Here is a 115343-nt window from a genome sequence, read left to right as displayed (position 1 = left end):
TTGCATTCATAATTCCACTATGGCTCAACCCGCTGCGTTTAGTATGGGATAAAATAGGGCATGTGCTGGGCATTATCAACACCTATGTTTTGCTAACAATTTTTTACTTCGTGATACTAACCCCGTTAAGCCTTATCATGCGTTTATTTGGTAAGGATATATTAAAACTGAAACGCAATAAGCACGATACCTATTGGGAAACTACGGTTGAAAAAGCTGGCGGAATGGAAAACCAATTTTAAAATGATATGGAAGTACTGGTAGAATTTTTCAAGTTTTTGAAGCAGCGCAAGCGGTACTGGCTTTGGCCCTTGTGTATTGTACTGCTGCTGCTGGCTACCTTTTTGGCTATAGCCCAGAGCTCGGCGTTGGCACCGTTTATTTACTCATTATTTTAACCCTTGCCGATGTATATTTTGGGGATATCGGCTTACTACCACGACAGTGCCGCCTGCCTTATTAAAGACGGCGTTATACTGGCGGCGGTGCAGGAAGAGCGGTTCACTCGTGTGAAGAATGACGCGGCTTTCCCTCAAAATAGTATAAAATATTGTTTGGAATATGCCAATATGACCCTAAAAGATGTTCAGTATATTGTTTATTACGAAAAGCCTTTTTTGAAATTCGAGCGCTTGCTTGAAACGCATTTGGCATTTGCGCCAATGGGCATCAGGTCGTTTTTAAAGGCGATGCCTTTGTGGCTGAAGGAGAAGCTATACTTTAAACGCATGCTGATAAAGGGCCTACAGCTTATCGACCCAAGTTGGAAATACCAGGATAACAACCTGCTTTTTACCGAGCACCACCAGTCGCACGCGGCATCGGCGTTTTATGCCTCACCGTTTGATAAGGCCGTTATTTTAACGGTTGATGGGGTGGGCGAATGGGCCACGACGTCGGTTAGCAAGGGTGATGGGAATCGCATTGAGGCCATCAGTCATATCAATTTTCCACATTCAATTGGCTTGTTATATTCTGCATTTACGTATTATTTGGGGTTTAAGGTGAATTGCGACGAGTACAAGGTGATGGGCCTGGCGCCCTATGGTAAGCCTATTTATACCGACCTGGTATTACAGGAACTGATAGATGTAAAACCCGATGGCTCCTTCCGCCTGAATATGAGATACTTTAGCTATTCCACGGGATTGACCATGACGGGCAGCAAGTTCAACCGCCTGTTCAAAAATCCGGTTCGTGCGGCGGGGAGCGAGCTTACCCCCTTCCACATGGATATTGCGGCATCGATACAAAAGGCTACGGAATATGTAATGCTGAAACTGGCTACCGGTCTGCATCAAAAATATGGAGAAGATAACCTGTGCCTTGCCGGTGGCGTTGCGCTTAATTGCGTGGTTAATGGCAAGATACTGAAGCAATCGGGCTTTAAAAATATATGGATACAGCCCGCTGCTGGCGATGCAGGCGGCGCTTTGGGTGCGGCATTGGCGGTGTATTATGAGCATTTAAAGCAAAAGCGGATAATTATTCCCAACCATGATGCTATGCAAAATGCCCTGCTTGGCCCGGCATTTGGTGAAGCGGAGATAAAGCAAGCCTTAACCGCCCATAACCTGCAATACAAGCAACTGGCAGATGATGCACTTTACCCAACCATTGCTGCCGATATCGCCGCCGGGAAAGTAATAGGCTACTTTAAAGTTAGGATGGAGTTTGGGCCGCGGGCGTTGGGTGCCCGCAGCATTATTGCCGACCCGCGCAATAGTGATATGCAGTCGGTGTTGAATAGGAAGATAAAGTTTAGGGAATCGTTCAGACCATTTGCACCTGCGGTGATGGAGGAACATGCCGATGAGTATTTCGATTTGGGAACCGCCAGTCCGTACATGCTGTTGGTGGGGCAGGTTCGGGACGAGAAGCGCATCAATACTGAACTAAATACCGAAGAAACCAACGCCTTTGCCCGTATAAACCACGAGCGTTCGGTGATACCTGCTGTAACCCACCTCGACTACTCGGCCCGGTTGCAAACCGTTAACCGCGGGCAGCATCCCGACTTCTACAATCTTATCAACGCGTTTTACCAACTCACAACCTGCCCCATGGTTATCAATACCTCCTTTAATCGTATGGATGAGCCGATAGTTTGCTCACCTATGGATGCGGTATTGTGTTTTTTGAATACGGGAATTGACCTGTTAGTTGTGGAGGGATTTGTGGTTAGAAAGAGCGTTTAGTACCAACATCCGCAGAGGAGATTAAAAAATCAGCCAACAGCAAGTTTGGCAGATTTAAGACCTTCCATCCTTGAGAAAGATGGGAAACAAAAGATCAATAAAACGTAGGTTGATCTGGATTTAGTTGATGGCGTTCCGGGGTGAGATACGGAACGCCTTTTTTGTACCGTGCTCGAACCACTTATTTATGAAGGGAACGCCTGAATCTTTTTCTGGCAGATAAACTAAAGCTATGATAAGTCGTTTATCAAGAAATTTCATTGTTATGCCTTCAGACACTTATTTCAAATTTCGCGGCCGCTTTGAGTTAAATCCTCACAGGTATGATATCGGCTGGCCGATATTTACAGACAGAGTTTTCGGTTTAAATTTCTTTGTCAATAAGATTTATAAAATCAAAAAAGATGAGTACGCTACGTTTTACAATCACCAGTTAAATCATTACCTTGAGGGAAATGCAGGACAGGAAGAAGCTTTTTTCGATCATGTATATGATATTGTAAATACCAGGATTAAATTCTACAAAGGGCTTAAGCCGACCGCCCAGGGATTGAAATTTACCGCCAAACTGGAAGCGTTTCTGGCATACTTGGAAAGCATTGATCAGTGGCATAAAACACAACCCTTGGAATCAGTAATCGCTGATAAAAATAAACAGATTGACCAGTTGGAAGCAAAAATCAAAGAACTGGAGAACCAGATAAAAGATTACGTTAAATATGAAGCCGGTGAAAAGATCGTCATCAGCAAGGATGGTCTACCGGTGTTCATTGACCTGATTGATCAAATAAGGGATTTGAAGTTGCCGAACGATAATAAATTAGTAAACAGCCAAACGGCAAGCCCTTGGTATAAACTCATCGCCAAGAATTTTTTAAACGGAGATAAACCTATTGCTATAGGCACCGCCCAGAATTATTTCCCGGCCGATAAGGATAACCCACCGCCGAAATACACGATCATCTCTGAAAAAGACAAACTCTTCAAAATCATTCAAAAGCCTAAGAAATAGGCTTTTATCTTTTTATTCATGACCAAACGCCTCCAATGGTCATTCATTTTGCTGTTTTAGCCCTCACTTTTGAATCATTGTATTCGGTGGCTGGCATTTTATTGTTCCGCTGAACAGGTTTAATAAGAAAGGAGGGCATCACCGTGCGAAACTAAAGGAGATTTAATAAACAAACATTTGGGGTCACCCTATTAAAGTCCCCAATTAATAAAATAGGGCTCACCCAAATTTGGGTGAGAATTATTTACGAAAAAAATATCAACTATGACAGCAATTGAATTGATCACTAAGGAGGATTTAAGGGAGTTTAAAGGGGAGTTATTGAAAGAGATCAAACAACTGATGCAGCCGGGACAGGGGCAATCTAAGAAATGGCTGAAGAGCGTCGAAGTGCGGAAGCTATTGGGCATCTCGCCCGGCACACTTCAAAACCTACGAATTAATGGAACGCTGCGTTTTACCAAAGTAGGCAGCATCATGTACTATAAACTGGAAGACATCAACAAGATCCTGGAGGGTGAAGGCAAATGAAGTTGCAAAAGGAAATTGTTAAAGAACTGGCAGGCTATGCAAGCCTGGTCAGGCGCATGGAAAAAGACGACCGCTTACTGCCAACCCACCTCAGTTTATTTACGGGTTTATTTGTTTGCTGGCAGCGGAATGGTTTTTCCAGTCCGTTCAGTGTGACCCGGAAAACGCTCATGGCGTTTTCCAAGGTCGCATCTATTGCAACGTATCACAAGTGTATCAAAGAACTCGACGAATATGGTTATATCCATTATGAACCCTCTTATCACCCCAAACTCGGCAGCCAGATTCACTGGCCCACCGATTTGGAAGTGTAGCCCGATACTTTGTATCGGTATATCTGTATACCGGGCTATACAAATAACTGCATATCGGAATAACTGGTTATTCCGATATATGGATAGACCGATATCCGGATATATAAATCCGGTGCAGCCAAAGGCTGCACCGGTAATGATTTGCTTCATAAATCAGGAAGAAAAGCAGCGGTCGCTTCGCGAAAGCGAAGTGAGCAAGCGGAAGTTGGGCAGAGCCCTACTTTGCTTGCCCTCCGCTTCGCTACGGGGGTTTTATGTATCCTCCGGGGATACTTTAGAGCGTTTCCGCCTATGGAATAAAAGAAAACAGGATACTCGGCGGTATCCTGTATATAGGAATAAAGGCATAACCGTATAAACAGCTATGCCATCAGTATGAAAAGATGAGTATGGAAGATATCAATGTAAGATCTGTGAGATTTCCGGTAACAGTAGATCAGAAGTTTGAAAAGATCGCCCTTAAACTGGGCAGGACAAAGCGGCAGGTGTTTATCCAGATGGTCGATTACTTTTATAAAAGCAAGAAAGATCCCCTGGATCTGAATGATGAATTATTAAAAAATGCGCTGATGAAGAACCATCAGCAGTATATCGGTTTTATCAAAAGCCAGGAGAATATGTTGCTCATTCCGATCAAAACAGAAATGGACAGGGTATCTGTATCACAGGCCAAGATCATCGAACGCTTTAATACACAAATCCTCAAAGCGAATACGGATTTGCTGAATAATCAGCATGTGTTGGCGCAAAAGTTAACAGGAATAGATGCGCTGATGGATAACATCTCGAAAAACCAAAAAAGTAAAGATCAGCTGAAAAAACAGTTCCTGTTCATCCTTGACGGCTATATCAAATCAAGGGAGGCTTTCGGGATGATGACATCGGGCCGGGAAAAAGATGAGCTGATCGCCGTTACCAGATCACAAGTCAGTTTACTTTAATCATGTATTTTAATTCCCCCTTTAGGGGGTTGGGGGGCATTATGTTTATCAATATAACGGACAGCAAAGAAGCGGCAAACAAAGGCAGCAGCGCAGGGCTGGTAAATTATCTGGAAAAAGAAAACAGGATTGATCATAAGCAGGAACCTGAATACTGGTTCAATGGTCAGCAGATCAGGATAGAGCCTTACCAGGTCATGCGCAGTATCGATAATAATGTTGCCAAGCTGGGCAAAGACGATGCTAAGTTTTTCCTGGTCAATATTAGCCCAAGCCAGAAAGAGATCAGGTTTCTGAAAGAACAGTATGGCGAAGAGGGTGCTAAAGAACAGATGAAGGGCTTTGCGGTCAGGATGATGGATGCCTATGCAAAAAACTTTAACCGGGATGGTGTGAACAGTAACGAAGACTTGTTATGGTTCGCTAAGCTGGAAAACTACCGTTATTATAGCTATAATGACCCGGAAGTAAAACAAGGCCTAACACAACGGGGCGAACGTAAAGAGGGCGAGCAAATGCATGTGCAGGTTATTGTCAGCCGCAAGGATATAACCAATAAGATCAAGCTTAGCCCGATGAACACCTCAAGAGGTAAAAATGCGGAGCATTCTAAAATGATGGGACAGTTTGACCGGGTAGCATTCAAACAGAGCGGGGAATCTCTTTTTGACAGCCTGTTTGAATTTGATAGGCAGCTTAAAGATACGATGGCATACGCCAATGTTCAGAAGAACGGGGAGCTATCACAGCGGGAGCAGCTGGGTATGTTAGTCGAAGGTGCTTCGCGTAATTATGAAAACAGGTCGGTGGCCAATGAACTCGCGCAGGGAGTTGCGGATGGCTTGTTTACGACAACCGCCGTAATGTTGTCCGCAGTAGGTAAGACAGCAGCAAGCTTTTTGGAAGTGATGCTGGAACCGATGTATACGGGAGGTGCTAACATTGTCCCGGAAAGCGAGATGGAGAAAAAGAAAAAACGAAAGAAAAAGTACCAGGGCCAGCAGATCTCGCGTTGAAGCAGTGCGCTATTATAAATAGATATTCTTGTTTTTGATAGAAGAGAGTGGCCATTCAGCTGCGGCAGGCGGCTTTATTACACCACGTGCTTCGCTCCGGGTTCCATTACGCCGCCAGCCTCGCCGCTGCACGTGCAGGAGTGTATTCGTTCCTCATACACAACTGCCTTTCCCGCCCGCGGGTTATCGGTTAGTCACAGCACCGCGGTCACAAAATTAGCTCACGCAGGAAAACGGTAAAGGGTATATAAACGGGGCAGGGTTGTTTGTTTTTTGGCTTGCCCCGCCCTTGACCATTTTCCTGCTTAAAGCTCCGGTTGTTTAAGCGGTTCAATGACTGGGTGTGGCTGTAAAGTGTAAAACTTTGCTTGTCGTTTTATTATGATCATCGAAGGAAAATCGACGGTTAATCAAATTGCGGCGAGGGGGACTTCAAAACCAAGGCTTAAGTGTGTTAACTACCAAGACCTAATACCGTCGACATTTGTCAATTTCTGTAATTAAGACTATCCCTTTAAAACACCCTTTGATGGTATTTTAAAAAATAATCCTTAAATTTGAAATAACATTTACAGCCAGGGCTTATGAAACACTGGTGAGTTTTTGAAGAAGATATACGCAAAAACAGCGTTTGAAGCATATAGACCGATGGAGTTCGATTCTCGTCGGGACCACATTTTAACGACAAAAGCCTTTAGACGAGAGTCTGAAGGCTTTTTCTATTTTTTTACTTTTTCAAAATCATATTCTGTTAGTATTTCATCTAAATAAAGCCCTTTAAATTTTTCAGCTTTCAGTTTCTTCCCGGTTTCTATATCGACAATTTCTATTGCAGATTTAGCGTAGCCTCTGCCAAACTCAATGTCGGTCCTGTAAAACCCTTTGTCTAACGGTGACTTATTAACTAAACATACGGGATGAGCGCCGATTACCTCGTTATATTCATTGCACACAGAATTATATTCGTAATAATCTATTTCCCTTCTTTTTATATCCACAGAAACAACATTGAATATTTCCATATAAAATCGGTCATTATAATTGGCAAGGTCATAAAAGGAAATACCTTGGTAGTTATTATCAATACAAAACTCTTTAAACCTAGCGGAAACGATTACATAAGAGTCATAGGTTACCGAAATATCAGCCCTTCTGTTTTTTAGCTTGAAGTTGGGGTTCAAATGGAGATATCTATTTTTGACGTGGTCAAGACAGCCACAAATGTCAACGCCCCACATATTAGAATTCATGTAAGATTTGCTGTCATAAATACCAAGGGAATATCCAATTAAAGCCATATCTAAATATCAACAAAATTTATCGGTGTATAAGGTTTAGGTAACCAAATTATCTTCCAAATTCGCCTCACAATGCAAATCAGCCATAAAAGAGTTCGGGTTTTGTAGTCTAAAGACCCACATTTTAAGTCAAAAGCCTTTAGACTTCCGTCTAAAGGCTTTTGTCGTTATTGGAACTTTACAGTAGTTCGGTGATAACATCGAATACAAGCAAAAATAATTATGAGAAGCTTTGGATGAAAATTCAAAAGCTTTCATAATTCTTGTTGAATAAATTAACTTTAGTTTCATGAAACCGATTCCTATAATTGGCTTATTGACATTTGCTTTGTTGTTTTTTAACGTGGCCAATAATACTCCTTTTAAAACAAGCTTCACCGAAAAAGAGATACTTACTCAATTGGATCTTGCCTTTAAAGGCATTCCGAGCGAATATTACCCGGTTGGGAAGAAAGATGATATTAAATACAATTTCTTTTTTGACCTTGAACATGGCTATTTTTCAACAGCGGGTAATCGTATCCACCTTTATGCGGATGCAAGCCGTTGGGCAATTGTTTTTGAAAAAAGTGGTTACGCAAACCGCGGCGGTGATGCCGAGATCGAGTTGAATTATATAGGAAACTGCATTAATTATCCTATAGATAAATACCCTGAGCGGAATTATATCACTAATGTAAGCAGTATAATATTAATTACAGGAGAGGAATACGAGCGAATACAAAACAAGAGTGGGTCAGAAATGGAACAGTTCGAGTTAGTTGACCCAAACGCTAACTATGTTATTGTGAGAGGTCATAAGATTAAGATTGAACACAGCGATAAAAATTACACTCATTTTGGAATTAAGCCAAGAGGCTTCGATAACCCCAAGCGCCTAATAAGTTTTGAGGGATTAGTACGATACCTCAGCGAAACTCAACCCTCAATTGTGAATGCAACCAATGACGATATCAAAGCACATTTACCAGCCGACCTGCCTGAAATATCGGTTATAGATAAGTTCCATTTTGAGAGTGTTTATCAAAAACACATTTTGCCAAGTAACCAGGAAACGTATCAGTTGATTGCAAAAGTGCTTGTAACCGGAAATCCCGCTTTTTGGAAACCGAAAAACAAACCAAACAACCATTGGTCAAACTGGGAGTCGGGGAATTTATAACGGCTCACTAACATTGCTTTTAAAACTTCCGCTAAAGTGCTCAAATTTACTATTGATTGACTCAAAACAATATCATAAAAGAAAAGCCTGCAAATAATTGCAGGCTTTTCTTTCAGAGCAAATCACACTAATTTCTACCCCTGCTCAATCTGCTTCAAGCTATCCATTTTCTTGTAAGCCAAAAATCCTTTAATATCCTCAAAATGTTCGCGGACGCGTTTATTGCCAAACTCGAATACTTTTTGCACCAATCCGTCAAGGAAATCACGATCGTGGGATACCAGGATCAGCGTTCCGTCAAAATCTCTTAGGGCATCTTTGATAATATCTTTGGTCCTCATGTCCAAATGGTTGGTTGGCTCATCCAGGATCAATACGTTTACAGGTTCCAGCAGCAGTTTAATCATGGCTAAACGCGTTTTCTCACCGCCCGAAAGTACCTTTACCTTTTTGGTGGTATCATCGCCGCTGAACATAAACGCACCCAAAAGATCTTTGATCTTTACAGTGCCATCACTTAATGGGATTTGGTCGATGGTATCAAACACCGTTAAATTCTCGTCTAATAAGGCCGCCTGGTTTTGGGCAAAGTACCCGATCTTGGCATTATGACCAACTTTTAAAGATCCTTCAAAATCAATCTCGCCCATGATAGCTTTGATCATGGTTGATTTACCTTCACCGTTTTTACCAACAAAAGCCACTTTTTCGCCTCGTTCAATCACCATGGCAGCATTCTTGAATACAACATGATCACCGTAGGTTTTGGTCAGGTCTTCAACCATTACCGGGTACTGGCCCGAACGTGGCGATGGTGGAAACTTCAATCGTAAGGCAGATGTATCCACTTCGTCGATCTCGATAACCTCGAGCTTTTCGAGCATTTTTACACGAGACTGTACCTGTAAAGTTTTAGAGTATGTACCTCTGAACCTATCAATAAATTCCTGGTTATCGGCAATAAAACGCTGCTGTTCTTCGTAGGCTTTGAGTTGATGTACCCTGCGCTCGGCACGTAACTGGAGATAGTGGGTGTATTTGGCCCTGTAATCATAGATCCGGCCCATGGTAACCTCAATGGTACGGTTGGTGATGTTATCAACAAAAGTACGGTCGTGAGAGATAACCATAACTGCCTTTGCCGAATTCACCAGGAAATCTTCCAGCCATTGTATACTCTCAATATCCATGTGGTTGGTAGGCTCATCCAGCAAGATCAAATCCGGTTTTTTCAACAAAATTTTAGCCAGCTCGATACGCATGCGCCAGCCGCCCGAAAATTCGGAAGTTTGACGGGTAAAGTCTTTGCGTTCGAAACCTAAGCCCTTCAGCACCTTTTCAACCTCTGCATCATAATTCACCTCTTCCTGCGAATAAACTTTTTCGCTCAGCTCCGATACCCGTTCAATCAGTTTCATGTAGTCGTCACTATCGTAATCGGTGCGGATGTTGAGTTGCTCATTCACTTCATCCAGCTCCTTCTGCATTTGATTGGCTTCGTCAAAAGCTTTCATCGTTTCTTCAAAAACGGTAACATTGTCCTGGGTGAGCAAATGTTGCGGCAAATACGCTATCACCGCGTCCTTAGGGCCGGTTACATTGCCGGTAGTGGGCTTAGCAGCGCCGGCGATGATTTTGAGGATGGTTGACTTGCCTGCGCCATTCTTGCCCATCAGGGCTATTTTATCATTCTCGTTTATAGAGAAGGTTACATCGCTAAATAAGGTGGTTCCGCCAAAAGAAACGGAAATGTTATTGACATTAATCACTGTATGGATATATTGAATTTTGCGCAAAGATAAGTGAAAGACACAGAATTACGGCAGAAGGATATAAACACTTGAATGCTCTCAAACGAAACCTTTTTGCGGCATGGAATCGCTTAGTTTTGGCGCTATCCGGTTATTTTTTTAGTTTTACTCCGTAAAGTTTTAATATGACAGAGCTATCTCCTTGCCCAATATGCAAATCTACCTTCACGTATGAAATGAACGGCCTACTGGCCTGCCCGGAATGCGGCCATGAGTGGACGCCTGAAGAAGAAGACAATAGCTCGGGCGATCAATTTGTTGTGAAAGATAGCAACGGCAATATTTTGCAAAACGGCGATGCGGTGGTGATCATAAAAAACCTTCCGGTAAAAGGTTCGCCCCAGGGCATTAAGGCCGGAACTAAAGTCAAAAACATTCGCCTGGTAGACAGCGACCATAACATCGACTGCAAAATAGATGGATTTGGTGCAATGGCGCTTAAATCTGAATTCGTAAAAAAAGCATAAGTACTGATAACTTTTACACGTGGCGAAACTTCAACTTTAATCAATATTATTTAACTCAAGCTTTATTTGCCGGAACCCCAGTGTCATAAACTGACATTCAGCGAACGCTACCCAAAGCATTAATTGCTAATTTTGCAGCACATAAAAAATTAGCAAATGTCTATATCCACCGAAAATGAGAGAATTGGTATGCAGGAAGCCAGTGATGCTGTAGCCATTACGCTTAAGAAGATGCGGGAGTATGCCAAACCAGGAATCTCCACCAAAGAACTTGACGACTACGGCGGCGAATTACTGGCACAATTAGGCGCACGTTCCGCTCCTTTGCTAACCTACAACTTTCCGGGGTTTACTTGTATCAGCGTTAATGAAGAAGCTGCCCACGGCATCCCATCAGCTGATAAAATCCTTAAAGAGGGCGACCTGGTAAACATCGATGTATCGGCAGAGCTAAATGGCTTTTGGGCCGATAACGGTGGTTCTTTTGTATTAGGGCAGGATATTCATGGTCATGGCAAACTGGTGGAGGCATCAAAAGATATCTTAAAAAAAGCGATCAGCAATATCAAAGGCGGTGTCAGGATTTCGGAGATTGGCAGGTTAATCGAAACCGAAGCTAAAAAAGCCGGCTATACCGTTATAAAAAACCTCACCGGCCATGGTGTTGGCCGCAGCCTGCATGAAGAGCCGCATGAAATTGCCAATTTCTGCGACAGGTATAACACTGCCCGTTTTAAAAAGAACTCGGTGGTAGCTATAGAGACATTCATCTCAACACGATCAACAATTGCCGAAACACAAGCCGACGGCTGGACGCTGCTCGGTAATAAAGGTGGCTTTGTGGCACAACACGAGCATACCATTATGGTAACAGGTGGCCAACCGGTGATATTCACTGCACAGAATGGTATTTGGGATTAACCCTGCCTACGATCTCTGATTCTGCATTTCAAATCTTCTTTAAAAGCGTTCATATTAAGAGCCATACCGTCTACCCATTACATAATAAATAAAGAATGTTCCCGTCAGCAGGTAAGCTTCGGGTGAAAGCGGGCAGAACAATGCCGGCCATGAGCGCATGAAGGGGCATAGCAAGTTTTTGCAGAAGCATTGGGAAAGCGCGAGCGTAGCGGGGCAAAATAATTGCAGCCCGTGGTTCTGACCGCTTTGCAGGGCAAAGGCCTGTGCGCAAAGAAGCCTATCTGCTGACTTGACTTTTTGGATACTTTTGTGTCAAGACAAAAGTATCTGGCCCCGCGCGGCCAAAAGCGCGACGATGTAAATCTATAGAACAAAGCCTTTTGCCTTCCTGCAGGGGATTGCTTTGTACCCCACAATGACGAGGCGGAGATGTCACTGTACCTTCAGAATCTAACGGATTTAAACACTCAGCATGAACGCCTTTTATTTATTATCTTTTTAAGATATCAAACTGTCATGTCCCCATTTCTAAAAACCGATCGTCATTAGCGTAAACAATACTATTAAAACATGAAAAGTGCATTACACATTATTTCAAGTGCGCGTGGCGGGCAGTCATACAGCAAGGGGCTTAGCACTGCCATCATTAATAAGCTTATCGATAAAAATGAAGTTAACGAGGTAGTAGAAAGGGATTTAACCAAATTACCTCCGCCGTTTTTGGATGAAGCATTGATCTGGGAGTTTTACAAATTTCCGGAGATGATTGACGAAAAAGGAGAGCAATTGCTTAACTACGCCAAAGCCATTTTTAATGAGATGAACCAGGCTGATATCATTGTCATAAGTACACCAATGCATAACTTCGGGATCTCTTCGCTTTTAAAAGCCTGGCTCGATCAGCTGGTGCGGGTGGGCGTGAGCTATAAGTTTAACGCGGATGGCACAAAAACCGGATGCCTCAATAACAAAAAGGTATATTTGGCTATAGCTTCCGGCGGCAGACTGGCAGACTGGCCCCAGGAGTATGAGTTCATTGAATCATACATAAAAGCAGTATTTAGCGCCTATACAGGGATTACCGACATTTGTACATACAGGGTTGAAGGCACTGCTGAACAAAACTTCAAAGTCGATTACGAAGACATTATACAAAATCTTTAGTTTCAGATATGAAAGAGTTCATGTTAATTTTCAGGCTGAAAAATATTGATGACTTTAAACCTACGCCAGAGCAGGTGCAGGAACGTTTGAACTGGCTGGCCGGTATCGCTGCACAAAATAAACTGGTTGACCAGGGCAATTCGCTCTTACCGTTCTCCGGAACCGCAGCAACAGTACAGGATGGTGGCGTGGTAACCGATGGGCCATATACCGAGATTAAGGAATTTATAGTAGGCTATGTCATTATAAGGGCTGAAACAATTAATGAATCGGTGGAAATGGTTAAAGACTGTCCGGTCTTTAAACTTGGCGGCAATGTAGAAATAAGGGAGGTTTTAAAACGTTAGCGATATTGAGGGCAAAGCAATTAAATAACATAACTTTATTGGGTGATCTTTACAGGCAGGAATACCTGAAGATGATTGCCATGCTATGCCATCATTTTGGATTGGAGCACATTGAAATTGCCGAAGATATTATTGGCGAAACTTTTCTTAAAGCATCTGAAAACTGGGCTATTACCGTCGTGCCGGAAAACCCGGCCGCCTGGCTTTACACTGTTGCCAAAAACAAAGCGAAAGATCATTTAAAGCGCGTTACACTTTTTGACACGAAGATTGTTGCCAACATTAAACACAACATAACGGAAGCCGAACCTGATGTTGAATTTGAGGACGAGCATATTGGCGATAGTCAGTTAACAATGGTCTTTGCTGTTTGTGATCCGGCCAATTCTACAGAAAGTCAGATCTGTCTGGCGCTCCAGATCCTTTGCGGTTTTACGGTAGAGGAAATAGCCAATGCTTTTCTGACCGGGGTGGAGACCATAAAAAAACGCTTGCACCGGGCAAGGACCGCCCTTCGCAATAATCCTTTTCAGATCAGGGCGTTGAGCGAGCCCCATATTATGTTTCGCTTGGATACAGTTCTTAAAACCTTGTACCTATTATTCAATGAAGGGTATTTTTCAAAAACCAATGATCAACTCATCAGGAATGAGCTATGTGCAGAGGCGATAAGACTGGCACTCGTCCTTACAGAAAACCCCATAACTGATACGGCACAAACCAAAGCGCTGCTGGCACTGATGTGTTACCAAAGCTCGCGGATTGAAGCACGTACCAATAATAATGGCGAAGTTGTTATTTATGACGATCAGGATCAAAACCGATGGAATAAAGACCTCATTGAAAAAGGCAATTACTATCTTGTAAATGCCTGCCAGGGTAACCAGGTATCAAAATATCACCTTGAGGCGGGTATCGCCTACTGGCATACAAACCCTGCAGCTCTCAACAAGTGGCAGCATATTTTACAACTTTATAATCAGCTTATCTTAATAGCATATTCGCCTGTAATTGCATTAAACAGGGCATTTGCCATTGCCATGGTATACGGAAATGAAAAAGCCATACTGGAGACAGAGAAGCTAAAACTGGCAACCAACGATCATTATCACAAATTATTGGGATACCTGTATGAAACGGTAGACCTTGATAAAGCAATCGAACACTATTCTCTTGCCTTACAATACATCAAAACGAAAGCAGTAAAAAATGATTTGATTAAAAAAATAGAACAGTTAAAGCGCTAAGCATAGATACAGGAAAACAAGCTTTTTAAAACTAACAATCTAAAAATAAGGCAAATAATATTACCCCCAACTATAAAAACTCTTTATTCTTAAATAAAATCGCTGTACTTTTAAGTAACTATATTTTACCCGCCCGGGTAGAATTTGCCGAAAGGCATTACCAATTTTTTAAACCGATAATTACTAAAAAAATGGAACAGCAACCTAACCAACCATCGCCAGAAAACATCATGAAAATTGGCACAGGATTTTGGGCTTCAAAAATTCTGTTAACCGCCGTGAGTTTCCAGTTATTTACCAAACTTGCCGAAAAGGGTACGATGAGTGCAAAAGATGTTAAGGACATCCTAAAACTTAATTGCACCGACAGAAATGTCTTTGATTTTTTAGATGCTTTAACTGTATTTGGCTTTTTAAAGCGTGAAGGAATCCTTGATACAGCAATTTACTCAAATACCAATGATACCGATACATTTTTAGATAAAAATAAGCCATCATATATCGGTGGCATCCTTGAAATGATGAACAACCGCCTGTATACATTTTGGGGGAACCTGGGTGAAGGGCTGCTTACCGGGCTTCCGCAAAACGAAGCAAAGAGAAGTGAGGACTTTTTTGGCTTAATATATTCAGACCCTGAAAAATTAAAGGAGTTTACCAATGCCATGAGCGGCATCCAGATGGGTAATTTTATGGCCTTCGCTCAAAAGTTTGATTTCACAAAGTATAAAACGTTGGTTGATGTAGGGGGCTCGGCCGGGTTGCTTTCGATAATGGTAGCCAAGCATAATCCACACATGCGTTGCACCAGTTTTGACTTGCCACCGGTTGAACCTATTGCAAACGCTACCATACAACAATTCGGGTTATCCGATCGGGTAAAAACGGCAAACGGCGACTTTTTCACCATGCCAATACCCAGCGCCGATATTGTTGTAATGGGTAATATCCTGCATGACTGGAACGAAGAAAATAAAATGGCCCTAATGAAAAAAGCTTATGATGCCCTTCCTGTCGGCGGGGCATTCGTAGCTATTGAGGGCATTATTGATGATGAAAGAAAACAAAATGTTTTTGGCATGATGATGAGCTTAAATATGCTTATTGAAACAGGGACTGGCTTTGATTACACGTTTGCCGACTTTAACAGGTGGGCTGATATTGCAGGGTTTCAATCAACCGCAATTATTCCGTTAACAGGGCCATCAAGTGCGGCAATTGCTTACAAATAAACAAAGGTAGCACTAATAGGGATAAAGCTGGAGTCCCCGCTATATCTTTTTTCTTTCATCCTTCAATGATGGCGGTTCATGAAGCTCAACCTCCCAATAATCAAAAGGAGGTTCCACAATGAATGAAGGGTCGCAGTACGCCCGAAGATAGTCTGTCGCTCTTTTTTCTGCATATTTAGCATTCAGAACTTTTCCGGCATCATCCAGTTCAATTACATTGGCATTAATGGCAAACACCTGTTCTATAGCACTTGGTTCATTGCCATACAATGAGAGATAATCAATTCCCTCAAGTGTATTCTGAGTTCCGCTTGCCATGAAGTAGGCAAATGTTCTTAATGCCCCACTGAAAGAGTTACTTAATTTCATGCGATAAATCTATCACGTTTTTAATAAATGGGAGCAATAATAAAATCTTCAGGTCAATTCTTTACCTTTCTTAATCTTCTCCTAAACCGCGATGCCAGGGATTCCAGATCGTGCTTTTGAATATCTTCGGGCTTATGAAATTGGGATAGAACGAGGGCTTTTGACAGTTGAATAGTGCCGTTGGTAGTTTTTACAAGAACGTTATCTCCACGTTCCGAATGATTTTTATAATTTCCAATTTGAGGATCAACGCCCGCGAGACGCATTAATAATTCAACTATAGCATAGAGCGGTAATGTGTTTTGCGACATACATTAGCTTGTGTTGTTTAACACTAAGTTAAGTATATTTTAACAAATAATAAATATTACAATCAAACACGTTATTATTTAACATAATTTTCATAATGTCATCGTATGCTTTAAATGATATTTCATTCCCTGTAATCAGCAAAGTAGAAGATATTACCATTGTTATCAACAACTGCAAATTGACGCAATCCCCAGGGCATCATCCGCAAAGCACCGTTCGGATGGATTAAGTCTGATTGTTGATACTCATTATAAAGCTGCTCTATATCGGTTACATAAATATAGCAGCCCATGTTGCAGCAGGTTTCCGGTTCATTACAGGGAAATAAATGCACATTAATGCCATCACGGCTAAATACCAGGTAACCATTATGGCTATCACAAAAGGTAAAGCCTAATTTTTCGGTGTAGAAAGCTATTGTTTTAGCTTCATCAAGCGAGGCTAATATTGGTGTGGAACGTTTAAACATTACTGTAAGGCTTGATTAACGCAATCCTAATTTACAACTATCAGCCGATATCAACCTATCTGTGCAATAACCTAACGGACTTTTGTTATTTTAATATTTTGTAAAAAAATATCCCATCGCTAAAGCCGGAATTGAAATCCCCTGCAGGCTCCTGCACGTTCTTTATAAATCATAAATTTACCGCCATGAAAAAACTAACCTTTTTAACCTTATTTGCCCTGCTCAGCAAATTTGGTTTAGCACAAAACTTAAATACTATGCAATGGTACAGTAAACCTCAAAAATCATCAATAGAAGGAAGTGCGCTGCACATGACCGTTGACCCGGCAACCGATTACTGGCGGGTAACGCATTACGGCTTTATCCGGGACAACGGCCCTTTTTACTTCACCGAACAGGAAGGCGATTTTGAGGCAAGCGTAAAAATTACCGGAGCCTATAAAGAATTGTTTCACCAGGCCGGCTTAATGGTACGGATAGATAACAAAAACTGGATCAAAACGGGCATCGAATATGTCGACGGCGTTCAAAATGTAAGCGCAGTAGTTACCCGTGAAGTATCAGACTGGTCGGTAGTGCCAAGGCATGACAGCCCTAAATCTGTTTGGTTAAAATTGCTGCGCAAAGGCGATTTTGTGGAGATCAAATACTCGTTCGATGGCGAAAAATATGATATGCTCCGCCTGGCTTATTTCCCACCAAATGTAAAAGCCATGATAGGCATGGTTGCAGCAGCCCCCGGCAAACAAAGCTTCGATGTAAAGTTTGAAGACTTTAAAGTGCAGAAGGTGACGAAGTAGTTTTAAAAGGGTAAGATATTTCAGAAGGTTCGTATAAAGAGTAATAGCCTATAAAAGACAAGAGAGAGTTTAAGGCGTTGGTGCTGCGCGATTCCTCCCTTGGGAGGGTGTAGGGAGGAGTTTCTGCGAGATGACTTGTCGTTGCAAAGGTGCATAAACCCCTCCCTGCCAACACACAATCCTAACGCGCCCCCCCCTGGGGAGGGAATTGTTAATTCATGGGCTATTACTGTATGGAGCCTACTATCAGCTATCTAATTGATTTTCGTAATCAAGAAGGCTAAATTTGATATAAAACACTACCTTTGCCCCGGTAACCAACCATTCCCTTTATGTGATAAATAATTTCTTTCAGGACAAATAACACAGTGCCGTTGCTGCAACGCCTGCAATTATTCACCTTTTTCAAGAAAGAAATTATGCTTATTCTTCACGATATTACCTATATACACCCTAACCGTGATCTTTTATTTGCCGGTATTGATCTCGTAGTTAACAAACATGATAAAATTGCCCTAATAGGCAATAACGGCACCGGAAAATCGACCCTGCTTAAAATCCTGGCCGGAAATCTAAAGCCAGCCGGCGGTGTGGTTAAAACTGATTCGCGGCCATACTTTGTTCCACAGATCTTCGGGCAGTATAACGAATTTACCGTTGCCGAAGCCCTGCAAATAGCCGATAAGCTAAACGCCCTGCAACAGATCCTCGACGGTAATGTAACCGACGAGAACATGACCATACTCAATGATGACTGGGCCATTGAAGAGCGCTGCACCGAAGCGTTTATTCACTGGCAGCTTACCGACATCGATCTGGCACAAAAAATGGGCTCGCTTAGTGGTGGTCAAAAAACAAAGGTATTTTTGGCAGGTATAGCCATTCATCGCCCTGATATAGTTTTACTTGACGAACCAAGCAATCACCTGGATGTCGTCGGGCGCAAACTGCTTTATAACTATATCCAAACAACAAATAATACTTTGTTGGTAGTTAGTCACGACCGTACCCTGCTTAACCTGCTCAACACGGTTTGTGAACTCAGCAAACGCGGCATAACCGTTTACGGCGGCAACTATGATTTTTATGCCCAACAAAAGGATATTGAAAGCGAGGCACTGAATCAAGATGTAAAAAGTAAGGAAAAAGCACTTCGTAAGGCCAAAGAAACAGAACGGGAATCTATGGAGCGGCAGCAAAAACTGGACGCGCGCGGCAAAAAGAAGCAGGAAAAAGCCGGCGTGCCCACCATCATGATGAAAATCCTGAAAAACAGCGCCGAAAAAAGCACCTCAAAAATGCAGGGTGTACACACCGAAAAAACCGGGGCTATTGCACAGGAACTAAGCCAGCTGCGCAGCCAACTGCCTGATATCGATAAAATGAAGATGGACTTTGATAACTCCGCTCTTCATAAAGGTAAAGTGTTAATAACCGCCAGGGAGCTGAATTTTGGATATGATGGGCAATCACTTTGGAACCCGCCGCTTAGCTTTCAAATAGTTAGTGGCGAAAGATTAGTGATCAGGGGGGCAAACGGCTCTGGCAAAACTACGCTCATAAAGATGTTGCTTAGTCAACTGGAACCCCAATCCGGGGTGATTGAACGTGCAAAAGTTAAAGCCATTTATATCGATCAGGATTACTCACTAATCAATAATAAGCTCAGCGTTTACCAACAAGCAGAAGAATTTAACTCCGGTGCATTGCAAGAGCATGATATCAAAATTCGCCTTAACAGGTTCCTGTTTACCCGCGAGGATTGGGATAAACCGTGCAGCGCACTTAGTGGCGGCGAAAAAATGAGGCTGATGCTTTGCTCATTAACCATCGGCAACCAGGCACCTGATATGATCATCCTGGATGAACCTACTAATAACCTCGATATTCAAAATATTGAAATATTAACAGCTGCGATTAGTGATTATCGCGGTACGCTGATCGTAGTATCGCATGATGAGTATTTTTTAAAGCAGGTTAATGTAGAGCGGGAAATTTTGATAGGGTAAAAAATAAAAATGTCATTTCGAAACGAGGAACGAGTGAGAAATCTTATACGTCGCGCTGATCGTGTCTGATCAACATGGTATATAAGATTTCTCCTCGCCCTATCTCACAACCCTACCCACTGTTCGTTCGAAATGACATTTTTTATTAAAAATTGGAGCTATTTCTAATTAATCACCGCTCCATCCTTTACCTCATCACTTGCGTTTTTAAGAATAGTGTCATTGGCTTTCAGGTTACCGAATACCTCTGTCGAATCATGTCTTGTAAGCCCTTCCTTGATATCTGTTAAAACGGCTTTGCCATTTTTAACTGCAATCACATATTCCCGCTCGGTAGAACGGATAATGGCGTTATTGGGAACCAATAATGATTTTGCACCCGACAGCATCGGGATCTTTACTTCGGCATACATGCCCGGCTTCAATATTCCATTTTGGTTTTGCACATCTATTTCAATAGCTTCGGAACGCATGCTCCCTAAGGCATTGGCCGAGCGACTGATCTTTGCTGTTTGTTCCTGTCCCGGCATAGCGTTAAACGTAAATTTTACCTGTTGTTTCAGGTCAACTTTATCTACGAAATCTTCGGGGATATAAACCTCTAAACGCAGTTTGCGGGTATCCTGCAAAATAAGCATAGGCAGGTCTGTACCTTTACCCGGAGCCACTAAAGCTCCCGGAGATACGTTACGCTGAATGATCATACCATCAAACGGCGCGCGGATGTTCAGGTAATCCTGCATGGTGCGTACAGATGCCACGATTGAGCTTTCTGAACGGGCCATCGCATCATCAGCCTTCATTTTTGACAAGGCGTTATCCAGCTCAAGCGGAGATACTGAGCCCGGCTCTTTCGCGGCTTCTTTTAAGCGCTGATATTTTTCCTTACTGGCAACTGCATTTTCCTTGGCCTGCATATATCGCGAATCCGCAGCCTGCAGTTGCGATTCCATTTCGGGAGCCTCTAAAGTGACTAACAACTGCCCTTTTTTTACCAGCGTACCGCGGTCAACAAAAACGGTTTTCACAAACCCGTTTACTTTAGGGAACAAGTTTACTTCGTTATAAGGTTTTAACTGTCCCGGTAGGCGGGCTTCGCTCGACAGTGCTTTTTCTGACACTTTACCGGTTTCATACTCAGTTGCTTTTGGGGTGGATTTTTTGTTTTCTGTAAGGTCCACCGGTTTTTGATTGCCTGCACATGCGGCCATCAGGCTGATACTGCTTAGCAGTACGATATATTTTAGTTTCATGATATTAGCTGTTGGAAGTTTCAAGTTGTTGCGGTTGGTTAACGTTTACATCCTTTAACAGGGATGGGGAATCATAAGTAGTTTTTTGCTGAACCCAGGCAAATACCTGCGGCAGTATAAACAGCGCGGCCAAAGTTGAGGCAAACAAGCCACCTATCACCGCGCGACCCAACGGCGCGGTTTGTTCCCCGGCTTCACCCATACCCGACGCCATCGGGATCATACCGGCCATCATGGCCAAACTGGTCATAAGGATTGGCCGCAACCTGATAGAGGCACTAGTAATGGCCGCCCTTGTGGAGTCTTTATAATCCAGCCTCAATGTTTCGGCATTAGTCACGATCAGGATAGCGTTTGCTACCGATACCCCTGTCGACATGATCATACCCATATAGCTTTGCAGGTTAAGTGTTGAACCTGTAAGCAGCAATGCCGTTAACGAACCTAATATTACCGCGGGCACGGTAGATAACACCGTAAGGGATAATTTGAACGACTGGTAATTGGCAGCCAGCAGTAAAAAGATCACCAAAATGGCAAACATCAAACCGTTTTGTAAGCTATCAAGCGTTTCAGTCAATAAGCTCGACATCCCTTTAACTTCCGCAATCAACCCTTTAGGAGGCGCACCAACCGATTTAATTACTTTTTGTACCGCGGCGGTAGCTGTACCCAAATCTTTTTTATAAATATTAGCACTCACAGTTAAAAAGCGGCGCGGGCCGGTTCGGTCGTATTCGCCGGGAACGTAGTTAACCTTAAAGCTGGCAATATCGCCCAATACCGGTGTGCTTTGGCCTTTTACCAGTGGAATTTCCTTCAGCTCATCCATGGTATTCATCACATACTCCGGAATTTGCACCTGCACCTGGTAGGTATAGGCCGATTTATCATCCAACCAAAGGTTTTTCTCGGTGAAACGGCTTGATGAGGTACTGGCTGTAACCGAGCGGGCAACATCTTTAATATCCAGGCCCAACTGCGCTGCCTTCAACCTGTCGAGCGTTATAGCAACTACGGGAAATTTTAAAGGCTGAGTGATTTGCACATCCCGCAGGTAATCTATCTTTTTAAGACCGGCTAACACTTTATTGGCATAGCCCTCTATCTGTGCCATATCTTTACCTGCTACCCTTATTTCAATAGGAGTAGAAGCTCCCTGGCTCATGATCTTCTCGGTCATGTCGATAGGTTCAAAAGTGATGCGCAAATCAGGTAAGCGCGATGCTATATTTTTACGTAACGCATCTTTAAGCTCATCCATGTTGATATGGTAATCTTCATCAAGGTTAACCTGCAATACGGCCTCGTGCGTACCGGTATTAAACACATAAAGGTTACTGGTACCGTAGCTGCTGGGCACAATGCCCACATAGCCTGATGTAATTGCCACGTGATGGTTAACCGTACTGTCGATGATCTGTAATACCTGTTTCAGCCCATCTTCGGTACGTTCAAGCCTTGTACCGTCCGGCTCTTTGATCCTGATCTGGAACTGCCCGTTGTTAAGTTTCGGCATCATATCCTTACCAATGGTAACAAAGCAAATACCGGCAAGCGCCAGCACCACAACAAGGTAAACAGGTACAATTATCCGTTTATTTGGCATCCATTTTTTGAGGATGTTCATGAAGCGCATTTTTATCCGTTCAAACAGGTCGTTTTTTTCCGGGTGTTGTTCTTCCTGCTGCAGGTGATGGTTTACCTGCCCTTCCTCTGGCCTGTCCATAGCTTCGCCAGCATGGGCGTGCAGTTTGCCATGCTCGTAATGCTGATATGTTTCGGCCTTGATAAGCCAGTTCGACATGATGGGCACCAGCGTTTGCGCTATAATGTACGATACGATCATGGTTAAACCGATAGACAACGACAGCGGCAGGAACATGGCCTTAGGTACGCCGTTCATCATAAATGATGGCGCAAACACGGCCAGGATACAAAGCAAGATCAGCAACAGCGGAAAGGAAATTTCCTGGCAGGCGTCAAAAATTGCCTGTGCTTTACTTTTACCCATCTCCAGGTGTTGGTGAATGTTCTCTATGGTCACCGTGGCCTGATCCACGAGGATGCCGATGGCAAGCGCCAGTCCGCTCAGGGTCATGATATTGATAGTTTGACCGAATAAGCCAAGCAACAGTACGCCCAATAAAATAGATACCGGGATGGTGATCACTACGATCAAGCTGCTTCGCCAGTCGCGCAAAAACAGTAACACCATTAAGCCTGTGAGCAGCGCTCCTAATCCACCCTCTGTTAACAAGCTTTTTACCGCGTTTATCACAAATATAGATTGGTCAAACTCGTACGAGATCTTAACATCGTCAGGCAAAAGGCCCTGAATTTCCGGGATCTTCTTTTTCAAAGCCTGCACCACGCTCCAGGTACTGGCATCGGCAGTTTTTACCACCGGCAGATAAACGGAGCGCTTACCATTGATCAAAGCGTAATCCACAGTAACGTCGGTAGCATCGGCTACCCGTGCAACATCTTTTACTAAAATGGGTACACCGTTTTTGGTTACCACAGGGATATTACCAAACTCGTCGGTTTGATTAATCAACGTGTTAACGGTAGTTACAAACATGGTATTACCTAACCTCAGGTTGCCCGAAGGCGACATTACGTTGAACTTAGCCAGCGCGCCCACTACCTCATCGGGGGTAAGGCCATAACTTCTAAGTTTGTTAGGATCAACATTTAAGGTGATTGACCTTGCGTTTGAACCAAACGGCGGAGGAGCCGATAAACCCGGAACTGTTGCAAACATCGGCCTTACCTTGGTAGCAGCCATATCGTAAATGTCCTTCAGGCTGCGATTTGGCGCCGACAGCACCAACTGCCCTACGGGTAACGACGAGGCATCAAACCTTATCACCTGCGGCGGCAATGCTCCCGGAGGGAAAAAGCTCATTACACGGCTTACCTGTAAGGCTACCTGGGCCTGTGCTTCGGCCATATCTGTGCTTTCGTAAAAACTGAGCTTCACCATGGTTAGGCCCTGAATGTTTTTACTGGTGATGCTCTTGATCCCGTTCACATACAGAAACTGATCCTGCAAGCGGGTTGAAAAGAAGCCCTCCATTTGCTGGGGCGACATGCCCCCGTATGATTCAATTACATAAATGGTGGGCAGGTTTAATTTGGGAAAAATATCTATTGGTATATTGATAGCACTAAGCACCGCGAAAATGAGCAGGCTTAAAGTAACCACCACCGTTGTGATGGGCCTTTTAAGTGCGGATGTGACCATTGACATAGCTAAATTATTTTAAAAGGTTTAATACAGAACTTACCTGGTTTTCGGTAATGGCTTTCTGGAACAGTGCGTTCGAGTAAGCATATTTAGCCTGTACATAATCGGTTTCGGCGCGGTAAAGGATGTTTAGCGCGGCATTGAGTTCTATGATATCGGTTAAGCCGTTTTTATACAACGACAGCTTTTGGCGATAGCCATCAGTCGCGGCTTTAAGCTGATGAGGGATCTCCAGCAAGCGTTCGTGCGCAGTTTGCAGTTCCACATTTGATTGATTGGCGCTTACTGCCAGCAATTGCTTTTGCTCTTCCAGCTTTTTCCGGGTATAATCGGTATTGGCGCGTTGCGTGCGCAATTTTAGCTGACGGCGGCGGATATCAAACAGGTTATAGGAAACACCTATGCCTACCAGGTAATTGTTCCTGTCGAAACCCCAGCCACTACTTAAGCTATTAAAATGATCGTTAGCATCAACACTTGAGCCCCTGCCCCAAACTGCACCCTCGAGCATTATTTTAGGATTGTAACTTTTACTAACAAGTTTTTCCCGTTGCAGGCTATTTTGATACACTGATTTATAGTAGTTGATCAGCGGATGATTAGCGGTGTCAACTTCGGTTGGCAGCAGGTTGTTTTCGGAACTGATCAGCTCCTGCTCAAGAGTGGTATCAGGTACAATAGTTTGATAAGGCAAGCCACTAATAGCCGACAATTGCAACTGAACCTGTTTTAACTGGTTATTGAGCTCAATATAATTTAAGCGGGCTTTAGATAGCTCAGCTTCTGCTATACTGGTATCAACCCCGGCACGTACCCCGCTTTTAGCAAGCGATTGCACCGAGCGCCGGATCTCTTTGTTACGGTTGATATTACGGGCCTGGATAGACAGGAAATTTTCCAGTTTCAACAACAGCAGGTAGCTGCCAATGGTATATGCCTGTAGCTGGTACTTTGAATCAGCAAACTGGTTCTGTTGCACCTGGATATCAGAGTTGGCCACTTTATTTTGAGCGCCATAAGCTCCGAAGTTATAGATCTCCCAGTCGAGCGCGGCTACTCCTACATTAGCGGATACTTTGGTAGTGTTGCTTTCAGGGCGCACACCTCTTGAGTTTGACGGGATAATACCAAAGCCAAAATACGGACCGGTAACGTTGTTGTTGGTGCCATAGTCGGCCTGGTAATTTAATTTAAGGTTGGGCAGCCAGCTGCTGCGGGTTTCGGTAGCTATGGCTTTTTTTATGGCTATCGCCGCCGAATCGGTTAGCAGGGTTGGGGCGTTTTGGTTTACGCTATTGAGCAACGTTTTTAAGCTAACCGGGGTACTATTTTGCTGCTGCGCATATGTACAGGCTGTTATGAGCAGACTGATCAACAGGCAGCAGAACTCTTTTGAAATTCGCATGTTTTGATTTTCCGAAATATGCTTACCGGTAAATATCACCGCTGTTGATCATGAATGCAGATCAATGGCAGCAGAAAACCATACCGGTAAACGATGGATAATTATTTGAAAATGATCGATGACGTAGCTAAAGGCGGAGGGCCTTCAATCATTCAGATCAAATGCGAAAAGTGCAAAGGGAAAGAAAGGTATATTGATATCGAGGTATAAGTCCGAAGTTCCGGATCAATTGCTTTGGATTGAATTTCCAAAGCTGCAATGCAAAAAACAGCAGTATAAAACTGCTTACAACAGCACTGATCAAATCGGTAACCGATTTCTTTTCTTCAAGGGTTGATTTATCAGGCCTTTGAACATAGCTTGATTCATTGAAGCTACTGCCTACAGTTTCGATTTTTCGTTTAAAAACTGAATTAAACGCTGTTGAATGTGTGCTTCTTAACTGCGTTAAGCGGGGGAGGAAAAAAACGTGGCTGCTTGCAATGAGCAAATAGAAAATCATTACTGACATTACCAGCAATGATTTTGAAGCCTCATGTTTCCTCTTTTTCAATATAATTAACTTGTGCTGTACAAAAATGAAAAAAAATGTCAATTTGTTTTGCAAAAGTATTGTTGCAATTATCAACTTAACGATGGGCCATACTAACTCATTTTAAGCGTTCGAACGCACTGTAGCTTTATTAGTCATTGTCGTATGCCATTTCGAAAGCTTATTCATCAGCTCATCGAGCTTTACAGGTTTGCTGAGATAGTCATCCATACCGGCCTGCAAACAATCCTGCTCATCACCGGTCATAGCGTTAGCGGTTAGTGCTATAATAACCGGCTGCTTAATATCTTCCTTCCGGATTACCCGGGTGGCTTCAAGCCCATCCATAACCGGCATCTGCATATCCATCAAAATAAGTCCATAATCATTTTGATAAAGTGCTTCTATTGCCTCAAGTCCATTTTTGACAATGCCCGGCTTATAGCCCATTTTACTTAAAATGTGCTTAATAACATGCTGGTTAATCTCATTGTCTTCGGCAATTAAAATATTAAAGGGATACTTATCACTAAAGTCGACCGAAAGTTTGGTTTTAACCTGTTTGTCATCATTTTGGCCCGAACTGCTTTTAAGCGCCATGAAAACCTGCTTGCCAAGCACCTGTTGCTTTATTGGCTTACTCATGATAGAAGTGAAAAGCGCCCGCCTGTCTTTGATAAAATCTTCGCCAACTGAGCTTAATAGTATAATGGGCAGGTGACTGTACTCATCTTTTATAATTTTTGCCAGCATAGCACCGTCCATCACGGGCATATGCATATCGGTAATAACCAGGTCGATATCTTTGTTCTTTTGCAATATCACCAATGCTTCAGCACCAGATTCGGCCGTTACTGCTTTAAGGTTCCAGCTATCAAACTGCCGCTCAAGGATAGACAGGTTAGTATGGTTATCATCAACCACTAATATTTTTTTGCCGTGTAATTCTACAAGATCAAAGCTTGCCGGCTGCTGATTTGATACATCTCCGGGATAAGCATTTATCGTAAAAGTAAATTTTGCACCTACACCGGGTAAACTTTGAACGCCTATGGTACCGCCCATTAGTGTAACCAACTTTTGGCAAATTGCTAAGCCTAAGCCTGTACCGCCATACTTGCGGGTGGTAGATGAATCAACCTGTGAAAATGCGCGAAACAGGCGGTGCAGTTTATCTTTCGGAATCCCAATACCGGTATCCCAAACATCAAACTGCAATTTCAGCAAACCATCGGGCTGCTTTTCAAGGCAACCCACATGAATGCCAACTTCGCCTCTTTCGGTAAACTTAATGGCATTATTTACCAGGTTTATCAGCACCTGCTTAAGTCGTAACGGGTCACCGATAATGCAGGGTGACACCTCTTCATCTATCTCGTAAACCAAATCAAGCCCTATTTGCCCTGCTTTAACAGCAAACATATCCATTACATCTTCAATGCTTTGCCGCAGGCTAAAATCTTCCTGTTCAAGATCGAGGCTACCTGCTTCTATTTTCGAAAAATCAAGGATATTGTTGATCACATGGATCAGTGTTTCGCCGCAGTTGATAATGGTTTCCGTAAACATCCGCTGCTCATCATTAAGCTCGGTTTCATTTAGCAGCGCCGACATACCGATAACCCCGTTCATAGGTGTACGGATTTCGTGGCTCATGGTGGCCAGGAATATACTTTTTTCCTGGTTAGCCTGATCAGCCGCCAGGCGGGCTTTTTGAAGTTCCTGGTTTGAGTAATGAAGCTCCTGATTTGCTGCCGCTAAAACTTCCTCGTTATATTTGCGCTCAAGCGATAACTGGGCTTCGCGCTGCAAATCGGCCATTTGCAGGGTTTGCACAATTCTTAATTCATTGTATTTGCGCAGCTGGTATGCCCAAAGGCCGCATATGAACATAATAACCCCGGTAAGCAATATGTGGATTACAAACGTTTGAAGGTCAAAATAATTAAGCTGAGTAAAAAATATGTTCCCAAACCCTATGTCCTGCAGGTAACTAAAAGTAGCATGATGTATAATAACTACTATAAGCAGGGGTATTTGCAGCCTCCAGTTTTGGTAGGTGATAAGCAGGGCACTTGAAATAAATGCGAAAAAGTGCATTTCAAACATCCCGTGCATTTGGTAAATATACTGGGCCATGAAAATGCCTAACACGGCAGCCAGCACATACTGATATAAAGAAGATTTGGGCAAGGCTATTTTTGCAGTATAATAAGCCAACAGACAAAGGCCGCCAACACCAAAAGCTATGAGCCAGGTATCATAAAAAAAAGCCAGTGCCAGGCCAACGGCAAAATGCAGGGGCAGGAAATAATCCATCAACCGGTCTGACCGGTCCTTGATCTCAGTTTGAAAATTGATGTTATGAGCTATAGCTGCTGTCACTACTTAAAACTTAGGAGTATGTTAATTATGACAATCGGGCAAGCGACAGCCATATGAAATTAGGGCCAATTTATTAAACGTAAGGTGGGTATTACTATTAAGTAAACCGTTAATTGCAATTTTGGCAAAACTTGTCTTCTCATCGGTACAGTAGCGGCTTATATTATAATTGCCACGATAGTACAGCCTGCTCGCTGTATCAATAAGGGCAACTTGTGGTGTTGAGTAAACCCCACAGGCCTCGGCAACCGACGGGTCAAATATTACCGGAATCTTCATCCCGAATTTATCCTGGATCTCGCTTTCGGTAAAATGTTTATTGCTCATGATCACAATGGCAAAATTTACCCGGCTGCGATATTGCTCAACAATAGCTTTAAATTGTTTCACATTAAAACGTGAACAGGGGCAATTCGGGTTAAAAAAATGAAGAAACAGCGGCTTGCTATGGTCTTTATAATGTTTTGGATTGATGGATACTACAACACCTTGTTTTACCGGCTTATAGTTTTCCGGCACAGGCGTGGGTAGTTGGTATTGCAGCTCATTATACCAAAACAGGGCGCCTACAATAGCGAAAAGTATAACAAGCCAACCAATAACTAACGTTTTCCTCATTGTGCCAAAAGGGCGTGCATCTCATAAAAGGAGATTAGAAAAATGCACAGAACCACTTGTAAAAATACTATTTTTTTCGTGTATAAAAAACACTTTTTCAGCACTTTAAACATACAGATTTTAAATTTACCTGTATTAGTAAGCCGCGTGCTTAACCTTTAATTAAGCTCAAGTATAATGCTATTTCCTTTTACTTAACAGCTTGCTTTCTTCTTTCTGTAAGATATCGGCGTAATGGGATATCATACACTTTCATAACAAGGTAGGCCAATGCAATAAGCACAATTAAACCAGGAATAATGATATATGCCAGGTGTGCTGCATCGGGTTTATTTGCTGCATAATAACTGCCAAACATCCACATCACAAAGTAATGTGTCATGTATAAGGGATAGGAGATATTGCCCGAAAAAACGCATAGTTTACGAAAGCTATTATTAAGAACAGTACCCGCCCCTAATGCAACCAGCAAGGGGAAATAAATAATAACTACAAAAGGCTCACTAAGCCAGTTCCAGGATGAGAATGGCATCAGGAAAGCCAGCATTAATAAAATTGAAAGACCAATAAAACCAAGCTTATTTTTTATGATAAGATTATAACGGTAAATCAGCAAACCGGCGGTAAAAGAATGGGCTATCCGCACACCTCCATCCCAAAAAGTATCGCCGCTCCAGCCGCCCATCAAATTACCTGAACGGCCGGCTACATAGCAAATACCTATTGCCGCAATCACAGCTAACCCTATCAGATAGCGCCGGTGAAGCCGGCAGAGCACAAACGCATAAACAATATTGGCTGCATATTCCCAAAACAATGACCATGCGGGTGCATTAAAACCAAACAGGTTAAAATATCGCTCGGTCATGGTTGCGTTGGGGATCATGAATATCGAGCTAAGAAACAACAGTAATATACTACCTGCACTACGGGCGATAGGCTGAGCGTTAAACGGATCAAATATAAACCCCAGCAAGCCCAATACCGAGCCAAAAACAACAAGCGGATGCAGCCTGATCAGCCTCGATTTAAAAAACTCTTTGATGCCCATTTTACCTATCCTGTCATCATAAGCGTAGCCGATTACAAAGCCAGAAAGGCAAAAGAAAAAATCAACAGCCAGGAAACCGTGACCTATAAAATCCTTACTGTAATCGGAGTAAGCTATCTCCATAAAATGGAAGGTAACAACAGCTATAGCTGCTACGCCCCGCAGGCCGTCAAGAATTTCAAAATGTTGCTTGGTTTTAAGGATTCCGGGATTTAGTTTTTCCATATATAAGTTATCCAGGTTGGGTGCAGGAACCTGGCTTGCTAAGTAAACAAAAATCTGCCGGATGAAGGGCCTGCATTTTCAATTAGGTTTTTAACAACCAAACTGGGTAAGGTGATGGTCAAGGTGTTTATAAAACATATTGTTCCACTCGGTAAGGGTTAAAGGGCCAAATGAATGTGATTGGCGTCCGTTAAAAGCGCTTTCACCTAATTGCTGCGTTTTGCGAATGTAATTGATCAACCGGTCTTTTTCGGTTGCGAAATCTCGCTCATCCGTTATAATGAAAGCAGGTGCAGTTGGATTGTTATGCTTATAAGGAACTTCGCTCACTACCTTATTTTTAACCAGCATTTTAAGGATCAGCTTCATGAATGCTCCCGGCTTAGGATGCTTGTCTTCGTACACCATTTCGTATGAAACGCAACAATGCGCCAGCATTTGTGCAACGGTCATTTTGCCCCATTGAGGCGCAGTTTGCGGAGTAAGCTTGTTAATGCGGCTGATCACATCATCAGCTACCTGTGCAGTGAAAATATTGGGTAAGGCCATGAGGGAAAGATAAGCACAAATTGATGATCAATTTCTTAACACCGTGTTAAATTTGTTTTTTAGTAACTTGCTGCGATAAAATGGGTTATACCTTCTGATGTTAGAAACCATCCTTATCAAACAAAAATTTCAAAATGCCATACGCCGGGGCACGGGTGAAACGCATTTGCTGATCCAGAGCCATCCAGGTATAGATTTTTCGGCGGAGATCATTAAAGCTTGTGTTAAGAATTTCGCGCACGATGGGCAATGTGAACACAGCAGGGAAGAGTATCTTGTTGAATTAATCAACCTTTCAGGTAAAAGGGACAAAATAAAGAAAGCTGTACTGAAAGCCCTTTTAAAACCTCAAAAAGATACCTGGACATTGACACAGCTTTTTGACCTAACTAAAATATTTGCCCAGGAGGGTGATCCCGAAGCAAAACAGGCTATTTATGATGGCTTCGTTCATAATCCTATTTGGAGATCGGACTGGGCTGGTACATACCAGATCATGGAACTTGATGGCCTGGAAGGCCTCAAATTTATTGCAGAAGAATTTGGCAAACGCCTTGAAAAAAATCCGGAAGATTGGCAGGACGATGACCTCATTAAAAGCTTTCAAAAAGAAAATCCAGAAATTGATGTCTGGACACAATTGGATATTGCTGCTGAGCAAAACCGCTTTATCAGGATATATACTGATGATGTACGGCGGAATATAGGCCAGCGCAATGAACAGGTTAAACCCACTCTCATTTATAAAAATATAGTTAAAGAAGCCCTGTTGCGGCAAAGCAGGACTTGGTTTCTTAATAGAAAACTAAAACGCGCCGAACTCGAATTAATAGCACAGCAACTTTTAATTGAACGAAATAAAAGTAACATCGAAAAATTACTGCGGGTTTTCACAAAGCATAAGTTTCCACTTGATAAAGAGCTCCTTTTTAATCTGGCTCTTAAAGATCCGGCAATGAACATGAGAATTGTGATATTGGCTATTCAAGCGCTCGGTCTTTTCAAGGGTAAAAGTATCAGGCAGTTTGCTTTGGAACAAATCGCTGTTAGCAAGCGCCCTGCATTTTTTGCTAAAATTCTAATAGAAAATTATAAAAAAGGTGATCAAAAACTGCTGACCACTCTCATGAAAAAAGCCAGTACGGGCGATGAGTTAGAAGGTTTGGTAATTGACATTACCAATATTTATTACGCCAATAAAACACCGGAATGCCGGGAACCATTGGAGGCCCTTTATGATAAACACACCTGCGGCTTGTGCCGGAAACGTGTTGTTGAAATATTAAAAGAAAATGATGTGCTGGGTGAGCGAATAAAAAATGAGATCAGATTTGATTGCAATGCTGATACAAGGAAGCTGTATGAGCAGTTTATTTGAGCCAGCAATGGGAGCGATTAGTTGGCCCTTGTGAACTTATTTTTACCCGGAGTATTGAAGGACGCAGATTATTGTTAAAAGCAAGGATAAAATCATTATCAGCACAGTTTCAGAAAAAGCCCGAAAGGATAAATAAGTGGCAATAAGAACTTTGAGTTATGGCTTTATTAATCTCCGATAAAAATAAATCGTCATAAACACAATAAAAAATCCCTCTTTAAAAATTTGGATAATAAAACTTAAATCACTTATCTTCGTTAATTACCAAATAGCAAGACTATGTAAGCAAAGGGCTTATATAGTCTTGTTTGCTTTTATAAGCGTTGCGTCCTTTCTTAAAACAGGGAAGGGCGGTTTTTTTTGGTTTACAGACAGGAATAAATATTAATTAATTTTTGCGTTATGGCAGAGGTATCATACTATACCAAAGATGGTTTAGAGAAATTAAAAGAAGAACTACAAAGATTAAAAACAACCGGCCGCGCCGATATATCAAGAGCAATCGCTGAAGCACGTGACAAAGGCGATCTTTCGGAAAATGCCGAATACGATGCTGCTAAAGAAGCACAGGGCTTACATGAGGCTAAAATAGCTCAGTTACAGGAAACATTGGCAAATGCCCGCCTGCTTGATGAATCAAAAATAGACACATCAAAAGTGCTGGCGCTATCTGTTGTTAAGATCAAGAACCTTAAAAACGGTGCTACCATGAGCTATCAGCTGGTATCAGAAAGTGAAGCCGATCTGAAAACCGGCAAAATCTCTGTAGCATCGCCGATAGCTAAAGGCCTGCTTGGTAAAAAAGTTGGCGAAAAAACCGAGATCACCGTACCTGCAGGAAAAATTGAATTTGAGATCCTGGAAATAAGCAGATAGGTTAGTAGTTGATTAGGTGAATGGTTAAGAGGTTATAACCAATCGTTCACCTAATCAATTATCTAAACAAATCCGACTACTCACCAAATCAACATAATCAACCGCACTCCCCATGACCATCTTTTCAAAAATAGTTGCAGGCGAAATCCCGGCTTATAAAGTGGCCGAGAACGATGATTTTTTGGCCTTTTTAGATATTTTTCCGCTTACAGAAGGCCATGTGCTGGTGATCCCTAAAAAGGAGGTTGATTATCTTTTTGATCTGGATGATGATACTTATACCGGTTTGCAGTTATTCGCCAAAAAAGTAGCTGTTGCCTTAAAAGAAGCTGTTCCGTGCCCCAGGGTTGGTGTAGCTGTGATGGGACTTGATGTTCCTCATGCACATATCCACCTTATCCCGATGAATGAAATGAGCAGCATTAACTTTTCGGCCCCAAAACAAAAGTTCACACCCGAGCAATTTAATGCAACTGCCGAAAAGATAAGGCAGGCTATTGGCTAATCAGAAAAAGAGCTTTTTACATTATAACATTACAAAAGCCGCATCAAAATATAACGATGCGGCTTTTTTTTACCTGATTGATACTCAGGTAAATTAACCCGCCATAAAATTTAACTACTTTTAATGATTACATGGTTGGCGATTGCTGGTAAATATCCCAGTACTGATCCTTTGTATTTGTTTTCTTGGCGAGGATGATCTTTGAATTGACACTACCCTTTTTGTCGGATGGGGTAAGGTACAGGTCGGTACCTTTTAGTTTAATCAGGAAAGTATCTTTATCTATCGGCTCAAACTCGTATTGCTGATTAGCATTATCTGCATTAAGCGGTTGCTCTTCCAGTGCTACTCCGGCATTGGCTTCGGTTACCGGTTGAAAGGTTTTACTGGTGAAAAGATTCTTCAGTTTATAAGTGCTGCCTTCCACATGTTGAAAATCCCAGGTCATGCATTTCCAGTTTTCGGGGTAATAGGCTACCAGCGGGGTACCATTGGCCGATTGTGCGTCTTTAACCCGTAACAGCATACCGGTTTGCTCATTTCTAATAGCATAAGTCCCTTTAATTTGCTGGGCCGAAACGACAAGACCAGGCAACAGGAAACATAACAAAAAGACAAATCTTTTCATAGGTATATCGGTTTAAACAAATTTAGATACAAAGCATAAACAGCTGTTATACAAATCAGTTCAGTTTTTCGTCAATACGTATCAAAGGAGCCAAATTATGTGTAAGGTTTTAGCGATAAAACCGACTAACCCGGCAGATCCCAATTTCGTCACCATCGTTATGTTTTTTAAAACATAACGTTATTTTTACACTTCACTTTAATGGTCGCAACCTAAAAAACCACATGAACAAAAAACTACTTTTAACTTTATCAGTATTAAGCACGTGTTTAGCAGCGAACGCGCAAGACACACTCAGGAAAGTCCCTGCCGATACAACTACCATTAAAAAGAAGCAACTGCAGGAAGTAGTTGTCTCCGCATCCCGCATCAGCGAGAGTATTTTACGCTCGCCGGTAAGTATCGAGAAGATCAGGGCATCGGCATTCAAACTTTCGGCAGCGCCGTCGTTTTTTGATGCCCTTGAAAATGTAAAAGGCGTGCAGCTTATTACCCCCAGCCTTGGCTTCAGGATCATTAACACCCGCGGTTTTGCCAATACCACCAATGTGCGCTTTACCCAATTGGTTGATGGGATTGATAACCAGGCACCGCATTTAGGTGCCCCTATAGGCAATGCGCTCGGGCCGAGCGATCTTGATATTGAAAGCGTGGAGATCTTACCCGGCACTGCGTCTGCGCTTTACGGCCTGAACGCGATAAACGGACTTGCGAATTTTATCACCAAAGATCCTTTTACTTCGCCCGGTATTACCATTCAACAAAAAACGGGTATCAACCACGTAGGCGATAAAGAAACGGGGGTAAAAAGCTTTTCAGAAACCAGTTTCAGGATAGCGCAGGTGCTTTCGCCGAAATTCGCATTTAAATTGAATGGTACTTATACCACTGGTTACGATTGGATAGCCGACAACACCACCGATCAAAATGCTGCGGCCAACACCAAACTCGGTATTCCCGGCGGGCCGCAGAACCCTGCCTATGATCCTATTAATGGCTATGGCAATGAATCATCCGACAGGAAAACCATCACCCTCGGCGGCAAACAGTATTCGGTTGCCCGCACTGGATATGCCGAAAAAGACCTTACCAGCTACGGGCTGCACAATGTGAAGCTGGATGCAGCATTGGCTTATAAATTCAATGCTAACACACAGCTTACCTATACCTTCCGTTTTGGCGACCTGGATAATATTTATCAGCGGGCCAACCGTTTCAGGCTTAAGGGCTATACCCTGCAGCAGCACGCGCTGGAGTTAAAGAATGATATTTTCCAGGTGCGTACCTACCTTACTATCGAAAATACCGGCAAATCATACAACCTGCGCTCCGCCGGCGAAAACATAGACCGCAACTTTAAAAGTGACAACGACTGGTATGCCGATTTTACCAAAGGTTTTAATAATGCCACCTCCGCAGGGGCCAATGTGCAGCAAGCCCTGAACCAGGCCCGCCAGTTTGCCGATGCAGGCAGATATCAGCCCGGAACACCAGCGTTTAATGCCGCCCTTAACAAACTTGCCGATATTAATAATTGGGACGTAGGTTCGGCCCTACGCGTTAAAGACGATCTGTTTCATATAGAAGGACAGGCAGATATTTCAAAAGCCATTTCAAAAGATTTTATCAAACAAACCGGGCTGGATCTGCTTGCCGGGTTTGACCATCGTACTTATATCATTCATCCCGATGGCAATTACTTCATTAACTATGTGCCCGGCAAGGAGTTCAGTAATTTAGATTACAGCAAAACGGGCGGTTTTATACAAGCCTCAAAAGAGCTTTGGGACAATAAACTTAAACTATCGGCCACCCTGCGCGGCGACAGGAACGATTACTTTGACCTGAAGCTTAACCCTCGTTTTACATTGGTATTTTCGCCGGTTGTTGAGCATAACATCCGGGTATCATTTCAAAGCGGCTACCGGTTTCCGAGTATTTTCGAAGCTTTTTCTAACGTAAACAGCGGCGGGGTTAAACGCATTGGAGGTTTACGTGTGGTATCAAACGGCATTTTTGAAAATTCGTATCTGCGTACTTCAATTGATGCTTTCCAAACTGCCGTTAAAAATGATTTTAACCAGGGGATTTCAACAAACGCAGCTATCGAAAAAGAAAAAGGATTATTAAAAAAGAACCCTTATACCTATTTGCAGCCTGAGCATATTAACTCATTTGAAGCCGGTTATAAGGCATTATTTTTTGATGGGAAGCTGAGTGCCGATGCTGACTTTTACTACAACAAATATGATCACTTTATTGCCCAGGTAGAGATCAATGTACCCAATACCCAAAAAGCCGATTCGATCCCTTACTATCTGAATGATAAAACTAAACAGGCCCGCTACCGCGTATGGACCAATTCGCAAAGCAAGGTTACCAATATTGGCGGCAGCATTGGGCTTACCTATCACTTGCCAGCCAACCTGCAATTATCGGGCAATGCCTCGTATGCTAAGTTACAGCGCACAACCAATGAGGACGCGCTTGAAGATGGCTTCAACACACCGCAATGGATCACTAATTGCTCTTTCGGCGGTAATAGGGTGGCAGGCAATTTAGGGTTTAATGTAACCTATAAGTGGCAAAGTGGCTATTACTGGCAATCGTTTTTAGTAAATGGCAATGTAGACCACTATGGAACCATTGATGCGCAGGTTAACTATGATTTCCTGAAAACCAAATTGAATGTAAAACTGGGCGCCAGCAACCTCACCAATAAATATTATAATTCGTTTTTAGGAGGCCCGTCGATTGGTGGCTTTTATTATACTACGCTTACTTATACTATTAAGTAATTGTTTTTTTTTCATTTCAGACTTACGAAGTTTTGAAAGCTTCGTAAGTCTTTAAGAGTATAATTCTGGCCTGTTTTCAAGTACTTGAACTGCAAGTCTGTCTCATTTTGGCGCTGAAGTTGGAAACTTCAGCTATGTTTAACCACGGGTTACGCTATCGCTAAACCCGCGGCAGAATTATTTTATCCCCTCATCACATTCACCCTGTCCCCTTTCCAATCCGGGAAAAGTATGTGATCATTATTTATCGCGAGGTGCTTATCGGCAACAGCGCTAAACACGCTTCTGAAATCGGTAGTTACGGCAAGGTCGCGGCCATCTTCAAGGTTTTCGATAGCTAATGGCTTTACATCGCCATAAACTAAACCACCGTTTACATCATTGCCTAAAATAAAGTTGCAGGAGGCGCGGCCATGATCCGTACCGCCGGTTCCGTTTTGATGAACGGTACGGCCAAATTCGGTCATAGTCATTACGGTAACATCATCCTGATAAGTTCCGAGGTCTGTCCACAGCGCCATCATGCTATTGCTTAAGTCGGCAACGTTACGGGCAAAGATGCCATTCTCAGTGCCCTGGTTAAAGTGGGTGTCCCAGCCGTTTGATTCGGCAAAGGCTACCTCAAGGCCAACATCCATTTTAATAAGCTGGGCTATTTGTTTTAACGAATTGCCCAATGCCGAATTAGGGTAAACAGCACCGTTTGCAGGCGTATAATTTTTAATGTCGGTTTTCTGAAGCATCTTCATGGCTTCAAAGCTTTCCTTCCCGGTTTGTTTCAGCAGGCCGGATGCGGTTTGATCATAGAGGTCTTCAAAGCTTTTGGCCGCCATGTTGGCTCCTGTAGGATTACCACGCATCTGGATAGCAAAATCCTGCAGGTTACTGATGGCTACCGAAGGGTTATCGCCATAAAAAGAACGTGGCATGGCCGAGGTCATGCTCACAGCAGTAAAAGGCGTAAGCGCATCATGGCCAAGTAATCCTACAGCACGGTTAAGCCAGCCGCTTGATGTACCTTTATTAAATGGTGTACCCGATTCCATGTAATCCTGGGCATCAAAATGCGATCGGGTATTATTGGGTGAACCAATACCATGCACTATCCCTAATCTTTTTTCACGAAACATAGGTTCAAAGGCTTTCATGGCAGGATGCAGACCAAAACGGCCATCCAGATCAATCAGCGAATTACCTGCACCACTTTTTGCTGCCGACATGAACAGGTTTGGCCGGGCGGCTTTCAAATAGTCATCTGTAAAAGGGGTAACCGCCATGAGGCCATCCATAGCACCGCGCTGGAAAATGCATACAAGCGTTTTTTTCTTTTTATAGGGCGATAAGATCTTTTCGCTTGCAGCAGCCTCGGCCAAAAAGCCGGGAATGCCTCCCAGCAAACCTACGCCTAAAAGGGCCAGTCCGCCCGATTTTAAAAATCCTCTTCTTGATACCATTTTTAAATCCTCCTGCTGTTACCGCCTCTGATATTCGGGCGAACCAATAATTACTCCAACCACCTGTGCCAGCATTGAATTATTGCCAGTTGTGGCTTGCATCGCTATAAAATTATTTTTTCGCTTGCCTTTCAAGCCTGGTTGTTGAGCCATCATTTCGTCATTAGCGGGCGCCATAGTTGCAGCAGGAGTTTTGGCGCTGGCTTCGTCAACCTTTTCCATCAATTTGGGATCATTAAGCATTGGGGTAAGCCGTTTGATGGTTTCATCAAGCGGACGCCCGGGCAATATCAATTTACTATAGGTGGTAAGCGCCGCCTGGGCGCTTTCGGGTTCGTGATGATTATTGAGCGCCGCCAGATCAACCTTTACTCCGGGAATCCTGCCCGATGCCAGCGCCAAACCAAAATTCATCCGGTTAAGCAGCGCGCCGGTATTGATCCAGTACTGGCCCTTATCAGGAAAGCCTGTGGGAGCCTGGTAGTAATAGATCTTTTCGCCCATTTTATTGATCCAGTTAAACAGTTGGTAAGGCTGGTTAACATCGGCATGCAAGGCGCGCACCGAACCTATAGCAAGCTCAAACGGCGATTTTGTTTTTTCCCTCACGGCCGCTGCACTCCAAAATTCCGGCGCATCAACCATGGTGATCAATACTTGTTTAATATCGCCGTCTTTATTTATAAAAGTGCGGGCCATTTTATCTATAAGCGATTGTGGCGGGTTATCGCTCACAAAACGGATAGCTAATTTCTTTGAGATAAACTTTGCCGTAGCTTGCTGATGGGCCAGCATGGTAAGCAGCTGCACCCCTTCATCATAACCGCCGCCGGCAGCAAAATGATGACCTAAAACCGTTTTTTCACCATTATCATGCCTGTTGGGATTAAACAAAAAATCGCCTTCACGAACAAAACCACGGCTTTGCAATTTATCATCACCGAGGCGGTTCATTAACTTTTGACCGGCATTACCGTAAGCCCCCATAGGGTAAACAGACCAACCAGTAAGTACTCTTGCTGCCTGGGTAACATCCTGCTGGGTATAACCACCATCTACCCCAAGGGTATGTAGTTCCATTACCTCACGGGCGTAATTTTCATTAAGCCCCTGGGCTTTTTTTGCCTTTAGTTTGGGCATATTAGCTACACGGCTTGTATCCGCATTTTGCATTTGCAGTGCTAAGCGCCGGCGAGGGGGCTGATTGCCTTGTTGCATATCATTGTTATTGCCCGAACTGCTGAAATTGTCCAGGTAATATAGCATGGCCGGCGATTTGGCTGTTGCCAGTAACAGGTCGTTAAATTTCCCCAAAGCATTAGGACGGATCACATCACGCTCATAAGCCGGAATAAACTGAGAGCAATCATTTTTAACAACGGACACGTTGAAATGGTTAAACCAAAAGCTGGTCATCAGCTCTTGTAACTGGTTATTGCTATAAGCAGCTCTTAATATTTTTTGATTGATAAACTGGCGAAGCAATTCCTGCTCAGGTTTTAAACCGTTTTGCTGCATATAATTTTGCAACTGATCGCGATAAGCCTTTTTATCAGTTTTTACTGAATCTTTATTAACTACACCATCTTTTACGGCCATACGTAAAACCTGGCCTCCTTTGGGGTATTGCGCTACAACTTCGGTATTACTCAGCTTCAAAGCATCGTATTTATCCAGGAGCTGATTTAGGGAATCATCCGGCATTTGGGCATCCAGCTGAGCGGTGAACCATTTTTCCGGGCCAATTTTAACTACTTCTTCTACTTCACCGGGTGTAGCGCCGTATGTAAAACGGCTTAGTAAATGAGCCGCAGCCTGTTCGGGGGTTAAGCCGGCTTTTTTATAAGGAAATTTTAAATCGGGATTTACAGGGTAGCCCGGCAAAAAGGCAGTAAGTACGGTAAAAACACTCAACAACAAAACAAAGCCACACCAGTACTTAACAGCCTTTTTCATAGTGTCCGGGTTATTAATTAAAAGATTTAACTTATATGCTACTATACGACCATAAAAAGGCCGTTTGGTTTAATTTAATTGTAAAACAAACTTAAATATTTAGCTATTTAAACTAAAACCCATCTATATTGTCAATAGCTTTAATTATCCAAAAAAATAACGAACCATGAAAAAAATACTGATGATGCTGGCCCTGGCCGGCGGCCTGAGCTTTACCGCAAGTGCACAACAAAAAGTTGAAAAAACACCCGCTCAAAAAGCCGGTAATAAAACCGAACATCTGCAAAAACATCTGAAACTCACTGCCGACCAAACCAAAAAAGTAAATGCGGTTTTACTGGCCCAGGCTACAAGCATTGATAGCCTGAAAAAATTAAAACAAGATAAAAAAACAAGTCACCTGGCCGATCAGAAGATCAAAAAACAGGCAACTGAAAAACTCGACAAGATATTTACACCGGAGCAGAAAAAGGCTTACGCTGAAATGAAAGCCGAAAAGAAGGCTAAAAAAGATGCAGTGAAAAAAGGAACAGAATAATCTGAATTTACTTGAAATACAAGGGTGCATCATATAAATGAGCAACCCGGAGCGTAAATGAAAAGGTTCTCCGCCTACTCAATTAAATAAAAGAGGCTGTCACACTGGTGGTGTGAGACAGCCTCTTCTTTTGGTTACTAAACTTTGTAGGGAATAACTATTGTTGTTGTTGAATGTATCCTATTATACCCTCGTAAACATATCCGCTGTTACCGCCGGCATTGCCCAATTCATTAAAGTTGGTGGTATAAAAATGCGCACCGCCTTTAACTGGAGCGTAACGGTAAATAGGTATTGTTCCTGTTATTTGGGTACTGCTAAGGTATCCCGGGATACCTTCAAGAACAGTTGAACCCGAACCATTTCCCAACTCATTAAAATTGGTAGTGAAGAAATGTTGAACACCTGCTAATAAGTACCTGTATAACGGTTTTGTCCCGGGCATTGATGAATCTGTATATATTAAACCCATCTGCGATTCTATGCGCCAGTCTGAATTTCCGGCCAATTCTTGCGGTTTTTCGGTTAATATACGGTCGCCATTCCTGGTATTAAAACACCTGTACAAAGGAGTTGTTCCATAAATCAATGTAATGACATTATGACTTGCCAAATACTGTGTAATATAATCTGCTACCGCTTGCTTTTTCGCAGCGTCATCAATCAAATCTGAAAGCTGGATGAGGGTACCAGGTGCATTGCTTATTTGTATAAAAGCAGCATTGTCACGAGTGCAAGTGCTTTGCCATGGAGCAATATCTACTTTAGGAGCGCTATTATCCAGGCTTAGCTGACCAAATACTCCTTTAGTTCCATCGCCGCCCACGGTGCTGTAATACATTGTCTGGTCATAATTTGAATTTACAGACGAATCCGCATAAGTTACGTCTGATTTAAATCCAAATGTGCGGAACATACCGTGCACGTCTAAACCCGCTTTTACAGATAGTCCCCTATTGGAGCTTGAGGTTTGTGAGCGATAAAAAACATTTAGCTTGGCACCTAAAATAATATCCGTTAAAACATGGGTACCATATTTGGTCACCAGTTGCTGGGCCGACATGGAGGCAACGTCTGACTTAAATACAGAAGTTAAGTAGGTGCTTTTAATCAGATCAATCGGCGCATTAAATTTTAACCTTTTTTGCTTTATGATAAGCGAAGCGCTTGCATACGAATATTTTGATGAAATTTTACTTGTTTCATGAAAGTTTACCGTAAGTGTTGCGCTCCAAAACTTACTTGCTCCTGCCGGGGTTAGTGTTGAAGTAGTATTTACTGTTAGGCTATGCAAATAATCCGAAGCGTTCCCACCAGCGGCGTATTCGGCATACTGGCTAACATTATTATCCGGTACATATCGGCCGGGTTCATTTTGTACCAGTTTGTCCATGTCGATCACAGGGTAGGTTGCAGAATTTGAGCTGGCATACTCTCCGGTTATATCATAACCAAAACCAAGCAGGTCATACTTATTATCTACGCCAGAATGCGTAGTTAATTTTGATGATTGTACATTATCTGCTCCAGGCGCACGGACAAGATCTTTTGTACAACTTGAAAAAATGGATGTAAATAAAATAACTGCTCCCGCAGCTAAAAACTTGGGGTTTAGGCTTTTTACCATGATTTATTAATAAGATTTAGTTCACAAAAATACTATTAATAAATTAATAAATACATCTTTTAGGTTAAATATATGTTAAAAAAATGCTTATTGGATAAATTATTTAGTTATATAAACTTTAAATAACTGATTATAAATAACATAAAATAGCAGATTTATGGGCAACTTTTTTTTGTTTACAGGCTTTTCTTGCTTTGTTTAAAATATCCTAAATTTAATGTAAATCGGTTACCATAACATGGCTTCAAACCTGCTGGCAAAAAATAAGCACACCATACTATACGGGCTGTGCCTTGCCGTATTGCTTTTTTTGCTAAAATGGCTGGAATTAAAGTTTGTAATAGTTAATAACGCTTATGAGGTGTACATGGGTGCTATAGCCGTGCTTTTTACCGCACTCGGTATCTGGCTTGCACTTAAACTTACCAAACCTAAAACTGTAGTGATAGAAAAACAGGTGTATGTAAATAGCGGACCTGAATTTACCATTAACCAACGCGAAGTAGAAAAACTGGGCCTCAGTAAACGCGAGCTGGATGTTTTGCAATTGATGGCCGAAGGACTAAGCAACCAGGAAATCTCGGAGCGGTTGTTTGTATCGTTAAATACCATCAAAACGCATTCCGCAAAGGTATTTGAAAAAATGGAGGTAAAGCGCCGTACTCAAGCTGTTGAAATGGGGAAACGATTGTCCATCATCCCCTAAAAGGGATCATACTTTAGTACTGAAATTAGCCGGTATTTTCAAAATCACCCTAAAGTATGAGCCCGAAAAGTTTCTGACAAGCCAAATTTGTTCTATCAAAACATAAAACGATATGAAAAAGAATGTACTTGTTTTTGGATCAATCTCCGGTTTAATCATTGCCGCAACCGGAGGCATTTCGGGTGCCCTGTGTTATAATAATCCCAACTTTCAGGGCAACATGTGGGTGGGCTATGGCTCCATGTTACTGGCCTTCTCACTAATATTTGTAGCCATCAAAAATTACCGCGATAAATACAATGGAGGCGTAATCAGTTTCGGCAAAGCCTTTATGATTGGTCTTTATATTGTGCTGATCACCTCAACTGTTTATGTAATTATATGGCTTATCGAACTCTACAATTTCTTTCCCGACTTCATGACCAAATACGTTGCCCATGTTTTAAAGGAAGCCAAAGCCCATGGCGCAACAGATGCCGAACTTAAACAGCAGGAAGCAAGCATGGCCAGGTATGTTAATATGTATAAAAGCCCGTTTGGTGTTATAGTGCTTACTTATATGGAGATCTTGCCTGTTGGTTTGGTAATTGCGCTGATAGCGGCATTAATCCTGAAACGCAAAAATGCCAGCCCGCAATTGGCTACTAATTAAAAGCAGCTATGCCAAGAAGCGTAAAAGCCGCATTTTGCACTTCGTTATAGGAGGCACGAAGCAATCGCGAACTTTACAGAGTAGCATGATGGGCTGCTTTGCTAATGGGGGATTATTAATAATTATAATTTGATTTTTATAGGTATTAATGAGCTCCCTACGGTCGGTTGTCTTCGTACCTTATAATGACGTTGCCGTAAGTTGTTGATTATTAAGTGCTTTTTTGATTTGTTTTATAATATGGGCGTTGCCTGCGGCCGGGCTATCCGCTGCAAGTCCTCGCCTTTCCTGCCCGCAAACCCAACCCGCGCTGTGGGCTTTACGCTTCTATCCCTAACGCGGCCCTCGCGCAAAATCCCTAAAACATAGTTTAAACGTCATCAATTTTTTTTCTGGTTCTTTAATGGTTACTCGCAATGACGCTTTATTATTAGCTAAGATATTAAGCATTATTCCTAAATTGGCTCAATGATATTTGATTTCAGGCTGAAGGTTTTTTATACGGTTGCACAGCGTTTGAGCTTTACCAAAGCGGCATCCGAATTATTTATTACCCAACCCGCCGTTACCAAACATATCAAAGAACTGGAGCAGCAGCTTAGCATACAGTTGTTTAAACGTAATGGCAATAACATAGCCCTCACCCCAGCCGGTAAAATTCTAGAGAAATATGCCGAAAAGATCTTCCAAACTTATACCGAGCTTGAAACCGAACTGGCTCAGCTTAACAACTTAGAAGCCGGCACACTACATATAGGGGCCAGTACTACGGTGGCACAGACCATTTTGCCCAAGCTGCTGGCTATGTTCAAAAAAACATACCCTAAGGTTACCTTCAATTTTATCCAGGCCAATACAGATCAGATCTCGCAGCTGGTTCTTGCCGAAAAAATAGACATCGCTATTGTTGAAGGTGCAGCCCATTCGCCGCAATTATCTTATACTGATTTCATTAAGGATGAAATTGTATTGGTAACCAGCGCTAACAATAAGTTATCCAAAAAGGCCGAGATCACCCCCAAACAATTACCCTCCATTCCACTGGTTTTAAGGGAAGCCGGGTCGGGTACGCTGGATGTTATTTTCAATGCTTTGGCAGCGGTGCAGATCAACCCTAAAGATCTTAATATTGAGATTCAACTGGAGAGCAGCATCGCCATCAAACAATACCTTTTATACTCAGAAACTGCCACTTTCCTCTCCATACAATCGGTAGTGAGTGAATTAAAATATAACGAGCTCAGCATTATTGATGTTAAAGGTTTGGAGATTTTCCGCACTTTTCAATTTATCCAGCTGCACGGAAAACATAGCAAGCTGATTGAACTTTTTAAACGTTTTTGCCTCGCCAATTATAACTTAAAGTAATCTTATATTACTTTATATCATTTGATTACCAACGAGTTTAACGCCAAATTTGATTGCTGAACATAAGGCAATCACACATGGAACATATTACTACCGATATCTGTATTATAGGCGCCGGGCCTGTTGGTTTATTTGCTGTTTTTGAAGCCGGGCTGCTTAAAATGCGCTGTCATCTTATTGACGTACTGCCGCAGGTTGGTGGTCAGCTTTCTGAGATCTACCCGCATAAACCGATATATGATATCCCCGGCTATCCCGATGTTACTGCACAGCAATTGGTAGATAACCTGATGTTGCAAATAGCGCCGTTTCACCCAACTTTCAGTTTAGGCGAACGGGTTGAAAACCTGCAGCGCAATGAAGATGGTTCCTATAATATCATCACCAACGATGGTACCGTTGTGCATTGCCAGGTGGTAGTAATTGCCGGCGGACTTGGCTGCTTTGAGCCCCGCAAGCCTGAAATTGACCGCCTTACAGATTTTGAAGGTAAAGGCGTAGCCTATATGGTGAAAAACCCCGAGCATTTCCGCGATAAAAAAGTGGTATTGGCGGGCGGGGGTGACTCCGCGTTAGACTGGGCAGTTTTCCTGAGCAATGTAGCCGAACGCGTTACACTTGTTCACCGTGGCGATACTTTCCGCGGAGCGCCTGACAGTGCCGAAAAAGTATTTGAACTGGCCAGGGAAGGTAAAATTGATCTGATCTTGAAATCAAACGTTGTTGCCTTAACCGGTGATGACCGCCTGCGCGAGATCACCTTGCTCGACCGCGACCAGCAGGTTAGCCATATTGAAGCAGATCACCTCATTCCGTTATTTGGCCTTAGTCCTAAACTTGGCCCTATTGCGGATTGGGGCTTAAACATAGACAGATCAGCCATCGCCGTAAATACAACTGATTACAGCACCAATATCGAGCGAATCTATGCCATTGGGGATATCAACATCTACCCGGGCAAGCTTAAGCTGATATTGTGCGGCTTTCACGAGGGGGCGTTGATGGCGCAGAGTGCCTTCAAATATGTTTACCCTGAGCAAAAACTAAGTTTTAAATATACCACCGTTTACGGTGTAAGCGCTTTTTAGCCATGATAAATTTAACCATAATTGACCGCGACGGCGGCAGCAGGCCAGTCGAGATTCCGGAAGGCATAAACCTGAGCCTGATGGAAGTATTAAAGGCATCTGAATATGACATCCTGGCCACCTGCGGCGGCATGGCGCTTTGTGCCACTTGCCATGTACAAGTAATAGAAGGCCCTGCAGCATATTTTACCGCTACAGATACCGAACTGGATGTATTAGATACCCTACCCTATGCCCCACCTGCAAGTCGTCTGGCCTGCCAAATCAGGATTACTGAGGATATGGATGGAATGGTGTTTAAGCTGGTGGGCGAGGAATAAAGTCGGAAGTTTTAAGCCCTAAGTCTTAAGTCGGATTAAAAATTCTTGTGTTTTGTGTGCGAGCCCTGTTGCCGGCTTACTATTTTTCTTTCCGGCAGCGGGGTTTTGTTGCCTTGGTACTCGTCATTACGAGTAACCATCAGGGTACCTGAAAAAAATCATAATGACGTATAAAATATATTTCAGCGATGGTGTGCGGGGGCGGCGTTAGCGATAGTAGCGGATACCGGCCTTGTGGCTAATGCCTTGTGTAGTATGAGCGGATAGCACGGGCCGCAGGCAACGCCCATATCCATAAAGCCGATCAAAAAACATGCTTAATAATCAATAACTTACAAACACGTCATTATAAGATACGAAGACAACCGACCGTAGGGAGCTCATTAATACCTATAAAAATCAAATTATAATTATTAATAATCCCCCATTAGCAAAGCAGCCCATCATGCTACTCTGTAAAGTTCGCGATTGCTTCGTGCCTTATAATGACGTGATGGAGAGATATCTCCTACTTCTCCGTCAGCACCGTAAACTTAAAATCAAGCGGCTCAAACAGACGAATCAGTTCATCAATAAAAGTTTGTCCCCATTTCACATACATCAGGCCAAAGTTTTCAGAACGCTCCTGCAGGCTATCTTTCGGGAACAGCTCGGCTTTAACAGCGGTCAGCTGTTCTAAACGCACACTATAGTTTCTTTTTTCGGCACGGATGAGTTTCTTTTCCAGGTTATCCATAGCCTTTTTGAGGCGGGCTTGTACAGCCGCAGCCGATGGAGAAAGCGTAGGATCTATCTTGTAGGCACGCAGCTTTATTTTTTCGAACAGGCTTTCCATCTCGCGCCATTCTTCAGCAATGCTCAGGTTATGATCGCTGTGCTTTTTGATCCAGTAGGTTTGCAGCGCATCGCTTTGTTTAAATAAAGCCAAGGCATCTAAATCCATGCGGGATATTTTGGCAGCCTGCTCCTTTTTGATCACCAATGCCGAGTTGCGGAGAATCAGGATCGGGAAATCAATTTTATAATGATCAAAGTTAGATTTCAATTCCAGCCAGTAAACCACTTCTGCGCCGCCACCGATGTAGGCGATATTGGGTAAAATACATTCCTGGTATAATGGGCGCATCACCACGTTAGGGCTAAAGCGCTCGGGGTATTCGGCTATCTCCTTTTTAAGTTCAGCTTCGGTAAACTTAATTTCAGTATTAAGGACGTTGTAGCTGTCATTCTCAAAAACTATCCTTTCGCGCAGTTGATCTTTCAGGTAAAAGAAATTGATTTCCCTCGGATTAACCTGGATATGCACACCAAGTTCATGCAGCTTTTGATTGGTTTCACTAATGTTTTTAAAACTATGCTGACCGATGATATCCTGCTCAATAATTGGCGCGAACTCCTTTTTAAACTCATGGTCATCGGCATCAATAATAACGAGGCCGTATTGGCCGAAAAGTGAATTAACAAGGTACCGCGTAGCATCGGCAAGCTTATCAAATTTGGTGTAGGCCGTTTCAACAATTTCGGCAAGATCGGTCGCGTGGCCTTCCATGCCTAAAACGCCTTTGTACTGGTTAAGTGCCTGACGCATACTCACCGGGTCTATACGACCGGTGGCTCCCGAAGCCTCGTACCACCAATGCACTTTTTTACCGCCAATGTTGGTGTAATTGATCTCGGCAAAATCATGGTCTTCGCTGGCCATCCAGTAAACAGGCACAAAGTTTTTATCGGGATGAGCGGCTTTTAATTGCTGCGCGAGCTTTATGGCGGTGGCAATTTTATAAAGGAAATATAAAGGCCCGGCAAAGATATTGAGCTGATGCCCGGTTGTAATGGTATAAGTATTATCCTGCTTTAACAGCTCCAGGTTTTGGGCTGTGAGCGCGGTTGAATAAGTGCATAATTTACCGGGCTCTTTACCTAAACATTCGTACTGCTTAGTTAAAACACGTACCAAAACTTCACGATCTGCAACAACCTTTTTATTTTTCAAAAATTCGGCAAAACCGGCCATATCAGGGCGGTAACCATAAAAAGGTTGTAGTTCGGGTTTATTGTCGATGTATTCGGCAACTGTGTTTGAAAAAAAACCGGTGTCTTTATAACTTATACAGGATGCGTCCATTTCGTTGATTCATGTTTTGGATGCTCGGTTTCAGATTTGCCCTAAAACAAAACATCAGCAAATAAAATTAAATGCTGATGTCGAAATTAGATTATAAATCGCAAATCGCTTTACAGCCGACTGCAAATTAACATTATTTTACAATTTGTCCATAAAGGTCAAAGTCCTCGGCGCTGTCTATCTTCACGTTAACAAAGCTGCCAACGGTAGCATAGTCAATACTTGCGTCAATCAAAACTTCGTTATCAACCTCAGGCGAATCAAATTCGGTACGGCCAACAAAGTAACCGCCATCCTTTTTATCAATCAGCACTTTATAGGTATTGCCGATCTTTTCCTGGTTTTTATCGAAAGAGATGCCCTGCTGAATTTCCATAATGGCATCAGCACGTTCTTGTTTAACTTCTTCAGGTACGTCATCAACCAAACTATGGGCGTGGGTTTTTTCCTCGTGCGAGTAAGTGAAACAGCCCAAACGGTCGAACTTGGTATCTTCAACCCACTGAGCCATCTCTTCAAAATCCTGCTGGGTTTCGCTCGGGTAACCGGTGATCAGCGTAGTACGCATTGCAATGCCCGGAACGCGGTCGCGGATCTCGTTTACAATATCAATGGTTTTTTGCTTGGTGATACCACGGCGCATCGATTTCAGCATATTATCGGTAATGTGCTGCAATGGCATATCCAGGTATTTGCAGATGTTTTCGCGCTCATTCATTACATCCAGGATTTCCATCGGAAAACCTGAAGGATAAGCGTATTGCAACCTGATCCATTCAATACCGTTCACATCAGATAAACGGCGAAGCAGTTCATCCAAATTACGTTTGCCATAAAGATCAAGACCATAATAAGTAAGATCCTGTGCAATCAGGATCAATTCTTTAGTGCCGTTTTTAGCCAATCTTTTGGCATCTTCAACCAATTGCTCAATAGGCGAGCTCAGGTGTTTACCACGCATCAGCGGGATAGCGCAAAACGAGCAAGGGCGGTTACAGCCTTCAGCAATTTTAAAATAAGCAAAGTGCGATGGTGTGGTTAACAAACGTTCACCTATCAACTCATGTTTATAATTCGCGCCTACAGATGCCAATAAGTTCTGCAGATCGTTAGTGCCAAAGTAGGCATCAACATTGGTAATTTCGGCTTCAAGCTCTGGTTTATAGCGCTCACTCAAACAGCCTGTTACAATCACCTTGCCCACCTTGCCCTGCTCCTTAAGCTCGCTGTATTGCAGAATAGTATCTATTGACTCCTGTTTGGCATTATCAATAAAGCCACAGGTATTAATTACAATAATATCATTTTTGCCTACCTTCTCGGCCTCATGCACCACATCAAACTGGTTGCCCTTCAACTGGCCCATCAATATTTCCGAATCGTAAATATTTTTTGAACAGCCTAATGTTACCACGTTTACACGCGGTTTGGCTTGTTTAACCGATGGACGGGAAATTTCTTTTGTCTTCATTATATATTTTTTGATTTCAGTGATTTTTTTGATTTCACTGATCTCGTTTACACAGACATCCTTTTAATTGAACAACTTACGTTACCGAAATTAATCAATAAGCCTGTTTTAATTTTACTTGCCTTTAAATATGATAGGAGCTGTTTTTGGAAAATTACTGGTAAAAAAAGGACCTATTACCGCTTTTATTTCAACAATAACTTTGCCTTCGATAAAAAAATCACATCTAAATTCCCCAACACACTTTTCCTTAAAATATAATTCGAATTTCTTTTCTGTTTCGAAGGCTAAACCTTCCAATTGTAACTGATGTTGTAAAGCTTTTGAATACACTTTCTCAACAACCCCCGGTCCCAAATGTTTATGAACTTCAAAGCAACAGCCTATTATCTTTTCTGTTAACGAATCGTTTTCATAATTTGCCATAAGTAATCGGTGAAATCAAAAAAATCACTGAAATCAAACTTTAAATAAACTATCCACAAATGCCTGCCTGTCAAATAACTGCAGATGATCCATGCCTTCGCCTACACCTATATATTTCACCGGGATCTTGAACTGATCTGATATACCAATCACCACGCCCCCTTTTGCCGTACCGTCAAGCTTGGTAAGCGCCAGGGCGTTTACGTTAGTGGCCTCGGTAAATTGCTTGCATTGCTCAATGGCGTTTTGCCCGGTTGAGGCATCCAGCACCAGCAAAATCTCGTGCGGAGCTCCGGGAATCACCTTTTGCATCACGTTCTTGATTTTGGTTAACTCGTTCATCAAACCAACTTTATTATGCAAACGGCCGGCAGTATCTATAATAGCTACATCATCGCCGTTGGCCACTGCCGAGCGCAGCGTATCGTAAGCAACCGAAGCCGGATCTGATCCCATGGCCTGGGCAACAACTTTTACGCCAACACGCTCACCCCAAAGCTTGATCTGATCGACTGCGGCAGCACGGAAGGTATCGGCAGCACCTAAAACTACCTGGTTGCCGGCCTGTTTTAATTTGTGAGCCAGCTTGCCTATGGTAGTGGTTTTACCCACGCCATTAACACCAACAACCATGATTACATATGGCTTATGATCGCCATATTCAAAATTACGAAAATCGTTGCTGTTGTTTTCGGCAAGCAACTGCTGAATCTCATCTTTCAACAGGGAGTTCAGCTCATTGGTGCTTACGTATTTGTCGCGGGCAACGCGGGCCTGGATCCTGTCGATGATCTTGAGGGTGGTACTTACACCAACATCGGAGGTAACCAATACTTCTTCCAAATCATCAAGCACATCATCATCAACGGTTGATTTACCGGCGATGGCTTTAGTGATCTTTGAAAAAAAGTTATCCTTGGTTTTTTCCAAACCGGTGTCAAGCGCCTGCTGGTCCTGCTGCGTATTTTCCTTTTTCTTAAAAAAATCAAATAATCCCATATTACGATGTGCGGATTTTAGATTACAGATGTGCAGATTATCAATATGCAAATATGCGGATTTCAGATGTGCAGATTGATTTTTTTCATCTGCATATCTGCACATTTAAAATCTGCACATCAAACAAAAAAAGCCCTCTCGTAAAAACAAGACGGCTTCAATATTTTAATCAAAGAGTGATTATATAGTTTTACCAGCAATTGCATCCTTAACTAAATCGTTAGGGACAATTTGGGTTTTGAATGAATAAGCACCAGTTTTAGGTGATTTATTCATGGTGATCACTTTTGAATATTCTTTGCCTTTACCTGCTACTTTCAGGGTTGCAACTACTTTCTTTGCCATTTCTTGTTAATTTTTTGAATTAGTGAATGATTTAATTAGCAAGTTAATTGTTGTTAGCATGTTAACCTAATCAACCAATCAACTTCATCAACCAATTATTTTATCTCTTTGTGAACAGTTACCTTACGTAAAACCGGGTTGAATTTTTTCAACTCTAATCTTTCGGTAGTATTTTTCTTGTTCTTAGTGGTGATATAGCGAGACATGCCTGGCATACCGCTTGTTTTGTGTTCGGTGCACTCTAAAATCACCTGAACCCTGTTGCCTTTTTTTGCCATTTTATTTTTATGTTGTACGTGTCACCTCACGGCTTACGTAATTTTTCAATTTTATTATACTGCTAAACTTGCAGGCCAACTACTAAATGTAGCCTTTTTTAACAAATTTATTAATGCAGGCGGTAATACCGTTTTTGCTGATAGTTTTCACAGCAGAAGTAGATACCTTTAAGGTAATCCATTTATCTTCTTCAGGAATATAAAACTTTTTAAGTTTCAAGTTAGGATGAAACCTGCGTTTTGTTTTAACGTTTGAGTTTGAAACGTTGTTACCTACGATAGATCCTTTTCCTGTTAGATCACAAATTCTTGACATGACAAATATTTTTAATTATCAACCCTTTATCCAAAAAGAGTTTGCAAATATCAGACTTTTAAATCAAATATTCAACAGTGATTTAAAAAATTTTCAAAAAAGATTTTCGACGATGCCAGACACCTATCTAATTAGTTAATAACAGGTTATTTTTTCTTGTATTTGCTATTGTCTGAACTCGAATTTATGGAATTTCGTGAATTGACAGAATGCTAAACAAATTCCATAAATTCTTTAATTCGTTTAATTCGAGTTCAGACACTAGCCATCGCACGCTATGGGTTTTCCACTTCTATCCCTAACGCTGCCACCGCATCAACCCAATAACAATACCAAAATATAGAGCCGTTATTCGTCCAATCGCTACTTCTTAAAAAAATTTAAAAAGTAGCGATTTTAGTTTACACATCGCACATAAATTATTAAATTACGCCCACCATTTAAACCCGTATGAAAGCGTTATAAGCTATACATAAACAAACAATTTAAGCACATAACAGCTCCATCAACCAAACACCAAACAACCAATGAAAATTACATCGTTTGAAGAGTACAAAAAAGTTTACCAGCAAAGCGTTGAGCAGCCCGAACAATTCTGGGCCGGCATTGCCGATAATTTTTTATGGAAAAAAAAGTGGGACACCATACTCGACTGGAACTTTAAAGAACCAAAGATTAAATGGTTTCAGGGCGCACAACTCAATATTACCGAGAATTGCCTCGACCGCCATCTGGAAACTCTTGGCGATAAACCAGCTATCATTTGGGAACCAAACGACCCGGAAGAAGACCACCGTATATTAACGTACCGTCAGCTTCACGATAAAGTTTGCCAGTTTGCCAATGTGCTAAAAAACAATGGTGCTAAAAAAGGAGATCGCGTTTGTATCTATATGCCGATGATTCCTGAGCTGGCCATTGCTGTTTTGGCCTGCGCCCGTATCGGTGCTATTCACTCGGTAGTGTTTGGTGGTTTTTCGGCGCAATCAATTGCCGACAGGATCAACGACGCTGAATGTAATATCGTGATCACCTGCGACGGCGGTAAACGTGGTAATAAAGAAGTACCGCTTAAAACTGTAATTGATGATGCTTTGGTTCAATGCCGTTCGGTTAAAAAAGTAATTGTACTTACCCGCAGCCGTACGCCGGTATCCATGATCAAAGGCCGCGATGTTTGGTGGGAAGACGAGATCAAAAAAGTGGAAACGCAAGGTAACCCAAGCTGTCCTGCCGAGGTTATGGATGCCGAGGATATGCTGTTTATCCTGTACACATCGGGCTCAACCGGTAAACCTAAAGGCGTGGTACATACCTGTGGTGGCTACATGGTTTATGCAGGCTATACGTTTGCCAATGTATTTCAATACAACCAGGGCGAGGTTTATTTTTGTACTGCAGATATCGGCTGGATCACCGGGCATTCCTATATAGTATATGGCCCGCTTTCTCAAGGAGCTACTACACTGATGTTCGAGGGTATCCCAACTTATCCTGATTGCGGTCGTTTTTGGGAGATTGTTGATAAGTTTAAAGTAAACATATTATATACTGCGCCAACCGCCATCCGCTCGTTAATGAGCTTCGGGTTGGATAATGTGAATAACAAGGATCTGAGCTCGCTTAAAAAATTAGGCTCGGTAGGCGAACCTATCAATGAAGAGGCATGGCATTGGTTTGACGACAATATCGGTAAAAACCGCTGCCCAATTGTTGATACCTGGTGGCAAACCGAAAACGGCGGTATCATGATCTCGCCAATTGCAGGCATTACCCCTACAAAGCCAGGTTATGCTACCTTACCCCTGCCAGGCGTACAGCCTGTTTTGGTTGATGAAAACGGCAAAGTAATTGAAGGCAACGGCGTAAGCGGCAACCTTTGTATCAAATTCCCGTGGCCGGGTATGCTGCGCACCACTTATGGCGATCATGAGCGCTGCCGCACCACTTATTTTGCCACTTACGAAAATATGTATTTTACCGGCGACGGTTGCCTGCGCGATGAGGATGGTTATTACCGCATTACCGGCAGGGTAGATGATGTATTAAACGTATCCGGCCACCGTATCGGCACTGCCGAAGTGGAGAACGCCATTAACATGCACAGCAGCGTGGTTGAATCGGCAGTGGTTGGCTATCCGCATGATATTAAAGGCCAGGGTGTTTACGCCTATGTGGTTAGTCCGGATAAACATGGCGATGAAGAAATCACCCGCAAGGATATCATCATGACAGTATCACGTATTATAGGCCCGATTGCCAAACCGGATAAAATCCAGTTTGTAACAGGTTTGCCAAAAACACGTTCGGGCAAGATCATGCGCCGTATTTTGCGCAAGATAGCTGAAGGCGATACTTCAAACCTGGGAGACACCAGCACTTTGCTCGATCCATCAGTTGTGGACGAGATTAAAGCAGGAGCATTATAATAAAACTAATTCGCGTTCTTTCTGAATGCGGCCCAAACATAAAACGGGATGCCGGCCATAAGCAGTAAGAAGCCATAATACACTGCCTCCTGTCCGGCTCCCGCAATGGCCCAAAGCGCGTAGCCAAAAGCCATTACAGCCAACGCCACAGCTCCGGCCCAGCCGCCTGCCTGTGGCGTTTTCCGCACCCGGATAACGAGATAAGCCGCCGCGGATAACAAATAAGGGATCAAGACACTCAACAACGAAAGCAGCAACAGGAATTTAAACTGAGCCACCAAACCTTTGGTATAATTCATGGTCATGAATAGTGATACCATTACACTGCTGATGATGATACCCATATAAGGAACACCTTTTTTGTTCGTCCGGCTGAATATGGGCGGGAAAAGTTTGTCTTTTGAAATAGCATAAGGTACCTGCCCCTGTAGCAACGTCCATCCATTAAGCGAACCGAAAGCTGCGATAGCAATACCCGCACTTACCCAGTAACGGGCACTGTCGCCGTAGATGATCACCGCCGTATCAGCATAAGGCGTAAGTGATTTTTGCAATTGCGCCGCCGGGATAATACCGATAACACTTACACTGCCCAGTATATAAACAAAACTAGTAATAAGCAGCCCCAGCATAGTTGCCCTGGCTACCGTTTTTTCGGGGTTAGCCACACTGCCCGCTGGCACGGTAGCGCTTTCAATGCCAATAAAGGCAAACATAGTCATGGTGGCTGTCGCCTGTAAAGCGCTTACTATGCTACTACCACTTGCGTTAAAAGGTGTAAAATTGGCCATCTTAATAAAAAACAGGCCACCTACAGCCACAAGTAACAATGGTAACACTTTTAAAATAGTAGTAACCAGCTGCAGTTTACCGCCTGCAACAATGCCCAGCGTATTGATATAAGCCAATAACCATATCGAACATAAACCGGTGGTTACAGCAATGATACTACTGCTGCCCAGTACCGGAAAAAAGGTGCTCAACGCACTAACAAATGATATAGTGATAGCGGCATTTGCGCAGGCCACCGCAAGGTAATATCCCCAGGCCACTAAAAAGCCAATAAAATCTCCCAGTCCATCGCGCGTATAGGCGTATGGTCCGCCGGTAGCATGAGGCAACAATTTGCTCAGGTTACTGAAAACCCGGGCTAAAAAGAATGACCCTATTGCCGAAAACACCCATCCCAATAAACCAATGCTCCCGAATGAAGCCATAGCCGCCGGCATCAGGAAAATACCAGCACCAATCATATTGCCAATCACAAGCGAGGTGCTGGTCCACAGGCCTAATTTGTTTTTCTCGGGAATGATTTCGGGCATAGATTTTTGTTTTGCTGAAAAGATAGGATTTTTCCGGAGAAATATAACGAAGCCTCCTCCACTTCAATTTTATGTACTATAGCTAACTTTTCGATAAAAAATAAGATATTATCTAAACATTTACCTGCAAAATTGCTTTTATAGCAGGTTATTGCTTTTTAAAAAGCGGTTCTGCATTTGCATACCTTGTTCGCCTCAAAAATGAAAAACAAAAAAACTGTGACCGGCGTGATGCTGGTACTATGCGCGCTGTTTATTATCAGTTTTAAAAACGCAGGTAAAAGAATCATGCCGCCGGTTAAGGACACTACTAATGGCGGCTTGTTCCTGCCCGGCAAATTTAAAGCTGTAGTAGTGGTTGATAGCCTGCAAGGCAGGGCAAGACATATTGCAGTGAACACCAATGGGGATGTGTATGTAAAACTCCGCTTCCCTGATTCGATAGGCGGCAATGTTGCCCTACGCGACACCAATGGCGATGGCCGGGCTGATATCATCAAAAAATTTGCCAATTATGAGGATAAAGGCCCTTATGGCACGGGGATGAGAGTGCATAAAGGCTACCTGTATTTTAGCTCCGAGGCAAACGTTTATCGTACCAAACTAAATCCTAAATCGCTTGTGCCCGATGGTCCGCTCGAATTGATTTTGCATGATGCTACCGCTCCTCATGAACATGATGCCAAGCCTTTGGCTTTTGACAATGCAGGGCATATGTATGTGGCTTTCGGCGCCCCCTCAAACGCCTGCCAGGAACAAAACAGGGTCCCCGGTTCAAAGGGAATCAAGGGTTGTCCATTGTTAAAGGAATACGGCGGCATCTGGCAGTTTGACGAGGCTAAACCCAACCAGGTACAGGCCGATGGCATCCGTTATGCTACCGGCATGCGCAGTGTTGTTGCTATGGAGTGGAACACGGCCGATAATTGCCTGTATGTGGTGGCCCACGGCCGCGACGACCTGCGCCTGCAGTTCCCTAAAATATTCAGCGCCTGGCAAAGTGCAGTACTGCCTGCCGAAGAGTTCATTAAAGTAAAAAAAGGCACAGATGCAGGCTGGCCTTACTACTATTATGACCCTATTAAGAAGAAAAAACTATTGAACCCCGAATACGGCGGTAATGGCATAAAAGCAGGAAACGGCGCTAAATATGCTCAACCAATTATGGCTTTCCCGGCTCACTGGGCTCCTAATGATCTGTTCTTTTACACTGGCGATCAGTTTCCGGCAAGATACAAAAACGGAGCTTTTATTGCCTTTCATGGTTCAACCAATAGGTCACCCTATCCACAGGCTGGTTTTTTTGTGTGCTTTGTGCCGTTTAAGAACGGAAAGCCAGCTGGCCAGTGGGAAATCTTTGCCGACGGCTTTACTGGTAAAAGCACGGTAGTAAGTGTAAGCGATGCTGTTTACCGGCCTATGGGGCTGGCTATGGGGCCCGATGGTTCATTGTACATCAGCGAAACAGAAGAAGGAAAGATCTGGAAAATCTCCTACACCGGGAATAAAGCAGGGTTCGGCAAGGCCGATCTTGCCAAAATGGAATTGCGCAAAAAACTCCCTGCCTTCCGGCTACCCGATGTTCTAAAGAGCGACCTCCAAACCGGCATGCTAAAAGGCGGCGCTAAAATTTATAATACTTACTGCACCAATTGCCATCAAAAAAATGGCCGTGGCGATGGTAATATGATCCCTCCGCTCAGCGGCTCGGAATGGGTTACCGGTGGCAAGTATATGGAAAAAGAACTGGCCATAAGGGTACTGCTTAACGGTCTTGATGGGCCAATCAAGGTAAAAAACAGGCCTTACAACAGCGCCATGCCCAAACATAATTTTTTAAGTGATGCCGATATTGCGGCAGTGCTGACTTACATCCGCAATAATTTCGGCAATAACAGCAGCCTGGTTACGGCGGCTGAAGTTAAAAAGATAAGGGCGGAGAAATAACATCTCCAGAAAAATCACCAACCCCGCACATTTTTGCAACAATTAAAAACTTACTTTAGAGTTTTTGTACCATATATAACTATTACTGAAAGTATTGATGATTAACAATTTTCCGCTTAAAAAGCTTGTGCTGGTAGCCGGGCTTTGCTTACCTGTGTTCGCTTATGCGCAGGAAGCGCCAAAAACTAAACCTAACTGGCAAAATCTCGATCTTAAAACTGATTCTGTTTTTGGGATCAGTACCGAAAAAGCTTACAACGAACTGCTAAAAGGCAAAAAACACGTTACTGTGCTGGTAGCTGTAATTGATGGCGGCGTTGATGTTAATCATGAGGACCTTAAAAAAGTAATCTGGAACAACCCGAAAGAAATCGCCGGAAATAAAAAGGACGATGACAAAAACGGTTATGCCGATGATGTTCATGGATGGAATTTTATAGGCTCGGCTAAAGGTGATGTTCATTATGATAACCTTGAACTTACACGTCTCGTACGTATTAACAATGCTCGTTTCGCCAAAACAGACAGCACCAAACTTACTGGTAAGGACCTTACAGATTTTAAAGCATATGGCGCTATGAAAGCCGATATGGACAAGCAAGTTGCCAAAGCCCAGCAAACATATACCGTCATCAATAAATTCAACACCCTGCTTGATGGCGTGCTTGCAAAATTGGGGAGCCAAAATCCAAGCCTTGAGGACATCAAAAAATTTGAGCCCAAAGACAACGGCGAAGCTTATGTTAAGCGAGTACTGGAAAGTGCCCTGCCCGAGTTTAAGAATATGGCTGATTTCAGGGAGAAAGAAGTAAATGGCGGCTTAACCCATTTCAAAGAGCAGTTGGATTATCATCTTAACCTTAATTTTAATTCAAGGGATACCGTTGGCGATAACTACAACAATGTCAACGAACATTTTTACGGCAATAATGACGTAACCGGCCCGGATGCGGATCATGGTACGCACGTTGCCGGGATCATAGGTGCGGTAAGGGATAACAATTTGGGTATTATGGGCGTGGCCAATGACGTAGCTATTATGTCGGTGCGCACAGTACCCACCGGCGACGAACGTGATAAAGATGTAGCCAATGCCATTCGCTATGCTGCTGCAAACGGAGCTAAGGTAATCAACATGAGCTTTGGCAAAAGCTATTCATACAACAAAAAAGCGGTTGATGAAGCTGTAAAATTTGCATTAAGTAAGGATGTGTTGCTGGTGCATGCTGCCGGTAATGACAACAACAATACCGAAGTTGAGCTGAACGTGCCTAACAGGACTTACGAAGATAAAAGCGGTGTGGCAGGTGCATGGATTGAGGTAGGCGCATCTGGCCCTAAAGACGATGAAACACTGAAAGCATCTTTCTCCAACTATGGTAAAACCAGTGTTGATGTATTTGCACCGGGCGTGGCTATCAATTCAACCACACCAAAATCAACCTATGGCGAGCACGATGGCACCAGTATGGCAGCACCGGTGGTAACCGGCCTGGCCGCGCTGATCCGCTCGTACTATCCTAAACTGACTGCTGTTCAGGTTAAAGAGATCATCATGAAGTCGGTAGTGAAAATATCACATAATGTAGAAATCAAAGATGGCGAGAATAAAAAAGAAGTTCCATTTAGCGATCTTTGTGTAACCGGCGGTGTGGTTAATGCTTATAACGCGCTTCAGCTGGCTGCCACTTATTAAGATCAACCATTTATGAAGAATATCATCCTCCGGATACCGGTATGCACATTTTTACTGGGTATGTTTTTAGGCTTTAACGCCTGCGCCCAAACAGTTGTAACCAAAGTATCAGGCGGATGGATAAAAGGTATTGAGGAAGGGCCGACATTGGTGTTTAAAGGTATTCCGTATGCCAAACCACCGGTTGGCCCTTTACGCTTTATGCCACCACAGCCAACGACATCGTGGAAAGACACTCTCTCCTGCATGAAGTTTGGCAGTCCCGCATCACAGGGCGGCGGCGCTGGCGGACTTAAAGGCAGTGAAGATTGCCTTTCGTTAAATGTTTATACCCCTACAACCGCCAGGGATGCCAAACTTCCGGTACTGGTATGGGTGCACGGGGGTTCGCTTACAGGAGGCTCGGGTATGGGGATGAACGGGCACGCCTTCGCCGACGATGACAGTGTTGTTACCGTTACCATTAATTACCGACTTGGTGTTTTTGGCTTTATGTATTTGGGGGATGTAAGTAAAGCCTACCAATCTTCGGGTAATAATGGTTTGCTTGATCTGATCATGGCGCTGAAATGGATCAGGCAAAACATTGCTGCCATGGGCGGCGATGCATCAAATGTTACCGTAATGGGCGAGTCGGCAGGGGCCAAACTAACCAGTGCCCTGTTGGCAACGCCACAATCTAAAGGCTATTTTAAACAGCAAATTTTAGAAAGCGGTGCAGTACAGTGCATCAGGGATTCTGTTACGGCCAAAGGCATCAGGCGACGCCTAATGACCGAACTGGGCGTTACCAAACCAGCCGAACTGCTCAACATCTCTGCCGAGAAACTTATAGCAGCACAGGCAAAGATCAGCAACGGCGCACAGGGCACCAACTATTTCGGCCCCGTAATAGATGGTTCTGTTATTTCAGAGGATCCTTATCAATACATTCGTAAAAACAGGAATGATAAAGTACGTTTCCTGATCGGCACCAATAAATTTGAAAGCAAAATGTTTATGGGTTTTGATAAGCGCCTTAATCATCCCGATAGTACAGTACTGTACGGATGGTTTGGTGATAACTACCGTTATGTTCTATCAAACTTTGAAAGTGAAGCTAAAAATGGCAATGCCGATAGTGCGGCCATAAAAGTACTTACACAATACATGTACCAAATGCACAGTTACCGGCTGGCCAACACTTTGGTGCAGGCAGGCAACCACGTTTGGATGTACCGGTTCGACTACAAACGCGACGGTACCGGCGCTACCCACGCCGATGAATTAGGCTATGTTTGGCTTCTGCCTCATCAAAATAATTTTAATGATACCGAGCTGAAGCTCGCCAGCCAAATACACCAAACCTGGGTTAATTTTATAAAGGGTAAGGCCCCCGGCCTGATAAATGACAAACCATGGCCGCATTTTGTAGCCGGCGAAAACAATATCATGATTTTTGATAGCATATCAGGTCCGGTGCAGCTTAGTAAAATTTACAACGACAAGGCCAGCCCTTCTTCTTGTTTTATTTTGAAGTAGATTTTCTATCCGACTAAACATTATTCAAGCCCTCCCGATAATTGACAGTAGTTTAATTGGTAAAACTTTATTTGTTTTCAAAACCCGGTTGCAAATATTACCGTATACATCATAAAATTATTGAGAAAAATATAGCCTAATTAAAATCCGGTTAATATATTAATAATGCTTATACGAGATACTTAAAGCGTTTCGTAAATATTTTTGAGATAATTTAAGTATTATTACTGTTACTTAATGACACCCCTACGTTAAATGGCCGATCCAAAATTCGCGGCTTATTGCCGTCACATTGCACAATTTCTGGCGTGTTTACTGCTTTTTATTTCAGGGGCTCCGTTTAGCTTATCTGCCCAGATCTCCGACTCCCGGTTCAGGCATATCAGCAACGAACAAGGGCTTTCAAATAGCACAGTAAATTGCATCTTTCAGGATAGCCGCGGTTTTATGTGGTTCGGCACACGCGATGGCTTAAACCGGTATGACGGCTCAAAAGTGCTCATCTATCAAAACAATCCTGCAGATAAGGCTACCATAAGCGATAATTTTATCAATTGTATTTACGAAGATGCAGCTCATAAACTTTGGATCGGCACCAATTATAACCTGAATAGCTTTGATCCGGTTACTAATAAATTTTCGGCCTGGGGTTTTAAAAACACAACCATTACCGCAGTGACAGCGCAGGATGATACCCATTTATGGGTAGGTACACAAGGTAACGGATTAAGTCTGCTCGATATCAAAACGGGTAAGACTGTACATTACGGGCATAATAAGCAAAACGGGACAGGTGTCAGCTGCGACACCATAAACACACTTTACAAAGACAACAAGGGTACTTTATGGGTAGGCACACGCCATGGTCTTTGTGTATTTGATGCCGCTAAACACGCGTTTAAACCATTTACAATTAACGGGCCTGTTGCCGGCTGCGATATTACATCCATTACGGCCGATAAAGCCAACAACATCTGGATTGGTACTAACGGACAGGGCGTAGCGACATTTGACACACAGGGTAAACATTTCAGATTGTTTGCGCATGATGATATGGATAACGGCAGCTTGTCGGGTAACCTGGTATTACAGGTGCTTTGTGACAGTAATGGAAATATCTGGATTGGCACTATTAACCAGGGCATGAACTTGTTTAATGCCCAAAGCAATAAATTTGTCAGGTATTTTCCGCGGCCCGAAAACGCAGGCAGCCTTTCAAACACCACCGTCTCGGCAATTTATGAGGATATACAACATGACCTTTGGATAGGCACACACCGCGGCGGGGTTAATTTGTATGTAGCCGAAACCGATAAATTTAAGCTCTACAGGCAAGGCATCAATGAAACCACCTTAAGCTATAATGATGTCAAGGCTTTTTTTGAGGATAGCAGGGGCAACATCTGGATAGGTACCGATGGCGGCGGCCTTAACCTGTTTAACCGTAAAACCGATCAGTTTCGTCAGTATAAATTTAATCCTTATGATGGTTCAAGTATCTCCACTAACGCCATACAGGATATTGCCGAAGATGCGCAAGGCAACATTTGGGTAGGCACCTGGGGGGGTGGCATCAACCTCATGAACCCGGTAACCGGAAAGTTTACCCGTTTTAAAGCTAATGCCGCCGACCATAATGCGGTAAGCTCGGATTTTATGCAGCGAATGTTGCTGGATAGCCGCGGCAACTTTTGGGTGGCTTCGTACTTCGGCGGCCTTAATTTGCTGGATACCAAAACGCACAAATTTACCCGCATACTGAAAGACCCGGATGGCAAAACCTCGTTTGAAGGGAACAACGTTGTTTCGGTGGGCGAAGATAAAGATGGCAATATTTGGTTTGGTACTGATGATGGCGGCCTTAACTGTTATAACTTAAACACCCGTCGTTTTTCGCATTATTTTGATCATGAAAAAAAGAAAACCGATTCGAGGGTAATTTTTACCGATAGCAAAGGCCGGGTTTGGATTGGGATGGCCGGTTTATATCTGTTTGATAAGGCCAATAACAAATTCAACCTGTTTACGGCTAAAGGCAATTTAAGCACCGACTACATCAAGGGAATTACCGAAGATGAAAAACACAATCTTTGGATTTCCACATCCACAGGGATCAATCGCCTAAACCCAGAAACAGGCGATAATAAGCAATTTAATACTTACGATGGCTTGCAGGGTACCGAATTTGAAGCCAATGCCTACCTTAAAACCCGCGATGGCGAGATGTATTTCGGCGGCGTTAAAGGCTTCAACAGATTTTATCCCGAAAAAATTAAAGCCAACACATTTATCCCACCGGTTTACTTAACCGATTTTCAATTGTATAATAAATCGATACTACCGGGAAAACAGGACTCTTTACTGAACAACGATATAAGCTTTACAAGAAAAATAACGCTTAATTACAATCAATCATCCATCGCCTTTAATTTCATCGCGCTTAATTATATCGTAAGCCGTAACAATCTTTACAGGTATAAGCTTGATGGACAGGATAAAGACTGGATCAATGCCGGTATGGAGCGGCGGGCAGCTTATACCAATCTCGATCCGGGAACTTATACCTTTCATGTAAAGGCATCCAATAACGATGGGGTTTGGAATAACATTGGCGCATCGGTCATTATTGTAGTCACCCCGCCGTTTTGGGTACGATGGTGGTTCAGGCTGCTGGTATTACTGTTTATTATAACAGCTACCTACAGCTTTTACGCCTACCGTATCAATGCAATCCAAAAACAGAAAGCGCATCTTGAAAAGCTTGTGCAGGAACGTACCCGCGAGGTTGTGCAAAAAGCCGGTGAGCTGCAGGTAAAATCAACTGAGTTGCAGGAAGCTTACGAAGAGTTGCAGGCCCAGTCAGAAGAGTTAAAAGCACAATCGGAAGAGCTGCAGGTTCAGTCCGAACATCTGCATGTGCTTAATAATAAATTGGTGCTGCAAACAGAGCAGGAACAACAGGCAAGGGAAGAAGCGGAAAAAGCCAACCAGGCCAAGAGTATTTTCCTGGCAACAATGAGCCACGAAATCCGCACGCCAATGAACGGCGTTATAGGTATGGCCTCGCTGCTTGCCGAAACAAAGCTTGATTATGAACAACGGGAATATACCGATACCATTATCAGTTGTGGTGAAGGTTTACTGAGCGTAATAAACGATATTCTTGATTTTTCGAAGATTGAATCGGGTAAAATGGAGGTGGAGCATGAAGACTTCGATCTGCGCCATACCGTTGAAGAAGTAATGGATATTTTTGCACAAAGGGCTGCCCAGCAAAAAATAGATCTCATTTATCAAATCGACGAAGATGTTCCGCTGTACATTGTAGGTGATAGCCTCCGTATAAAACAGGTATTGATCAACCTTATCAATAACGCCATCAAGTTCACCTCCAAAGGAGAGATCTTTGTTAAAGTATTTTTAAAGGAGCAGATTGGTGAAGAGGCAGAAATTGGGCTTAGTGTAAAAGATACCGGCATCGGAATCCCGGAAGAAAAGATCTCGCGCCTGTTCAAAGCATTTTCGCAGGTTGATTCATCAACCACCCGTAAATATGGCGGTACGGGGCTTGGACTTGCCATTTGTCAACGACTGGTGAATTTAATGGGCGGCGATATTTCAGCAACAAGCAAATACGGCGAAGGCTCGGTGTTCAGTTTTTCTATCAAAACCATTAAAAGTAAAAACCCGGTACGTACACCGCTGGTTTGCGACCTGGCCGCATTAGCCGGATTACGGGTGCTTATAGTTGATGATAACGACACTAACTTATTTATACTCCGAACCCAGCTTGAAAATTGGAAGCTGGAGCCGGTAACAGCCTCATCAGGAGCCGGGGCCTTAGCTATACTTCAACAGGACGATAGCTTTAAATTACTGATAACCGATATGGAAATGCCTGAAATGGACGGTGTTGGCCTGGCAAACCAGGTTAAGATTAAATACCCAAAACTGCCAATTGTGATGCTAAGCTCCATTGGTGATGAAACCAAAAGTAAATTTCCGGGATTATTTTCATCTATATTGGTTAAACCTGTTAAGCAGCATCATTTGTGCATGAGCATCCAAAAAGCATTTAACCAGGACCACACAGCTACGACCGAAATTGCAGCCAAAAGCGTACTATCTGCCGATTTTGCCAAAGATCATCCGCTTCGGATCCTGGTGGCCGAGGATAACCCGATAAACCAAAAGCTGATTGAGCGCGTATTAAACAAGCTGGGCTACCAACCTGATATGGCGACCAACGGTGTTTTTGTACTGGAAAAACTCGGCGAAAAAGACTACGATATTATTTTGATGGATATCCAGATGCCTGAAATGGATGGACTGGAAGCCACTGCCCAGATTCGCAATCAAGGTGGTTATCAACCCTACATAGTAGCCATGACAGCCAATGCTATGCAGGAAGATCGTGACATTTGTATGCAGGCTGGCATGGACGATTATCTGTCAAAACCCATGCGCCTGGAAGATTTAGTAACAATACTGGAAAAGGTACAGGTTTTAGGATAAGTTAAGCAGTCTCCCTTAACCTGCTTAGAATTAACTCACCCGATCTGCGCTTCGCTGGGCAGAGGCCATATCGTAAAGCAAATTAACCACCCTTCGAGTTGTGTTACCTATGAATTGAAATTTGGCGATAATATTTATACAAAAAAGGGGGGTAACACTTTTTTGGCCTAAAAAACACTTAACTATCTTATTATAAGTAGTTTAAGTAAAAATTAGCCCTGAATTGTGTTAACCCTGTTAACCCCCTTTTGGCAATAAAATTAATTCAACCGAAACTATATATCGCTTAAGTATCTAAAAAAAAGAGGCTGATCATGATACACCCTCGAACAACGAGCGCAGCGACGTAAGGATGATTCAATGACATTTCATTTCTACTCAAGCAGCTCGCATAGATAGCCATGTTTTTTAAGAATAGCTACAACCCGCCGATGGGAAATATCTGTGCCTTCAACCCTGAGAATTTTATCACAGTCTTCAAGATCGAAATTTACACGGCTATTAATGATTTGCTTTTGAAGCAAGGCGACCAATATTGAGGCATCTGCCGGATTCTCAACATTGGTTTTGAAAACCTCGACCATCGGATTAATGATTGTTTCCATTGCTGTGCTTGATTTGATGTTAAAAAGCGTAACCTAAAAGTGATAACTAATCCCCGATTCAACAGTAAGGCCTGTCTTTTTCAATTCGGCAAGTGGAACACGTTTGTTCAGGTCATTAAATGGTGCCCAGTTAACCTTTTGGTCTTTATTATAAAGGTCAAGCTTCTGCACAAAATTGTAACCACCACTTATTTGTACCGAAAAGTTTTTAGCCAGCTGATAATTATAAAAAAGCGTGTTTTTATATTGCTGCACCTGTAAATAATTGGATCCCGTTTTCTTTGATAAGCGGTATGAGCCTCCGCCAATACCAAAGTCGCTGCTGAAACCAATAATGCTTTTATCGCTTAGCTGGTATTTCAATTTTTCGGAAACCGGCAATGTACCGCTTAGACTTAATCTTTCGCTGATCTGCCATTCTATCCCGATAACAGGGAGCAGTATCGTACCGAAGAACTGACGCGAATAACCCGCCCCAACGGCATAGGAAAAGTTTTTTGATGTGCGGATCTTCAGCATGGCAAAACCAGAATACAACATATCATCGCCCGATACATCTTTCAAGTCTGACGACAAGGTGGGTATTGCAGATATTAGCAAGGCATACTTTTGAGAAAAGGACTTTTGGAATGTTATTGGCACTGAAACCGAGTAAAACTCGGTGCCGCCAAACGTTTTTCCCATACCGGACAAGGTAAGGCTGCTATAGCTAACGCCTGCAAGGAGGAAATCAAGTTTTCCATCTTTGAAATTGTTGATTAGCGGAATGTTTATAGAAGCATTTGACTGCTGTATACTCATATTTTTATGATTAACGGTAAATGGTGAATAGGAATACCCGGCATCAAAAGATCCGATTTTGGGCTTAAATACGGTATCGGTATTAGCTGCCTGATTTTGTTGGGCGTTGGCAGTAAAATTAAATGATATTAAAAGGATGACCAGATAAATTAAAGATGTTACTTTCATTGCAATTGTGTGTTGTTAGAAGATTATTTCAATTTGCCCCTTAAACACGGCTGAAGCAACTTACCCCTATTACTGCCAAATATATTTTTCGGCAGGATGCACACCGAACCGCATAATCAAATTTTTTGAACGAAATAGAAAAATCCATTCGAGAATTATCCCGTACCTTTACCCATTATTGAAGATGATAGAAAAAGCAGTTAAAGTACCCGACGAATTGGTTTGTGCCCCTTATCACCATAGGGATATTAAGCTAAATGGCCTATCCATAGTGGAGTCATGCACCGTTACGCATCGGAGCCGCGGCTCCATGTTCCTGGAAGATCACATGCTGCTTGTTGTATTGGAAGGCACCAATACCATCACGCACGGCAACATGGAGTATATGGTATCAAAAAATGAGATGGTATTACTCAAAAAAGCGATCCAGATCAATTATGATAAGGTAGGCAATCCCGAAAAGGGCGCTACCTATAACAGCCTGATGTTTTTCCTGAAAGATGAATTTTTGCGCGATTTTGTTAAAATGGCCAAAATTGAATCGGTAGAAACAGTTGAGCCGGCAAAGGTAGCCGTGAAACCTGTTAAGGAACGCCTGCGTAAATTTTTTGAATCGGTAGTGCCCTACTTTGAAGAGCCCGAAAGTATTGATGGTTCATTGATGCGGCTTAAAATGCTGGAGCTGCTTTATGACCTCGTGCACGTGGATAAGAACATGCTTCAGCAATTGCTACAGCTTAAACAGCAGGTTCATGGCGATATCCGCAATGTAGTGATGGACAACTATGCCTCACCTGTTTCTATTTCCGAACTGGCGTATCTTTCAGGCCGCAGCCTTTCCAGTTTCAAGCGCGATTTCTTTGCCATTTACCAGGTTACCCCCGCACAGTGGATCCGTGAAAAACGATTGGCTAAAGCTAAGGAGATGCTTACGGCAGATATGGCAGTAACGGATGTTTGCTATTCACTTGGTTTCGAAAACCTTGCTCATTTTTCGCGTCTTTATAAAGCTTATCATGGTTGTTCGCCATCAGCCCACCGGCCAACTGTACAAATGCAGTAAAGAGATTTGGACAGAATAGTCAAATAACTTGAACTTTATAAAATAACGCCTTCTTGTTATAGTCCGCATCTTTGTATCATAAAACATTTTGATATGATACAAACAAAAGCATACGCTGCACAAACCAAAGAAACTGATCTTGCACCATGGACATTTGAGCGCCGCGAGGTTGGCCCTCATGATGTACAGTTCGATATTTTATTTTGCGGTGTTTGTCACTCCGATCTGCATCAGATCAAAGACGAGTGGGGCGGCTCTATATTCCCAATGGTTCCTGGTCATGAAATAGTTGGCCGTGTGGTAAAAGTTGGCGATCACGTAAAAAAATTCAAAGTTGGCGATCTGGCCGGTACCGGCTGCCTGGTTGATTCATGCCGCATTTGTGATAACTGTAAAGATGGCCTCGAGCAATATTGTACTAACGGTCACTCTCAAACTTACAACGGTTACGAACAGGACCACAAAACCCCTACTTACGGTGGTTACTCAAATACTATCGTGGTTCATGAAGATTTTGTTCTCCGCATTTCTGATAAACTTGACCTGGCTTCAGTAGCACCTTTGTTATGCGCCGGCATTACCACCTATTCGCCGTTGCGCCACTGGAACATTGGCAAAGGTAATAAAATAGCCGTTGTTGGCTTAGGCGGTCTGGGCCACATGGGCGTTAAATTTGGTGTTGCCTTTGGTGCCGAAGTAACGGTATTAAGTACTTCAGCTAAAAAAGAAGAAGATGCCAAAAAATTAGGCGCTCACCACTTTGTAGTAACTTCCGATCCGGAGCAAATGAAAGCTGTAGCCGGCACTTTCGATTTCATCCTTGATACAGTATCTGCCGAGCATGATCTGAACGTATACCTTGGCTTACTGAAAACCAATGGCACACATGTTTGTGTAGGTGTACCTACCAAACCTGCTGAAATTGCTGCATTCAGCATTATCGGCGGTCGCAAAAGCCTTGCCGGTTCAATGATTGGTGGCTTGCCCGAAACCCAGGAAATGCTTGATTTCTGCGCCGAACATAACATCGTTTCAGACATCGAACTGATTGACATGAAAGATATCCATACAGCTTATGACCGCATGCTGAAAGGCGATGTACGTTACCGCTTTGTGATAGATATGGCAACATTGTAATCAACAAAATAAAGTCTCCAAAAAAGGCGATGGCATTGAGTCATCGCCTTTTTGTTTTGTAGGGTATCATGTGATTTGTTATTGAAAAAGAATTTAAATCCCGATATTGACATTAAATACAACATCATGTGGACAAAAGACAACAATAAGAAATTACAGAGTGCCGGGGCCACAGGCGCTTATGCATTAGGCGCAAGGGCGATAGGGGCCGGTGTAACAGGGGCCTTTGCATTGGGATGCGTTGCAATTGGATCAATTGCTATAGGCGCGTTTTATCTTGGGCGTTTATCTGTAAAAAAGGCCTCAATTGATCAAATGCGTATCGGCAAGCTTACCGTCGACAATTTGGAAATTATAGATGGAAAGATCAACGCTAAGGGGTATTCTGATAAAAAGAAATCTAAATAAAAACCCACGAAAACTTACGGTTTCCACTTGCTGTATAGGTAAGCAGCCTACCTCCAGTAATCCGATAACACCCTTAATTTTCCTGCGTTAAATGAGCTTTGGAATTTCTGTTTAACCTGAACAGTACCAGCATTACCACAACTGATAGCAGGATAAACACCAAATAGCTATAACTCAGGTTACGCTCATCCTTAGCCGGGATAGCGGCAACAACCACATAAGTAAGCAACGAAAGTATCACATACACCATACCGCCGGTAAGCCCGCCAGACATGGCCGCATTTTTTGGGAACCGGCCTAAACAATAAGTGAAGTAGTTATTATACGTAAATCCCGCTCCTACGTGTATTATAAAAGCAAATAACACCATTACATAAACATTGCTCACAAAGTTTACGCTGATGATCATCAATGTAACCACTAATAGCTGTAGCAAGATATTAACGAACAGCTTACTAAAAAATGGCCGGCTGATCAGAGCCCGGCCGATAAAGCCCCCTACCATCCAGGCCAGGCCTAAAATAAGCGAACAATAGCCTGCAACTACCGGCGTAAAATTAAAGTGGTGCTCAACAATAAAAGGCCCTGTCATGTTGTACATGATCACCATTGAATAAGCGAAACACAGCATCAGAATGCCCAGGCTAAACGTAGTGGTCTTGATCATTTCTGCATATAAACCGGCTATTTTCTTCAAATGAAATTCTGTGCGGTGACGAATAGTTTCGCCGCTATAAAACACTTCAAGCACAGCTATAACCGAAGCCAATGCTGCCAGGAAATAAAAGTTAGACTGCCAGCCGAACGTAGTTTGAAAATAACCACCCAAAAAGGGTGCAACAATTGGCCCGGCCGACCAAATAATGGTAAACATACTGAGATAATGTTTTAGCCGCTCACCTTCGTAAACATCCACAAAATAAGCGCGCTTAGCCACTACTATCATGGCTACTGCAATGCCGTGGATGATCCGCATGGCATAAATAACATAAATATTATGTGTAACGGCAATAACCAAACTGGCCAAAATAAAAACCACCAGTGCGCCAAGGCTAAACTTATACCGGCCGTATGAATCTAAGATGCTTCCCAAAAACAATTGTGATACACCATAGCTGATCAAAAATAGTGTCAAGGTTAATTGAACCTGGATGCTGCTGATATGCATATCAGCACCCATGCTGGGCAATGAGGGAATATATATGTCGGTTGCGAAACCCGAAAGCGGCAACAAAGCAAAAGCTAATACTGTTGAAACAGCACGATTTTTAAGTTGCGGCGTTGTTATGGCGGTTGTAGTAAGCATTTGCCACAAAATTAACAATACCTAAAATGGGGATTGTTGGCTGGAAGTAATAAAGAGCATGCCAGGGTATCAATCTCAAGGCAACAAAAAAATTAATTATTAATCGTGAATCCGCTGATTTGCCTTAAATTATTTCAAATCGAGCATATAGCAAATTCCTGCGAGTTAAAAAGTTGTATATTATAAATTAAATTATGTTTAACTTTATAATACACAGCCTTTTATCGCCATGCCTGCAGAAGCCAATAAAGCTGTATCGCCTTTGAGTTGGGTTATTATAACCGGATTAGGCTTTGTGCTGTTTGTGGCGGCTGCGGTAATATTGATGATCTTTAGTACTAAAGCGGCAAGTTTGAGTCCCCAGCTTTATTTTTTTCTGTTGATTTTTGCGGCCTTAATTGCATCGGGTTTTTTATTTGGGGCATTAAAGGCACATGCAAAATATAGCGGCCAATTACATAATGGAACTTTAGCACTTGGCGGGCCGGCCGTGATCTTTTGCCTGATCATCTATTTTGGCCTTAAGCTTAAGCCCGAAGCCGATTCATTTGATGTGAAATTCATTGTTTTTGGCGATGAAAGTAAAAATGAATTGGTAAATGGCGGATTACTTAAGGTACTGTTCAACAAACCCGACTCGGCAAGGATCGAAAACGGCGTAGTAACTTTTAACGAACAGCCCGTAACCTTATTAGGAAAAAGTATTACTGTTACTCCCACCGTTGCTGGTTATTATCAGAAGAGCCAGCAAATAACCATCCCTGTTGACGGGCGTACGCCTGTTGAACTGCATCTTAAAAAAAAGCCAGATTCATTGATTGTAAGCGGCTTGGTTGTAGATATGCAAGGGCAGCCAGTGCCCGATGTATTGATTGTACTGGCCGACGGGCTTTATAAAACCAATGCCGATCAATTAGGTAATTTCAGCTTAACCCTGCCAATAAAAGATGGAACTGAGCTCCCTGTAAGGATTTACGCCGGAAAAAAGCTGCGTTTTAACAGCACCCAGATTTTTTCGTCGAAAGTACCGCTTACCCTTCAACTGAATAAGTTATGAAAGGGATAATTTGCATCATTGGTTTATGCACAGTCGTATTTAGCGCTTACGGACAAACTATTGTTTTTAAAGGGGAGCTGTTAAGCAACAATGCTTTAGTTAAAAATTACACCATAACTATCGACGGCAACCCGGCAACAACAAACGAATCCGGCGTATTTACCGCAGCCATTAACAGCAATACCACGCAGGTAGAGATTAAAACTTCCGACAAAAGCTATATCGTTTTATACCCACTTGGCGGGAGGGTGCTTATTCCTAAAAATCCGTCGCTGCTAACGCAGATAGTGTTGAAAAGCTTTCAATCAAGCGGGCAGATCAAGAGTTACATGGCCTCATTGTCACAATTAAAGGACGCCGCTAAAAAGGGACAATCTGACACGAAGGCATTACAGAGTAAAATTGATTCTATAGCTGCTAATCTTAAAAAGTTGGGTTATTCGAACGATGATTTGAGAGCTGCACGGGAAAAACAGGATGGTATAGATGTGTTTTATCCTGAAATCAGCGGGGCTTTGCAAAACTATATCCTGCAGGCACAAACTTTAATGATCGCTTTTAAATTTATAGGTGTTTATGCTTTTGTAAATGTTAATGCGCTTTCCCAATATGCACAAACCCAAAATGGTTTTAACCAGGCATTTGAAAAATTATATGTCAACTATCCCACCTACTCAAAAAAGATAGCCGATTACTGGGACGATCCTTCGCTTCCCAAAACGTTTGAGGGGATAGCTGATACGCTCATTTATGGTATCGGCAAAAATAAGATAGTCCCTTTAAACGACCTCAAAAACCAGATCAACCAATATTTTCAAAATCAAATACCTGAAAAAGATAAAGAAAACCTAAAAAAACAGATACAATCACAAATAGAAACACAGGTTCCACCCATTAGTGATCAGCTTATTGGCATGGAACAACGTGTAAAGCAATTCCTGAGCCTGTTAAAAAATTAATAATCATTAATAACTAAAGCATTTAATCATGAAAAAGTTAAATCCCCCTCTCTATGTTATTTTGATCGTTATTATAGCTTTTGGTACCACAACCTGTGGTAAAAGTAGTGATGGTGGCGGTGGCGGCGGTGGTGGCGGCGTCATTGTTCTTTTGGGCGATCTGATAGGTTTTTGGCAAACCAGTACCGATTCATTTACGTTTGGCAACCAGGATGGCAAGCTTAGCGGCTCCGGTACTGTTGGAGGTAAAACCGGTGATGTCACCAATAGTAAAATCGATAAGTACCAGTTTTCTTTTGACCTTTTGTTTAACGACAATAGCTCAAAGAGCTATACCGGCACCATAGATGAGTCAAAGAAGGTTATAAAGTTAACCACAGGAGGAACAACGACCGCTTTTAATAAGCAATAGCAAATTGAGCCTCTGTTAGCCAATGACTATAGGTGTTCAGAATACAAAAAATCATGTCATTGCGAGGAGGAACGACGAAGCAATCGCATACTATACAGGGCAGCTATGCTTCCTTGCGGTTGCCGCGCTTTGCTCGCAATGACATGGTTTCTTTTTCAAACAACTTTCATCTAAAAAAATAACTTAGATGCAATAAAGCAGCAAACTTTGTCCCCGCCGTAAATGCTATGCCATCAACAGGGGCCTGGTTTTTTAAGCGGGTTATTGTTTCAAATTGAGTTTCTTTCCAGCGTACATTGAAGAGGTTGTTGATTGTTAAGCCTATCTCATATTTGGGCCTGGTATAATTCAACACCAGGTCATTAATAAAATACCCTTGAGCAGTCAGACTATAATCGACATTTGCGGGGCGGTTGCCAAGATACCGGTACCGCAGGCTTCCGTTAAAGCCATTTTTTAAAATATAGGTTACACCGCCTGTGCTGCTCCAAACCGGTGCCAAAGGAATATAATTTGCCCCGGCCGGGTCGTCGAGCGAACGCCCATGTGCGTAATTCAGATCAGCATCAAAATATAATGACTTGAGCGGTTGGTAACGCGCAGACAAGTCAAAACCAATGCGACAGGTCCTGCCACTAAAATCTACCGAGCCCCCATCGCCGGCGTACACATATTCTTTTTGCAGGTAACTATACCATAAGGCTGCGTTGAACAGCAGGTTTTTGGCTGGTTTAAATACTGTACCCAGGTCTGCACCGTATGCTGCAGGCAGCGTTTGCAAACCACCCTCCGCCACTACTACCCGCGTATCGTTGGAATGGAAGCCTTTTCCTGTTAATAAGTAAAACTGGGTTTTATCATTAAGCTGATAGTAAAAATTTAGTTTGGGGCTCACGATATTATTGGTGGCGGTATAAATACCAACACCGTGAAGTGTACTGTCGGTAGCCAATTTATTGTTATAACGGTAATAGAACTGATCAAACCTTAATCCTGCACTCATAGTGAACTTTGAGTTGAATTGAAATATCTTATTCAAATAAGCTCCCGCACCCAGTTCGGTAATATCACCTGATTTTATAGGATTAATAACTATGGAGTTATTGACAGTGTGGGACAATTCTGAACCTTTGGTTATATCCAGCCTGACGTTGATCCCCATTTCTGTTGTGAGTTTTGCATTTCCAATAAACCCCTCGTGTTTGTAACTACCGTTATAACCGTACAAATTGCGTGCTTCCCGCTGACGAATTTCATCGCCATTAACGGTATCCGCCAGGTAAAAGGTAAAATTGGTGTGCAGGTCAAATTTATAACGCGAATAATAGAGTTGGTTTTTGAGGATATCATGATTGGACAGTTGAGTTAAAAGCTGCGCGTTTACATTGATACGCGACGTGATCCCCCCTTCGTTGGGATCAAGCGCACCGTAAAACCCTACCAAACCATCGCTCACCGCGCTTTCCGGAATCTGGCCCGACGCTTTCCATGAACTTGATAAGGCAGAAGCACTTACCGTTAGCCAATTGTTAGTATTTAACCGGCCATGATATTTGTTGAAAAAATTGAAGCGTTTAAAATGCTGCGGGTTATCGAAATAACCGTCGCTATACCTGTATTCTGAAGCTGCATACCAGGATTGGTTATTGGCTTTTGCTTTATTGCCGAGCAAGTTGACCATGCCAAACACACGGTAAGTATCAAACTGCCCACCTTCTATTTTAATCTGATTAGTATTTATCGCATTGGCTGTGTTAAAATTTACATACCCGGTAACGGCCAGGTTACCCTTCTCCGCATTATACATCCCTTTTTGGTAATCTGTGCTTTCAATAGTTTCGGGGATGATGAAATGACTATCGGCATACCCCTGTCCGTGTGCCTGCGATACCATATTGATGGGCATACCGTCAACACTCATGTTGATATCGGTGCCGTGGTCATTGTCAAATCCCCGCAAAAAGATCTGCTCGGCTTTACCACCGCCCTGGTGCTGACCAATAAACAAGCCCGGAACCGTGCGCAGTACTTCCTGCGAATTGGACACACCGCGTAATTTTATATCCGTTTCGCTGATAGTTTTATTGGGATTGAGGTTGTTTGCCGTGATCACCACATCTGTCAACAAAGTTTGCTTCGGGCTCAGGCTTATCAGCGGAATAAAGCTATCCCGGGTAAGTTCAATTACTTTTTTTTGATAGCCCACAGCTGTGATAGTAAGGGATAGTACTTTCGGCTCTACATTTCTGTAGGAGAAATGCCCGGTTTCGCCGGTAATAGTTGTTTTATTTATTGGGTTTAAAACAATGGTAACACCATTAATTGGGGCATGGGAAACGCTATCGATAACCGTTCCCGAGATAGCCCTTTCCTGTGCATATAATCTCGCGGTGCTCAATAAAAGTGTGCATAATACCAATAGTCTAAATTTCATATTATCAGCCACATAACTTCTGTACTTATTTCTGTATGATTGTGATAAATGCACAAGAGTTTCTTTAACCCGATGTAAACCTAACGGCAACCTTTAATTTAAGAAACCGGGCATAGATGAATGACCCGTTTTTAGTGACGAAAAGAGTATGGATACTTCAAATCGATATTTTATGCTGATGTTCCTTTTAGATGAGATTTAGCCTTCAGGTAATTGTATTGGCATTTCATCTATACATTTAGCCCTGTCACCGATGGTTTGTTTTTCTGTACAAAGCGTTTGTGTTACTTTATAGCATGCCTCGCATTAAAACTATTTCGATCATTCTGCATATTGCAGGCTGGATAACGCTCATGGCCATTCCGCTGGTCTTTCTGAATAGCGGCAGCGGATTTGGCGATATCATCATCCTTTTACATAACACCGATTACTGGCTATTCGGGCTTACTTTTATGGTTGTTTTTTATAGCAATACCTTTTTTGTTAAATGGCTGCTGCTCAATAAAAAATATGCTGCATATGGCTTTGCCGCATTTTTTTTGTTATTCGGCGTATTTTGTATCCGGCCTTTTGACAGACTGCTTCATATCAGCGAGCATGAAAACATTGGTCGCCCGGTAATAGCACACCAACCTGATAACGAAAAACATCCGCCTGGCAAGCCACCCGGGCAAAGCCCCGGGCGGTCCTCGTACCAGGATAGGCCCTTAAGCAGGTCGCCATTTAAACAGCCCCTGGATATTACAAGCTTCTTTATCTTCTTTACGCTTTTAGCCTTTAGTGCCGCTACCAAAATCATCAGGAAATGGCTAATTACCGAGCAAAGGGCCTCCCGGGCAGAGGCAGACAAGGCAACCGCCGAGCTCTCTTTTTTGAAAGCACAGATCAACCCGCATTTTTTGTTCAATACAATGAACAATATTTATACCCTTGTTTTAACAAGAGATGACCATGCAGCCGACAGCGTGTTGCGACTCTCAAAAATTATGCGTTATATTACAGAAGATATAGCTGGGAATTTTGCCCCACTGCAACGCGAAATTGATTGTATTACCAGTTATATCGAATTACAGCGTTTACGCACAGGTAACCTTACCATTGTTGACTTTGAAGTAGATGGAGACATTGACCAAAAGCAAATAGCGCCGCTGTTATTAATGACCTTTATTGAAAACATTTTCAAATACGGCGTTAGTAAACACGAAGCATCGACTATCAGTATTAAATTGAATATCAGCGAAGAAAGCTTGGTTTTTTATTGTAAAAACAAGATTTTTAGCTCAAATAGCAAATACGGGGGCACCGGGATAGGCATTAAGAACACCCGTCGCCGTTTAGAGCATTTATATAACGGCAAATATTTATTAGATATCAGCGATAATAACCAGGAGTATATTGTTCAACTAACTTTACAAAATTAGTCATGACTTTAAAATGTATAGCTATTGATGACGAGCCTTTGGCATTACGGCTCATAGACGAGTATGTATCACGCTTTCCCGACTTGCAGCTTATCAGAACATTTGAAGACGCAGTTTCAGCTGCCGAATTCTTGAAAAGCAAACCGGTCGACCTGATTTTTTCAGATATCAATATGCCCGATATTACTGGTATCGACCTGGCAAAATCGTTAACGATAAAGCCAATGATCATTTTCACCACTTCCTACCGGAACTATGCTTATGAAGGTTTTGAGTTGGAAGCTATAGATTTTATTGAAAAACCAATTGAATTTGAACGCTTTACCCGTGCGGTAGAAAAAGCGCTTATGATCCATCAATATAAAAACGCCGCGAAAGGTAAACCGAACGAGATAGATGAAAGCCTGTATGTACAGTCGGAATACAAGGTTATAAAGATCGCTTTGAGCGCCATCAGGTATATTGAAAGCATGGAAAACTATATCCGGATCCATTTAACCAATGATAAACCGGTTCTTACATTAATCCCCTTAAAAGAAGTGTTAAAAAAGCTGCCTGCTGCCAAATTTCAGCGGATTCACCGCAGCTATATTGTTCCGGTACATAAAATAAAATCTTTACAAAAACGTAAGGTGCAATTAGCAGGCATTGAGCTGCCCGTGAGCGACGCCTATTATGAAATTATCCGCGGCTTAGTTACCTGGGGGGTATAATCATCGCCACTGTACCTACCTCTGTTAATCATAGCAAAGAAGCCGTTGTTATTGTATAACGCGGGCCTCTTTGCTGTGCACTAAGTTATAAATTGTTTATTTCCGGAGATAGCCGGCTACAGCAATATCGGTAATTAACCCGGAAGCTTTAGGTTGCCAATTTAAAGCAGCACGTGTTTTTTCGCTGGATGCACGACAATTCATTGCGGCAAAGTGCAGAAACCAGCCAAAATGTGCCGCCGCCTCATCACCGGTTTTGCTAAGCACCGGCAAATTCAAGCCCTTGCCAATTGTTTCCGCAATGTCCCGAAATGCAATGCCTTGCTCATCTACCGCATGAATCACGCTGAGTTCCGGTTGTTTCTCTACGATCAGACGATATAACGCCGCGGTATCTGAACGGTGAACAGCAGGCCAGCGATTGTTGCCCTCGCCTATATAAGCCGATTCACCTTTTTCCTTCGCCATATTGATAACTATTGGCACAAAGCCATTATCGCCTTCGCCATGTACAATAGGCAGGCGCACTATATAAACTTTCACGCCCGTTGCGGCTACAACTGCAGCAGCCTCTTCGGAGGCTGCACGTGCTATAACATCTGATGTGGCGGGCACCATATCATCTTCGGTCACCAGGCGACCATAATTTAACAGGCCAACGCCGGATGTAATAACCAACGGCCTATTTGTCCCCGTCAGTGCAGCACCTAAGGCTTCAACTACTTTTCGGTCGGCTTCGCAATTAGCTTTATACTGCGAAAAATCGTGGTTAAAGGCCGTGTGAATAACGGCATCACAAGCGGCAGCGCCTTTTTGAATAAACTTCAGGTCATTTACATCGCCGTGGTATACTTCGGCACTTGTTGATGCTAATTGTTCGGCTCCCTTATCTGAGCGGACAAGGCCGAGTACTTCATGGCCAGCCCCTAAAAGTTCTTTTACTACTGCTGAGCCTACAAATCCCGAGGCTCCGGTTACAAATACACGCATAAGTCAATGATTTTATTTGATACAAAACTCTCCAATAAAATCCTGCCAAAGATGGTCACATGACCATAATTACAATTAACGCTGAAGCTGCGCGTGCCTGATGCGGGTAAGGGTTTTTATGGAGATGCCCAGATAGGCGGCTATCATGCGCAGGGGCAAACGGGCAAGGTAGTTTGGAAAGGTTTGAACAAAATCTTCATACTTTTCTTCGGGTGTGGCGCTTAATGAAAGCAGGATCCGCTTACGGCTGTAATGCGTGTTGCGGGCTATGAGGTCTTCGGCAAACTTTTTCAATTGCGGCACTTCTGCCAGCAACATATCGAAATCCTTTTTTTGCCAGCTGAGTACACGGCTGGGCTCTACTGCACCAATACTTACTTGCGAAGGTATCTGCCTATCGTAACTTTCAACATCCAGCGTCCAGCTGTTTTCGGGCGAAAATTGCAGGATATGCTGATTACCGCCGGCAGAGATATTGAAAGTATGTAACAATCCGCTCATCACAAAAACTTTATGCCTGCATATTTCGCCTGCACTGAAAAGAAGTTCGTTACGGCGCAGGTTTCGCGGCACGGCCATGTCACTGATCCGGCGGATCGTTTCTTCAGCCATGTCACTACCTTTTCGCAGGTATGTTTCAAATTCCGGATGCATTACTCAAAAATAATAAACATTTCAGTAGCAAGCCTTCAGATATTATTGTGATAAACGATTATGACAAAACACAAACGGCTATCCTTTGCGGGATAGCCGTTTGCTTTAATACAGTAATTGATAAAAGATTATTCTTTAATAAAAGCTAAAAGATCCTTGTTGATGGTTGCTGCCTCAGTAGTAGGCATGCCATGCGGGAAACCCGGATAGGAGATCAATTTGCCGTTTTTCAGGTGTTTGATAGATTTTAGCGCTGAGTTTGCAAACGGAACAATCTGGTCGTCTTCGCCATGCAAAATAAGTACAGGAATATCTACACTTCTAAGGTCTTCTGTAAAATCTGTTTCCGAAAAAGCTTTAACGCAATCATAATGTGCTTTAATGCCGCCCATCATGCCCTGGCGCCACCAGTTGTCCCTGATACCTTGCGAAACTTTAGCACCTTCACGATTATAGCCGTAAAACGGAATAGTCAGATCCTGGTAAAATTGATTCCTTTGAGTTGCGGTGCTCTCACGGATGCCATCAAATACAGCAATCGGCACACCATCAGGGTTGCTTTCACTTTGTACCATCACAGGCGGAACCGCGCTGATCAACACTGCTTTTGCTATACGACCTTTTCCATATTTGGCAGCGTAGTGGATAACCTCGCCGCCACCTGTAGAGTGCCCGATGTGAACAGCATCTTTCAGGTCAAGCGCCTCAACAAGCTCGGCAACATCAGCTGCATAAGTATCCATTTCGTTGCCGGTTGCAGTTTGGCTTGATCTGCCATGCCCGCGGCGATCGTGTGCTATAACGCGGAAACCTTGTTCAAGGAAAAAGAACATCTGGGCATCCCAGTCATCTGCAGACAGGGGCCAGCCATGATGAAAAACCAATGGTTGTCCGGTTCCCCAGTCCTTGTAATAAATTTCGGTTCCGTCTTTTACTGTAATTTTACTCATTTTGTTTTTCAGTTATGGTGATTAATAAAACGCTGAAGATGTAGGGCTGCTAAGCAAAACATTGTCGATGAATATCTTATGTTTTAGAGCTAATTTCTTACCCCGACCAAGCTTATCGACAGCCTAAAAGTAGCAAATTAAAGGCTGGGCACTCAAGTTCTCCATTAAAAATTGACCTGCACACGATAAATCACCTATTTTCTTTGACAGTTTAATTTGAAAGCGTTTTTAAGAACCCGGACCATTCCTGGCAAACAAAACGCATTGGTTTTGGCTACTGCATGGCTATGCTATAGCCGGAGCTGGACTATGTCGCTGCGTAATATAAAAGTGCGGCTCTGGCATGCCAACCTGGTGCTCATCAAACGCCTTTTTAATAAGCTCCTGCGCACCAAAAAATACTGTCCAATAATCTTGGGCCTTTGCATAGGGGCAAATGCCTATAGCAATTTTACCTTCATTTATTTTTGAAACATTCACTACCGGCGCGGGGCTTTGCAAAACAAGGGGATGCGAAAGACAGGCATCAATAGCCACCTGGCGTATAACATCTATATCATTTTGAGGTTCAATTTCCAATGATATATCAACGCGGATGCTGCCATGCCTGCTATAGTTTACAACGGTGTTGTTTGATACCGCGCCATTTGCAAGGATCACCGTTTTATTATCGGGGGTAAGTAAAATTGTGTTGAAGATCTGTATTTCTATAACCGCTCCGTTTTGCCCCTGTGATTCGATGATATCACCTACTTTAAACGGTTTAAATACCAGTATCAATACACCTCCTGCAAAATTGGCCAGCGAGCCCTGCAATGCCAGGCCTACAGCCAAACCAAGTGCGCCGATAATAGCCACAAATGAGGTTGTTTGTATCCCCAGCATGCCTGCAACAGTTATCAACAATAATACACGCAAACCTGCCATCATCAGGCTACTGAAAAATGACTGTAGCGATACATCTATTTTGCCTTTTGTCATTGACGTATTAAAAAGGCGGCCCAGCCAGTTTATAAGATAAAGACCGATAATAAACACGAGCAAGGCACTTAATAAATTAAGCCCGAAAGTGCTGATCCAGCTAATGAATGCGCCGGTGTAAACAGTTAAATTTTTTTCCATAATTAAAAAGCTTTGTGGGTTTTGTGTGGAATTTATTGTGTAAGTTTTGTTTGGCCTGTATTATTAGCCGATTGCGGATACAGGCTCATTAATATACATGAAAAAAACAGCCCATCAGAGGATAAGCTAAAGATTAACAGATATTTAACAATGGACAATTACGATAACAAATATGCTTTTAATTACTTATTTTAATTATGAATAAAGCAGGGTTTGCTATTTGTAAAATGCAAAAGGTTCAGATTAATTAATTTTCAAAAGCAGAGAGAGGTACAAAAAACGGATAAATAAAGAAGTAATAATACCCGCCTGATTGTGTAAAAATGGTTCAGGAAATTTAAAGACGTGTTGAGTTGGCTCTAATAAATTAAGTGAGGCCGTTTATCGCTATAAACGATTTACGAGCGGCCTGCCGAATTTATCGGCAGGCTGCTCATTGGATCATTCTTGCAAAATCAGGGATTAGTGATCCACCAGGTATTGCCAAACGGATCTTTTACACCGGCACTCCGGCCATAAGATTGATCGGCAGGGGGCATAATACTTTCCGCTCCATTATCAAGGGCTTTTTGGTAGGTATCGTCGCAGCTTTCCACATAAACAAATATACCGGCATTTTGCTGCGCATAGGAGTCTGTACAATCGGCAAACATGATGGTACCGCCATTGATGTTAACCTCAGCATGCATAATAATATGCTCATCGCGCATGGTTTTGAACTGTTCCGTTGCGCCAAAAACCTTTTGAGTAAATTCGATGAATTTAGCGCCGTTTTTAACAACGAGGTAAGGCATTACGGCCTGATAATTTTCGGGAATGTTTATTGTTGCCATAGCTTTTTGATATTTTATTCAAAATTAGCCGCCTCACAACTCTCAAAATTGTAAAAACCGGACATTATGCATCCCGGTATTCAGTTCCCTCGGCCTTGCCCGAAAAATAAAAGCCCGGATGATAACCCGTAAATTCCTTTACATCATGAATAAAGTGCGACTGATCATAATACCCGCATTCCAGTGCTATCTGGGTCAGGGTTTTATTTGTATTGTACTGCCTCAATGCGTCCTGCAGGCGCACCAACCGCATGTAGGTTTTGGGACTAAACCCTGCGTCCTCCTTAAACTTACGGTCAAACTGCCTTGAAGACAGGCTATAAGCATCGGCCAGTTGACTAACTGTTCTATACTGTTTATTGTGGATCACATCCCTGATAGCAATAGCCATCCTATCATCTTTTAACACATTTTGACGTAAGCGGGCAATTAAAAAAGCCGACAGTATCTCTGCCCGCTTATAGTTGTCGGCAGCCAGCATAATTTGCTCTTCCAATTCCCGGCCCGGCCGGTTTAAGAAAGTATCAAAATCAAACGCAAGGTTGCTGGTTTGGCTGCTGGGGATATTAAAAATATAAGGGACAGCAAAAGGATAGATATAGGCACCGAAAATGCCAAAGCTTTCGGTTGTAATAAAACGCCGGTATTGCGTGGTTTGAAACTGGATACCTGATGGACCCGCATCTTGATTACCCTTATCTGTTAGCTCATTAAATGCAGAGCGATAGTGAAACACCATTTCAGTACACCCATCGGCAACAGAACGATAAATATATGATGGCTCATCAGCGCCCAGCTCATGCTCAAGCACCCAGTAAAATCTTACATAAGGTTTCAATTCGGCCGGCGGCTGGATGGTGAAATAGCGCATCTTCTGATTTGGGAGTTCGGATGTTCGATTTCGGAATTAGATAAAGTTACCACTTTATTGTTTAAAAGGCACAACGCCCTTTGTTCTTTTCCAGCTCTTCGTACGTGCGCCAGGAAACTTATAAAATAAAGATGCCGCAAACATATAAGCTTGCGGCATTAAAAAATCAAAATCCGAAATAGAACATTCGAATTTCGATATCCCCTTACAATCCTTTAGCTATCGCCTCATAAACCACATCCTGAATCCTTGGCCTGATGTTAAGGCTTCCTAATTTACTGCCTACAGAGGGATTTACCCTGTTTGACAGGAATATATAAACCAGATTATATTTCGGATCGACCCAGATACAGGTGCCGGTAAAACCTGTATGCCCATAAGTTTGATCAGATGCCAATTTTGAGGGATAGTGCCTGTCGGCTATCGGGTCCCAACGGTCAAATCCCAAACCACGGCGGCTTACCGGCGATTGTTTGGAAGTAAACAGATCAACTACTTCCGGCTTAAAATACTGGGTACCGCCATAACTGCCTTTGTTTAAAACCATTTGGTACAATATGGCCACATCATTAGCACTGGCAAATAAACCGGCGTGCCCGGCAACCCCACCTAAAAGTGCCGATGTTGGATCATGCACATAACCATCCAATAACGACATACGGTATTCCTTATCATTCTCGGTTGGTATTATCCTGTCGGGCGTAAAACGGTATAAGGGCAAAAAACCTGCAGTTTGCATCCCCAGCGGTGTATAAAAATGTTGCTGCACATAGATATTGAGCGGTACGGCAGTAATATTTTCAACCACCTCCTGCATAAATAACATGCTGACATCACTGTATACGTACTGCCCACGCGTTTTCAGGGGCGAACTTAGCATCTCAGGGAACATTACATCTTTATAATAGTCCTTACGCAGATAATAATGGTCTGATACTTTTGTAGGATAAGCAGCTGATGAATCGGTACTGTGGTCAGTCGGTTTCACCTTTTCAAACGATTGGATATCCGGAATTAAACCAGCCTGATGCAGCAACACTTCGCGGATTTGGATATCATTCTTATTGCTTTTGCGTGCCAGCGGAATGTAATCGCCAAGGGTTTTCTCAAGGCTTAACTTGCCCTGATCGGTAAGCTGCATAGCCTCCATAGTAGTTGCCGATACCTTAGTCATTGAGGCCAGGTCAAAAATATCGGTAAGCTTATCGGGTATTGCATTATCATAAGTGTGATAGCCATAAGCTTTATTAAATATCACTTTGCCATCTTTAGCAACCAATACCACGCAGCCCGGCGTAGCGTGTTCCCGGATAGCTTCCTGTGCTATATTGTCGATACCCTGCAAATTGGCAGCGTTGATGCCAGCCTCTTCCGGAACAGTATATTGAAGGCGGGTTCTATCTGTGATAAACCCCATCCCGGTTTTATAAACTGGGCTGTAGTTTTTTGTTAATTTTTGAGAAATAGCTATCCCCCCAAATATAGCTTCGGCACTATACATGGCCGATACCTGGGATACCCGCTCCGTCCAGATCACCGGGGCAGTAACCACGTCAAGCTTACCTAACACTGAACCATTACCAAAAGCTGCGACAATAACATTCTTGTTTTTTTGGTTAGAGCTGATAAAGTCGATCAAATCAGGGTTACTCAGATCAGCATCGTTTACCTGCACTATGATGGTATTATAAAACTTCAGATCGGAAGTAAGGTTTGCCAGCGTTTTATTGCCCGAATAGGTGTTGCCATCAAACGGGTCTACTTTGTTATATTTATTTAACAGGCTATCAAAAACAGTAGCATATTGATTGCTGAAATGCACACTGGCAATTTTCAATTCCTCCAGCTTTTGCAGTGGCACCAGGTACGAGGCATTATTAAGTAATACGGTTGAGTTACCAACCAATCTTTCTTCGGCAATGAAGGCCTGCCCTGTTAATGGCGGGTTTTGAGCACAAGCGGTATTAAATAATGCAAACCCTAATAGTACTAAAGGAACACGGCCCCATTTATTTTTTATCATATACTTTAACTCCGTTTATATAGGTTTTTGTCACTTTGACTGTTGAGATCTCGCTGCCCTTTACTTTCATGATATCCTTATCCAATATCACAAAATCGGCAAACTTACCAGGTTCAATGCTGCCTTTTTCCTTTTCTTCAAAGTTGGCTTTGGCAGCCCAGATGGTCATACCTTTTAATGCGTCGATCCTGCTCAAAGCATTTTCGGGCTGGAAGCCACCTTCGGGGAAACCTTTCAGATCTTTACGCTCAACCGCTGCATAAAACGTATAAAGCGGGTTAATATTCTCAACCGGGAAATCGGTACCAAGCGGCAGCCATCCATTTTGCTTCAGCAATTGTTTATAAGCATAAGCCGTTTTAAGCCTTTCACTGCCAAGCCTTTTGCCTGCCCAGTACATATCTGATGTTGCATGGGTGGGCTGTACCGATGGGATAACGCTGTAAGCTCCAAATTGATCAATGTCTTGAGGTGATACTATTTGCGAGTGCTCAATACGCCATCTCAAATCGTTTTTACCTTTCAGGTTAGCAGCATAAATTTTAAGCATCACCCGCACTGCCGAATCGCCGATGGCATGGGTGCACATCTGAAAACCATGAGCTGCGATCTTTGGTGCTATTTCTTCAAAATGTTTTTGACTGCTCAGCAAAAAGCCATTCCATTTGGCCGAGTCGGCATAAGGTTTTAACAAACATGCTCCTCTTGAACCAAGCGCTCCATCAGCATAAACCTTAAAAGCCCTTACATTTAAACCAGGTGTTTTAATGATGCCATGTTTAAAAAGATAGTCATAGTTTTCCTGTCTGTCGGCCAGCATCACATACAGGCGCATTTTCAGGTCGCCTTTATGTTGCAGCTCATTAATTGTATTTATCATGGTGTAAGGCAATCCGCAATCATCAATTGTAGTTAACCCCACAGTAAAACAATTTTTCTGTGCCGAAAGGAGGGCTGTATCTACCATAGCTGCTGTAGGCTCCGGAATTTTGCGGGTAACTATACCCACTGCGTTATCAACCAGTATCCCGGTAAGCTTTCCGTTACTGGTTTCAATTTCGCCTCCATTAATAGTTTGCCCGGGCTTAACGCCGGCAATATTAAGTGCCGCCTGGTTGGCTATGGCGGCGTGTCCGTCAACACGGCTAAGTATCACCGGCCGTACCGGGAACAGCGAATCCAGCTTTGCCTTATCAGGGAAATGTTTATTAGTCCAGTCGTTCTGATCCCAGCCATTACCGATGATCCAGCCATCAGTATTACGCTCGGCGTAAGTTTTTACCGAGTCGATAATTTCGGGCCAGCTATGGGTGCCTACCAGGTTTACCTGCTGCAGGCCCATACCATACTCATAAAAATGAGCGTGGGCATCAATAAAGCCAGGGTAAACAGCCGCACCGTTTGCATCAAGCACTTCGCGGGCATTGTACTTTTGTTCAAGGGAATCGGCATTGCCTACTGCAAGGATCTTTCCACCACTTACTACAAATGCATTTGCTGTTGTAAAATTACTATCTACGGTGTAAACAACCGCGTTTTTCACCAGCATATCGGCATTGTATTCCTTTTGTTTGCAGGCTGCTGCCAGTAATAGCAGCGCGGGCAATAGTCTCTTCATAAAGTGATTGTATGATTATTGTAATTGTATTAAGTCACAAAAGTATATACAACTATCAAATCATAAAGTTATGCCATCAAATATTTAATTTAGCATCGAAATAGAAATTGAAGGGAATTTTTTTTAGATGTCAGACATTATTCAGCTTTTACCGGATGCCGTTGCCAACCAGATTGCCGCAGGCGAAGTAGTGCAGCGACCGGCTTCTGCAGTAAAAGAATTGGTTGAAAACGCTATTGATGCAGGTGCAGATAAAATCCAGCTTATTATTAAAGATGCCGGCAAATCACTGATCCAGGTTATTGATAATGGGTGTGGCATGAGCCTTACCGATGCACGCATGTGTTTTGAGCGCCATGCAACTTCAAAAATACGTAAGGCCGATGACCTGTTTGCCATTCGTACCATGGGTTTCAGGGGAGAGGCTATGGCATCTATCGCCGCTATTGCCCAGGTTGAGCTTAAAACCCGCCGCCATGAGGATGAGCTGGGTAGCTGTATAACCATCGAAGGTTCGGAAGTGATAAGCCAGGAACCATGCGCGGCTAATACCGGCACTTCTATCTCCGTAAAAAATCTGTTTTATAACACTCCAGCCCGCCGAAACTTTTTAAAAAGTAACCCGGTAGAGATGCGTCATATTATTGACGAGTTTCAACGTGTGGCATTAGCAAACCCTCAGATATTTTTCACCCTTCACCATGACAGCCAGGAGGTTTATCACCTACCGGGGACTACGCTTAAACAGCGCATTGTACACCTGTTTGGCAATAATTATAACCAGCGGCTTGTTCCGGTTGAAGAAGAGACAACCATCATTAAGCTGCGCGGTTTTGTGGGCAAGCCCGAGTTTGCACGTAAAACCCGTGGCGAACAATTCTTTTTTGTAAACAACCGCTTCATCCGCGATTCGTATCTTAACCATGCAGTAACTACGGCGTTTGAAGAATTGCTACCGGATGATTGCTTCCCGTTTTATGTACTGTTTATTGATATTGATCCTTCAAAGATCGACATCAACGTGCATCCTACTAAAACAGAGATCAAATACCAGGACGAGAAGGCTATTTACGCCATTATCCGTTCGGCGGTAAAACGATCATTAGGCCGGTATAACATTACGCCAAGTTTAGATTTTGACCAGGAAAACAGCATTGAACACCTCATCACCCCCAAGCCATTTGAAGAGATCATAGCGCCTACCATTTCCTTTAATCCGGATTTTAATCCCTTTGCCAACAAGGAAGAAAAGCCCAGGCAGGAACATCCTTTTTTAAGGGATAGTGGTGGATATAAAAAAGACCCGATACCGCAAAACTGGGATACGCTGTATGAGATCAGCAAAAAAGAAACCCTTTTTCAACATGAGATCCACGAGGAAAAAACCATAGCGATTGATGAACAGGATGTAAGCAAACCAAGTGAGCGCCAACTGTTCCAGATCCATAACCGGTTTATCCTGTCGCCGATAAAATCGGGCTTTATGCTTATTAGCCAGCAGGCTGCGCATGAGCGTATTTTGTACGAACGCTTTTTGCTTCAGCTGCAAAATCATTCGGGGGTAAGCCAGCAAAGTTTATTTCCGCAATCGGTAACACTAAATGGTTCTGATTTTGAGTTATTGAGAGAACTTTTACCTGACATCCGCGCATTAGGATTTGACATCCGCGAGTTTGGGAAAAATACAGTAGTTGTTGAGGGAATCCCGGCCGAACTAAATAACGTAGGTGAACATGAACTGTTAGAACATTTGCTGGAAGGTTTTAAAAACAATCTGGCAATCCTTAAATTAGATAAACGTGATAACCTTGCCCGTTCACTGGCCCGTAACGGCGCTATTAAAACAGGAACAAAATTATCAGTAGAGGAAATGAACCAGCTTATCGACCAGCTTTTTGCCTGTCAATCACCTAACCAGGCATTGAACGGTAAGCCCGTAATCAGTACCTTTACTATGAACGAATTAATGGAACGATTTGAAAAATAGCCCCTGGCTAAATTATATATGAACGGATACAATCAATCACCTTTTGCCAACCTTACACCTGTTGTTAAAAACCTGCTGATTATAAATATTATATGCTTTTTGCCATTTGTATTGTTCGGGCAATTTTATGATGCTAAAATAGTGCCGCTGTTGGGCGGCTTTTATTTTAATTCACCTTACTTCAAGCTATGGCAACTTGTCACCTACATGTTTCTTCATGGTGGTTGGAGCCACATTTTCTTCAATATGTTTGCCCTGTTTTCTTTTGGCCCTATCGTAGAATATGCCATCGGCTCAAAACGTTTCTTTAACCTGTATTTTTTATGCGGGATAGGAGCAATCCTTTTTCAGATAGCGGTGCAGGCCATAGAAGTGCATGGCATAACCGGCAGTTTTACCATTGATCATCCTGCATTGCAATCATCTTATTTAGAATATGGTGCAAATGCGCAGAAACTTTTTGATATTTATGGTACACCTATCGTTGGTGCATCAGGTGCGATATTTGGTTTGTTGATAGCTTTTGGCATGTTATTCCCAAATCTTGAACTGATGATATTGTTTATACCCGTACCTGTTAAGGCAAAATACATTATTCCCGTATATGTGGTGGTGGAATTATTTTTAGGGGTGAAACAATTTTCCGGTGATTCGGTAGCGCACTTTGCACACCTCGGCGGAGCGCTTATCGGGTTTTTATTAGTTAAAATTTGGCGATTACAACGGCCAAACAATTTTTATTAATAACAGTAGTTATCTTTGTAATACAGCTTTATTATGAGCACTCTTTGGCAAAATATCCACTACAAAATGCTGCGCTCCGGCAATAGGCTGAACTTGCTTATCGGCATCAATGTGATTGTTTTTCTGGTAATAAATATTTCGGCAATAGTTGAACAACTGTTAACGCATTTCGGAGGTAGCATCATTTTACTTTACGCCGATAAGTATCTGAACATGCCGGCATACCTGCCCGATTTGCTTAAGCGCTTCTGGACGCCCTTAACATATATGTTCATGCATGCAGGTGTACTCCATATCCTGTTCAATATGCTTTGGCTTTATTGGATGGGGCAGATCTTTGAAGAGTATCTTGGCAATAAGCGCACTATAGGTTTATATTTAATGGGCGGTATTGCCGGTGCGTTACTATACTTGCTGGCCCTCAATTTGCTTCCTGCATTTACCAGCGCTAATGCGGCGCAGAGCAGCACCATTGTTGGCGCATCGGCCAGCGTAATGGCCATTGTTGTGGCAACTGCTACATTACTGCCCGATTATACAATATCATTAATTTTATTTGGGCCTGTAAAATTAAAATGGTTGGTATTTGTAATCCTTGTTATTGACTTTTTGGGCATAGTTGGCGCAAACGCCGGCGGCGAAATTGCCCACATAGGTGGTGCTTTAATGGGATTTGTGTATATCAAACAGCTGCAAAAGGGACACGATTGGGTTGGCGGTATAGCCAAACTATTTAAATCAAAACCTAAACTGAAAGTTGTTTCAAATAATATGGGTAAAAATGCCTCCGATTATCCACGCCAGGAAGAGATTGACCGCATTTTAGATAAAATATCTCAATCGGGATATAACAGTTTAAGTAAGCAGGAACGGGAAATTTTATCGCGCGCAAGCAAACAGGACTAAATGATTAAAAAAAAGCAAAGTATCTTCAGCAGGGTTTTATTATGGATAAACCTGTTTTTCTGTTTTGCTTTATTGATAGGTTATTTAGCTCCTTCCATTGATCCCCGCAAGTATTGGATATTTGCTTTCTTCGGTCTCGCCTATCCTCCAATACTACTGCTCAATGTAATTATGATGTTGTACTGGCTGCTGCGTAAACGCTGGCAGTTTCTGCTCTCGTTGGTCAGCATTTTACTTGGCTGGGGAGTACTTAATAACAATATCGGTTTCAGGTTTAAATCAAGCTTTTCATTACCTCCCGGGCTCAATGTAGTGCACGTAATGACCTATAATGTGCATAATTTCAAGCATTTTGGGTTCAGCAATGATATCTCGACCAAACATGAGATTCTGTCGCTCATTGACAACGAGCAGCCGGATGTAATAGGCTTCCAGGAGTTTTACACACGCAACAAAGGCCAGTACGAAACACGGGATTCCCTTTGTAAGATTTTAGGTAGCAATAACTTTTATTTTGAGCCTTTCAGCTTTAATAGCCTCGAAGCCATTGGAATGGCTATCTTTTCTAAATACCCCATTATATCAAAGGGAATGATCCGTTTGGCGGCTGACAGAACATCAGGTAATCAGTGTTTATATGCCGATATTAAAAAGGGCGATAAAATTTTCAGGTATTACAATGTACACCTGCAATCTATCAATTTTGATCCGGATGACTATAAATATATCGACAGCGTATCCAAAAAAGGCAAAACAGATATCAAATCAACCAAACGCCTCGGGAGCAAACTGAAAACTGCATTTATGAAAAGGGCCGAGCAGGTTTTTAAAGTAAAAGAGCATGCAGCCCAATGTCCGTACCCATATATTATAGCCGGCGATTTTAATGATACGCCATCATCATTCGCGGTTAACCAAATGGCCAAAGGCTTAAACAATTCATTCCGCGAAAAAGGCTCGGGCTTAGGGCGTACCTATAACGGCGATTTCCCTAATTACCAGATAGATTATATCATGAGCAGCAAGCAATTTTCGGTTTTCAACTACAAGGTAATCGAAAAAAAACTGTCTGATCATTATCCATTACGCAGCGACCTCATATTGAACTAATAAACCATTGCCGTTCCTTTGTAAAAATAAAGCCGAAAGCGGCTGGGCCGTAGCTTGAAATTGAAAAAATCGTAAGTTTGCGCTCATGCAACAAAATTTGTTTGTTTACAACACTTTAACACGTAAAAAAGAATTATTTAAGCCCATTAACGCGCCGCATGTTGGCATGTATGTTTGCGGGCCTACAGTTTATAGCGATGTTCACTTAGGCAACTGCCGTACTTATATATCTTTCGACCTTATATTCAGGTACCTTACAGCCATTGGCTACAAGGTGCGCTACGTGCGCAACGTTACCGATGCCGGCCACCTTGAGGGAGATGCGGGCGACGAGGGCGAAGACAAAATTGCAAAAAAGGCCAAGCTTGCACAGCTTGAGCCAATGGAGATAGTCCAAAAATACACTGTTGGTTTCAGGGATGTAATGAAAGTATTAAACAACCTGCCGCCAAGTATAGAACCTACTGCAACCGGGCATATCATTGAGCAGATAGAAATGGTGAAAGCCATTCTTGAAAAGGGTTATGCCTATGAGGTTGATGGCTCTATTTACTTTGATGTCGAAAAATACAACAAAAGCCAGGACTATGGCATATTAAGTGGCCGTAACCTTGAAGATCTTTTAAATAATACCCGTACACTTGGCGGTCAGCAGGAAAAGCATGGCAAACTTGATTTTGCCCTGTGGATAAAAGCAAAGCCCGAGCACCTGATGAAATGGCCTTCGCCATGGGGCGTGGGCTTCCCGGGCTGGCACCTGGAATGCTCGGCTATGAGCCAGAAGTATCTTGGCAGCCACTTTGATATTCACGGTGGCGGGCTTGATCTTGTGCCAACGCACCATACCAACGAAATTGCTCAAAACGTGGCCTGCTGCGGCACTAACCCGGCAAATTACTGGGTGCATACCAATATGCTTACAGTAAACGGGCAAAAAATGTCAAAATCATTGGGCAACAGCTTTCTTCCGCATGAACTGTTCAGCGGCGAAAATTCTATACTGAACAAAGGCTACAGCCCTATGACGGTAAGGTTCTTCATGCTGCAGGCTCATTACCGCAGCACGCTTGACTTTGGCAACGAAGCCATGGAAGCGTCTGAAAAAGGTTTTAAACGCCTCATGAACGCCTTTGCACTACTTAACGACGGATTAAAAGCCTCTGCTACTACCGAAGTTGAAATTGCACCGTTAATGGAACGCTGCTACGCGGCTATGAACGATGATTTTAACAGCCCTGTTTTAATTGCCGAGTTATTTGAAGCCTCACGCATTATTAATTCAGTATATGATGGCAAAATGAAAATTGATGCTGCTAACCTTGAGCAGTTAACTGCATTGATGAATTTATTTGTGGTTGATGTACTGGGCCTGCAAAATGAACAGGCTGCCAATGATGATTTACCCAAAGTATTAAACTTTATTGTAGATCTGCGCAGCGAAGCAAAATCCAATAAAGATTATGCTACCTCAGATAAGATACGCGACGGTTTATCGCAGATAGGTTTCCAGTTAAAAGACAGTAAGGAAGGCACTACCTGGAGCAAAGCCTGATAACAGTTACCATATTTTAAAGCGAGTTGTAATAGCTGAATAATTTAGCTAATGCAACATCGCTTTTAAAATCAACCTTATTGGCTTTAATATATTCCTGCATTTTATCGGCTTTATCATTTAACGCTGGCAGGATAGTTTTTTGCGATGGTTTGATTTTCGCAATTTTGTTATCGCTGAATAAATAATAACTGTTTGCGGTTATAAAGGTTTTTGTAGCTACCTGCGAGGCAAAGCCGGTAGACTCAAGTATTTTCTTTTTATAGTAGCGCAGCAGCTTTACTTTCCCATCTCCCACCACCTGGTAAAAAGTTTTTGTTGTTTGATCATCTACTGCCGGAAAACCGCTGCTAAATGTAATATCCGTTTGGTCGCTTCCTTCCAGCACAACACCTTTTATTGAAAAACTCTTTACCTGATCAACAAATGCCTGAACCGATGAATCCTGCGGGCTTTTAAATAGTAGTTCATCACCATAAACATTGTAATTTAGTATTGCATTGGCTGTTTTACCGTTAGCGAAATCAACGGTACCCTTCATCCAATTATCGGTAAGCAGCGGATTTCCCTGTATTTCACTGTTGGTTTTAAGATAATAAGGCCGACCGGTGTAATCGGATAAATATTGAGCTTTCGCCTGTATACATAGCAGTAAAAATCCAACTACGCAGAAAAGGTTAAATTTTTTCATGAAAGCAATTTATATTGGTTTAAACAAAAACAGATGTGATTGGTTATGAAGATAATTAATTTTTATTCACTCAGCATAAAGTAAATTCAAATATTTGCGCCTATTTCAGATGATCAAACTCGCTCGCTGCAATTATTCGCCCAGATCTTCGTTTCAGCATAAAGCAAAAAATAATTCTATTGTTAAATTATGTTACTTGCTTAATGCATTTTGACTATTGCGTTTTCCACTTAAAATTTATTACTAAATTGCTCCCTAAAACCCGAATATAAATATGAAGAAAATAATATTAGCTGCTACATTTATTGGTTACAGTGTTTTTGCTCTTGCGCAGGACGCTGTTAATGTAAACAAGGTAGTTAGTGTTGAACAAGCTTTTGATAAGTTAGTTGAACGTAAAGGAATAAAAGAGGGCTTCCTGGCAGTTGCCGATCCCGACGGCATTATTTTTAAGCCCGATGCTGTTAAAATTGTTGACTTTTATAGCAAAATAGATAAACAGGCTGGCAAGCTTAGCTGGGAACCTAAATTTGCGCGTATCTCGGCCAATGGCGACCTGGCATTCACCGCCGGCCCGTACGTATATCAAAATGGCAAAACCGATGATGATAAAGTGTATGGCGATTATGTATCTATCTGGCGTACCAATACCGATGGTAAGCTAAAGCTCCTTATCGACCTTGGTATCCAACACCCCGAAGCCGAAGAAGAAGCCGTTACCGATTTTAAAGAGCCGGATCCGGCGCAACGTTCAGGCCCAAGCAAAGACCCTTTCGGTGCTAAAAATGTTATTATAGGCACCGACAAAACTTTTAATCATGGCTTAACCTTATCGGCTATGGCCAGCTATAAAGAGTTTTTAAGCCCCGAAGGCCGTTACTATTTCCCGGGCTTTCCGCCAATGACAGGAACCGACGTAGTAATGAAGTTTATTAACAATGAAGCTATAAGCATTACTGCCGAAACAACCGATGGTGGCCGCGCTGCAAGTAACGATCTTGCTTATACCTATGGTCATGCCCGTATTACCAAAGGCAATGTTGTTGGTAACTACAACTATGTAAGGGTTTGGGAAATTGACAAAGCTAAAAGGTGGAATATCCTGCTTGAAATTTTCTCGCCGATTGAGAATGAATAATAATTGTCTGAATCAGAATTTTCAGAATTAGAGAATTTTCAAAATTTTATAATAAACAAAGAGGCCTTGCAAAATTTGCAAGGCCTCTTTGTTATTCTGTTAATCTAAAAATTCTGTAAATTCTGATTCAGACAACTAAAACAACTGCTCGATAATATCAGCTGCAGATAAGCCTTCGGCTTCGGCGTGGTAGCTGCGTACTATACGGTGGCTCAAGATAGGTTTAGCCACGGCCTGTACATCTTCAATATCCGGCGAATATTTGCCGTTAAGTACGGCGTGGCATTTGGCACCTAATACCAAAAACTGCGATGCCCTTGGGCCTGCCCCCCAGCTTAACAAACGGTTTATTTGAGGCGTGGCAAACTCACTGTTAGGGCGGGTTTTTGATACCAGCTTAACCGCGTATTCCATCACATTATCAGTAACGGGGATATTACGCACCAATTGCTGAAAATAAATGATCTGCTGGGCATTCAATATTTTATTAACCTCGGTTTTATTAGTGCTCGTGGTATTCTTAACTACTTGTAGCTCCTCTTTAAAAGAAGGATAGCTTAGTGCGACATTAAACATGAACCTATCCAATTGGGCTTCGGGCAACGGGTAGGTGCCTTCCTGCTCAATTGGGTTCTGGGTGGCCAGCACAAAAAATGGCTGGGCAAGTTTATGGGTAATACCGGCTGCCGTAACCGCTTTTTCCTGCATGGCTTCAAGCAGGGCGGCCTGTGTTTTTGGCGGTGTACGGTTTATTTCATCGGCCAGGATAATGTTTGAAAAAACAGGGCCTGGAATAAATTTAAAGTTACGGTCTTCACCTAATATTTCTGAACCGATGATGTCTGACGGCATCAGGTCGGGCGTAAACTGGATTCTTTTAAAATCAAGGTCGAGCACCTGCGATACCGTTTGCACCAGCAACGTTTTGGCAAGACCGGGCACACCAACCAATAAACAATGTCCGTTACTGAAAATAGAGATCAGCACAAATTTGATCACTTCATCCTGGCCTACAATTACTTTACCTATTTCGGCACGAATTTGCTGGTAGGCCCGCTTTAAAGCGTCTGCAGCTTCAACATCAGAACGGTGTTGCATAAAATTATTTAGATGATGATTTGATTTTGGTTTCGGGGATTACCAGTGTAGGATTGGTGTTTACCCATTTCTTCAGCACATCATATTGCTGATACTCCTTATCAATTTTGATGAAAGTTTCCTTGCGGCGTTTTTCAAACCACTGTGATACAGTTTTGTTTACCTTATCATTATAGGCATATTCCTTAAGTTTAGGGAAATCCTGCTCTAAATTAGCTTTATGGGCATTGGTTGCCGATTTAAGCAACAAGATCTTATAGCTTTTTTTGCCATCGGCGCCGGTAAACAAATCAGGCTTTGAAATACTGCCAACTTTCATGGTATCTGTAATAAGCGCTACTTTAGGGTCAAGTTTATCGGTAGGGATAAATGTTGAACGGCTTTGTACATCTTCTGCATTCAGCATCATACCGCCATTGTATTTGGTATCTTTATCATCTGAATAGTATGCCGCCGCGCTTGAAAAATCAATAGCCATATTTTTATCTTTTACAAGCAGATTATAAATACTATCAGCCTTGGCTTTGGCCCTGTCTAAACTGGCCTGCGTAACTATCGGTGTAACCAGGATATGCCTTACATGCACCTGCTCACCGCGGCGTTCAATTACCTGTAAAAAGTGGAAACCAAAATCGGTTTCAAACACTGGTGAAATCTCGCCGGCCTTTAGCTTAAAGGCATTAGCTGTAAACTCCTTCACAAAAGTGGTACGGTCAGCAAAACCAAGGTCACCACCCTCTGGTGCCGAGCCCGGGTCCTGCGAGTAAAGCCTTGCCAGTGTACCAAAGTCTTCACCTTTTTTTACACGTTGCCTTAACTCTTCGGCTTTAGCTTTATAAAGATCTTTTTCTTCTTTGGTTAACTTAGGCTGAAAAACAATTTCACCAACCTCAACTTCTTTGTTAAATGAAGGCAAGCTGTCTTTAGGGATTCCGTCGTAATATTTTTTAACATCCTGAGGTGTAACGTTCAGTTTTTCGGTAATGTGCTGCTGCATTTTCTGAGCAACCATTTGCTCTTTCAGGTCGGGCCTGATCTCATCTTTGTACTGAATAACCGAGCGGCCTAAAAATGCTTCCAGTTTTTCCTGCCCGCCGGCACGCTGAGTCATTTCACGCATACGGCGGTCAACATTAGCATCAACGTCTTCTTCCTTTACCTCAATACTGTCAATAGCAGCCTGTTGGGCCAGTAGTTTTTGAGTTAACAATGTTTGTAAAATACGGGCCTTAACCGATGGATCGGGCTGATTACCCTGCACCAGGAAATTGGCATATGACAATTCAATATCTGATAGCAATATAGGGCTGCTCCCAACTACTGCTGCAATTTTATCAAGCGTTTTACCGGGTGTGGGTGCAATAACCGAATCGGCTTTAACCAGTTTCTTTGCCGCCGTGTCTGATGCTACCTGTGCCTTTGCAAATGTTATTGTTAAAATAAAACTAAGTACTAATACTCCTAACTTTCTCATGTAACGCTGTTATGCTAAATAAAACGGGATAGTTAACCCGTTAAAAACTACGAATTTCGGTAAAATTTATTAATTATAGCCGAACAAAATTCTCTATAAAATCAGCAGGCTATAATTGTGCTAATATGCCTATAAAGCTTGAGATCGTTTAACTACTTTTGGTTAAAATTTGTTAAAGTGAAAGTTGAGAACCCGGCCGCGTTTCGTTTTTTGTTAGAGGATGAACTTTACCTGCTTAATGCAGATAAAATGTTGTATGATAAAATTGCCGAACCCGAACCTCCCATAGCACAATCACCATCCTCGGTTATTGAAAATACAAAACCCGAACCAGCAACAGCCAGCCCTTCTTTAGCCCCTGAACCTCAACCTGTAATACAAACGCCGGTTGCTGAGTTTAAGTATAAAGGCCAAAACCTAAAGAACTTCCTGGTACTTACACATTATAAAACCGACGAGTTTATAAATGCCGGGCATTTAACAGCACTTGAAAGCATCCTTAAACGTAAGGAGCTTGGCCCGGATGATGTAGCTATATTTAACCTGGCTAATTACAGTGAAACTAAATTTAGCCAGCTGAAACCATTTTTTAAGCCAACCAAAGTGCTTGTTTTGGGAGGAGACGCACTTCCGCAGGACATCAAAGTGCTTAAACCAAATAAACCGGTAACCTCAAACGGGATCACCGTACTCTACAGTTACTCGTTTGATGAGATGATGAGCAACGTGGAGTATAAAAAAACCTTTTGGGAACTGGTAAAAACATTATAAAGCAAACTCATCATTAAATTACTATGCAGCAATTAGTTTTCGCAACCAATAACCGTCATAAACTTGATGAGGTTTCGGCCAAACTCAATGGGGCTATTCAGCTTTTAACCCTGCATGATATTGGCTGTTTTGATGATATTGAGGAAACAGGCACTACGTTTAAAGCCAATGCCTCTATCAAAAGCCATCACGTTTATGCTGAGTATAAGCTCAACTGCTTCGGCGATGACAGCGGACTGGAAATAGATGCCTTGGATGGGGAACCTGGCGTATACTCGGCCAGGTATGCCGGTGCACATGGCAATCACGCAGCTAACATCAATAAAGTACTTGAAAATTTAAAAGGCGAAACAAACCGCAAAGCCCGCTTCCGCACGGTAATCTCTTTAATCTGGAACGGCGAAGAACACTTTTTTGAAGGTACGGTTGAAGGCACAATCCGGCAAGAGGTGAGTGGTACTGGCGGCTTCGGCTATGATCCAATTTTTGAACCTGAAGGTTATGATATAACTTTTGCCGAAATGAGCATGGCCGAAAAAAATGCTATCAGTCACCGCGCAAAAGCAATGGAACAACTGATCGCATTTTTAAACGAAGCAGGAAAATAAGCAGAGTATCAATTACCGATTAACTTATACTTAAAAGCTCTGTTTTACAGGACTTTCGTTTTTAAATTGCTTTTTATTTTTGTCAGATAAAACGTTTCACCGAATATTAGTCAATATTTAAAAAAATAATGCAACCTTACCTGCATCTATCCCGTAAAATATAGCTATAAGGAGTAACCTATGAACATTATCAAGCAGATCGGTAAAATTTTATCGGCAAGGGACACCAATCCTAAGTTTATTAATAGCCTTAAAAAAGTGCGGGAGGCAGATCTAATTGCCGAATCAATAAACAAAAGGTTAAACGAATTAGAAAAACGTACCCGCCAGCAGGCAGTAAATTTATAATTATGCATTTTGGCAGGATTTATGCTATTTATGCATAAAATATACTGTCATGAAAAAGTTAATTCAAACCTCAATCGCAATCTTTTCGCTTGTTTTGGTCATTTCGGCCTGTTCAACAACTAAAAACACTACTACTACCTCCAATGTATCGCGCGGTAAATTTGTTGGCACCTGGACCTGCAATAATGTAAGTTATGATGGCCTTGTACAAAATGCAGTACAAAGCGTATTTGACCAGGCCCCGCCCGAAGCCTTTGTAGGCAGTACCTGGAAACTCACCAACAGCGGTAATGGTATCTACACGTTAACCAACGGAACATCTCAAACCATATTCTGGTCGGTTTATAATGGCGGTACAACCGGTACTCAATTTCAATTTAAAAAACTTTACGAAGGTGATAAAGCCAAAAACGTAGCCGAAGGTTACCGCCTGGATATTGCGAACAATGACGGATCAGCAATGACCTTGAAATCGCCGGTTACCGTAGGTAACAGCACCGGATATATTGTTTATTCGTTCACTAAAAACCCATAATTTTAGGTTAAAGGTCAAAGGCGAAAGGTTAAAGGTGCCTTTCTATCTGATATAAAAACAAAAGGCTAAGTTTAAGAAATCTTAAACTTAGCCTTATTCAATTTATGCTAAAGGCAAAAACCTTTCGCCTTTTACCTTTATCCTTTCACCTTACTACTATCCTTTCACCTTATTCCGCTGGTGCAAATTTCAAACAAACAGGGTTGCCGATATCAACTTTTATACCTGTTTGGTTAAGTTTTCCGGTGTTTTGATCTATCCTGAAAACCCACATATTATCACTGTTTTGGTTTGCCACGATTAGGAAGTTACCTGTTGGGTCGATAGCAAAATCGCGCGGATTTTTACCAAAAGTTGATTGGCGTGCCACAAAGGTAAGCAGGCCTGTCTCCTGATTTACCGAGTAGATATTGATCTCGTTGGTTTCTAAACGGTTTGAAGCGTAAAGAAAACGGCCGTCGGGCGACAGGTGGATAGCTGCACCAGCGGTTTGTCCGCTAAAGCCATCAGGCAGCATCGTGATAGATTGTTTTTGTTTCAACTTACCATTATTGTAATCAAACGCAATTACGTTCGATCCCATTTCAGTTACCAGGTAAACAGTCTTTTTATCGGCCGAAAACTCCAGGTGCCTCGGGCCTTCGCCAGGGGTAACACTAACAAATGCCGGAGTTGCAGGTTCAATGCGGGGATCTTTTGACGGGCGGTAGCGGTAAATATTTATCTTATCTGTACCCAGGTCATTATACAACACATATTTTTCGTCGGGCGTAAAAACTGCCATATGCGCATGGGCCGATTCCTGCCGTTCCTTGTTTACACTATGCCCTCCATCGTGCTCGGTTTGCATCCCGTTTGCTATCGATCCATCTTTATTTAAAGGCATCACTGCAACGTTACCGCTTGAGTAGTTGGCGATAATCAGGTTTTTTTGCGCTTTATCAACCGAGATGTGGCATGGATCGGCACCCAGTGTTGATTGCTTGTTGATAAAAGTCATTTTGCCTGTTTTTGGCTCAAACGAAAACGCGCTTACTTCGCCTTTTGGCAACTCATTAACGGCATAAATAAATTTATTGTTGGCACTTAATGTTAAATACGACGGATTATTAACACCATCAATTTCACTAAGGTAGGCCAGCTTGCCGGTTTCGGCGTAAAAACGGTACACTACAATGCCCTTGCTTTTGCCGGTGGTGTAAGTGCCTACTACAAGATCGAAAGTTTTAGGCCCTGTTTTTTTATTTTGGGCGAATATTAGCGCCGGTGAAAGCATAGCTATGATCAAAAGGAATTTCTTCATGGTTGATAAATGATGGTTATTGCTGTGCAAGATAGTAAAATAGACAAAAAAAATGCCCCGCTGTTTAGCGGAGCATCTTATTATTTCATCAGGTGTTTTAACTGGATCACCTCTTTTTCATCAAGGTAACGCCAGCGGCCACGCGGAAGGTCTTTTTTGGTAAGGTTGGCATAAACCACCCTGTCCAGCTTTACTACTTCATAACCAAGGTGCTCAAACATACGGCGCACAATACGGTTTTTGCCGCTGTGGATCTGGATGCCGATCTCGCGTTTTGAACCTCCGGTAACGTATGATACCGAATCAGGTTTAATAACACCATCTTCCAGCTCAAGGCCGAAAGTTAACTTATTCAAATCGCCCTGGCTTAAACTTTTGCTTAGTTCAACCTGGTATAGTTTGGTGATGCTGTTACGTGGGTGCGAAAGCTTGTCAGCTAAATCGCCATCGTTAGTCATCAATAACAAACCTGTAGTGTTACGGTCAAGGCGGCCAACCGGATAAATACGCTCGCGGGTAGCTTTTTCAACCAGGTGCATTACTGTACGGCGCTCCTGCGGATCATCAGTTGTTGTGATGTAATCTTTTGGTTTATTTAATAATACATAAACCATTTTTTCGCGTTTAAGCGTTTCGCCGTTATATTTAATGGTGTCTTTAAGCGGGTTCACTTTCGTGCCCAGCTCAGTTACCACTTCGCCATTTACTGATACTACACCTGCAGTGATCAATTCATCGGCCTTACGACGTGAACAGATGCCCGCGTTTGATATATATCGGTTTAAACGGATCAGTCCGTCATCCTCTGTTTTGCTTGCCGCTTTTTTACGGCCACGCATGGTTTTAGGAGCATCCTGTTCAGCAGCCCTTTCATGTGGTCTGTGTGGTGGTCTTTCGCCAAATGGTGATTTTTCCTTAAAACCACCTTCACGTTTTTTGAAGCCGCCTTCGGTTCCTCTTGGTACAAACTTACGTTCGCCGCCTGCATCGCCGCCAAAGCTTCTCTTAGGTTTACCTTCAAAGCCTGCTGACGAACGTGTACGCGGAGATGAGTAAGGTTTCTTTTCGCCTTGTGCATCGCTGCCAAAGCTTCTTTTTGGCCTTTCATCATCGCTGGTTGGCCTGCCGCTGTAAGGTTTGCGTGGGGCACTACCAAATGATTTCCTTTCGCCGGTACTGTCTCCGCTAAAGTTTCTTTTCGGCCTGTCGTCGCCACCACTTGTTGGCCTGCCACTATATGGCCTTGACTTGGCGCCTGATCTTTTATCGGTAGATGATGAACTATCCCTAAAATTGCTTTTGGGCTTATCGTCACTGAACCTGTTGCTTTGGAATGTTTTTTCCGGCCTGGAAAATATTTTTTTCTCTCCGTTTGGAGTAGCTTTACCTTTTGGGGTTGATGCTGATTTTTTTGGTCTGTCGTCGGATCTTGAACTCCTTGATGACGACTTTCCGGGTTTGTCGTCGCGACTACCTGCTGGTCTCTTAAATACCATAATTTTTTGTTTAGCGCTTTCGCAGCGTGAGGGTCAAAGTTACGCTTTTTTGCCAATTTTCATCTAAAAAGATCAAAAAAATATCCTCTTGCAAAATCGCCGTTTAAACGCTTTTAAACGCTGTTTTTGAACCGAAAACCGCATCTAAAAAAATCAGCAAAATCCTAAGTATTTGATTATGTGATTCGTATGACATACCTTTGCAGCACATTCTACCAAATGTATGGTTAAATGATAGGACAAGAAATGATTAAAAAACACTTACTTACGTGCTCCGTAACGCTGGTGCTGGTTCTCATTTCCGGACTTAATATTTTCGGTAAAATTGTTACAGAAAAAGCTGCAAAAGCGGCGCCTTTAAGCCACCGAACCTCAGATTTTATTTTTCTTAAAAGCACAAAGGCAGGTGCTTACAACTTTGCCAATGAAGCTTTACCAGTTAATGACGCAAGGGTTACCCGTAAACTTAACAAATCGCTCAGGCAGCATGACTTTAAAAGCGTGCAAAGCAACGTATTGCACCGCAAAGCCGAGTTATGGTTTCCGATTATCGAGCCCATTTTAAAGTTTTATGGTATTCCTGAAGATTTTAAGTACATCCCATTGGTTGAATCGGGCCTTAAATCGGGCACATCACCAAAGGGCGCGTCGGGTTTTTGGCAATTTATGCCGGGTACAGCACGTACCTACGGGCTTAGAGTAGGCCATGGTGTTGATGAGCGAAAAAACCTTCGCAAATCAACCATTGCAGCCTGCAAGTATATCAAAGAACTATACGATGAATTTAACAGCTGGACACTGGCGGCTGCCGCCTACAATAATGGCTCGATCAAATTAGCTCGAGCTATTAACAAGCAAAATGAAGATAACTACTTCCGCATGAAGCTGAACCGCGAAACCGGTTCATACGTTTATAAGCTTATTGCCATGAAAGCGGTTATTGAACAGCCAAAGCAGCACGGGTATGATAATTATTTTTATATCCCGCCTGCATCACAGTTGCTGGCAATTAATTAACAGCAGGTAATCATACTGTAAATTAATTAAAAGATTACATTACGGAGCACTTTGAGGCCGGTTATCCACAGTGGATAACCGGCCTTTTTTGCTTATATTTGTAGCAAAACATTGATGGTTTAAGCCAAAAATCTTAGGAAAGCAGCATTTTGTAAAAAACTGGTAACTATAATAATTAGCTTCAAACAATGTCAATAAATCCATATTAATAAAGTATGAGTACAAAACCTCTTGTTGACCTGGGCGAGCAAAGTGAAGTTGAAGTTTATGGTGCCCGGGTGCATAACCTGAAAAATATAGATGTTTCGTTTCCGCGCAACCAGCTGGTAGTAATTACAGGATTGAGCGGCAGCGGCAAATCATCCCTTGCATTTGATACTATTTACGCCGAAGGCCAGCGCCGTTATATGGAAACATTTTCGGCCTACTCGCGCCAGTTTATGGGTGGCATGGAACGGCCGGACGTGGATAAGGTATCCGGATTGAGCCCGGTTATTGCCATTGAGCAAAAAACTACCAGCAAAAATCCACGCTCGACCGTAGGTACCATTACCGAGATCTACGATTTTATGCGATTGCTGTTCGCCCGGGCGGGTGATGCCTATTCTTACACCACCGGTGAAAAGATGGAACGCATGAGCGAAGATCAGATCTTGAAAACCATCAGCGAAAAATTTGACGGGCAGCCGGTTAATATCCTGGCCCCGGTGGTTAAGGCCCGTAAAGGCCACTACCGCGAATTATTTGAATCTATCCGCAAGCAGGGCTTCTTAAAGGTTTGGGTTGATGGCGCCATAGCCGATGTTGAACCCAAAATGCAGGTGGACCGTTACAAAATTCACGATATTGATATCGTGGTTGACCGCCTGGTGGTAAGCGAAAAAGATAGCAAACGCCTATACACCTCTGTTCAGCAGGCTTTAAAAATTGCCAAGGGCATCATCCGTATTGCCGATAAGGACAATAATGTATCCTATTATAGTAAATACCTGATGGACCCGGTTTCGGGTATCTCGTATGATGAGCCGCAGCCAAATACCTTTTCGTTCAACTCTCCTTACGGGGCCTGCGAAAAGTGTAACGGCCTGGGCTATATTTTTGAGGTTGACGAAGCTTCGGTGATCCCTAATCCAAAACTGAGCATCATGAATGGCGGTTTAGCCCCAATTGGCGAGTACCGCGAAACATGGATCTTCCAGGTGTTGAAATCCCTGGCGAAAAAATATGAGTTTTCGTTGTCAACTCCTATCGAAAAACTGAACCGTGATCAGCTGGACATGATCCTGAACGGCGCACCAGAAACATTAAGCGTTGCCGTTGAATATAATAAATGGAACGTTCAAAGCTACCAGATCACGTTTGAAGGGATCATCCGTATGCTGGAAGAACAGCAGGAACGCCGAAACGACGAAGGTGTGGATGATATGGAGAACTATCGCGTACTCCGTACCTGCCCGGTTTGCGAAGGCGCGAGGCTTAAAAAAGAGTCGTTGCATTTTAAAGTAGATGGTAAAAATATATTTGAACTGGCTTGCATGGATATCAACCATCTGCAGGAATGGTTTGATGGACTGGAAGACCGCCTTAACGAACGTCAGAATGTAATAGCCAAAGAGATCCTGAAAGAGATCCGCGCACGGATCGTGTTTTTGCTTGATGTTGGTCTGAGCTATTTAACGCTCGACCGTACAGCCAAAACCCTTTCGGGCGGCGAAGCACAGCGCATCAGGCTGGCTACGCAAATTGGTTCGCAACTGATGAATGTGATGTACATTCTGGATGAGCCAAGCATCGGTCTGCACCAGCGGGATAACGAACGCTTGATCAACGCACTTAAAAACCTGCGCGATTTGGGTAACACCGTACTGGTTGTTGAACACGATAAGGATATGATACTGGAAGCCGACCATGTAATTGACATGGGCCCGGCAGCAGGTGTACATGGCGGCCAGGTTGTTGCCGAAGGTACTCCAGCCCAGCTCATGGAAAAACATACGCTCACCACATCATATATCAACGGCGAACGTGAGATTGCGATCCCTAAAAAACGCAGGGAAGGCAATGGCAAAACCCTGAGCCTTAAAAAAGCAACCGGCCATAACCTAAAAAAGGTATCTGTCGATTTTCCGTTAGGCAAACTGATTGGAATAACAGGTGTATCCGGCAGTGGTAAATCAAGCCTGATCACCGAAACATTATATCCTATCCTGAACCATCATTTTTTCAGGGCAAAGAAACAACCGTTACCTTATGAAAAAATTGAGGGGTTAGAGCATATTGATAAAGTAATTGAGATAGATCAAACACCTATCGGTCGTACGCCTCGTTCAAATCCGGCTACTTACACCGGGGTGTTCTCGGACATCCGCAATTTATTTGTGGCACTGCCTGAATCGAGGATCAGGGGGTATAAACCTGGTCGTTTCTCGTTCAACGTAAAAGGCGGTCGTTGTGAAACCTGCCAGGGTGCCGGCATGAAAGTTATTGAAATGAACTTTTTACCCGATGTGCAGGTACCTTGCGAAGAGTGCGGTGGCAGGCGCTATAACCGCGAAACGTTGGAAGTACGTTACCGTGGCAAATCCATCAGCGATGTACTGGATATGAGCATTGAGGATGCTACTCCATTTTTCGAGCATATTCCGTCTATCTACCGTAAAGTAAAAACGCTGAACGACGTTGGTTTGGGCTATATCACCCTGGGCCAGGCTTCAACCACCTTATCAGGCGGTGAAGCACAGCGTGTTAAGCTGGCTACTGAGTTATCTAAAAAAGATACCGGCAACACTTTTTATATATTGGATGAGCCAACTACCGGTTTGCATTTTGAAGATATCAATGTACTGTTAGGTGTACTTAACCAATTGGTTGATAAAGGCAATACCGTTTTGGTAATTGAACATAACCTTGATGTTATTAAAGTGGTTGACCACGTAATTGACCTTGGCCCCGAAGGCGGCTCAGGTGGTGGTAATATCCTGTTCTCCGGTACACCCGAAGGCTTGTGCAAAGTAAAGAATAGCTTTACCGGCAAGTTTTTGAAAAAAGAAATGGGGTTATAATATCGAATCAAAACTTACGAAGTTTTAAAAACTTCGTAAATTTGAAAGCATCCAGCTTAATTAAACAATATTAAACAGCATACACTCAAACGTGTATGCTGTTTTGTTTTATATCTTTAATCAATGGAAACAATATTGATTGAACATTTTAGAAAGAATATAAAATCGTATTTCGATAAGGTCCGCGCAGATCATAAGCCATTGGCAATAGCAGATATTCAGAATGGTGATATAATAATTATGTCGAAATCTGAATACGACAGCATAGAAGAAACTTTTTATCTTCTTAAAAGTCCTAATAATGCCACAAGACTTCTGCAAGGCATCGAAGAATATAAACACAGCCAGTAAGTTCTAAATCTCCGTTCCATTTTCTTAGCTTTATCTTTTTAACAACATCTTCATGAAAAAAACACTACTCGCACTATTTATAGCAGGTTCATTTGCCGCCTGTAATCAGCCTAAATCAAACGAGGCAGGCAGTGCCATCCCAGCCAATAAGGATCTTGCCAAAGTTTTTGAAGATTATTTTCAGGATGGCTTAAAGCTTTACCCGCTTAATGCCACCTACATTGGCGACAGGCGCTATAATGACCTGCTCCCTAATGATGGCTCTGCTGAATTTCTGAAAAAGGCGTATGATTATAACTCGGTTTACCTCTCAAAAGTGAAAAACTTTGACCGGGCGGAGCTAAACACCGACGATCAGCTATCTTATGATATTTTCACTTACGAGGTGCAACTTTCGCTCGATAACTTTAAACACCATTTTGAGTACATGCCTTTCAACCAGTTTTATGCCTTGCCAATTACCATGGGTCAATTGGGCTCGGGGTCTGGCGCACAGCCTTTTAAAACCGTTGTTGATTATAACGATTGGCTGAAACGCTTATCAGCTTTCCAGATTTGGGCAGATACTGCTATCTCCAATTTTAACAAAGGCATCAAAGCGGGCGTGGTATTGCCAAAATCACTGGTTGTTAAAATGATTCCCGAAATGCAGGACCTGGTATCAAAGAATGTAGAAAAAAGCCTCTTCTACGGACCAGTTACCAACATGCCGAAAGACTTTTCAGAAGCCGATAAAAAACAACTGACCGAAGCCTATAAAAAAGCTATCACTGATATAGTTAACCCAACATACCAAAAGCTGGCCGATTACCTGAAAAACCAATACCTGCCTCATGCACGTGCTACCTCAGGATTTTCATCACTGCCGGATGGTGCCGCTAAATATACTTACTTAGTAAAACAGCAAACCACCACCGATAAAACTCCTGAAGAAATTTACCAGTTAGGCTTGAAAGAAGTTGCCCGCATTCGCGGATTAATGGATAGCATTAAAACCAGTGTAGGCTTTAAAGGCGACCTGAAGGCGTTTTTTGAATACATGAAAAACGACCCGAAGTTTACGCCTTACAAAACACCTAAAGATGTGCTTGATGCATTTGAAAATATCCACAAACGCATGGAGCCCAACCTGAAGAAAATGTTTAACCATGTGCCTAAAACGCCGTTCGAGATCAGGCAAACAGAAGCTTTTCGTGCGGCATCGGCCAGTGCGGAGTATAACCAGGGCTCGGCAGATGGTACCCGTCCGGGGATATTTTATGTGCCGATATTAGATGCTACCAAGTTCAATACTACATCGGGCATGGAGTCGTTGTTTTTGCATGAAGCTATTCCTGGTCACCATTACCAGATTTCATTAACGCAGGAAAATACATCATTGCCGAAATTCCGCCGGTTTGATGGCGGTGAAACTGCTTACGTAGAAGGTTGGGCGCTGTATTGCGAATCATTAGGTAAAGAACTGGGCTTATACACCGATCCATACCAGCACATGGGTGCCTTAGGCGATGAAATTCACCGCGCCATCCGTTTGGTAGTTGATGTTGCCATCCACACCAAAGGTATGACCCGCGAGCAGGCTATTAAGTATATGATGGATAACGAAGCCATTAGCGAACAGGGGGCAACCGCCGAAATTGAACGCTATATGGCTATCCCAGGTCAGGCGTTGAGCTATAAAATAGGTGCGCTTAAAATCCGTGAACTGCGGACCAAGTATGAAAAACAATTAGGCAGCAAATTCAATATTGCCGAATTCCATAATCAGGTATTAAAAGACGGCGCAATGCCAATGGCTGTTTTTGAGGCTAAAATGGACGCCTGGGCTGCGAAGCGGTAGTATTTGATAATATTAAATTTAGTATAGAAGCCGGGGATGAATAAACCTCATTTCAAACTATCAACGGTAATAGCCATCTTGATGCCCTTGTTGATTTTTCTTGCCGTTTTACGATCTGAGTATTTTGATATTTATTTGTTATCGTTGAATGGGAGAGTTAGTAACATTAGAATTGATATAAAAGAATCAATGTATATTACTGTAACTGGAGAAGAACACATACTTTACCATGATTGGCCGAAGTTTCAGAGGAATGTTAAAGCTGGAGATTCAGTATATAAACAGCCGAAGAGTTATGATATTCTTCTTGTAAAGAAGAATGGGATGAAATTTCTCTGTCCACGTGAAGATAAATAGGTGCCTTTAAAGACTTACGAAGTTTTAAAAACTTCGTAAGTCTTAGTCGCTTTGTCATACTCCCTTCAGGCCTTGGCCTTTATTTAGAATGATAATGGGCTATGCCATCTTAACATTCATTGAGGATGAGCTATTTTAACTGCCTTGAGCGGCGTACTTAGTAATTAACGCGGCCGTTTTAGCTGATGCTCCGGGCTGTCCCATCCTCACATCAAGCTCATCATAATTATCAAGCATTGTTTGGCGGTAGCTGGTGTTGTCGATCAGCAGATTTAACTCTTCAGCAATTTTGTTGGCAGTACACTCTTCCTGTATCAGCTCTTTAACTACTGCTTTGTCCATAATCAGGTTTACCAGCGAAATAAATTTGAGTTTCACCAGCATGCGGGCTATAGCAATAGTTAATTTTCCCCCTTTGTAAACTACTACCTGCGGTACATTAAATAAGGCGGTTTCAAGCGTTGCTGTGCCTGAAGCTACAATAGCGGCCTGCGCATGATTTAGCAGATCGTAAGTTGCGTTGAATACAACAGGGATCTTTGCGCCATTTAAATAAGGAGTATAGTAATCGGCCTGAAAAGCCGGAGCCCCGGCAATCACAAACTGATATTCTGGAAAATTAGCCGATGCTTCAATCATATCAGGCAGTAACCTGCTAATTTCCTGTTTACGGCTGCCGGGCAGTAACGCAATAATTTTTTTGCCGGTAAGATTATTTTTCTGAAGAAAGCTTGGATCTGCTTTAAACGCCGAAACGGCATCAAGCAGCGGATTACCTACATAATCAACATCCATGCCCCATTCTTTATAAAATGCCACCTCAAATGGCAAAATGCAAAACAGGTGGTCAACAATACGCTTGATCTTAAGCACTCGCTTTTGGTTCCACGCCCAAACCTTTGGTGATATATAATAGCAAACCAAAAAGCCTTGCGCCTTAGAATACTCGGCTATTTTAAGGTTAAAGCCCGGAAAATCTATCAAAATCAGTACGTCAGGTTGGTAAGCCGAGATATCTTGCTTACACGATTTCATGTTTTTAAGAATGGTTTGCAGGTTAGCTACCACTTCCACAAAGCCCATAAAGGCCATATCGGCATAATGCTTTACCAGTGTGCCGCCCTCGGCCTGCATCAGGTCGCCACCAAAAAACCTGAAATCAGCCTGATGGTCGAGCGCCTTCAGGGCTTTCATCAAATTAGCTCCGTGCAAATCGCCCGAGGCCTCGCCGGCTACCAGGTAGTATTTCATTATAAGGATTGCAGTTTAAAAATGAAAATGGCCAGCATAAACAAAAGTGAGATCATGGCAATACCGTTCCCCGTTTTCTCGGCGCCTTTACCATAAAAGTAACGGATGATAAACAGGTTGATGGCAAAAGCGACAAAATAGGGAATGCCCGGCTTGTGCATGAAAACAAACTTGTTTTTAAGCAAAAATCCAAAAACAAACAGGCTGATACCCGGCAGTATAGCACCAATAAGCAAGCCTGCAGATATGTCATTCTTCTTTAACATAGTTACACGTTAAATTTCCAGTTGTTTAAGTATGGGATAACGTGATGGGCAGTCATATCAAACTGCACTGGTACAACCGAAGCATAACCTTGTTCCAAAGCCCAAACATCCGTATCCTCACCACCATCATTTAGCTGAAACACACCGGTAAGCCAATAATATGGCCTTTTGTGCGGATCAACACGTTCGTCAAATTCTTCGGCCCATTTGGCAGCTGCCTGCCTGCAAATTTTAATACCTTTAATATGTTTTGTATTAGGGAAGTTTACGTTCAACAAACTGGCCTGAGGTAAACCATTGGCCAAAACCTGCAAGGCAAGTTCTTTTACAAACTTAATGCAAGGCTCAAAATCGGCCTGCAAGGTATAGTCATCCAAAGAAAAGCCTATTGATGGAATACCTTCGATAGCACCCTCAACCGCTGCCGACATGGTGCCTGAATACAGCACATTGATAGAGTTATTTAAACCATGATTGATGCCGGATACACAAAGATCGGGCTTTTGTCCTTTGAAAATCTTGTTAACAGCCAGCTTCACACAATCAACCGGGGTACCCGAACAGCGGTACATTTCAATACCTTCATAAATATCAACCGGGTCAAGTCGTAAAGGTTTGCCAATGGTAATGGCATGTCCCATGCCCGATTGCGGGCTATCCGGCGCAACTACTACAACGCGGCCAATTTCGGCCATGGCATCCATCAGGGCTTTAATTCCCGGCGCGGTAATGCCATCGTCATTTACAACAAGTATGGTTGGTTTGGTAACTTTCATTAGGCAAAGTTAACAATCCTCAACAATGTAGCTGGGGATAATAGTTTCGACGGAATTAATAATCGTTGGAATGAAGTTGTTTTTGATTAAATTTAGATATGCTAACAGCAGCTAAGAAAATTACCCTTGATGAATATATGAGTATGCCCATTGGAGCACCTTATCAATATATCAATGGTTATCTTGTTGATTGGCCTTCAAGAACAGTTGACCATCAAATCGCGCTTGGAAATTTAGTCCAAATGATTATGAATTGCGAAGATCGATTGCAAAACAAGGGGATTTATTTAATGGGGCCAATAGAGGTTGTATTAGATGATCAAAATTCATTTCAACCCGACTTTGTTTACATTTCAAAGGAGCGGGGTGATATCATAAAGGACTATATTTATCGCGCTCCTGACCTGGTTGTTGAAATTTTATGGGAGAAAAATGCCTACTATGATCTTCGACCTAAAAAAGACGGCTACGAAAAATATGGTGTAAAAGAATATATCATCATTGATCCTATTCAACAAAACGTTGATTTATATATTCTTAAAAATGGAGTTTTTATACTGGAACAAAAAGCACAGTTAACCGAGATCCTTAAATCCGCGTTATTGCCTGGCTTTGATATTGAGGTGTCCAAGCTATTTCAATAAAAAAAGCCCCGTGTTCCTGTAGCCTTTTCAAATTTTTATAAGCTATTGATCCACTTCACCAGCTCGTCCCGCGTTTTGCCCGTTTTTTGTTGAAGTTTGCCAAGTGTTTCATCGTCTTTACCTTCCTGCCAGGTAAGGTCATCGTCGGTAAGGTCTCCATAGGCTTGTTTGATTTTTCCCTTCAGCTCGTTCCATCCGCCTTTTATTTCTAATTTATCCATAATGTTTTTTATTTAGATGTATCAGGATAACCGATGCGAGGCAAGGATGGTTTGCAGAATGTGGATTTATATCGAAGCTAAAAGTTCTTTAAAACCTTAGCCCTAAGCCGGCATCGTCATTCAATATATATTTCCCATCACTAAATCCAGGCATTTGGTAAGGATTATTGCTTACTAAAAAAGGGCCGTCAAGGTCCACCCAATCAGCCTGTGGCGCAAGGGCCAAACCTGCAAGGGCAGCGCAGCTGGTTTCGGTCATACAACCTATCATGATCTTCAGGTCGAGTTCGCGGGCTTTATCAACCATCCGTTTGGCTTCATGCAAACCGGCCGATTTCATCAGTTTGATATTGATCCCGGTATAAACACCCTTGGCCTTTTCTACATCTTCAAATCGCTGAACAGCTTCATCGCCTATAATAGGAATAGGGCTGCGCTCGGTAAGCCAGGCATTGCTATCGGGGTCGGTTTTGAGCATGGGCTGCTCTATCAATTGTACGCCTTGTTCATGCAGCCAGTAAGTCATGTCCAGGCTTTGCTGCAGATCAGTCCAGCCCTGGTTAGCATCTACATAAAGCGGCACATCAGTAACCGAGCGGATAGTATTAATCAACTCTTTATCTGTATCGCGGCCAAGTTTAACCTTAATCACCTTAAACCCTTCGGCCTCTTTTACTTTTTTAACAATCATTTCGGGCGTATCAATGCCTATGGTGAAACTGGTAACAGGCATCAGGGCGGGGTTGCTGCCAAGTAATTGCCAGCAGGGTTGTTGTTTTAGTTTGCCATCAAGATCATGCAATGCAATATCAATCGCTGCTTTAACAGCCGGATTGCCGGGAGTAATGCTATCAAGGTAATTGATGATCGCCTCAAAATCAAAAGGGTGGTTAAACTGGCCAATATCTACCTTGCTCAAAAATTCGGTGGCGCTTTGATGGCTTTCGCCCATATAAGGCACCATGGAGGCTTCTCCATACCCTGTTTTGCCTTCGTGGCTGATCTGCACCAGCATAACCGGGGTAGAAGTCCTTGAGAATTTGGCTATCGTAAAAGCATGCTTCAGCTGAAGCTCGTAAGGTTGATATGTCAGTTCCATGTTAAAAACCAAAGCTAAAATTTTAGTATGAAAATCGTGCTTATCTTTGTGGCCATGCCGGCACAAATTTATTCACCATTCACCAATTTCAATTTCAGCAACAATAAATGTTTCCTTACAGGGCAAAACCTTAATTCGCCTGAGGAGCAGATCCAGGTGTTTCCGCAATGGCTCATGAGCCGTTATGAATTGGAAGACAAGCCTTTTAAGCTGCTCGACGAAAGTATGGCAACCTACAAAGACCTGAAACTGCCCTGCACAGCCGAAGTTAACGAACGCTATCTTGAACCGCTCGAAAACACAATTGCTGCTGCTTTTGATACCGGTTATGACGCTGTAAAGGCGCTTGATGAAGATCAGCTGTTCCTATGGGCAGGTAAATTGTTGTACGGCATCATTTTCAACGAGATCCAGGCAGGCATTAAACTACAGCACTCACAGGGCGAAGAGTTTAATATATCTCAATCTATCATCCATAAGTTCAACAATCTGCACATGATGCTGCAAAGCCTCAATTTGCCTGTTGAGTTTGATGGCTTTAAGCCTTACAGCCTCGTATTGTTTAAGGTAGATAATGCTGAAAACGTTTTTGGTTACCGTGATGAGATCAATACGCTCACCTTTTCACTGCGCATCAAAGATTTCGGCCTGATACTATGCCTGCAGGATAACGGCGCCAATGCCCGCTACCATAAAGAAGCTTTGGATAAAATTGCAGATCATACACTGCATCCTATCCAGTTTGAAGAGTTAAACGCCGGGTTCTTTTACTCGGCATATTTGTTTAACCGCCTGCCGGAGTATGATATTTTCAATATTGGCGAAACTATATCATTAGAGGCCTTGCCCCTGCGTGGCACCAGCAGCAAACCCCTGTTTGATGACTGGATGAACAAAACTTACGGACAGGTATTAGAAAACTTCTGGAAAAATTGGGGGTTCCTGCTGTTAGAGATCATCAGGAACCCCGAAAAACCT

Annotated in this window: 103 protein-coding genes (2 of these 103 only partly in view); 56 read left to right on the top strand and 47 right to left on the bottom strand. The window is 42.7% G+C overall.

Going from position 1 to position 115343, the window contains the following annotated elements:
* From AC59JO_RS14590 to AC59JO_RS14555, 8 genes are all read left to right on the top strand, one after another.
* Window positions 1–242: the 3' portion of an SxtJ family membrane protein gene (locus AC59JO_RS14590; RefSeq protein ID WP_497306139.1), read on the top strand. The gene continues 145 nt to the left of window position 1, outside the view; 242 of the gene's 387 nt are visible here — the last part of the coding sequence; the start codon falls outside the window, past its left edge; it ends in the stop codon at window positions 240–242.
* 6 nt (window positions 243–248) lie between these two features.
* Window positions 249–398, top strand: coding sequence for a DUF5989 family protein (locus tag AC59JO_RS14585; RefSeq protein ID WP_497306137.1), 150 nt, complete (start codon window positions 249–251; stop codon window positions 396–398).
* A 9-nt stretch (window positions 399–407) separates the two neighbouring features.
* Complete coding sequence (locus tag AC59JO_RS14580; protein ID WP_497306135.1) at window positions 408–2198, top strand: carbamoyltransferase family protein; 1791 nt, start codon at window positions 408–410, stop codon at window positions 2196–2198.
* Window positions 2199–2463: 265 nt separating this feature from the next.
* Entirely contained in the window at window positions 2464–3210 is a 747-nt protein-coding gene (locus AC59JO_RS14575; RefSeq protein WP_497306133.1) for a hypothetical protein, read from the top strand.
* A gap of 264 nt (window positions 3211–3474) precedes the next feature.
* On the top strand, window positions 3475–3741 hold the full coding sequence (locus AC59JO_RS14570) for a helix-turn-helix domain-containing protein (protein WP_477388706.1): 267 nt from the start codon (window positions 3475–3477) through the stop codon (window positions 3739–3741).
* Window positions 3738–4055, top strand: coding sequence for a hypothetical protein (locus AC59JO_RS14565; protein WP_497306131.1), 318 nt, complete (start codon window positions 3738–3740; stop codon window positions 4053–4055). Before AC59JO_RS14570 ends, AC59JO_RS14565 begins: the two co-directional genes overlap by 4 nt.
* Window positions 4056–4444: 389 nt before the next feature.
* Window positions 4445–4996: a BfmA/BtgA family mobilization protein gene (locus tag AC59JO_RS14560; RefSeq protein WP_497306129.1), complete on the top strand. Its 552-nt coding sequence runs from the start codon at window positions 4445–4447 to the stop codon at window positions 4994–4996.
* A 41-nt stretch (window positions 4997–5037) separates the two neighbouring features.
* Window positions 5038–6012: a DUF5712 family protein gene (locus AC59JO_RS14555; RefSeq protein WP_497306127.1), complete on the top strand. Its 975-nt coding sequence runs from the start codon at window positions 5038–5040 to the stop codon at window positions 6010–6012.
* 719 nt (window positions 6013–6731) lie between these two features.
* Here the strand turns inward: AC59JO_RS14555 and AC59JO_RS14550 are convergent.
* Entirely contained in the window at window positions 6732–7310 is a 579-nt protein-coding gene (locus AC59JO_RS14550) for a hypothetical protein (protein WP_413669961.1), read from the bottom strand.
* Between the two features lie 289 nt (window positions 7311–7599).
* Here AC59JO_RS14550 and AC59JO_RS14545 point away from each other — a divergent pair, with 289 nt between their 5' ends.
* Window positions 7600–8472: a DUF7003 family protein gene (locus AC59JO_RS14545; RefSeq protein ID WP_497306125.1), complete on the top strand. Its 873-nt coding sequence runs from the start codon at window positions 7600–7602 to the stop codon at window positions 8470–8472.
* Between the two features lie 134 nt (window positions 8473–8606).
* Here AC59JO_RS14545 and AC59JO_RS14540 read toward each other — a convergent pair whose 3' ends face one another.
* Complete coding sequence (locus AC59JO_RS14540; protein WP_413671123.1) at window positions 8607–10241, bottom strand: ABC-F family ATP-binding cassette domain-containing protein; 1635 nt, start codon at window positions 10239–10241, stop codon at window positions 8607–8609.
* A 167-nt stretch (window positions 10242–10408) separates the two neighbouring features.
* On the opposite strand from AC59JO_RS14540, the gene AC59JO_RS14535 reads away from it, so the two are divergent.
* The 6 genes from AC59JO_RS14535 to AC59JO_RS14510 all read left to right on the top strand — a co-directional run bounded on the left by AC59JO_RS14535 (window position 10409) and on the right by AC59JO_RS14510 (window position 15661).
* A complete protein-coding gene (locus tag AC59JO_RS14535; RefSeq protein WP_413669963.1) occupies window positions 10409–10750 on the top strand; it encodes a zinc ribbon domain-containing protein YjdM in 342 nt (113 codons plus the stop codon).
* Between the two features lie 156 nt (window positions 10751–10906).
* The gene (map, locus tag AC59JO_RS14530; protein ID WP_497306123.1) at window positions 10907–11671 is read left to right on the top strand and encodes a type I methionyl aminopeptidase; all 765 of its coding nucleotides are present in this window, start codon (window positions 10907–10909) and stop codon (window positions 11669–11671) included.
* A gap of 570 nt (window positions 11672–12241) precedes the next feature.
* Window positions 12242–12835 carry an FMN-dependent NADH-azoreductase gene (locus AC59JO_RS14525; RefSeq protein ID WP_497306121.1) on the top strand — a complete coding sequence of 198 codons (594 nt, stop codon included), beginning with the start codon at window positions 12242–12244 and terminating at the stop codon, window positions 12833–12835.
* Window positions 12836–12843: 8 nt separating this feature from the next.
* Window positions 12844–13182 carry a YciI family protein gene (locus AC59JO_RS14520; RefSeq protein ID WP_413669966.1) on the top strand — a complete coding sequence of 113 codons (339 nt, stop codon included), beginning with the start codon at window positions 12844–12846 and terminating at the stop codon, window positions 13180–13182.
* Between the two features lie 5 nt (window positions 13183–13187).
* Window positions 13188–14429, top strand: a complete 1242-nt coding sequence (locus AC59JO_RS14515) for an RNA polymerase sigma factor (protein WP_413669967.1) — start codon at window positions 13188–13190, stop codon at window positions 14427–14429.
* A 191-nt stretch (window positions 14430–14620) separates the two neighbouring features.
* Window positions 14621–15661 (top strand): methyltransferase, encoded by a 1041-nt coding sequence (locus AC59JO_RS14510; protein ID WP_497306119.1) that lies wholly within the window; start codon window positions 14621–14623, stop codon window positions 15659–15661.
* 39 nt (window positions 15662–15700) lie between these two features.
* On the opposite strand, the gene AC59JO_RS14505 is transcribed toward AC59JO_RS14510, so the two are convergent.
* Both AC59JO_RS14505 and AC59JO_RS14500 read right to left on the bottom strand, forming a co-directional pair.
* On the bottom strand, window positions 15701–16030 hold the full coding sequence (locus AC59JO_RS14505; protein ID WP_497306117.1) for a DUF7677 family protein: 330 nt from the start codon (window positions 16028–16030) through the stop codon (window positions 15701–15703).
* Between the two features lie 433 nt (window positions 16031–16463).
* On the bottom strand, window positions 16464–16811 hold the full coding sequence (locus AC59JO_RS14500) for a bleomycin resistance protein (protein ID WP_497306116.1): 348 nt from the start codon (window positions 16809–16811) through the stop codon (window positions 16464–16466).
* 185 nt (window positions 16812–16996) lie between these two features.
* Here AC59JO_RS14500 and AC59JO_RS14495 point away from each other — a divergent pair, with 185 nt between their 5' ends.
* Together AC59JO_RS14495 and abc-f are read left to right on the top strand one after the other, a co-directional pair.
* A complete protein-coding gene (locus AC59JO_RS14495; RefSeq protein WP_497306114.1) occupies window positions 16997–17611 on the top strand; it encodes a DUF1349 domain-containing protein in 615 nt (204 codons plus the stop codon).
* Window positions 17612–18030: 419 nt separating this feature from the next.
* Complete coding sequence (gene abc-f / locus AC59JO_RS14490; RefSeq protein WP_497306112.1) at window positions 18031–19620, top strand: ribosomal protection-like ABC-F family protein; 1590 nt, start codon at window positions 18031–18033, stop codon at window positions 19618–19620.
* 164 nt (window positions 19621–19784) lie between these two features.
* Here abc-f and AC59JO_RS14485 read toward each other — a convergent pair whose 3' ends face one another.
* The 8 genes from AC59JO_RS14485 to AC59JO_RS14450 all read right to left on the bottom strand — a co-directional run bounded on the left by AC59JO_RS14485 (window position 19785) and on the right by AC59JO_RS14450 (window position 30891).
* The gene (locus AC59JO_RS14485) at window positions 19785–20873 is read right to left on the bottom strand and encodes an efflux RND transporter periplasmic adaptor subunit (protein ID WP_497306110.1); all 1089 of its coding nucleotides are present in this window, start codon (window positions 20871–20873) and stop codon (window positions 19785–19787) included.
* Window positions 20874–20877: 4 nt separating this feature from the next.
* Complete coding sequence (locus tag AC59JO_RS14480) at window positions 20878–24129, bottom strand: efflux RND transporter permease subunit (RefSeq protein ID WP_497306108.1); 3252 nt, start codon at window positions 24127–24129, stop codon at window positions 20878–20880.
* Between the two features lie 7 nt (window positions 24130–24136).
* Complete coding sequence (locus tag AC59JO_RS14475) at window positions 24137–25531, bottom strand: TolC family protein (protein WP_497306106.1); 1395 nt, start codon at window positions 25529–25531, stop codon at window positions 24137–24139.
* Between the two features lie 157 nt (window positions 25532–25688).
* Window positions 25689–26084: a hypothetical protein gene (locus tag AC59JO_RS14470; RefSeq protein WP_497306104.1), complete on the bottom strand. Its 396-nt coding sequence runs from the start codon at window positions 26082–26084 to the stop codon at window positions 25689–25691.
* A gap of 102 nt (window positions 26085–26186) precedes the next feature.
* Window positions 26187–28448: a response regulator gene (locus AC59JO_RS14465; RefSeq protein WP_413669979.1), complete on the bottom strand. Its 2262-nt coding sequence runs from the start codon at window positions 28446–28448 to the stop codon at window positions 26187–26189.
* A 21-nt stretch (window positions 28449–28469) separates the two neighbouring features.
* On the bottom strand, window positions 28470–29066 hold the full coding sequence (locus AC59JO_RS14460) for a DUF6436 domain-containing protein (protein ID WP_497306102.1): 597 nt from the start codon (window positions 29064–29066) through the stop codon (window positions 28470–28472).
* Between the two features lie 190 nt (window positions 29067–29256).
* Window positions 29257–30342, bottom strand: coding sequence for an acyltransferase family protein (locus AC59JO_RS14455; protein ID WP_497306100.1), 1086 nt, complete (start codon window positions 30340–30342; stop codon window positions 29257–29259).
* A gap of 90 nt (window positions 30343–30432) precedes the next feature.
* Window positions 30433–30891: a DUF1569 domain-containing protein gene (locus tag AC59JO_RS14450; RefSeq protein WP_497306098.1), complete on the bottom strand. Its 459-nt coding sequence runs from the start codon at window positions 30889–30891 to the stop codon at window positions 30433–30435.
* Window positions 30892–31387: 496 nt separating this feature from the next.
* Here AC59JO_RS14450 and AC59JO_RS14445 point away from each other — a divergent pair, with 496 nt between their 5' ends.
* From AC59JO_RS14445 to AC59JO_RS14435, 3 genes are all read left to right on the top strand, one after another.
* A complete protein-coding gene (locus AC59JO_RS14445) occupies window positions 31388–32269 on the top strand; it encodes a hypothetical protein (RefSeq protein WP_497306096.1) in 882 nt (293 codons plus the stop codon).
* Between the two features lie 402 nt (window positions 32270–32671).
* Window positions 32672–33145 carry a transcription elongation factor GreA gene (gene greA, locus AC59JO_RS14440; RefSeq protein WP_091208700.1) on the top strand — a complete coding sequence of 158 codons (474 nt, stop codon included), beginning with the start codon at window positions 32672–32674 and terminating at the stop codon, window positions 33143–33145.
* 112 nt (window positions 33146–33257) lie between these two features.
* The gene (locus AC59JO_RS14435; protein ID WP_497306094.1) at window positions 33258–33650 is read left to right on the top strand and encodes an HIT family protein; all 393 of its coding nucleotides are present in this window, start codon (window positions 33258–33260) and stop codon (window positions 33648–33650) included.
* 127 nt (window positions 33651–33777) lie between these two features.
* On the opposite strand, the gene AC59JO_RS14430 is transcribed toward AC59JO_RS14435, so the two are convergent.
* Window positions 33778–34278: an RICIN domain-containing protein gene (locus AC59JO_RS14430; protein WP_413669985.1), complete on the bottom strand. Its 501-nt coding sequence runs from the start codon at window positions 34276–34278 to the stop codon at window positions 33778–33780.
* A gap of 224 nt (window positions 34279–34502) precedes the next feature.
* Between AC59JO_RS14430 and AC59JO_RS14425 the strand changes: the two genes are divergently transcribed.
* Complete coding sequence (locus AC59JO_RS14425) at window positions 34503–37076, top strand: TonB-dependent receptor (RefSeq protein ID WP_497306092.1); 2574 nt, start codon at window positions 34503–34505, stop codon at window positions 37074–37076.
* Between the two features lie 182 nt (window positions 37077–37258).
* Here the strand turns inward: AC59JO_RS14425 and AC59JO_RS14420 are convergent, their stop codons facing one another.
* Window positions 37259–38530 carry a DUF1501 domain-containing protein gene (locus tag AC59JO_RS14420; RefSeq protein WP_497306090.1) on the bottom strand — a complete coding sequence of 424 codons (1272 nt, stop codon included), beginning with the start codon at window positions 38528–38530 and terminating at the stop codon, window positions 37259–37261.
* A gap of 18 nt (window positions 38531–38548) precedes the next feature.
* Entirely contained in the window at window positions 38549–40486 is a 1938-nt protein-coding gene (locus AC59JO_RS14415) for a DUF1800 domain-containing protein (protein WP_497306088.1), read from the bottom strand.
* Between the two features lie 166 nt (window positions 40487–40652).
* Here AC59JO_RS14415 and AC59JO_RS14410 point away from each other — a divergent pair, with 166 nt between their 5' ends.
* Complete coding sequence (locus tag AC59JO_RS14410; protein WP_413669989.1) at window positions 40653–41024, top strand: hypothetical protein; 372 nt, start codon at window positions 40653–40655, stop codon at window positions 41022–41024.
* Window positions 41025–41181: 157 nt separating this feature from the next.
* Here the strand turns inward: AC59JO_RS14410 and AC59JO_RS14405 are convergent, their stop codons facing one another.
* A complete protein-coding gene (locus AC59JO_RS14405) occupies window positions 41182–42651 on the bottom strand; it encodes an MAC/perforin domain-containing protein (protein ID WP_413669990.1) in 1470 nt (489 codons plus the stop codon).
* A gap of 238 nt (window positions 42652–42889) precedes the next feature.
* On the opposite strand from AC59JO_RS14405, the gene AC59JO_RS14400 reads away from it, so the two are divergent.
* The 5 genes from AC59JO_RS14400 (at window position 42890) to AC59JO_RS14380 (ending at window position 46785) form a co-directional block, all read left to right on the top strand.
* A complete protein-coding gene (locus AC59JO_RS14400) occupies window positions 42890–43357 on the top strand; it encodes a response regulator transcription factor (protein WP_413669991.1) in 468 nt (155 codons plus the stop codon).
* A 112-nt stretch (window positions 43358–43469) separates the two neighbouring features.
* Window positions 43470–44009: a DUF4199 domain-containing protein gene (locus AC59JO_RS14395; RefSeq protein ID WP_497306085.1), complete on the top strand. Its 540-nt coding sequence runs from the start codon at window positions 43470–43472 to the stop codon at window positions 44007–44009.
* Between the two features lie 468 nt (window positions 44010–44477).
* Entirely contained in the window at window positions 44478–45377 is a 900-nt protein-coding gene (locus AC59JO_RS14390; protein ID WP_413669993.1) for a LysR substrate-binding domain-containing protein, read from the top strand.
* 77 nt (window positions 45378–45454) lie between these two features.
* Entirely contained in the window at window positions 45455–46465 is a 1011-nt protein-coding gene (locus AC59JO_RS14385) for an NAD(P)/FAD-dependent oxidoreductase (protein ID WP_413669994.1), read from the top strand.
* 2 nt (window positions 46466–46467) lie between these two features.
* Window positions 46468–46785, top strand: coding sequence for a 2Fe-2S iron-sulfur cluster-binding protein (locus tag AC59JO_RS14380; protein WP_413669995.1), 318 nt, complete (start codon window positions 46468–46470; stop codon window positions 46783–46785).
* Window positions 46786–47293: 508 nt separating this feature from the next.
* Here the strand turns inward: AC59JO_RS14380 and bshC are convergent.
* The 8 genes from bshC to rpmB all read right to left on the bottom strand — a co-directional run bounded on the left by bshC (window position 47294) and on the right by rpmB (window position 52745).
* Window positions 47294–48910, bottom strand: coding sequence for a bacillithiol biosynthesis cysteine-adding enzyme BshC (gene bshC, locus AC59JO_RS14375; RefSeq protein ID WP_413669996.1), 1617 nt, complete (start codon window positions 48908–48910; stop codon window positions 47294–47296).
* Window positions 48911–49043: 133 nt separating this feature from the next.
* Window positions 49044–50381 carry a 30S ribosomal protein S12 methylthiotransferase RimO gene (gene rimO / locus AC59JO_RS14370; RefSeq protein ID WP_497306082.1) on the bottom strand — a complete coding sequence of 446 codons (1338 nt, stop codon included), beginning with the start codon at window positions 50379–50381 and terminating at the stop codon, window positions 49044–49046.
* A gap of 47 nt (window positions 50382–50428) precedes the next feature.
* Window positions 50429–50494 carry a hypothetical protein gene (locus AC59JO_RS14365; protein WP_497306729.1) on the bottom strand — a complete coding sequence of 22 codons (66 nt, stop codon included), beginning with the start codon at window positions 50492–50494 and terminating at the stop codon, window positions 50429–50431.
* A gap of 1 nt (window position 50495) precedes the next feature.
* Window positions 50496–50807 (bottom strand): GxxExxY protein, encoded by a 312-nt coding sequence (locus AC59JO_RS14360; protein WP_497306080.1) that lies wholly within the window; start codon window positions 50805–50807, stop codon window positions 50496–50498.
* A 33-nt stretch (window positions 50808–50840) separates the two neighbouring features.
* On the bottom strand, window positions 50841–51806 hold the full coding sequence (gene ftsY / locus AC59JO_RS14355; RefSeq protein ID WP_413669999.1) for a signal recognition particle-docking protein FtsY: 966 nt from the start codon (window positions 51804–51806) through the stop codon (window positions 50841–50843).
* 180 nt (window positions 51807–51986) lie between these two features.
* Window positions 51987–52151, bottom strand: a complete 165-nt coding sequence (locus AC59JO_RS14350) for a DUF4295 domain-containing protein (RefSeq protein ID WP_022830074.1) — start codon at window positions 52149–52151, stop codon at window positions 51987–51989.
* 95 nt (window positions 52152–52246) lie between these two features.
* On the bottom strand, window positions 52247–52429 hold the full coding sequence (gene rpmG, locus AC59JO_RS14345) for a 50S ribosomal protein L33 (protein WP_022830075.1): 183 nt from the start codon (window positions 52427–52429) through the stop codon (window positions 52247–52249).
* A gap of 82 nt (window positions 52430–52511) precedes the next feature.
* Window positions 52512–52745, bottom strand: coding sequence for a 50S ribosomal protein L28 (gene rpmB / locus AC59JO_RS14340; protein WP_022830076.1), 234 nt, complete (start codon window positions 52743–52745; stop codon window positions 52512–52514).
* A gap of 527 nt (window positions 52746–53272) precedes the next feature.
* Here rpmB and acs point away from each other — a divergent pair.
* Window positions 53273–55174 (top strand): acetate--CoA ligase, encoded by a 1902-nt coding sequence (gene acs / locus AC59JO_RS14335; protein WP_413670000.1) that lies wholly within the window; start codon window positions 53273–53275, stop codon window positions 55172–55174.
* Between the two features lie 5 nt (window positions 55175–55179).
* On the opposite strand, the gene AC59JO_RS14330 is transcribed toward acs, so the two are convergent.
* Window positions 55180–56496, bottom strand: coding sequence for an amino acid permease (locus AC59JO_RS14330; RefSeq protein WP_497306077.1), 1317 nt, complete (start codon window positions 56494–56496; stop codon window positions 55180–55182).
* A gap of 201 nt (window positions 56497–56697) precedes the next feature.
* On the opposite strand from AC59JO_RS14330, the gene AC59JO_RS14325 reads away from it, so the two are divergent.
* From AC59JO_RS14325 to AC59JO_RS14310, 4 genes are all read left to right on the top strand, one after another.
* A complete protein-coding gene (locus AC59JO_RS14325) occupies window positions 56698–58443 on the top strand; it encodes a PQQ-dependent sugar dehydrogenase (protein WP_497306075.1) in 1746 nt (581 codons plus the stop codon).
* A gap of 97 nt (window positions 58444–58540) precedes the next feature.
* On the top strand, window positions 58541–60139 hold the full coding sequence (locus AC59JO_RS14320; protein ID WP_497306073.1) for a S8 family peptidase: 1599 nt from the start codon (window positions 58541–58543) through the stop codon (window positions 60137–60139).
* A 12-nt stretch (window positions 60140–60151) separates the two neighbouring features.
* Window positions 60152–61660, top strand: coding sequence for a carboxylesterase/lipase family protein (locus AC59JO_RS14315; RefSeq protein ID WP_413670004.1), 1509 nt, complete (start codon window positions 60152–60154; stop codon window positions 61658–61660).
* Window positions 61661–61915: 255 nt separating this feature from the next.
* Window positions 61916–66175: a hybrid sensor histidine kinase/response regulator gene (locus AC59JO_RS14310; RefSeq protein ID WP_497306071.1), complete on the top strand. Its 4260-nt coding sequence runs from the start codon at window positions 61916–61918 to the stop codon at window positions 66173–66175.
* Window positions 66176–66549: 374 nt separating this feature from the next.
* Here AC59JO_RS14310 and AC59JO_RS14305 read toward each other — a convergent pair whose 3' ends face one another.
* Both AC59JO_RS14305 and AC59JO_RS14300 read right to left on the bottom strand, forming a co-directional pair.
* Entirely contained in the window at window positions 66550–66780 is a 231-nt protein-coding gene (locus AC59JO_RS14305; protein WP_413670006.1) for a hypothetical protein, read from the bottom strand.
* 33 nt (window positions 66781–66813) lie between these two features.
* Entirely contained in the window at window positions 66814–67749 is a 936-nt protein-coding gene (locus AC59JO_RS14300; protein WP_497306069.1) for a DUF6268 family outer membrane beta-barrel protein, read from the bottom strand.
* A gap of 184 nt (window positions 67750–67933) precedes the next feature.
* Between AC59JO_RS14300 and AC59JO_RS14295 the strand changes: the two genes are divergently transcribed.
* From AC59JO_RS14295 to AC59JO_RS14285, 3 genes are all read left to right on the top strand, one after another.
* Window positions 67934–68812 carry a helix-turn-helix domain-containing protein gene (locus AC59JO_RS14295; RefSeq protein ID WP_497306067.1) on the top strand — a complete coding sequence of 293 codons (879 nt, stop codon included), beginning with the start codon at window positions 67934–67936 and terminating at the stop codon, window positions 68810–68812.
* 93 nt (window positions 68813–68905) lie between these two features.
* Window positions 68906–69949: an NAD(P)-dependent alcohol dehydrogenase gene (locus tag AC59JO_RS14290; RefSeq protein ID WP_497306065.1), complete on the top strand. Its 1044-nt coding sequence runs from the start codon at window positions 68906–68908 to the stop codon at window positions 69947–69949.
* Window positions 69950–70030: 81 nt separating this feature from the next.
* Window positions 70031–70357: a hypothetical protein gene (locus AC59JO_RS14285; RefSeq protein ID WP_413670010.1), complete on the top strand. Its 327-nt coding sequence runs from the start codon at window positions 70031–70033 to the stop codon at window positions 70355–70357.
* A 73-nt stretch (window positions 70358–70430) separates the two neighbouring features.
* Here the strand turns inward: AC59JO_RS14285 and AC59JO_RS14280 are convergent, their stop codons facing one another.
* On the bottom strand, window positions 70431–71663 hold the full coding sequence (locus AC59JO_RS14280) for an MFS transporter (RefSeq protein ID WP_413670011.1): 1233 nt from the start codon (window positions 71661–71663) through the stop codon (window positions 70431–70433).
* A 229-nt stretch (window positions 71664–71892) separates the two neighbouring features.
* Between AC59JO_RS14280 and AC59JO_RS14275 the strand changes: the two genes are divergently transcribed.
* Genes AC59JO_RS14275 through AC59JO_RS14265 form a run of 3 tightly spaced genes read left to right on the top strand, consistent with a single transcriptional unit; the run spans window position 71893 to window position 74091 of the window.
* On the top strand, window positions 71893–72720 hold the full coding sequence (locus AC59JO_RS14275) for a hypothetical protein (RefSeq protein WP_497306063.1): 828 nt from the start codon (window positions 71893–71895) through the stop codon (window positions 72718–72720).
* Window positions 72717–73679, top strand: coding sequence for a hypothetical protein (locus AC59JO_RS14270; RefSeq protein WP_497306061.1), 963 nt, complete (start codon window positions 72717–72719; stop codon window positions 73677–73679). Before AC59JO_RS14275 ends, AC59JO_RS14270 begins: the two co-directional genes overlap by 4 nt.
* Before the next feature lie 28 nt (window positions 73680–73707).
* Window positions 73708–74091, top strand: a complete 384-nt coding sequence (locus AC59JO_RS14265) for a hypothetical protein (protein WP_091208762.1) — start codon at window positions 73708–73710, stop codon at window positions 74089–74091.
* 166 nt (window positions 74092–74257) lie between these two features.
* Here AC59JO_RS14265 and AC59JO_RS14260 read toward each other — a convergent pair whose 3' ends face one another.
* Window positions 74258–76525: a TonB-dependent receptor gene (locus AC59JO_RS14260; RefSeq protein ID WP_497306059.1), complete on the bottom strand. Its 2268-nt coding sequence runs from the start codon at window positions 76523–76525 to the stop codon at window positions 74258–74260.
* A gap of 296 nt (window positions 76526–76821) precedes the next feature.
* Here AC59JO_RS14260 and AC59JO_RS14255 point away from each other — a divergent pair, with 296 nt between their 5' ends.
* Entirely contained in the window at window positions 76822–77946 is a 1125-nt protein-coding gene (locus tag AC59JO_RS14255; protein ID WP_497306057.1) for a sensor histidine kinase, read from the top strand.
* Window positions 77947–77948: 2 nt separating this feature from the next.
* The gene (locus AC59JO_RS14250) at window positions 77949–78659 is read left to right on the top strand and encodes a LytR/AlgR family response regulator transcription factor (RefSeq protein WP_413670017.1); all 711 of its coding nucleotides are present in this window, start codon (window positions 77949–77951) and stop codon (window positions 78657–78659) included.
* Window positions 78660–78755: 96 nt separating this feature from the next.
* On the opposite strand, the gene AC59JO_RS14245 is transcribed toward AC59JO_RS14250, so the two are convergent.
* The 8 genes from AC59JO_RS14245 to AC59JO_RS14210 form a co-directional block, all read right to left on the bottom strand.
* Entirely contained in the window at window positions 78756–79649 is an 894-nt protein-coding gene (locus AC59JO_RS14245) for an SDR family oxidoreductase (RefSeq protein WP_413670018.1), read from the bottom strand.
* Between the two features lie 75 nt (window positions 79650–79724).
* Window positions 79725–80303, bottom strand: coding sequence for a Crp/Fnr family transcriptional regulator (locus tag AC59JO_RS14240; RefSeq protein ID WP_497306054.1), 579 nt, complete (start codon window positions 80301–80303; stop codon window positions 79725–79727).
* Between the two features lie 128 nt (window positions 80304–80431).
* Entirely contained in the window at window positions 80432–81253 is an 822-nt protein-coding gene (locus AC59JO_RS14235; protein WP_497306052.1) for an alpha/beta fold hydrolase, read from the bottom strand.
* Between the two features lie 285 nt (window positions 81254–81538).
* Window positions 81539–82375 carry a mechanosensitive ion channel family protein gene (locus AC59JO_RS14230; RefSeq protein WP_497306050.1) on the bottom strand — a complete coding sequence of 279 codons (837 nt, stop codon included), beginning with the start codon at window positions 82373–82375 and terminating at the stop codon, window positions 81539–81541.
* Between the two features lie 455 nt (window positions 82376–82830).
* On the bottom strand, window positions 82831–83208 hold the full coding sequence (locus AC59JO_RS14225; protein WP_413670021.1) for a VOC family protein: 378 nt from the start codon (window positions 83206–83208) through the stop codon (window positions 82831–82833).
* Window positions 83209–83272: 64 nt separating this feature from the next.
* Complete coding sequence (locus AC59JO_RS14220) at window positions 83273–84079, bottom strand: helix-turn-helix domain-containing protein (RefSeq protein WP_497306048.1); 807 nt, start codon at window positions 84077–84079, stop codon at window positions 83273–83275.
* A gap of 205 nt (window positions 84080–84284) precedes the next feature.
* Window positions 84285–86102, bottom strand: a complete 1818-nt coding sequence (locus tag AC59JO_RS14215) for a serine hydrolase domain-containing protein (protein ID WP_497306046.1) — start codon at window positions 86100–86102, stop codon at window positions 84285–84287.
* Window positions 86089–87720, bottom strand: a complete 1632-nt coding sequence (locus tag AC59JO_RS14210; protein WP_413670024.1) for an amidohydrolase — start codon at window positions 87718–87720, stop codon at window positions 86089–86091. Before AC59JO_RS14210 ends, AC59JO_RS14215 begins: the two co-directional genes overlap by 14 nt.
* A gap of 127 nt (window positions 87721–87847) precedes the next feature.
* Here AC59JO_RS14210 and mutL point away from each other — a divergent pair, with 127 nt between their 5' ends.
* From mutL to cysS, 5 genes are all read left to right on the top strand, one after another.
* Window positions 87848–89707 carry a DNA mismatch repair endonuclease MutL gene (gene mutL, locus AC59JO_RS14205; protein WP_413670025.1) on the top strand — a complete coding sequence of 620 codons (1860 nt, stop codon included), beginning with the start codon at window positions 87848–87850 and terminating at the stop codon, window positions 89705–89707.
* Window positions 89708–89725: 18 nt separating this feature from the next.
* Window positions 89726–90451 (top strand): rhomboid family intramembrane serine protease, encoded by a 726-nt coding sequence (locus AC59JO_RS14200; protein WP_497306043.1) that lies wholly within the window; start codon window positions 89726–89728, stop codon window positions 90449–90451.
* A gap of 33 nt (window positions 90452–90484) precedes the next feature.
* A complete protein-coding gene (locus AC59JO_RS14195; RefSeq protein WP_413670027.1) occupies window positions 90485–91357 on the top strand; it encodes a rhomboid family intramembrane serine protease in 873 nt (290 codons plus the stop codon).
* On the top strand, window positions 91358–92467 hold the full coding sequence (locus AC59JO_RS14190; protein WP_413670028.1) for an endonuclease/exonuclease/phosphatase family protein: 1110 nt from the start codon (window positions 91358–91360) through the stop codon (window positions 92465–92467).
* 85 nt (window positions 92468–92552) lie between these two features.
* Complete coding sequence (gene cysS / locus AC59JO_RS14185) at window positions 92553–94019, top strand: cysteine--tRNA ligase (RefSeq protein ID WP_413670029.1); 1467 nt, start codon at window positions 92553–92555, stop codon at window positions 94017–94019.
* Window positions 94020–94035: 16 nt separating this feature from the next.
* Here cysS and AC59JO_RS14180 read toward each other — a convergent pair whose 3' ends face one another.
* The gene (locus AC59JO_RS14180; RefSeq protein ID WP_413670030.1) at window positions 94036–94710 is read right to left on the bottom strand and encodes a hypothetical protein; all 675 of its coding nucleotides are present in this window, start codon (window positions 94708–94710) and stop codon (window positions 94036–94038) included.
* A 274-nt stretch (window positions 94711–94984) separates the two neighbouring features.
* Here AC59JO_RS14180 and AC59JO_RS14175 point away from each other — a divergent pair, with 274 nt between their 5' ends.
* Window positions 94985–95848: a Cif family virulence factor gene (locus tag AC59JO_RS14175; protein WP_413670031.1), complete on the top strand. Its 864-nt coding sequence runs from the start codon at window positions 94985–94987 to the stop codon at window positions 95846–95848.
* Window positions 95849–95983: 135 nt separating this feature from the next.
* Here AC59JO_RS14175 and AC59JO_RS14170 read toward each other — a convergent pair whose 3' ends face one another.
* Together AC59JO_RS14170 and AC59JO_RS14165 are read right to left on the bottom strand one after the other, a co-directional pair.
* Window positions 95984–96946, bottom strand: a complete 963-nt coding sequence (locus AC59JO_RS14170; protein WP_497306039.1) for an AAA family ATPase — start codon at window positions 96944–96946, stop codon at window positions 95984–95986.
* Window positions 96947–96950: 4 nt separating this feature from the next.
* On the bottom strand, window positions 96951–98420 hold the full coding sequence (locus AC59JO_RS14165; RefSeq protein ID WP_413670033.1) for a peptidylprolyl isomerase: 1470 nt from the start codon (window positions 98418–98420) through the stop codon (window positions 96951–96953).
* A gap of 177 nt (window positions 98421–98597) precedes the next feature.
* On the opposite strand from AC59JO_RS14165, the gene AC59JO_RS14160 reads away from it, so the two are divergent.
* The 4 genes from AC59JO_RS14160 to AC59JO_RS14145 all read left to right on the top strand — a co-directional run bounded on the left by AC59JO_RS14160 (window position 98598) and on the right by AC59JO_RS14145 (window position 100682).
* On the top strand, window positions 98598–99191 hold the full coding sequence (locus AC59JO_RS14160) for a hypothetical protein (protein ID WP_497306037.1): 594 nt from the start codon (window positions 98598–98600) through the stop codon (window positions 99189–99191).
* 23 nt (window positions 99192–99214) lie between these two features.
* The gene (locus tag AC59JO_RS14155) at window positions 99215–99799 is read left to right on the top strand and encodes a non-canonical purine NTP diphosphatase (RefSeq protein ID WP_413670035.1); all 585 of its coding nucleotides are present in this window, start codon (window positions 99215–99217) and stop codon (window positions 99797–99799) included.
* Between the two features lie 180 nt (window positions 99800–99979).
* Window positions 99980–100147: a hypothetical protein gene (locus tag AC59JO_RS14150; protein WP_413670036.1), complete on the top strand. Its 168-nt coding sequence runs from the start codon at window positions 99980–99982 to the stop codon at window positions 100145–100147.
* A 49-nt stretch (window positions 100148–100196) separates the two neighbouring features.
* The gene (locus AC59JO_RS14145) at window positions 100197–100682 is read left to right on the top strand and encodes a hypothetical protein (protein ID WP_413670037.1); all 486 of its coding nucleotides are present in this window, start codon (window positions 100197–100199) and stop codon (window positions 100680–100682) included.
* Window positions 100683–100851: 169 nt separating this feature from the next.
* Here AC59JO_RS14145 and AC59JO_RS14140 read toward each other — a convergent pair whose 3' ends face one another.
* Together AC59JO_RS14140 and AC59JO_RS14135 are read right to left on the bottom strand one after the other, a co-directional pair.
* A complete protein-coding gene (locus AC59JO_RS14140; protein ID WP_413670038.1) occupies window positions 100852–101985 on the bottom strand; it encodes a lactonase family protein in 1134 nt (377 codons plus the stop codon).
* A gap of 80 nt (window positions 101986–102065) precedes the next feature.
* The gene (locus AC59JO_RS14135) at window positions 102066–103481 is read right to left on the bottom strand and encodes a pseudouridine synthase (protein ID WP_413670039.1); all 1416 of its coding nucleotides are present in this window, start codon (window positions 103479–103481) and stop codon (window positions 102066–102068) included.
* 246 nt (window positions 103482–103727) lie between these two features.
* Here AC59JO_RS14135 and AC59JO_RS14130 point away from each other — a divergent pair, with 246 nt between their 5' ends.
* The 4 genes from AC59JO_RS14130 (at window position 103728) to AC59JO_RS14115 (ending at window position 109751) form a co-directional block, all read left to right on the top strand.
* Window positions 103728–104498 carry a lytic transglycosylase domain-containing protein gene (locus AC59JO_RS14130; protein WP_413670040.1) on the top strand — a complete coding sequence of 257 codons (771 nt, stop codon included), beginning with the start codon at window positions 103728–103730 and terminating at the stop codon, window positions 104496–104498.
* Between the two features lie 215 nt (window positions 104499–104713).
* Window positions 104714–107560 (top strand): excinuclease ABC subunit UvrA, encoded by a 2847-nt coding sequence (uvrA, locus tag AC59JO_RS14125; protein WP_497306034.1) that lies wholly within the window; start codon window positions 104714–104716, stop codon window positions 107558–107560.
* 123 nt (window positions 107561–107683) lie between these two features.
* Window positions 107684–107911, top strand: a complete 228-nt coding sequence (locus AC59JO_RS14120) for a type II toxin-antitoxin system Phd/YefM family antitoxin (RefSeq protein ID WP_497306032.1) — start codon at window positions 107684–107686, stop codon at window positions 107909–107911.
* 52 nt (window positions 107912–107963) lie between these two features.
* Window positions 107964–109751: a DUF885 domain-containing protein gene (locus AC59JO_RS14115; protein ID WP_497306030.1), complete on the top strand. Its 1788-nt coding sequence runs from the start codon at window positions 107964–107966 to the stop codon at window positions 109749–109751.
* Window positions 109752–110243: 492 nt separating this feature from the next.
* On the opposite strand, the gene lpxB is transcribed toward AC59JO_RS14115, so the two are convergent.
* The 3 genes from lpxB to surE are packed head-to-tail and all read right to left on the bottom strand — an operon-like array spanning window position 110244 to window position 112401.
* Window positions 110244–111359, bottom strand: a complete 1116-nt coding sequence (gene lpxB, locus AC59JO_RS14110) for a lipid-A-disaccharide synthase (RefSeq protein ID WP_497306028.1) — start codon at window positions 111357–111359, stop codon at window positions 110244–110246.
* Window positions 111359–111625 (bottom strand): hypothetical protein, encoded by a 267-nt coding sequence (locus tag AC59JO_RS14105; protein WP_413670046.1) that lies wholly within the window; start codon window positions 111623–111625, stop codon window positions 111359–111361. Before AC59JO_RS14105 ends, lpxB begins: the two co-directional genes overlap by 1 nt.
* Before the next feature lie 2 nt (window positions 111626–111627).
* Window positions 111628–112401 (bottom strand): 5'/3'-nucleotidase SurE, encoded by a 774-nt coding sequence (surE, locus tag AC59JO_RS14100; protein WP_413670047.1) that lies wholly within the window; start codon window positions 112399–112401, stop codon window positions 111628–111630.
* Window positions 112402–112499: 98 nt separating this feature from the next.
* On the opposite strand from surE, the gene AC59JO_RS14095 reads away from it, so the two are divergent.
* Entirely contained in the window at window positions 112500–113045 is a 546-nt protein-coding gene (locus AC59JO_RS14095) for a Uma2 family endonuclease (protein ID WP_497306025.1), read from the top strand.
* Window positions 113046–113080: 35 nt separating this feature from the next.
* Here the strand turns inward: AC59JO_RS14095 and AC59JO_RS14090 are convergent, their stop codons facing one another.
* Together AC59JO_RS14090 and AC59JO_RS14085 are read right to left on the bottom strand one after the other, a co-directional pair.
* A complete protein-coding gene (locus AC59JO_RS14090) occupies window positions 113081–113266 on the bottom strand; it encodes a CsbD family protein (protein ID WP_091208858.1) in 186 nt (61 codons plus the stop codon).
* A gap of 88 nt (window positions 113267–113354) precedes the next feature.
* Window positions 113355–114365, bottom strand: a complete 1011-nt coding sequence (locus AC59JO_RS14085; RefSeq protein ID WP_413670049.1) for a dipeptide epimerase — start codon at window positions 114363–114365, stop codon at window positions 113355–113357.
* A gap of 27 nt (window positions 114366–114392) precedes the next feature.
* Between AC59JO_RS14085 and AC59JO_RS14080 the strand changes: the two genes are divergently transcribed.
* On the top strand, window positions 114393–115343 hold the 5' portion of the coding sequence (locus AC59JO_RS14080) for a hypothetical protein (RefSeq protein WP_497306023.1). It continues 66 nt past the right edge of the window; 951 of the gene's 1017 nt are visible here — the first part of the coding sequence; the start codon lies at window positions 114393–114395; its stop codon lies beyond the right edge, outside the window.

It is taken from the genome of Mucilaginibacter sp. A5337 (genome assembly GCF_059690695.1).
Note: the sequence above shows the minus strand (reverse complement) of the source record. Positions and strands in the feature narration are given on the sequence as shown.

What these genes read in the sequence shown, in the direction of transcription:
- AC59JO_RS14105 (WP_413670046.1), bottom strand. Translation starts at nt 111,625, where the DNA reads ATGTTAAAGAAGAATGACATATCTGCAGGCTTGCTTATTGGTGCTATA.
- AC59JO_RS14225 (WP_413670021.1), bottom strand. Translation starts at nt 83,208, where the DNA reads ATGGCAACAATAAACATTCCCGAAAATTATCAGGCCGTAATGCCTTAC.
- AC59JO_RS14085 (WP_413670049.1), bottom strand. Translation starts at nt 114,365, where the DNA reads ATGGAACTGACATATCAACCTTACGAGCTTCAGCTGAAGCATGCTTTT.
- AC59JO_RS14200 (WP_497306043.1), top strand. Translation starts at nt 89,726, where the DNA reads ATGAACGGATACAATCAATCACCTTTTGCCAACCTTACACCTGTTGTT.
- AC59JO_RS14325 (WP_497306075.1), top strand. Translation starts at nt 56,698, where the DNA reads ATGAAAAACAAAAAAACTGTGACCGGCGTGATGCTGGTACTATGCGCG.
- AC59JO_RS14095 (WP_497306025.1), top strand. Translation starts at nt 112,500, where the DNA reads ATGCTAACAGCAGCTAAGAAAATTACCCTTGATGAATATATGAGTATG.
- AC59JO_RS14130 (WP_413670040.1), top strand. Translation starts at nt 103,728, where the DNA reads ATGATTAAAAAACACTTACTTACGTGCTCCGTAACGCTGGTGCTGGTT.
- AC59JO_RS14460 (WP_497306102.1), bottom strand. Translation starts at nt 29,066, where the DNA reads ATGAGGAAAACGTTAGTTATTGGTTGGCTTGTTATACTTTTCGCTATT.
- AC59JO_RS14145 (WP_413670037.1), top strand. Translation starts at nt 100,197, where the DNA reads ATGAAAAAGTTAATTCAAACCTCAATCGCAATCTTTTCGCTTGTTTTG.
- AC59JO_RS14585 (WP_497306137.1), top strand. Translation starts at nt 249, where the DNA reads ATGGAAGTACTGGTAGAATTTTTCAAGTTTTTGAAGCAGCGCAAGCGG.
- AC59JO_RS14480 (WP_497306108.1), bottom strand. Translation starts at nt 24,129, where the DNA reads ATGTCAATGGTCACATCCGCACTTAAAAGGCCCATCACAACGGTGGTG.
- mutL (WP_413670025.1), top strand. Translation starts at nt 87,848, where the DNA reads ATGTCAGACATTATTCAGCTTTTACCGGATGCCGTTGCCAACCAGATT.
- AC59JO_RS14485 (WP_497306110.1), bottom strand. Translation starts at nt 20,873, where the DNA reads ATGAAACTAAAATATATCGTACTGCTAAGCAGTATCAGCCTGATGGCC.
- rimO (WP_497306082.1), bottom strand. Translation starts at nt 50,381, where the DNA reads ATGAAGACAAAAGAAATTTCCCGTCCATCGGTTAAACAAGCCAAACCG.
- AC59JO_RS14535 (WP_413669963.1), top strand. Translation starts at nt 10,409, where the DNA reads ATGACAGAGCTATCTCCTTGCCCAATATGCAAATCTACCTTCACGTAT.
- AC59JO_RS14135 (WP_413670039.1), bottom strand. Translation starts at nt 103,481, where the DNA reads ATGGTATTTAAGAGACCAGCAGGTAGTCGCGACGACAAACCCGGAAAG.
- uvrA (WP_497306034.1), top strand. Translation starts at nt 104,714, where the DNA reads ATGAGTACAAAACCTCTTGTTGACCTGGGCGAGCAAAGTGAAGTTGAA.
- AC59JO_RS14320 (WP_497306073.1), top strand. Translation starts at nt 58,541, where the DNA reads ATGATTAACAATTTTCCGCTTAAAAAGCTTGTGCTGGTAGCCGGGCTT.
- AC59JO_RS14420 (WP_497306090.1), bottom strand. Translation starts at nt 38,530, where the DNA reads ATGGTATCAAGAAGAGGATTTTTAAAATCGGGCGGACTGGCCCTTTTA.
- AC59JO_RS14150 (WP_413670036.1), top strand. Translation starts at nt 99,980, where the DNA reads ATGAACATTATCAAGCAGATCGGTAAAATTTTATCGGCAAGGGACACC.
- AC59JO_RS14430 (WP_413669985.1), bottom strand. Translation starts at nt 34,278, where the DNA reads ATGAAAAGATTTGTCTTTTTGTTATGTTTCCTGTTGCCTGGTCTTGTC.
- AC59JO_RS14170 (WP_497306039.1), bottom strand. Translation starts at nt 96,946, where the DNA reads ATGCAACACCGTTCTGATGTTGAAGCTGCAGACGCTTTAAAGCGGGCC.
- AC59JO_RS14120 (WP_497306032.1), top strand. Translation starts at nt 107,684, where the DNA reads ATGGAAACAATATTGATTGAACATTTTAGAAAGAATATAAAATCGTAT.
- AC59JO_RS14525 (WP_497306121.1), top strand. Translation starts at nt 12,242, where the DNA reads ATGAAAAGTGCATTACACATTATTTCAAGTGCGCGTGGCGGGCAGTCA.
- AC59JO_RS14180 (WP_413670030.1), bottom strand. Translation starts at nt 94,710, where the DNA reads ATGAAAAAATTTAACCTTTTCTGCGTAGTTGGATTTTTACTGCTATGT.
- AC59JO_RS14235 (WP_497306052.1), bottom strand. Translation starts at nt 81,253, where the DNA reads ATGAGTAAAATTACAGTAAAAGACGGAACCGAAATTTATTACAAGGAC.
- AC59JO_RS14425 (WP_497306092.1), top strand. Translation starts at nt 34,503, where the DNA reads ATGAACAAAAAACTACTTTTAACTTTATCAGTATTAAGCACGTGTTTA.
- AC59JO_RS14395 (WP_497306085.1), top strand. Translation starts at nt 43,470, where the DNA reads ATGAAAAAGAATGTACTTGTTTTTGGATCAATCTCCGGTTTAATCATT.
- AC59JO_RS14155 (WP_413670035.1), top strand. Translation starts at nt 99,215, where the DNA reads ATGCAGCAATTAGTTTTCGCAACCAATAACCGTCATAAACTTGATGAG.
- AC59JO_RS14410 (WP_413669989.1), top strand. Translation starts at nt 40,653, where the DNA reads ATGAAAAAAATACTGATGATGCTGGCCCTGGCCGGCGGCCTGAGCTTT.
- AC59JO_RS14500 (WP_497306116.1), bottom strand. Translation starts at nt 16,811, where the DNA reads ATGTTTAAACGTTCCACACCAATATTAGCCTCGCTTGATGAAGCTAAA.
- AC59JO_RS14550 (WP_413669961.1), bottom strand. Translation starts at nt 7,310, where the DNA reads ATGGCTTTAATTGGATATTCCCTTGGTATTTATGACAGCAAATCTTAC.
- AC59JO_RS14360 (WP_497306080.1), bottom strand. Translation starts at nt 50,807, where the DNA reads ATGGCAAATTATGAAAACGATTCGTTAACAGAAAAGATAATAGGCTGT.
- AC59JO_RS14435 (WP_497306094.1), top strand. Translation starts at nt 33,258, where the DNA reads ATGACCATCTTTTCAAAAATAGTTGCAGGCGAAATCCCGGCTTATAAA.
- AC59JO_RS14495 (WP_497306114.1), top strand. Translation starts at nt 16,997, where the DNA reads ATGAAAAAACTAACCTTTTTAACCTTATTTGCCCTGCTCAGCAAATTT.
- AC59JO_RS14475 (WP_497306106.1), bottom strand. Translation starts at nt 25,531, where the DNA reads ATGCGAATTTCAAAAGAGTTCTGCTGCCTGTTGATCAGTCTGCTCATA.
- AC59JO_RS14280 (WP_413670011.1), bottom strand. Translation starts at nt 71,663, where the DNA reads ATGCTTACTACAACCGCCATAACAACGCCGCAACTTAAAAATCGTGCT.
- lpxB (WP_497306028.1), bottom strand. Translation starts at nt 111,359, where the DNA reads ATGAAATACTACCTGGTAGCCGGCGAGGCCTCGGGCGATTTGCACGGA.
- AC59JO_RS14445 (WP_497306096.1), top strand. Translation starts at nt 31,388, where the DNA reads ATGGAACTTGATGGCCTGGAAGGCCTCAAATTTATTGCAGAAGAATTT.
- AC59JO_RS14560 (WP_497306129.1), top strand. Translation starts at nt 4,445, where the DNA reads ATGGAAGATATCAATGTAAGATCTGTGAGATTTCCGGTAACAGTAGAT.
- AC59JO_RS14230 (WP_497306050.1), bottom strand. Translation starts at nt 82,375, where the DNA reads ATGGAAAAAAATTTAACTGTTTACACCGGCGCATTCATTAGCTGGATC.
- abc-f (WP_497306112.1), top strand. Translation starts at nt 18,031, where the DNA reads ATGCTTATTCTTCACGATATTACCTATATACACCCTAACCGTGATCTT.
- rpmG (WP_022830075.1), bottom strand. Translation starts at nt 52,429, where the DNA reads ATGGCAAAAAAAGGCAACAGGGTTCAGGTGATTTTAGAGTGCACCGAA.
- AC59JO_RS14090 (WP_091208858.1), bottom strand. Translation starts at nt 113,266, where the DNA reads ATGGATAAATTAGAAATAAAAGGCGGATGGAACGAGCTGAAGGGAAAA.
- AC59JO_RS14275 (WP_497306063.1), top strand. Translation starts at nt 71,893, where the DNA reads ATGCCTGCAGAAGCCAATAAAGCTGTATCGCCTTTGAGTTGGGTTATT.
- AC59JO_RS14175 (WP_413670031.1), top strand. Translation starts at nt 94,985, where the DNA reads ATGAAGAAAATAATATTAGCTGCTACATTTATTGGTTACAGTGTTTTT.
- AC59JO_RS14265 (WP_091208762.1), top strand. Translation starts at nt 73,708, where the DNA reads ATGAAAAAGTTAAATCCCCCTCTCTATGTTATTTTGATCGTTATTATA.
- AC59JO_RS14405 (WP_413669990.1), bottom strand. Translation starts at nt 42,651, where the DNA reads ATGGTAAAAAGCCTAAACCCCAAGTTTTTAGCTGCGGGAGCAGTTATT.
- bshC (WP_413669996.1), bottom strand. Translation starts at nt 48,910, where the DNA reads ATGGACGCATCCTGTATAAGTTATAAAGACACCGGTTTTTTTTCAAAC.
- AC59JO_RS14385 (WP_413669994.1), top strand. Translation starts at nt 45,455, where the DNA reads ATGGAACATATTACTACCGATATCTGTATTATAGGCGCCGGGCCTGTT.
- AC59JO_RS14455 (WP_497306100.1), bottom strand. Translation starts at nt 30,342, where the DNA reads ATGGAAAAACTAAATCCCGGAATCCTTAAAACCAAGCAACATTTTGAA.
- AC59JO_RS14260 (WP_497306059.1), bottom strand. Translation starts at nt 76,525, where the DNA reads ATGAAATTTAGACTATTGGTATTATGCACACTTTTATTGAGCACCGCG.
- AC59JO_RS14305 (WP_413670006.1), bottom strand. Translation starts at nt 66,780, where the DNA reads ATGGAAACAATCATTAATCCGATGGTCGAGGTTTTCAAAACCAATGTT.
- AC59JO_RS14570 (WP_477388706.1), top strand. Translation starts at nt 3,475, where the DNA reads ATGACAGCAATTGAATTGATCACTAAGGAGGATTTAAGGGAGTTTAAA.
- AC59JO_RS14510 (WP_497306119.1), top strand. Translation starts at nt 14,621, where the DNA reads ATGGAACAGCAACCTAACCAACCATCGCCAGAAAACATCATGAAAATT.
- AC59JO_RS14215 (WP_497306046.1), bottom strand. Translation starts at nt 86,102, where the DNA reads ATGATAAAAAATAAATGGGGCCGTGTTCCTTTAGTACTATTAGGGTTT.
- AC59JO_RS14270 (WP_497306061.1), top strand. Translation starts at nt 72,717, where the DNA reads ATGAAAGGGATAATTTGCATCATTGGTTTATGCACAGTCGTATTTAGC.
- AC59JO_RS14220 (WP_497306048.1), bottom strand. Translation starts at nt 84,079, where the DNA reads ATGCGCTATTTCACCATCCAGCCGCCGGCCGAATTGAAACCTTATGTA.
- AC59JO_RS14190 (WP_413670028.1), top strand. Translation starts at nt 91,358, where the DNA reads ATGATTAAAAAAAAGCAAAGTATCTTCAGCAGGGTTTTATTATGGATA.
- cysS (WP_413670029.1), top strand. Translation starts at nt 92,553, where the DNA reads ATGCAACAAAATTTGTTTGTTTACAACACTTTAACACGTAAAAAAGAA.
- AC59JO_RS14415 (WP_497306088.1), bottom strand. Translation starts at nt 40,486, where the DNA reads ATGAAAAAGGCTGTTAAGTACTGGTGTGGCTTTGTTTTGTTGTTGAGT.
- greA (WP_091208700.1), top strand. Translation starts at nt 32,672, where the DNA reads ATGGCAGAGGTATCATACTATACCAAAGATGGTTTAGAGAAATTAAAA.
- AC59JO_RS14140 (WP_413670038.1), bottom strand. Translation starts at nt 101,985, where the DNA reads ATGAAGAAATTCCTTTTGATCATAGCTATGCTTTCACCGGCGCTAATA.
- AC59JO_RS14240 (WP_497306054.1), bottom strand. Translation starts at nt 80,303, where the DNA reads ATGCATCCGGAATTTGAAACATACCTGCGAAAAGGTAGTGACATGGCT.
- AC59JO_RS14350 (WP_022830074.1), bottom strand. Translation starts at nt 52,151, where the DNA reads ATGGCAAAGAAAGTAGTTGCAACCCTGAAAGTAGCAGGTAAAGGCAAA.
- map (WP_497306123.1), top strand. Translation starts at nt 10,907, where the DNA reads ATGTCTATATCCACCGAAAATGAGAGAATTGGTATGCAGGAAGCCAGT.
- AC59JO_RS14245 (WP_413670018.1), bottom strand. Translation starts at nt 79,649, where the DNA reads ATGCGTGTATTTGTAACCGGAGCCTCGGGATTTGTAGGCTCAGCAGTA.
- AC59JO_RS14380 (WP_413669995.1), top strand. Translation starts at nt 46,468, where the DNA reads ATGATAAATTTAACCATAATTGACCGCGACGGCGGCAGCAGGCCAGTC.
- AC59JO_RS14400 (WP_413669991.1), top strand. Translation starts at nt 42,890, where the DNA reads ATGGCTTCAAACCTGCTGGCAAAAAATAAGCACACCATACTATACGGG.
- AC59JO_RS14330 (WP_497306077.1), bottom strand. Translation starts at nt 56,496, where the DNA reads ATGCCCGAAATCATTCCCGAGAAAAACAAATTAGGCCTGTGGACCAGC.
- AC59JO_RS14565 (WP_497306131.1), top strand. Translation starts at nt 3,738, where the DNA reads ATGAAGTTGCAAAAGGAAATTGTTAAAGAACTGGCAGGCTATGCAAGC.
- AC59JO_RS14545 (WP_497306125.1), top strand. Translation starts at nt 7,600, where the DNA reads ATGAAACCGATTCCTATAATTGGCTTATTGACATTTGCTTTGTTGTTT.
- AC59JO_RS14505 (WP_497306117.1), bottom strand. Translation starts at nt 16,030, where the DNA reads ATGAAATTAAGTAACTCTTTCAGTGGGGCATTAAGAACATTTGCCTAC.
- AC59JO_RS14450 (WP_497306098.1), bottom strand. Translation starts at nt 30,891, where the DNA reads ATGGCCTTACCCAATATTTTCACTGCACAGGTAGCTGATGATGTGATC.
- AC59JO_RS14300 (WP_497306069.1), bottom strand. Translation starts at nt 67,749, where the DNA reads ATGAAAGTAACATCTTTAATTTATCTGGTCATCCTTTTAATATCATTT.
- AC59JO_RS14195 (WP_413670027.1), top strand. Translation starts at nt 90,485, where the DNA reads ATGAGCACTCTTTGGCAAAATATCCACTACAAAATGCTGCGCTCCGGC.
- ftsY (WP_413669999.1), bottom strand. Translation starts at nt 51,806, where the DNA reads ATGGGATTATTTGATTTTTTTAAGAAAAAGGAAAATACGCAGCAGGAC.
- surE (WP_413670047.1), bottom strand. Translation starts at nt 112,401, where the DNA reads ATGAAAGTTACCAAACCAACCATACTTGTTGTAAATGACGATGGCATT.
- AC59JO_RS14520 (WP_413669966.1), top strand. Translation starts at nt 12,844, where the DNA reads ATGAAAGAGTTCATGTTAATTTTCAGGCTGAAAAATATTGATGACTTT.
- AC59JO_RS14575 (WP_497306133.1), top strand. Translation starts at nt 2,464, where the DNA reads ATGCCTTCAGACACTTATTTCAAATTTCGCGGCCGCTTTGAGTTAAAT.
- AC59JO_RS14165 (WP_413670033.1), bottom strand. Translation starts at nt 98,420, where the DNA reads ATGAGAAAGTTAGGAGTATTAGTACTTAGTTTTATTTTAACAATAACA.
- AC59JO_RS14310 (WP_497306071.1), top strand. Translation starts at nt 61,916, where the DNA reads ATGGCCGATCCAAAATTCGCGGCTTATTGCCGTCACATTGCACAATTT.
- rpmB (WP_022830076.1), bottom strand. Translation starts at nt 52,745, where the DNA reads ATGTCAAGAATTTGTGATCTAACAGGAAAAGGATCTATCGTAGGTAAC.
- AC59JO_RS14250 (WP_413670017.1), top strand. Translation starts at nt 77,949, where the DNA reads ATGACTTTAAAATGTATAGCTATTGATGACGAGCCTTTGGCATTACGG.
- AC59JO_RS14255 (WP_497306057.1), top strand. Translation starts at nt 76,822, where the DNA reads ATGCCTCGCATTAAAACTATTTCGATCATTCTGCATATTGCAGGCTGG.
- AC59JO_RS14555 (WP_497306127.1), top strand. Translation starts at nt 5,038, where the DNA reads ATGTTTATCAATATAACGGACAGCAAAGAAGCGGCAAACAAAGGCAGC.
- AC59JO_RS14210 (WP_413670024.1), bottom strand. Translation starts at nt 87,720, where the DNA reads ATGAAGAGACTATTGCCCGCGCTGCTATTACTGGCAGCAGCCTGCAAA.
- AC59JO_RS14315 (WP_413670004.1), top strand. Translation starts at nt 60,152, where the DNA reads ATGAAGAATATCATCCTCCGGATACCGGTATGCACATTTTTACTGGGT.
- AC59JO_RS14390 (WP_413669993.1), top strand. Translation starts at nt 44,478, where the DNA reads ATGATATTTGATTTCAGGCTGAAGGTTTTTTATACGGTTGCACAGCGT.
- AC59JO_RS14290 (WP_497306065.1), top strand. Translation starts at nt 68,906, where the DNA reads ATGATACAAACAAAAGCATACGCTGCACAAACCAAAGAAACTGATCTT.
- AC59JO_RS14295 (WP_497306067.1), top strand. Translation starts at nt 67,934, where the DNA reads ATGATAGAAAAAGCAGTTAAAGTACCCGACGAATTGGTTTGTGCCCCT.
- AC59JO_RS14580 (WP_497306135.1), top strand. Translation starts at nt 408, where the DNA reads ATGTATATTTTGGGGATATCGGCTTACTACCACGACAGTGCCGCCTGC.
- AC59JO_RS14115 (WP_497306030.1), top strand. Translation starts at nt 107,964, where the DNA reads ATGAAAAAAACACTACTCGCACTATTTATAGCAGGTTCATTTGCCGCC.
- acs (WP_413670000.1), top strand. Translation starts at nt 53,273, where the DNA reads ATGAAAATTACATCGTTTGAAGAGTACAAAAAAGTTTACCAGCAAAGC.